The sequence below is a fragment of the Nodosilinea sp. LEGE 06152 genome, from assembly GCF_015207525.1.
GTDB lineage: Bacteria > Cyanobacteriota > Cyanobacteriia > Phormidesmidales > Phormidesmidaceae > Nodosilinea.
On record NZ_JADEWR010000006.1, the window covers coordinates 1 to 113,143 of the forward strand.

The window sequence follows — 113,143 nt, forward strand, 5'->3', positions numbered from 1 at the left end:
CATCCTCAATGCCATGGTGAGCCATGACACCCTCTGGCAGGCTCCAGCTTGCTCATTGCCGCCAGCTGCCACCCTCATGGCAGCTACTACATAGCAGGGTGAGCTTGACAATCAAGATAATCGCTACGACTGCCCTTTCTTAAGGGGTGGGGGATCCTCTCCCATGCACGCTTCACGCACCGCAACCCACTCACGGAGAACACCACCATGCCGACTGCTGAGTTCCCCATTGCCAACCAAATTTGGCTATGGCGTGGCCAGGCGATCAATTATCAGCAAATGGGCGAAACAGGTCCGGCCCTGGTGCTGATTCACGGGTTTGGGGCCAGCGTGGGTCACTGGCGCAAAAACATTCCCGCTCTGGCTGAAAACCACCGCGTGTTCGCCGTCGATCTGCTGGGCTTTGGCAAGTCGGCCAAGCCCGCCCCTGGGGAACCACTGCCCTACGACTTTGATACCTGGGGCGCTCAAGTTGCCGAATTTCTTCAACAGGTGGTGGAAGAACCTGCCTTTTTAGTTGGCAACTCCATTGGTGGCGTGGTGGCGCTACAGGCAGCGGTGCTGGCCCCAGAGCAGAGTCGCGGAGTAGTGCTGGTGGACTGTGCCTTGAGGCAGATCAGCGATCGCAAACTACACACCCAACCCCCCATGCGCCGCCTGGGTCGCCCAGCGCTCAAAAAAGTTCTTCAGAACCGTGCCCTGGTGCACTGGCTATTTCACCAAATCGCCCGACCGGAGAGAATTCGCGCCGTGCTCCGCACCGCCTATGGTAACGCCGAAGCGGTCACGGACGAGCTAATTGAGCTACTGCTAGAACCCGCCCGTGAGCCCGGTGCAGCGGATGTGTTCTGGGCCTTCATCAACAACTTTGATGGTCCATTGCCCGAGGACTTACTGCCGCAGCTCACCTGCCCAGCGCTAATTCTCTGGGGCACCGCCGATCCTTGGGAACCCATTGCCCTAGGCCGCGAGCTGGCTAACTTCCCCGCCGTAGAAGGTTTTATCCCCCTCGAAGGTGTAGGCCACTGCCCCCAGGACGAAATTCCCGACGTAGTGAATGGCCACCTGCAAACCTGGGTGGCTCGCCATTCGGTAGCGGCGCTTGTTGGTCCATCGGCTAGCGGTTAAGAATCGTGGGTCTGGGGATCAGTGGGTGACCAAATCTTGAGGCTAGGGCACTAACCCACCCTACACGACTTGCGCATCCCTTACCCGTCCACTCGCCCACCCATCTACCCGCCTACTCACCCACTCGCCCACCCACCTACTCACCCCACTCCCACCCATGGCCGTAACGCCCGTCAACGCCAAGACCCTATCCGCACCCCGGCTGGTGTTTATTTTCATCACCATTCTGTTCGACAAGCTGGGAGAAAGCCTGATTTTCCCAATTTTGCCGTTTTTGGTGGAGCGGTTTCGGTCTGACGCCTTCACTCTGGGGATGCTGGTGTCGAGCTATGCGATCGCGCAGTTCATCGCCATCCCAGTTATTGGTGCTCTGTCTGACCGCTACGGTCGTCGCCCAGTAATGCTGGTGTGCGTGCTGGGCACGGCCATCTCCTACTTCATTTTTGGCTTCGCCACCACCCTGTGGGTGCTGTTTTTCTCCCGCATTCTCGATGGTGCCACGGGTGGAGTAGCGGCTACCGCCCAAGCCTACATCGCCGATATCTCTGCTCCTGAAGACCGGGCCAAAAACTTTGGCATTACCGGAGCCGCCTTTGGTTTGGGCTTTACCTTAGGGCCAGCGGTCGGCGGTGCGTTGGCCAGTATAAGCCTCAATTTGCCTGTCTTTGTAGCGGGCAGTATTGCCCTGCTGAACTTCGGGCTGGGCTATTTTGTGCTAGCTGAATCGCTGGATAAGGAGCATCGTCGCCCCCTAGCCCTGCGCGACCTCAACCCCATTGGTCAGCTCAGCGACATTCTGCGCGACGGCCGTATTCAGGGGCTGCTGATTTCTTTCTTTATTTTCAACTTCGCCTTTGCTGGCTTTAGCAGCATTTTTGTGCTGTTCTTGAATACTCGCTACGGTTGGGGGCCTAGTCAGGCGGCGATGGTGTTCTTTTTTATCGGCATTGTCTCCACCGTTGTGCAGGGTGGGCTAATTCGCCAGCTGCTGCCCCGCTTTGGGGAATCCAAGCTGGCTGTGGCTGGTTTGGTCTTAGTTGCTCTGGCCTTTGGCGGTGTGGTGCTGATTCCGGCGGGCAGCCCCGTGCTGATTCCGGCTCTCTATACAACCCAGGCCATGCTAGCCCTGGGGGTAGGGTTGATCATTCCGTCGCTGCGGGGGCTGATTTCGATTCGCGTGTCGGCGCAGGAGCAGGGCAAAACCCTGGGCGGTAACCAGGCGCTGCAAAGCGTGGCCTCCATTGTGGGACCACTCTGGGCAGGCTGGATTTTCGATCGCTCGGGCATGCTCTCCCCATTCTGGATGGGTGCTCTGTTCATGGTCATGGCGGTCGGTTTTGCCCTGACTAACCTGCCCCGTCGTCAGCTGTCTGTATAGATTTTGATAGCTTCCGTTCGCCTGGGTGCCGCCACTGCAACGCAAGATCCCCTCAGGAGCCATTATGTCTGTGCGATCGCGTCAGATTCCACAAGTCGCTGTCCCCGGCATTCTGGGTGGCCTTGGTCCAATGGCCCATGTGCAGTTTGAGCAGTGCCTTATTCAGGGCAGTGCCAAACGCGGGGCACAGAGCGACCAGGATCATCCTGTATGGCTATTGGTCAACGGCACCAGTATTCCCAATCGCACTGAGAGCTTGCAGGGCACTGGGCCAGACTGCGTGCCCGGGCTGGTGCGCTACGCTCAACTGTTGGAGCGGGCCGGGGCCAGCTTTTTAGTTGTCACCTGTAACACCGCCCACGGCGTTTACGACCAGGTTCAGGCCCAGCTCGGCATTCCCTGGATTCATCTAATGGCCTGTACCAGTGACTACATTCGCCAGGCTTACCCGGCGGTGCAGCGGGTTGGAGTACTCGCTACCGACGGCACAGTGCAGTGTGGGCTTTACAGCCGCAGCCTGGGCCAGGTGGGGATAACACCCGTTGGCTTTGAGCTGAATTCTCCCTGGCAAGATTTGGTCATGCAGTCGATCTACCACCCCGATTGGGGAATAAAAACCACAGGGACTCAGGTATCTACCAAAGCGTTGACGGTATTGGAGCAGGCGACGAGCTGGCTCAAAACCCAGGGGGCCGAAGTGGTGATTGCAGGCTGCACAGAGCTGTCTGTGGCTTTTGCCCAAATGCCAGCGCTGCCGCTGCCCTGGGTGGATCCATTAAAAGTTGCGGCGGACATCACCCTGGATCTGGCCTGGGGCCACCGCTCTCTGCCGCTCTGGCAAGCTGCCTAGGAGAAGGAATGTGCCAAAAAACGACAATTCACAATGTTTCTGCTGCTGAAAAAAAGGTAGAGACAAAACGGGCGAGGGCAGACCAGTGGATTGGGGTGCAACTGCTTGGGCTGGCCCTGACGCTCTTTTTAGTCATAACCCTGGGCTGTAGCGACGGGGCGCAGGCTGCTGCTAAGGGAGCTGCGGTGGGGGCTGCAACGGCTACTGCTTCAACTGCCTCCGCCGGATCCACACTTTCGCGATCGCCGTCTTCATCGTCAGGCTCGGCCGTACCAGCCATGCCGCCAGATGTGCAGCGCGTTCTGGACAAAGGCAAGCTGACGGTGGCTGTGCTGGGGCAAGACAATGCTCCCTTTTTTATGGATGAAGCGGGTCAAATGAGTGGGCTAGACATTCAATTAGCCCGCACCCTGGCCGATCAGCTAGGGGTAAGCCTAGAGATCACGCGAACGGCTCAGACGTTTGATCAGGTGGTTGATATGGTCTACGGGCAAAAGGCGGACCTGGCGATCTCAAAGATTAGCCGCACCCTCAAGCGGGCGCAGCGAGTGCGGTTTTCGCGGCCCTACCTGCGCATGCGCCAGGGGCTATTGGTAAACCGTTTGCAGATGGCTGAGCAAACTCAGGGGCGATCGATGGTCGCAACCATTCGCGATCTGCAGGGCCAGGTCGGCGTCATTAAGGGGTCATCTTACGTCGGCTTCTTGAAACAAAAGTTTCCCCAGGCCAGCATTGTGGAATACCCCACCTGGGAAGACATTGTAGAAGCCGTGGTGCAGGGCGATATTTTGGCCGCTTACCGCGATGAGCTGGAAATCAAGAAGGTGGTGCGCACCCGGCCTGATGTGGCCCTGCAACTGCAAACCATTGCCCTTACCGATACTCAGGATTCGCTGGCAGTGGTGCTGCCCTGGAGCAGCAGCCACCTGCTGGCTTTTGTCGATCAGTACCTGGATACCCTGACGGCTCAGTACACCGTAGATGCGGTGCTCGATGAGTATGCCGATTACTGGGTTACCCAGCGTTTGCAGCAACCTTAACTCTCTGGAACTACCTGTTTTGACACCCCCCATGGTCACTTCTCCCAAAGCCTACCTCCCCCGCCAGCCATCGATTGAGTGGTTGCGCAGCCCCTGGGCTGTTTTGATCAGCGGTGGCTTGGGGGTGTACATTGGCACGACCCAGCCCCAGGTAGCCGCCTGGATTGCTCCTTTTGGCACCGTTTATTTGGGGTTGCTGAAGATGTGTGTGCTGCCCATTTTGCTGTCGGCCATTACGAACAGTCTGGGGCGGTTAATGCAGAGCCACGATGCACGGCAGTATGTGCAGCGGATTGCCGTGGTGTTTCCGGTGAGTTTGCTGACGGTAAGCGCGATCGCCGTTGCCGTTGCTGCCCTCGCTGGCCCCGGACGCGACCTGACCACCGAAACCCTACAAACCCTCGGGGTGCTGGTCAACCAGTCTGGCGTGGATTTAGAAATGGCCCTGAGCGGCCCTATTCCCGAAGCGGCGACTGGCGGTGTTGGCACTCTGGTGGGCAGCATGGTGCCCGACAACATTTTTGCGGCCCTCAGCGAAGGGCAAACCCTGAAGGTGCTGCTGTTTGCAATTATTTTTGGCGTATCGCTGGGGCTGGTCAAAGCACCGTCTACGGCAGCTTTGTTTGACACCCTCGATAGCCTGTATCAGGCGTTTAATAAGGTGATTCACGGGCTGACGTACCTGCTGCCCCTGGGGCTGTGCAGCCTGCTGGCCCACCAGCTTTCCCAGGTAGGGGTGGAGGTGCTGCTGTCGATGGTGGATTTTGTGGTGGTGGCGATCGCCACATTTGCCCTTATTTATCTACTTAGCACCATAATTATCTGGCGGCGATCGGGCCTGGGTCTGTGGCCCACCCTGCTAGCGCTCAAAGACCCCACCATTCTGTCGCTTGCTACCTCCAGCAGTCTGGCCTGTCTGCCCGCCGCCATTACCAGTCTCAGCGAACACCTCCGGTTCAATGCCCAAACCACGAATTTGGTTACTCCGTTAGCTATTACCCTCTGCCGCTTTGGCTCAGTCATTTACTTTGCGTTGGCCACTTTATTTGTGGTGCAGCTCTACCAGCGCGACTTAGGCATGGTCGGCCTGGGCATAGTAATCCTAGGCTCCATTTTGGCTGGTATGGCGACCTCTGGAGTGACCGGCATTCTTACCCTAACTATGCTGGGCCTGGTGCTTGACCCGCTCAAGCTGCCCTTGGAAGCGGTGTTGGTGCTCTTCATCGCTATCGATCCCTTGATGGATCCTCTCCGTACCTTGGGCATTGTGCACACAGGGATGGCGGCAACAGCGCTCGTAGCAGAACGGGAATGATGAGGTGATGTAGACGCGAAGCGGCTTCCCGCAGGGTGGAGGTGGATGAATTCAAAATTCAAAGTGCAAAATTCAAAGTGGAAATTTTTGAATTCTCAATTTTGAATTTTGCACTTCGCACTCCCCCTTCCCCCTTCCCTTCCTCACCCGCCCCTCCTTCCTCACCCGCCCCCCTTCCTCACCCACCTCACCTCCTCTTTCACCATGCCCCTCCCCTTTCGCCTCCCCAAACCACCTGGACTCAAGGCCACCCTGGTGGGAGCCATGCTGTTAACGGTGGGGACGACGGCAGCGATCGTCTACGTTCCCTGGTCACTGGTGTCTAAGCGCAACATTGACACCATCGTCGACCAGGTGAACCAGGAGATTACCCTCGGCACATCCCAGGAGGTAGAAAAACTGTTCAACAACGCTGAGTCGGCGCAGTCGCTCTTAAACAGCAGCCTGGGCCAAAATTTGATCGACTTGACCAGCGCTCAAGATCGAGAGCTATTTTTGCTCAGCGTGCTGCGGGCCAATCCCAACTTTACCTGGGTGCAGTATGGGGATGCTACAGGCGATTTTTTTGGTGCCCAGCGCACGGCCGATGGGCGGCTTCACTTTCACCTGCGCGATTGGGATGGGAAGAGCCGCAGTACAACGGCTACGGTTAACACCTATGCGATCGAGGCGGGCAGTCTGGCGCTTCTAAATACCGAAACTTACAAAATGGATCCGCCTTTTTTTGCGCCGGATCGACCCTGGTATAGGAACGCCCTAGAATCGTCCCAGAGGCGAGCCTGGACGGTGTACGTCTACCGCTCGACCCAAACTCCGGGGCTAGACGCCACTACAGCGCTAGTCAACCCGAAGGGAGAAATTTGGGGCGTCATTGGGGTCGGTATAGAGCTGACTCAGCTGTCGGAGTATTTGCAGCAGCTGCAGACCAACCACAGTGGCGAGGCGTTTATTATCAATGCCCGGCAAGAGCTGATTGCCTCTACAGATGTCGCTGAGGTAATGCCAACCCAGGGCCAAGACTCGGCAGACCCTCACCTACAGCAGCTTGAAACCGTGGAAAACCCTCTGTTGCGTATTGCCAGCCAGACCCTGCAAGAGCAGGGGGTAGACCTGGAGAATTTGACGGAACTACGGCGATTTGCCTTTAAGGATTCGGTGACTGGCGATCGCTACTTGATCTCGTTTACTCCCCTGGAGCAGCTCGACTGGGTAGTGGGCACGGTGATTCCTGAGGCCAGCTACCTGGTGGAAGTGAACCGCAACAAGCGAATGCTGCTGGGTGTGATCGCTATTTTTACAGGGTTGACGGCTGGGGCGGCTGTGCTGATGGCGGATCGCCTGATTGCTCGCCCCGTACTCGGTATTGCTCGCACGGCGGCCGCGATCGAGGCCGAAAAGTTTGAGCTGGGGCAGCTGGGGGCGATCGCCCGCCGCACCGACGAAATTGGTCAGCTGGCCCGCGTGTTTGACCGCATGGCTCAGCAGGTCTACAGCCGCGAGCAACGGCTAAAGCAGCAGGTGCGCGACCTGCGAATTGAAATTGATGAGGCTAAGCGCCAGAAGCAGGTCAAAGAAATTGTCGAAACTGATTTCTTTCAGGACTTGACCCTTAAGGCTCAAAAGCTACGCAATCGCAGCAGCAGCAAAGCGGCGATCGCTGAGCCAAAAGAGACTGAGCAGGCTTTACCAAACTAATTTAGAGGACAGAAGGCTGCCCTCTGAGTGGGAACGCCATTGTTGCCGGAAACAACTGACTCATAGCGCTTCTAGACTAGCCAACGCCGCTCCAGCAGGTACTTCTCCTGGGTTCTTTGGTGCAGGGTTTTCACCGTTGCCTGGTGATGCCGAATGCGCTGATTTTGCGCTAGGACGCTAGGTGATTGGGGGGGCGGTTGATTGGTGCCTTGCTGGCGGGGATGTTTGGGAATACGAATATAAAACAGCATGGTTCCTCCTGTTTACGTTTTGAATGTCAACAGGCTGCCGAGCTTCTGCTGAGTAGCTGTGAGCCCTAAACGAGTACCACTTGGACAACGTCTACAGGGCACTGTGGAATAGCCTTCCTTGACATACTACAACGTACTACAAAAAAGATGGAACGGCAAGTCGGCGATCGCTTTTGTCCAGGTGCGAGGTTACAAACCCCAGATCAAAACAGGCTTCCCGCAGGTACAAACGGCCGTTTGCCCTTAACTGCTTGGGGTTAGACAACCAGGGTTTAGTACTGGGCGTTGGCAAGGCTTCTCGGGCGCTGCCAATTTTTGAATTTTTGCGTAATACAACAGAGGTGCGTTTCCTAAGTGAGAACGCACCTCTAAGCGATGGAGACTTTTGAATTGTTGTCTAGGCGCAGTTGATCATCCAGGGGATACTAAATTTATCGATGGCCATGCCAAAGCGCTTGGCCCAAAAGGTTTCTGACAGCGGCATTTGGATTTTGCCGCCCTCGGCCAGGGCATTAAAAATGCGCTCGGCCTCGGCCGGATCACTCACCTGTAGCGATACCGAAAACCCTGCAGGAGTCTCGTACTGCCCGGGCATGCAGTCAGAGCCCATGATGCCCCAGTCGCCCCAGGTCAGCTGGGTATGCATAATTTTGCTGCCCAGTTCGGGGGGAACCTCCCACTCGGCGGGAGAGCCCTCAAACCTCAGCATGTCGCCTAGCTCGCCGCCCAAAATTTGGTGGTAGAAGGTAAACGCTTCCTCGCATTGACCGTTGAAAACAAGATACGGGTTCACTTGCATGACAGTTTCCTTAGATGGTTGGACTTGAGTTGAGAATTTAAGAATTTAATGGGCTACTCCAGGGGTCGTAGGTGCCAAAATTCCACAGGTAGCCCTCTGGGTCACGACACGAATAGTCGCGCCCGCCGTAGTCTTGGTCTTGAATGTCAATGACGATTTCGGCTCCGGCGGCGATCGCCCTTGCATAGTGTTGGTCAACCTCATCCACAATCAGGTACGGGCTTTGGGTGACCACATGGCCCACCTGCTGAGGCGGCTGCTGGAGTTGACCAAAGCTGTCGTCGCGGGCAGAACCCAGCATGACCATGCCGTTGCCAAAGGACAGTTCGGCGTGGGCGATCGCGCCATCGTCGCCTGGAACAACCAAATGCTTTTCGAATCCAAACGCCTGGCAAAGCCACTCCACCGCCGCCGCTGCATCCCGATACCGCAGGGTCGGAATGATAGTGGCTACGGTTTGCTTAGCAGTACTGGCCATTGTCTTGATCTCCCTTGGACATAGAACATCAGAGCCGTTGGTCTACTGGTCGAAGCTGTAGGGGTGAGGCCGCTAGCGGGCGGGCTCCATGAAGCGCAGCTGGTTACCGTCAGGATCGGTAACGGTCATTTGGCAAAACCCCAAATTGTGGTTGGGTGGCTCTGTCACCAAGACGCCACGCCGGAGAAAGTCCTGGTACCAATCGTCTACGTTCTCCACCACAAAGTGAACGAGGCCGCCGACCTGGCAATCGCCCGTGTGCTCGGATAGGTAAATTCGCATGCGATCGCGCATCACAGACATAAACACCGGCAGGTGCGGCTCAAAGCGGTGCTCCCACTCCATCGCAAAGCCAAGCTGGTCGAGATAAAACGCCTTGCTGCGCGCGTACTGCGTAATGCGCAGCGCCGGAATGACGCGTTGTTCAGGAAGCTGCATGGGGGACAGTCTCCACAGGGTTAAGACTGGCCCAATTAGCGCGATCGAGACGATACACAGCGCAATCGTCTTCGCCAAAGCGGCGGTGCTCCACAAACGTAAACCCGATCCGCTCGTAGAAGCGGCGGGCGCGGGTGTTGCTAGCTAGCGGGTCAATTAGCACCGCCGTAACCGAGGGGTCGGCAAAGCATCGCGCCAGCGCCAGCTGCATCATGGTAGTGCCATAGCCCTGGCCCAAATCGGCAGCTTCGCCAATCCAGATGTCGATCGCCCGCAGATGGGCCGGTACATCACCCCAGTAGTGGCTGTCTTCTCGGGCCGGGTCGATAATTTGAATAAAGCCGATGGGGCGACCTGTCAGCTCGGCTATTAGCTGCTCCCGCCAGTTGGGGTTGTAGCCTAGCTCGGTTTCCCAAGCCCAGTCATCGTTGGGGTCGGCGGCAATCACGTGGGGCTGCTCATCCCAATGGCGCAGCAGAGGCGCATCGGCGGGAGTAGCCGCTCGTAGGTTAATTGAACCGGGGCTAGTTGAACTGGGGGCAGTCATGGCTGTTACCGGGGCCTAAACGCTGGTGAACCGCTCGACAGTATTTTAGTTCAATTGTACTACTTTGTCGGTAAATGAAATGAATCTTTAAACGTCATTTGCCGATCGCGGCGGCAAAACGCCATAGCGCAACTCAGCGAAGTTTTGGCCATAGGTTCGAGCCGAGAGCAGCTTGAGGGGCGGGTCAACCCGACGCGGAAAGAGCGGTGCACCACCACCCAACGTGACTGAGGCAATCTGCACCACTATTTCGTTCAGCAGCCCGGCGTCGTAAAACTGACCCGCCAAGTCGCCACCGCCGACAATCCACAGCTTTTTCTTCCCAGCGGCGATCGCCATATCTTGGTGGATGGGCCGCACATCGCCGCTGACAAAGCGCACGTCGGCACCGGCAATAACAGGTAACTGGCGCGAGGTAAATACCCAGGCGGGCACTTGGTAGGGCCAGGGCTGGGTATTGTCTGCATCGGCGCTAAAGTCGTGGTCGTAGATCCACTGGTAGGTGGTAGAGCCCATGGCGATCGCCCCCACTTCCGCCAGAAAATCGTCAAACGTATTCGGCTCTAGCTCGCCGAACTGAAACAGCCAGTCGAGGGAGTTGTCTGGGGCGGCAATAAAGCCGTCTAGGCTGGTAGCTGTATAAAACACAGTGGACATAGGCTGCTTTCTGGTGCGTTTGGGGCTGAGGCTACAACAGATTTAAATCGCTGAGGCAGCGGCGGGTGAGTTCTAGGCGAGCGGGGCCATCGCTGTCCTGGCGCATGTCGATATTGGTGGCAAACAGGTAGACGTTGTCGCCCTGCTCCAGGTAACCGACGTACCAGCCAACTTGGGTTTGATCGGCCTCCCCAAAGCCAGCCCAGCCGGTCTTGGCGCGCAGGGTATAGTCGGGGGTGCGCTCGACAATCATAATGTCTTTTACCGTAGCGATCGCTGCCTCAGAAAAAGGCAGTTCGTTGCGGTACAGGCGCTGCAAGAACTCAATCTGCTGCTGGGGCGTAATGCGTAGGTCGCCTTCCAGCCAAAAGCTATCGATCGCGCTGGGGCTGCCGATGGTCTGGTTACCGTAGCCCGCCGCGCTGACCCACTGCTGCATGCGATCGTGGCCAATGCGCCGCGCCAGCACTTGGTAGAACCAGACGGCGGATAGGTTAAAGGCCCTGCGCAGGTTCAAATCCTGGTTCCAGGCGGGAACCAGCCGCTCAATGCCGTCCCAGGTGAGCACCGCGACGTCATTGGTGATAACTCCGGTTTCAAGCGCAATCAGCGAGTTGAGAATTTTGAAGGTGGAGGCGGGGAGAAAGGGCTGGCGATTGCGATCGCCGTTGTGCTGGTAGGTTACATTTTGGTTCAAGTCGTGGATGATGATCGCCCCTTCCAGCCCAAGCTCTTGAAAGTGCTGGGCAAAACGAGCGTCTATGCGTTCTCTCTGCTCGGCAACTTGAGGCGCGATCGGGGTTGGGCTGGCCCCAGCTATAGCTGGCTGCATAGGAAGCACCAGCAAACCACCCGCCGCTAAGCCACACAACCACTGAAGGGCAGCGTCCATCGTTATCCATCTCTTATTGCGCCAGCGGGGTTAATTCTACAGGGTTATCAGACACTCAGGCAGACTGTAAATAAAGACTGACAGAGGTTGCAATGCTCTCGGGCGTAGGTATTAGGTCTAGTTTTTGGTCTCGGTAAACACCTGTAGCCAACCTAAAGCTACACGCACATAATGGAGCCCCATCGTCAACCCTATTGCTGTTATGGTGAAAATAGAAAACGCTAAAAGCTTGGCCAGCCTAGATTAATTTCTCTTGACATTGCGAATGGGATTTAAGCATTCTTTCTTGGTGCCAATAGTTGTTCTTCTCAACATGGCTCATCCCTAGGAGAAATACATGTCTAACGTCCAAAGTTTTGATCCCCCGGTAAATCGTTTGCTTGCGGTTTTGCCCACGGAAGTCTATCAACGGCTCACTCCCCATTTAGAGCTGGTTTCACTGACAACCCAACAATCCATCTACGATGTTGATGAACCTATTTCTCACGTTTACTTTCCGCACCACTCATTAATTTCCTTAGTTACCTCAATGGAAGATGGCTCTACCATTGAAATCAGCCTGGTAGGGCGGGAAGGAATGGCGGGTATTGTGACCATTTTGGGCGGTAAAACCAAGGCTCACCGAGCCTACGTGCAGGTTGCAGGCCAGGCTATGCGCATGAAGGCCGCAACGTTAAAAGCTGAGTTCGATCGCGGCGGACCGCTACAAACCATGTTGCTTCGCTACTGCCAGGCTCTTTTAACCCAAGCGGCTCAGTACGTCGCCTGTAATCGATTTCACTCAACCGAGAAGCGGCTGGCTCGCTGGCTCTTGCTGGTGCGAGACTGTTTACAAAGCGATACATTTCTGTTGACCCAGGAGTTTATGGGGGAAATGTTAGGTGTCCCCCGTTCTAGCGTCACGGTAGCCGCTGGCAACCTGAGTCAGGCTGGTCTAATTCGATACACCCGCGGTCAGATCGTGATTTTGGATGATGAAGCTCTAGAAAACTATTCCTGTGAATGCTATAGCGCCATTAAAAACGAGTTTGCTCATTTGCTGGGTTCCATATAAGCAGAAACACTGCGCCTTATGTTGAAAATCCGACTGACATGACCGTTTAGATCGGTCTAGGATGGCTTTATTGTAGATACGTTAGCTAACGTATCTACAATAAAGTCTCGGTTTGAATGGTTGTGCAGTCAGAAAGCCGTCAATGCAGAGAAGGTGACGAAACGACTTGTGCCCTTGGCTAATTCTAGGCTGTCCGCTGCACTTAGTCAGCCCTAAAGCACTGAAAATGGACTTAGGACATGCCGGTTTGCTAGTAGAAGAACGTCAAGATAACTGCGGTAATTCTGATGATAATCTATCCTCGCTGCGGGGCCTACGGATTCTGATAGTTGATGGAGATGTCGATACCTTAGACATCTTTGGTTTTGTGCTGCAAGAAAAAGAAGCAGAGGTCTTTGGCACTACTTCGGCCGCCGAAGCAACTGCTAAAGCCAGTACCTGGTACCCAGATATTTTGATCTGTAATATCAGTCTTCCGGGTCAAGATGGCTATGCCCTACTCCACGAGTTGAGGGGTCTGCAGACCAATTCATCCAGAAACCTGACTGCCATTGCAGTGACAACGCTGCTTAGACATCAGGACTGTCTAAAGCTCTTGTCACACAGTTTTCAGTCGAAAGGTTTTCAGAAATATCTTCCCAAGCCAACAGATGTTTACGAACTTGTTACTGTTGTTGCGGAGTTGGCAAAACCGCAAACCTAGGGGCTGTCATCAATTAGCCGCTAATGCTCCAAGCATCAGGGGGTATAGCTCCTAGCCTATTTTTGGGGTCGGGCGTGGCAGGAAAGTGGCGTTGGTCTTAGCGGGTGATGCTTAGCAGTACTGCTGCTCCCAGCGCGGCTACCGTGCGCACGTGGTTCCAGAATGTCCATATGGTGAGGTAGTTGGCCCAAAGGGTTGCGCCCTCGGTGCTGTCTGGTTTTACCACGGCCAGGGCATCGTTTAGCGGCACGTTAACGGCGATCGTTACCAAAATAGTGCCAACCAGGTAGAGCAGGCTGCCAGTGAGCAAGTAACCCGCACCGGGCTGATTACGGTTGGCCAAGACGGCGATGATCAGCCCCAAACAGGCCAGGCCCGTGCCAAACAGCGCTCCCATGAACCAGGGGTTGATGGCGGTGATGTTGATCGCCTGCATGGTGGCGATGCCCTGGGCGGGCGGCTGCTGTCCCAGGGCTCTCATCACAAACGTGGAGAAGGCGAAGAAGACTCCGGCAACCAGCCCACAACCGAGGGCGGTGCAGAGTTTGAGGGTGAACAATCCAGCATCCATAGGGGGCATAGTGTCTCCTGCTCCTGGTTGGGCAGGGTGTGATGGTGATGAAGGCTAGGCCTTTGACCATCGCACCCGCTATTGGTAGTCAACGTTCACATCAAGCGGCAGCCAGTTGTGCTACCTGGGCTTGGGCCGCTGCAATGGAGGCGGCCAAGCTCTCGCTGCTGTGTTCGTCGTTTTCGACATGCACAAAGGTGATATCGGTAATGCCAATGAATCCGAAGGCTACCCTCAGGTACGGGTCTTGGTGGTTCATGTGGCCGTAGCGATCGCCGGGGCCAAAGCCTGAACTACCGCGCGCTGTAATCACAAACATTTTTTTGCCCCGGAGCAGCGGTTTGTAGGGATCTTCTGCATCCTCGGGGTCGATCGCGAAGGTGCGGTCAACGCGAACGATTTGGTCAATGTAGGCTTTGAAGGTGCTGGGCACGCTGAAGTTGTACATCGGTACACCCACGACTAGGATATCGGCGGCGATCAGTTCGTCGATGAGTTGGTCACTCACCCGGATTGCCTCCCATAGCTCCGGGGTGCGCTGGTTGTCGGGGGTATAGGCAGCGGCAATCCAGGGTTCATCAACGTGGGGCACGGGCTGACGACCCACGTCGCGATAGGTGACGGTGTCATGGGGATGATTCTGTTGCCAGGCTTCGACAAATTCGCGGGTCATGCGGCGGGAGTGGGAGCGATCGCCTCGTGGGCTTGAGTCAATGTGCAGCAGGTGCGCCATGGGGCCTCCAGGTCACTACTCGCTTAGCCTAGAAAACCTCGCTGACCGGGCGCTACTTAATTCTTGGGCGGCTGTCAAAATCTTGCGGCGAACTGCCGATCAATCCAGCAAGCGCCGCACGGATATGGGCACATCAGGAAATGCGATCGGCGTAATGGTGCCTTCCGTTAGTGTGGTCTGGGATTGATACACCCCATTTACTGGGTTGCGCATAACTACAAGTTCCATGCGCTGGAGGTTAATCACCCAGTACTCGGGAATGCCTGCCGCAGCGTAGGCGTTTGCTTTTGGTTCCAAATCTTTCTTCAGGCTGGTGTCCGAAAACTCCATCAGCCAAAAGACGTTCTCTGGATAGGGGTGATGCTGCAAATACTCTCTACCCAAGGGCTGCACTACCGCAAGATCGGGTTCTGGCTCAGACTGGGTAGCGGGAATGGTGATAGGGTGGCTTTCGCGAATTTGCGCCTGCTCAACCAGTAAGGCTCTGAGGTAGTCCCCAACGGTGCTGGCGTAGTAGGCGTGAGGTTCTCCTTCGGGGGGCATTTCAATGATTTCTCCGTTCAAAAGCTCCACCCGACGATCGCTAAGAATGCCCGCCGCAATCATTTGGTGGTAATCCTCAAGGGTCCATTTTGCGATCGCAACGTGGGGGGTCATCGCTTTTCTCTGTCGCTGTGAGAGTGAGAACTCGCCTATTGTTCCATTCTGCCAGATAGACTTGAGGTGGCTGGGCAGAGGGGCCTGGCGTCACCTGTCTCCAACAGAGAATTTAGCTATGAACGCAGCTAAAACCAGGCGTGCTAAGGGTTCACAAAACCGCCCAGGGATCGGTAACGCTGAGTTTACCTGCCTTCCCACATTGTCGAGCCGAGACCTGGGCTGGGAGCACGTTCAGGTAGAGCAGTTTCAGCATCCGCCGGGGGAATGTCGGATCGCCTCAGAAGCGGAGCACACGATTTGCCTGTCGTTGGCGACTCGTCCGGTGCGATTTTTGCAGATTAAAGACGGTAAAACCCACAGCAGCCTCTACGGCAAAGGTGATATCTCTATTACTCCGGCCCAGACGTCGTTTTTTGCCCGCTGGCAGGATGACGACCACTATCTTGAGCTGCGGCTTAACTCGGGTTTTATGGCCACCGTCGCGCAAGAATCTCTGGGGCTAAACCCCGATCGCATCGAGCTGATTCCCGAATTTCGCTTGCGGGATGGGCGGCTGGAGGCGATCGCCCTGATGCTGCTGGGTGAACTCAACCAGGCCAACCCCGGCGGCCAGCTCTATGTCGAGTCGCTGACCAATCTGCTGGCGGTGCACTTGCTGCGGCAGTATGCGGTGGCCAGACCGCCAGTGCCCATTCACCCCGGTGGATTACCCCAGCGTCGGCTCTTGCCGGTATTAGATCACATCCACGAGGCGCTGGATGCCGATTTGAAGCTGGCGGATTTGGCGGCGATCGCAGGTCTCAGCCCCTTCCATTTCAGCCATCAGTTTAAGCAGGCGCTGGGGGTAACTCCCTACCAATACGTGCTGCAACAGCGCGTTGAGCGGGCCAAGCAGTTGTTGAAACAAACCAACCACTCTATTGTGGAAATCGCCCTGCTCTGTGGGTTCAACAGCCACAGCCACCTGAGCAAACAGTTTCGCCAGGCCACCGGCACCACCCCCAGCGCCTATCGAGCCGCCGCGCAGTAACTGCCCTTCCTGTGACCGACTCCATGCCAAACTAACCCTATGACCAAATTTGTGCTCTACAGCAAGCCCGGCTGCCACCTGTGCGAAGGACTCGAAGAAAAACTCGTGGCCGCCGCCCACCTGCCCTTTGAGTTAGAGGTGCGCGACATCACCACCCGCGACGACTGGTTTCAGCGCTACCAGTACGAGATTCCAGTGCTGTGCTGTGTGCAATCCACCGACGCTGGAACCCAGGAAATTCCGTTGCCGCGTCTGTCGCCCCGGGCACCCCAGGCCAAGGTGGAGCAATTGATACAGACTTATGTGGGCCAGAGTAAGGCAGAATAGGGCAACTTCAATGATGTGAGGAGTTGCTGACATGAAGCTGCGCCAACTGCTTGAGGACCTGCCCGCCGGATTGATCGACGCCGGATTTACGCTAGCCGAGGGAAACGATCCTGACGTCAAGGGGCTGTGCACCAATTCCCACGCCTGCCAGCCGGGGGATGTGTTTATTGGCATGCCGGGCACTCGGGTCGATGGCGGTGAATTTTGGCCCAGCGCTGTGGAATCGGGGGCAGCGGCGGCCTTGGTCTCCACCCAGGCGCTGGCAAACCGCCCTGCTGACGGCGACGCCTGCGTGGTGCCCATGACCGACATGTCGGTAGCCTGTGCCGAAGTAGCCGCCCGATTCTACAACTACCCTGCCCGACAGATGGGGCTGGTGGGGGTAACGGGCACCAACGGCAAAACCACCACGACTCACCTGGTTGAGCATCTGCTGAATGCTGCCGAGCAGCCTACGGCGCTGCTGGGAACGCTTTACACCCGTTGGCCAGGGCACCAGCAGACTGCCCTCTACACCACCCCCTTCGCGGTCGACCTCCAGGCGGAGTTGGCCAAGGCGCGGGATGCGGGCTGTCGCTACGCGGTGCTAGAGGTCAGCTCCCACGCGCTGGCTCAAAAGCGGGTGTGGGGCTGCCCCTTTGAGGTAGCGGTGTTCACCAACCTGACCCAAGACCACCTCGACTACCACCGCGATATGGAAGACTACTTCCAGGCTAAGGCGCTGCTGTTTGGCGAGGGCTATCTAGCGGGGCGCGCGGTGGTGAATATCGATACGCCCTACGGCGATCGCCTGGTTGCCCAGCTACCCCCAGAGCGAGTGTGGACCTACAGCACCCAGAATTCCAACGCTGACCTCTACACAGGCGATCTCACCTACCAGGCCAACGGCGTCACCGGCACGCTCAAGACCCCCGCTGGCACTGTGCCCTTTAGCTCGCCGCTGGTGGGGCAGTTTAACCTGGAGAATTTGCTGGCGGCGGTGGGGGCAGCCCTGCACCTGGGCGTTTCTCTAGACACGATCGCAGCCGCCCTGCCGAGCTTTGGCGGTGTACCGGGGCGCATGGAGCAGGTGAAGGTGTCTGAGACCCAAGACATCAGCGTAATTGTGGACTACGCCCACACACCGGACAGCCTGAAGAACTCTCTACAGGCGGCGCGCCCCTTTGTGCCGGGGCGGCTGATCTGCGTGTTTGGCTGCGGCGGCGATCGCGATCGCACTAAGCGCCCTCAGATGGGCCGCATCGCCTACGAGTTGGCCGATGCGTTGGTCGTCACCTCCGACAACCCCCGCACCGAAGACCCCGAGCAGATTTTGCGGGATGTGGTGGCGGGCATTCCCGCAGAACTGGAGGCCGATCAGGTGGTGGGCGATCGCGCTACCGCTATTCAGGCCGCGATCGCTATGGCTCAACCCGGCGACGGCATTCTAATTGCGGGCAAGGGGCACGAAGACTACCAGATTCTCGGCACCGAAAAAATACACTTTGACGACCGCGAACAGGCCCGCCATTTTCTCGAAAAACGGTATATGGGCTAACTCTTTTGCCCTAAAATGACGGCGTTATGTGAATACACGCAACATTCTCGCCGTTATTTTAGGTGGTTAAAGATACCCTAATAAATGCCAGTGCTGATTCATATATGGCTCAGTTCTGGCCCGGCCCCGGCCCGTTGGAGCACCATGCAGTCTTACCAAGAGCAAGAGGTGTCGCTACACCGGCTGCTTCAGTTGAGTGCAGCAACCCCAGACTACGTACAGGTTAAACCAAGAGGGTTTAGGGCAATTCTGCAATCGACCGTAGAATTTCTCGAAGCTCACGATATTCAGGCGAATCTGCTGGTAAAGCTACCTGTGGGAGACGCCTGGAACGAAGATGTGTCGCGCTATAGCCAGGGCCTAGCGTCGCCTCACCAGGTATTTCGGTTTGTGCGGCTCGACTCGGCCCCGTCGCCCTCTGGTTCTGAAGACGTGGTTTTGCCCCTCAGTGCAGACCACACCTGGCGAGGCGACTATTTTGTGGTGGTGCAGTCTGAGACTTTTGCGGCGATGGTCGTGGCCCATCGCTTACAGCCGCTGTCGGCTACGGCCCTGGGCGATGGTAAACGACCATCGCCAGAGGCTCAACCCCCCCCGGAGGCCGACGATGACGAGGATGGCTCTCCTCAGCTAGAAGAGGCCAGTGCGGTGCGGTCATCGTACCTGTCGGTGTGCTGTTCGGTGAACCCCGATTTGGTCGCCATAGTAGTCAGCGCCATTTGCCATCAGGTTAACCAAAGCGTTGCTGCCGATGCCGATACCGACCTGGCTGCACTAACGCAGCAGTGGGCTCAGATCAGGGCAACTCAAACCCTCACCCCCGCCTACCTGACGCTGGTCGATCGCTGGCTAAACTGGCAGCTAGCGCGCCAGGAGCATCTGCGCCAGTCGGCCTCGACTTACCGCCGTCAGGCCCTGGGCATGTCGAACCTGTCGACCCAAAATGAGGTGCTGCTCACCACCCTGCGCCTCAAGGATGACTTTCTCAATACTGTGGGTCAAGAGCTGCGCACTCCCCTGACCACCATTAAAACGGCGCTCACCCTGCTCGATTCGCCCCACCTCAAGCCGCCCCAGCGGCAGCGCTATATGGGCATGATCAGTCACGAGTGCGATCGCCAGAGTGCGCTGATCAGCGGTGTGCTCAACCTGTTGCAAATGGAAACCAGCGTGGGTCAAACCCAGCTCGACTCGCTGAACCTATCAGAGGCCGTGCCCCCGGTGGTGAGTACCTACCAACCTCTGGCCGCCGAAAAAGGCATTATGCTGGCCTACACCATTCCCCGCCATGTACCAGCGGTAAGCTGCCCCGGTAGCTGGCTGCGGCAGATTATGATTCATCTGCTTAACAACAGCCTTAAATACACGCTCAGCGGCGGTCGGGTGTGGGTGACGGCCCGCAGCACCTCAAACTATGCCGAAATTGAAGTGCGCGACACCGGCATCGGCATTTCGGCCAGCGATTTGCCCCGCATTTTTGATCACTTTTACCGGGGCCGCAACCTGCCGCCTGACGAAACCGAAGGGGCTGGGCTGGGGCTGACCATTGTGCAGCAGCTGCTGCTCTACTGCGGGGGTACGGTGGTGGCTCGCAGCCAACCCGAAGAAGGCACAACGATCGCGGTGCGGCTGCCGCTTCACCGGGGTAGCTCTAGCCATTAAAATGGTTGGTTTAAACGGCGAACTTTGCCTTGGCGTTACCTAAACCTGCCGCCCCAGACCGCCAATCTGACGACAAGCTTGGCCCCATCTATGCCCTGCTTGCCTATAGCACCTGGGGGCTATTGCCTATCTACTGGAAGCTTTTTGACGCGACCCCTGCCGTGGAAGTGCTCAGCCACCGCATGATTTGGTCGGCGGTGTTTCTCTGCGGCATTCTGGTAGTGCAGCGGCGGCTAAGCGATCTGCTGGCGCTGCTGCGATCGCCCCGTCGGGTGCTGGTGCTGCTGCTTACGGCCAGCCTGCTGACCTTTAACTGGGGGCTGTACATCTACGGAGTAAACAGCGATCGCGTCGTTGAGGCCAGCCTGGGCTACTACATCAACCCTCTGGTGACCGTGCTGCTGGGCTTTGTGTTTCTCAAAGAACGCCTGTACCGAGGGCAGCAGGTGGCCGTAGCCCTGGCGGTGGTGGGGGTAGGTTACTTTGTCTGGCAGCTGGGCACTGTACCGTGGATTGCTCTGGCTCTGGCGATCTCCTTTGCGTTCTACGGGCTGCTGCGCAAGGTGGTGGCGGTGGCTCCCCTGGTGGGTTTGGCGGTCGAAACGCTGCTCATCACACCGATTACGCTGCTGTTTGTGAGCTGGTTGGGCGCTACGGGGCAGGGCCATTTTGGCCAGGGCTGGCCGCTGACGCTGCTGTTCGTTGGAGCCGGGGTGACCACATCTATGCCCCTGCTGTGGTTTAACAATGCGGCTAAGCGGCTGAAGCTCGCTACCCTGGGCTTTTTTCAGTACCTAGCTCCGTCGCTGTCGTTGCTGCTGGGGGTGTTTGTGTACGGCGAGCCGTTTACCCCCGTGCATGTTGTTACCTTTAGCTGCATTTGGGCGGCGCTGCTGCTGTATTCGGTCACGGCCCTGCGGGCCAGGCCAGGGCAGGTTTAGCTAGCGCCAGTTTTCGCGGCGCTGAAGGGGGTTCATGAGTTCGTTCAGCCCTTCGCCTACCAGCGACAGCCCCGTCACCATTAGCGTCAGGGCCAGGCCGGGAAACAGCGCCGTCCACCAGATGCCCGTGGGCAGCGCATCGAGAGCCTGACGGATGTCGGCCCCCCACTCAGGCACCTGCTCGGGCAGACCCAGGCCCAAAAAACCTAGCCCCCCCAACACCAGAATGGCGTCGGCGGCGTTGAGGGTAAACAGCACCGGCACGCTTTGAATCACGTTGAGAAAGAGGTAACGGGTCAGCACCGTCCAGGGGTCGGCCCCCATGGCCTGGGCTGCTTCGACAAACAGCTCGGTCTTAACGCTGACGGTGTGGTTGCGTACCACCCGGTAGTACTGGGGAATGTAGGCAATGCTGAGGGCGATCGCCGCATTCACTACCCCTCGGCCTACTACAAACGCCAGCGTGACCGAGAGCAGTAGCCCCGGCAGGGTGTAGATCGTGTCCATAAAAAACAGCAGGGCGCGATCGAGCCAGCCGCCCAGGTAGCCGCTGACCATGCCCAGGGGCACCCCGATCGCCACGCTCAGCAGCGTCGCCAGCAGCACCACCTGCCAGGCCGCGCGGGTACCGAACAAAGTGCGCGCAAATACGTCGTAACCCTGGCGCGTGGTGCCAAACCAGTGGTCGCCGCTGGGGGGCTGGTGAATAGGGTTTTGCAGCGCCGTGGTGGGGTCGAGCAGCCAGCCCCAGCTCTGCATCAGGGGTGTCAGCAGGGCAATTAGAATAAACGCCAGGGTAATGGCTAGACCCACCCACATCAGCACCACCGACACGCTGGCGGCAGACTTAGACCCAGGCTTCCTGGCAAATCTGCGCAGCAGGGGCGATCGCGGAGTGGTAGCCATAGCAGCGCAGTGAGTGAACAGGCTCTATTATGCCAGAGCCAGGCGCAAAGGCCGGTCTTTAGGGGCGATCGCTCTCCTCCAGCCGCTGACTAGCCCAGGCATAATGAAGGCAGTCAGACCGCCGCCTGCTGTTCTACCGAACCAAGACCGTGGGTTCAAAAGACGTTGCGGCGATCGCGCTCTAAAGCTCATTTACTGGCCCCACGACTGGAGACCCCATGACTGCCATCGATAGCGCTACCCTACCCACCCCCGACCTGCTAGAGGTTGTTGCCTCAGGGGCGCGACTTGAGGGCAAACAGGTCACCGCTGCGCTGCTGAAGGTCGAGCGGCAGACTAAGCAGCAGCGACAGCAGCTTTCTAGCGAGGCGCTGCTCGGCACCTGGCGGCTGCGGTTTACAGCCCCCAAAAAGCCCGCCTACAGAGCGGGCCAGCCGACTGGCAGCGGCTTCTACGTGCCTGGGCTGGCGATCGCAACCATTGGCTTTAGCCGCGGCGATGGCGACGGGTTAGCCATTCAAAACCAGCTTCAGGTTGGCCCCATTCGGCTGCGGTTCACGGGGCCAGCCAAGTTTCTGCCTAAGAAAAACTTGCTGGCCTTCGACTTTGTGCGCCTGCAGGTCCTGGTGGGTGGTCTCAGCCTGATCGACCTGCCCCTGCGCAGCAAAGCCGCCAAAACAGGCGATTTTGCCGATACCTCGGTGGCCAAGCTGCCCTTTTTTGCCTTTTTTGCGGCCCAGAAGGGCTACGTTGCCGCCCGTGGGCGCAGCGGCGGGCTGGCCCTGTGGGTAAAGCAACCCTAGCTTTGGGTTAGCAGCTGGCCTACCATCAGGGCCAGGGCAAAGGCCAAAAACCCCATCAGCAGGTTGTCAAACCGGCCCCAGTGAGGCTCCGACAAATCGCGGCGAAAGTCGCAGTTAAGGCAAACGTATTCGCTTTCGCCGTGCCTAACAATGCTGTGCCGTCGACACTGGGGGCACTCGATGTGGGGATCGTGCTGCTGGTGATAGGGAACGAGCATGGGGAGACCTCAGGAAAGATGTAATTTGTATATTAAACGTACTTCATAAGTGCATGCCGACGCTCAGCTCGTGGAGTTGATAAACGTGGGCTTCTAGTTCTTTGTGCTCTGGATACAGTCTGTGTGACATGCTGGGCCTGAGCAAGCCTGTTCTGGTTCATCCAGAAATGATGCTGTCTTCGCTGTATCTTTGTATTTCACTCGGGTATCTTATGTATATTGTTCTTGGGTAAGTGCTGTATCCCAAGCGGTTGTAAGGAGAACCTATGTCTAGGAAGCTGGTTAGCTATCGGTTGGCAGACGATTTACAACAGGCCCTCAAGGAGCGGGCGGGTAGCGAAGGTATCTCTGCCACCGAGTTGGTTAATCGCCTTCTCCGCCAGGGGTTAGCCGACGACGCAGGCGACACTATCCAGCAGCGGATGTCACAGTTGGAGCAGGTATTGCACCAGTTAGAGAAGCGCGTTGCAGATCAGTCTGTAGGCGATCGCGCTGAGGGTAGGTTGGCTGCCCCAGTATCTGACGCCCTAGGCGTGCGCTTACTGGCTCTAGAGCAAAGGCTTGATGCGCTGACTACAGGTGTAGAGGAGGGCTGCCGCAGTCTTAAACAACTCTCTTTAATGGTCCACGATATGGCCGCTAGCGGGCCGTCTCATGCCCTGGGCCAGCCCAGTCCTTACGTATCTACCCCAGAGCCAAATGCCTATTCTCCAGAGCTATCGCAAGACGTGGTGCAAATGCCGCTGGCTGCCCTACGCAAATTGCTTGGCTCTGACCCAAGCGACTAGGTGCATTGGCGACCCTGGGAGTTTTCTCACAGGAGTTACCCATGGCAATACGGCGCATTTTGGTGGATGAGGGGCTGCTGCTAGAGCTGTTATTTGGCCGCCCGCTGCCGCTGTGCCAGGGCGATCGTCTGTGGGAGTTGTTTTTACAGGGCCAGCTGCAGGGGTACGTGACCGACTTAGCTCTGGGTTTGGTGGGGCGCTACGCGATGCGATCTCGCAAACCGGCCACGATCGCCATAACCCTAACTCAGCTGGGCCGCCTGTTGCGCTGTTGCCCCATAGACCAGACCATGATGCACACGGCCCAGCGATCGCAGCTAGGTCTGCCCTTTGCCCTGCAGGCGGCGGTAGTTGCCCAGCTAGGCCTAGACGGCATTGTTACCCACCGCCCGCTCGACTACGTCACCGATACCGGCGAGGGGGAGGTGCCCATCTACACCCCTGGCCATCTGCTGGGGGAGTACGCTGCCGGTTACATAGAAGCGCGTCGAAGTCAGCTCGAAACCCTCTACCAGGATGATGCTGTAGTAGATCAGCGCTCCTGGTTGGGTCGTCTGGAATATGTAGAGGTTTGCTGCGGCCAAGATCGCCCCACCGCTACCGTGCGGCTACAGTCGCCACTGGGTTACACCCACCAGGAGACAGCTTTTGGAGTAGGGCCGGTAGATGCTGCTCTGAGAGCCCTGAACCTAGCGGTAAGTCACTACATTCCGGTAGCCGACGTGCAGATGGTGTCCTATCGCTGCCTGGCCACCACGGCAGATTCTCCAGTGTCGGCTATGGTTTTGCTAGAGCGACAGATGGCTCTATTTCCGGGGCGCGGCTTTCATCTTGACGTGGTAATGGCGTCTATTGAAGCCTACCTGAATGCCCTGGGCTATTTGATTTTCTGCGATCGCCTTTAAGCGGTTGCAAAAAATTCGCAAAAAAATAGGGTAGGTTCCCCTACCCCCAACCAAGATACGTCTTTAGAGCACGCTGCCGCTGCCCTAGGCCAGCGTTTCGGGGCAGTAGCCCAGACCCATCACAAACTGACGGCGAAAGGCTTCGATCTCTTCGCGATCGGGCTTGCCGTGGGAGACAATAGCGACCTGGTAGCGGCGCATCACGTCGATGGGCGACTGCCCGGTCTCTAGCCCCCAGAGGGCCATGCGCACCCGAATGCCGGGGTCGTAGGCAATACCCAGTTCGTTCATGTAGGCGCGAAAATCTTCGGCATCGGGAACGCCGATGTTGTCATCCATCTTGACGCGAACGACCCATCCATCAATCTGATGAATCACCGTCATAAACTCTAGGGGCAATCTCGGGGTGCCCAGTAGGTGTTCAACCACGCGGACGGTCAAACTGGCATTGGCGAGATAGTAGGTGTATTCCATCGTTGACCTTTAGACAGGTGCTACAGTTCTTATTGTCTTAGACCGGTCCTCAAGCCGTTAGGGTTAAGTCCCCCTAACTCACCTGGGTGTATTCACCCAACCTGGGAGGCCGTACATAATTTTCAAACACTGGCCTCAGAGATGTCACCAGAGACCCCTCGCCCCTCTTTTGAATATTCCCTGGCGGCTTATCAATATTCCCTGCCGTCAGAAAAGATCGCCCAAACCCCCGTCACCCCTCGGGATTCGTCTCGTTTACTGGTGGTCGATGACCCCACTACCCACCGCCACCGCCACTTCCGTGACCTACCTACTCTGCTGCAGCCGGGCGATCTGCTCGTTCTCAACGACACGCGCGTCATTCCTGCCCGCCTGGTGGGGTACAAGCCCAGCGGTGCCCAGGTCGAAGTATTTTTACTCGAAGACCAGGGCGACAATCATTGGCTGGCCCTGGTGCGCCCCGGTCGCCGCCTTAAACCAGGGGCCACCGTACACTTTGGCCCCAACCCCGATCGGCCCGACCTGGTGGCCCAGGTGCTATCCACCGATCTCGACACCAACGGTCGCCTGCTGAAATTTGAGCACTCTGGTAAAGAGTCCCTCTTCGCCCTATTTGAGCGCTTGGGGGAAGTTCCCCTACCGCCCTATATCACCGATACAGCAGCGTCGCCTGACCAGTACCAGACCGTCTATGCCGAAGCCCCTGGGGCGGTGGCGGCCCCCACGGCGGGGCTGCACTTTACTCCCGAGCTTTTCGAGCGGCTGGAGGAGATGGGGGTGGGGCGATCGCGCATTACCCTCCACGTCGGTGTCGGTACCTTTCGCCCGGTGGAGACCGAGAACATTCTCGACCACAAAATGCACGGCGAATGGATTGATGTCTCGGCGGAAACCGTAGCGCAGATCAACGCCACCAAAGCCCAAGGCGGGCGCGTAATTGCTGTGGGAACGACGGTGGTGCGTGCTCTGGAGGGCGCGGCCCAGGGCGGCGAACTGCAACCCTACCAGGGCAAGGTAAACCTGTTTATCTATCCTGGTTACCAGTACCAGGTAATCGATGGGTTAATTACCAACTTTCATCTGCCGGGGTCTAGCCTGCTGATGCTGGTCAGCGCCCTGATCGGGCGAGAGCGGCTGCTGGCGCTCTACGAAACCGCCATTGAGCAGGACTATCGCTTTTATTCCTTCGGCGATGCCATGCTAATTTTGCCCGCAGCGACCGTCAACAGCGAGATTACTAGCTCAAAGCAGTAGGGGCTTTCCCGCGCTATTGCAGCAGGTGATTTAGTTAAGACACTTTAACAGGCGGAATCCTCTGCTAGGGGCATTGCATGCAATGCCCCTCCGTTGAACTTGTCCTAAGTCAATGGACGTTTGCAGTAGAGCCCGCATTAAAGACTGAATGCCTTCTGTGGAGCGCCAAAATATCTTGTGGTGCAGATACCCGGTCCCTTGATCGAGCTTAGTCGTGGATCGAGCCATCGGGCATGATTGCCCCGGTGAGAATGGTGCCCGTGAGCTTGACCATGGTGCGGCCCCCCACGGCTACCTTCGCGCCGCTGAGGTCGGCCCCGCTGAGGTCGGCCCCGCTAAAGTCTGCGCCGATTAGGTCAGCTTCGCGCAGGTTGGCATGGCTAAGGTCGGCCTGCAGCAGGTTGGCGCGAAACAGCTTGGCCTTGCTGAGGTTGGCCCGGTTGAGGTTGACCTTGTGCAAAAAAGCATCGCTGAGGTCGGCCCCGCTCAGGTTGGCTTCGCTGAGGTTGCGGCCCCCAAAGTCTTTTTCGCGCAGGTTGGCCCCGCTCATGTCAGTGCCGCTGAGGTCAGGGCTCTGGCGCGATCGGTGGGTGCTAGCCGCCCCGTTGCGGGTGTGGGCGTTATAGCTGTTGTAGGCGTCGTTGGGCTTGGGGCTGGGTGAACCGTTGGCTGCTGCGCTGCTGCTACCCGCTGTGCTGCCGGTGGAACTGGTCTGGCTTTGGCCGCTGGAACTGCTGCTGGCGCTGGTGGCTTTGTTGCCTCCTACCCCCGCTGCTGCATCGCGCCGCTGACGGTAGGTCTGCGACTGGTCAGTGCCGGAGGCTGTGGAACCACTGGTGTTGGTGCTGTGGTTGCTTTGATCGGTGCCACCGTTACTCTGGCCAGTCCCTTGGCCAGTGCCGTAGTAGCTGCCGCCGTAGGTGCTGCGCTGGTAGCGGTAGTAGCGATTGTGAGAGGTCGATCGCTGCTCATCGTCAGGATCGTCGCTGGCGTTTTGGGATCGGGTGCTGCCGTAGCCTTTGTTGGTGTAGCCACTGCCGTAGGCCGAGCGATAGTCGCTGGTGCCGTAGCCTGCCGTGGAGGCCTTATAGCTACTGCTGGCGGTGCCGTAGCGGCTAGCCGAGCTGGTGCTGCGACCATTGCGGCTGTGCGATCGCAGCAAATCGCGTGCGTGGTTCAGCGCCTTGATCTTGTCCTGGGCCTTTTGGTACAGCCGCTCGTTATCTTGGGGAATGCGATCGGGGTGCCAGACAAACACCAGATCTTTATAAGCCTGGTTGATTTCCTCCAGGGAGGCACCAGGCTCTAGCTCCAGAATTCGATAGGCGTTGTCCAGCTCACGCATGTAGAGACCATCTCGCATAGGGTGCTGAGGCCGGTGCTCAACTCATAACATTTTAGGCGGCTTCCCCCCAGAGCGTAAGACCTGGGCTGTTATCTACCGTTTTGCTTAACGCCTTAGAGCGCAAATCCAGCTCAAATCGCCTGGTTCTTCAAAGGAAATTGGGGGATCGGCGCAGCTTAATATACATACATTAAGTTCAGCGGGTCTCTCAGCCAGTCTTGAGAGACCCCTGGTTAACAGGAGGAAGAGGCAATGCGCGTATTGGTCATGGGTGGCACCCGGTTTATCGGGGTGTATTTAACCAAGCTGTTGATCGAGCAGGGCCACGAGGTGGTGCTGTTTAACCGGGGCAACCACCCTGCCCCTGTAGAGGGGGTGCCAACGATTGTGGGCGATCGCACCGATGCCGACAGCCTCAAAACCCAGCTGGCGGGCGAAACTTTCGACGCCATCTTCGATAATAACGGGCGCGAGCTGAGCGACACCCAGCCCCTGGTAGAACTATTTGGGGATAAGCTCCAGCACTTCGTCTACGTCAGCTCTGCCGGGGTCTACCTCAAGTCTGACCAGATGCCCCACATTGAAGGCGATGCGGTGGATCCTAAAAGCCGCCACAAGGGCAAGTTTGAAACTGAAGCGTATCTGCAAGAGCAAGGGGTGCCCTTCACTTCGGTGCGCCCGGTCTACATCTACGGCCCGCAGAACTATAACCCCCTCGAAGCCTGGTTCTTTGACCGGGTGGTGCGCGATCGCCCCATTCCTATCCCTGGTAACGGCATGCACCTTACCCAGCTGGGCCATGTGCAAGACCTGGCGGCAGCGATGGCGGCGGTATTGGGCAACGAAACCGCGATCGGCCAAATTTACAATATCTCTGGTGAGAAGGCCGTCACCTTTGATGGGCTGGCCCGCGCCTGTGCCATAGCGGCAGGTAAGGATCCCGATAGCCTCAAAATCGTCCACTACGACCCCAAAGCCTTTGACTTTGGCAAAGCCAAGGCGTTCCCGATGCGAGTGCAGCATTTCTTTACCGCGATCGACAAGGCGCAGGCCGAGCTGGGCTGGGCACCCACCTACGACCTGGTCACCGGGCTAAAGGATTCGTTCCAAAACGACTACCTGGCTACTGATAAGGACAAAGCCGCGATCGATTTTGCCCTGGACGATCAAATTCTGGCCGGATAAACCTCACACCATCCCCTGGTAGGGTGGGCACTGCCCACCTTCTACCTTGCGATTAGCAGGTAAAGCCTATGGTTATGGCGAGATCATGGCTATGAACAGCCGACTATAGGCCTAAGGCTATAGCCAGGGTTAAAAGGTGGGCAGTGCCCACCCCACGCGTGACTGGGTGATAATGGGGTAGTAGCTATTCTTGAGGCTATGACTACCAGCAATGATCGCCTAGACCGCATTGAGGCCTTAGTCGAAAAGAATGCCGCCGCAATTGATAAGAATGCCGTAGCGATCGACAAGCTGACAGATGATATCGGTCGCTTTAACGATCGCCTAGATACCTATGAAAAGGGCATGCGCTGGGTTGTGCAGCTGGCCTTCGCTCTTCTGATCTCGGCAACGGTGGCACTGATTATTAATGCTGCGGCCTTTTTGGTGAAGCTGGTGTTGCCTAGCTAAGCACAGCTATCGTAGCTACCGTCCTCTAGGCCATTACCCAGTTTTGATGGTGACGAGTCTATCTATCGGTAGAATCTCTAACCCCTGTTCAGACAAGGGTGCTCGGTTCTGTTTACGATGAAACTTGGCCCTTGTTGACTCGTTGGCTAACCCCCATGGCTGCACGCCCCGATATTCTCTTTCTTGTGCTCGATACCCAGCGGGCCGACCGCCTCTCCTGCTACGGCTACGACAAGCCAACCTCGCCGAATTTGGATGCGATCGCAGCCAACTCCACCCGCTTTACCCAAGCCGTCGCCGCCGCCCAGTGGACTGTGCCCTCCCACGCCTCAATGTTCACGGGCCTGTACCCCTCCGAGCACACTATGGTGCAGTCGTACTCGGTCCTGCCCCAGGATTTGCCGACTCTGGCCGAACGGCTAGAGGCCAGCGGCTACTACACCGCCGGATTCTGCAACAATCCTCTAGTAGGTGTCATCAACAACGGGCTGCGGCGGGGGTTCACCAGCTTCCTCAACTACAGCGGCTTGCTCACCTCCAAGCCCAACCAGGCAGGCAGCCGTCCCGATTTAGTCAGCCGCTACCGTCAGTGGTTTAAGGGCAAGGTCGCCACATTCCTCAATCGCATTCAGGACGCTTTTGCCCGATCCGATGCGCTTTTAGCCCTTAGCTTTACACCGCTGATGGTGCCCCTGTGGCAAACGGCTCTAAGCTTTAAGGGCAACACCCAGAAGTCTTTGGAAGACACCGCCAATCTACTGATCAACCGGACTGGAGTAAAGGCCGACCAGCCCATCTTCACCTTTGTGAACCTGATGGGCACCCACATGCCCTACCACCCGCCCCGCCGCTACATCGAGCAGTTTGCCCCCCACGTTCTGGCCGATCGCCAGGCCCAAACTTTTTTGCAGCGCTTCAACGGCGATGTCTACGGCTGGCTGGCTCCCCTGACGGGCGCACTGGACGAGCAGCAAAAGCAAACCCTCGACGGCATGTACGACGCCGAGGTCGCCTACCAGGATGCGCTGCTGGGGCAGTTCTTCGATCGCCTCCAAACATCTGGCCAGCTCGACAACACCCTGGTGATTATCTGCGCCGACCACGGCGAGCACCTGGGTGAAAAGCAGTACATGGGCCACAGCCTCTCGATCTACAACGAGCTGGTGCGCGTACCGCTGATCATCCGCGATCCCCAAAATCGACTGGAGCAGGGTTCGGTTGTAGAGGCTGTCGTTTCGACCCGCCGCCTATTCCACACGGTGCTGGCCGCCGCAGGCATCGCCAACGAGAAGGAGCTAGCGCTAGATCTGACTCACAGTCAGGGCACGCCCAACGAGCGGGACTACGTGTTTGCCGAGGCGATTCCGCCGCAGAATGTGGTCAACCTGATGCAGAAACGCCAGCCGGAGTTGGTCAAGACGATGGGGTGCGATCGCGTCCGTCGCGCCGTCTGGATGGGGCAGCACAAGCTGATCGAAACCGAAGGCTCCGAGGCTGAACTCTACGACGTGCTCGAAGACCCCACCGAAGCCCTCGACCTCAGCGCCATCCTGCCTGAAAATGTGGAGGTGCTGCAAGACTGCCTGCAAGCCTTTGCCGATCGCTCTGACCAACACCTTGCCCAGGCCGCTATCACCCGCGCCACCGACTACGATGACCCCGAAGTTCGCCGCCGCCTCGAAGAACTAGGCTACCTGGAGGATTAAATGACCGAAACCGCCGAAAAACTGAAGTTGGAACTGGCCCAACTGTCGGTACAGGATCGGGCAGAGTTAGCCTATTTTCTGATTCACTCTCTCGATGACGAAAGCGACGGTGATGTGGAAAGCGCCTGGGAAAGTGAGTTAGACCAGAGAATGAACTCGATTGAGAATGGCACTGCCGTGGGCGAATCAGCTAGCCAGGTAATTGCCAACCTGCGAGCAAAATACTCGTGAAACCGCTTGTGCTTCACAGCGAGGCAATTGCAGAACTAGACGGAGCCGTTGCCTATTATCAAGATCAGCGATCGGGACTGGGACTTGATTTTTTGTTCACCGTTGAACGGGCCTTTAGCAAAATTCAGCAGCATCCAGAGTTGGGCACTCCCTACAAAATTCGAGGGCTGCGTCGCTTTGTACTCCAACAGTTTCCATTTCTCATTTTCTATGCAGAGCTGGAAGCCTGCACTTGGATTGTCGCGATCGCTCACAGCAAGCGCAAACCCGACTACTGGCGCAAGCGACAGATAGAATAATGCTGCCTACCCATCCACCCGCCTACCCATTCACTCCATGTACCCCCCCGTTTCCCCGATCATCTTTGAGCTTGGCCCCTTTGCCCTGCGGTGGTACGGGCTGCTGATGTTAGCGGCGATTCTCACGGCGGCGACGGTGGCCGGACGCTACGTGGCCCGCCAGGGCGAAGACCCCGACAACCTCTGGGATATGCTGTTCTGGATTTTGATTCCGGGGTTTCTGGGGGCGCGGCTCTACTATGTGTTCATTCAATCGCCCCGAGGGCCCGAGGGGCTGGGCTACTATCTGCAAAACCCTGGGCAGATTTTGCAGATCTGGGGCGGCGGCATTCACATTTTTGGCGGGTTTATCTTCGGGGCGATTGCCCTCTTTCTCTTCGCCCGCATTCGCAGGCTCAACCCCCTGCCCTACCTCGACGGCATTGCCCTAGGGCTGCCGCTGGCTCAAGCCATTGGCCGCTGGGGTAACTTCATCAACCAAGAACTCTACGGACCGCCCACGACCATGCCTTGGGGGCTGCGAATTGATGCTCAACACCGAATTGCTCCCTACAATAACCTGGCTCAATATCCCGATTCCACTCGGTTTCATCCGCTGTTTCTCTACGAGTCGCTGTGGAATTTTCTTGGATTTGCAGTGTTGTTTTGGCTGTCGCGCCGGTTTGAGAAGCAGCTCAAGCCGGGGGATCTGGCCCTCGGCTACTTAATTTGGTATCCGCTGGGGCGATTTTTCATTGAGTTTCTGCGCACGGATTCGTGGTTTTTCCCCGGTACGCCGTTTAATGTGGTGCATGTGCTGTCGGCAGGGGCGATCGCCATCTCAGCCTTTGTCCTCTACCGCCGCCACCGCCGAATCGCCACCTAAATCTGCGCCTCTAACTTCTCCAGCGCCTGGGAAGTCCCCACCTGCCACGATCGCTTCACCGTCGTCGCAATCCGTTCTGCCAAAGGCAGCCCAGGAAATGTGGGGCTTTCTTCGGCGGCGATATAGCGGTCTTGTCCTCACCCCAATTTCCCAGACTGTTCTCCGATCGCTACAATGGGAGAGTTGAGTATTTGTCGAGTTCAAAGGGTTTAAGTTCCTAGGGTCGCCAGTACTTTGAACCCTGACCTTTACCCTTTCGCCAAAGAATTAGCCATGCCACTGCCTGTTGTTGCGGTTATCGGTCGCCCCAATGTGGGCAAATCTACTCTAGTAAACCGTCTGGCCGGGGCGCAGGATGCCATTGTTTACGACCAGCCGGGGGTGACGCGCGATCGCACCTATCAGCCCGCCTTTTGGCGCGATCGCGACTACCTGGTCGTCGATACAGGCGGTCTGGTCTTCGACGACGACACCGAGTTTTTGCCCTATATCCGTGAGCAGGCCCAGCTTGCCCTTACCGAAGCCAGTGCTGCGGTATTTGTGGTAGATGGCCAGGTTGGCCCTACCGAGTCAGATCGAGAGATCGCCTCGTGGCTCAGGCAGCAATCCGTCCCGGTGCTGCTAGCGGTTAATAAGTGCGAATCGCTCGATCACGGCCTGGTGCAGGCGGCCCAGTTTTGGGAGCTGGGGCTGGGCGAACCCTACGCTGTCTCCGGCATACACGGCACGGGCACGGGCGATCTGCTCGATGCCCTGGTGGAGTTTCTGCCCGAAACGGTTGAAGAAGCCGCCGAAGAAGAAATCAAGGTCGCCATTGTGGGGCGGCCCAACGTCGGCAAGTCGAGCCTGCTGAACGCCTTTGTGGGCGAAACCCGCGCCATTGTCAGTCCAATTTCAGGCACGACTCGCGATGCGATCGACATGCAGGTGCAGCACGGCGACAAAATCTATCGCCTGATCGACACCGCTGGCATTCGCAAGAAAAAGAGTGTGGAATACGGGCCAGAATTTTTCGGCATCAACCGCGCCTTTAAGGCCATCCGCCGCGCCGATGTGGTGCTGCTGGTGATCGACGCCCTCGACGGCGTTACCGAGCAAGACCAGAAGCTGGCGGGCCGCATCGAAGAAGACGGTCGCGCCTGCATTATTGTCATCAATAAGTGGGATGCGGTGGAAAAAGACAGCCACACCATCTACGACTTCGACCACCAAATTTCTGCCCGACTCAACTTTCTCGACTGGGCCAAGCGCATCTTCGTCAGTGCCAAAACCGGCCAGCGGGTGCCGAAGATTTTAGAACTAGTTGATCACGCGGTGGAGCAGCACCGTCGCCGGGTCAGTACCTCAGTCGTCAACGAAGTACTCGAAGACGCGGTGAAGTGGCACACGCCGCCTACCACTCGCCAGGGTCGCCAGGGCCGCATCTACTACGGCACCCAGGTCACCGTGCGCCCGCCCTCCTTCACCCTGTTCGTGAATGATCCCCACCTGCTGAAAGACAACTACCGTCGCTATGTAGAGCGGCAGTTCCGCGAAAACCTGGGCTTTGAGGGCACACCGATTCGCATTTTCTGGCGGGGTAAGGCCATGCGCGACCTGGAGCGCAACAACCCCAACCGAGCGACGAAGGTGTAGGCTTTTGTCTCCGGTGGTTTCAACTCCGCTCATGGTTTCGACTCCGCTCATGGTTTCGACTCCGCTCATGGTTTCGACTTCGCTCAACCACCGGGGGCTGAGCGAAGTCGTTCGTGAAACGTCTCCCGAAGGGAGAAAGCCCGGTTTAGACGGTAAGTAGTTCACAACTCCATGGATCTTCTTCGCTCTCTTCCCATTGGCCTTTACCTGGAGCAGCCGGTCACCTGGCTACACCGGCTCGACCCCAGGGTCAAGATGGCCTGGCTGATGAGCATTTTGGTAACACCCATTTTGGCGAATGCCTACTGGCGGTTTGGGCTGGTGGCGCTGCTGGTGCTGCTGACCCTGGCGGCGCGGATTCCCTTTCGGGTGTGGCGGCAGCAGATGGGCTGGCTGGTGGTGCTAAGCGGCATTGTCATGCTGCTCACCTTTGTCATGCCTGATGGGCTGCAGGTGTCGCAGACGCCGCGATTGCCTACCCCAGCCGATATGGAGACGTTGGACGAACCGCCGGAGGTGCTGCCGGAGTTACCGCAGCCGACATCCTACCGCTACGTGGTGATTGACTGGGGGCCGATTACCGTCACGCGGCGATCGCTCGATCTGGGCATTCGCATTGGCACGCTGTTGTTCACCCTGATCTACGGCACTAACCTCTACCTGCTCACCACCGCTCCCGAAGAAATAACCGTGGCCTTAGAGGCGCTGATGGCTCCGCTGCGGTGGTTTCGCCTGCCCGTGACCGAGATTGCGCTGACGGTGACGCTCTCGTTGCGGTTTATTCCTCTCGTGCTGGAGGAGGTGCAGAATTTGGTGCGATCGGTGCAGACCCGCGCCATCAATTGGAAGAAGCTAGGCTTTCGCGGCTCGGCTCAGGTGTGGCTCTCGGTAATGGAGCGGCTGCTCGAAAACCTGCTGCTGCGGGCCGAACAAATTGCAGCCGCGATGGAGGTGCGCGGCTTTACCAGCCCCAACGAGCACCAGGTGCGCTGGTACCAGCTGGTGCTGCGTACCTGGGACTGGTTTGCCCTGGGGCTGTTGGTAGTGTTCTGGTGGGCCAGGTGGGTGTGGGGAGGCGAGTTTTGAGCTGGTGGGTGCGATCGCAGCCCCTCGGCCACCGCACCGGCAGCGACATCTTCTACGCCCTCTACGGCGACCTATTGCAGCGGCCTCCCAGTCTCGCCAACCTGGTGGCTTTGCTAGAAAGCCCCTATCCCCTGCCCACCGCCGCCCAGCCCCACGCTATTCACAGCCGCTACTCTATCTGTGCTGGGCCACCTTGCCGTGCTGAAGCGCTTCCACGGGTGTGGACTCCAGCGGTAGGCGGCATTTTGCCCATGCTGAGCGAGCGGTTAATTGAGGGAGATCAGCTCCAGCTTTTGGGTGACGAAGCCGAAACCGCCGAGCAAACGCTGCCGTTTACAGGAGGCTGGTTGGGCTGGTTGGGCTACGATCTGGCTTGGGAAATCGAGCGGCTGCCCACATTAAATGACGATCCCTTACCCTTCCCGATCGCACTTTGGTACAAGCCAGCCACCTTCGCCGTTCTCGACCACCAGGCCCAGCGGCTGTGGCTGTTTGCGCCTTCCTCAGAGGTGCTAGATGCTATGGAGAAGCAGCTCAGTCTGCCAGCGGCGGAAGTGGCTCCAATCGCCTCGGTGGCGGGCGATCCCCGTTCTGTAACCCTGGGCATGGCCGCAGCAGAATACCAGCAGGCCGTCCTGCGGGCCAAGCAGCACATTCAGGCGGGGGATGTGTTCCAAGTCAATCTCTCCCTGCGGTTCTCGACCGAGACCACCACCCATAGCTGGGCGCTGTACCACAAACTGCAGTGCATTAACCCCTCCCCCTTTGCCTGCTACTGGCGCACTCCCTGGGGCGATGTGATCAGCTGTTCGCCCGAACGGCTAGTGAAATTGCAGGATGGCACCGCCCAAACTCGCCCCATCGCCGGTACTCGCCCCCGGGGATCAACGCCCGCCGAGGATGCAGAGCTGGCTCAAACCCTGCTAAATAACCCCAAAGAGCGGGCTGAACACATCATGCTGGTAGACCTGGAGCGCAACGACCTGGGGCGAGTCTGCCAGTGGGGTACGGTACAGGTCAATGAACTGCTGACGGTCGAATACTACAGCCACGTGATGCACCTGGTAAGCAACGTGGTGGGGAAACTACAGGGCGATCGCCGTTCCAGAAGTCTATGCCGACACACCGCCCCCAATGCCACCGCTATTGATCTAATCCGCGCCGTCTTCCCCGGCGGCACCATTACCGGCTGCCCCAAGGTGCGCTGTATGGAAATTATCGAAGACCTGGAGCCGGTGCGCCGCAGCTTGTTCTACGGCTCCTGTGGCTATCTAGACCGACGTGGGAATTTAGATCTCAACATTTTGATTCGCACCCTGCTGTTTGGGCATACTGATAGCTTATCGACAGCATCTACCGTATGGGGGCAAGTAGGAGCCGGTATTGTCGCCGACAGCGATCCGTCAAGGGAGTGGCAAGAATCCTTACAAAAAGCGAGGGCGCAACTGCTAGCCTTGGGCTTAGGGTAGCTCCGCAACTACCTGTAACTGACCGCCGATCTGCTTGAGAATGCTTGCATACTGCACACCAAGTTCTAGAATGCATGTGGCGTGAACAGACATGACCCCCATCCTGTCTTCTGACAGAACCTTTTCCATACTTGAATGAGCACAGAAACCTATCTCAATCACCCCAATTTTGGCCTGCTCTTCAGAGTGTGCATGGTAGACGACGGTCAAGAACTGTATGCAACCCTGTACGCCCAGCGGCTGTTTTTTGTGGTGACTCACTCCCCTACCGAAGGGTTGGTGTTTCAACCCCTAGGCCGCAGCAGCGCTCGCCTCATGCTGGAAAGTCGCCTGCGCACTTTGCGGCGGGCGGGCCAGCAGGCCGACTACGATCGCCTACAGCACACCTATAAGCAGACCTTTCAATGACCGCTGCTTCCAGCGCCCTGCCCCAGCACTTTGATGACATTTACCAGAGCATTCCTGCCACCGTTACGCTGATTGCGGTAACTAAGTTTTTGCCGGTAGAAACCATCCGCGCCGCCTACGAGCGAGGGGTGCGGCATTTTGGCGAAAGCCGGGTGCAGGAGGCGATCGCCAAGCAAGCCCAGCTCACCGACCTGCCCGACATTACCTGGCACCTAATCGGCCACCTGCAAACCAATAAGGCTCGCAAAGCCGTCGAACACTTCGACTGGATACACTCGGTTGATAGCCTAAAGCTGGCCCAGCGGCTCGACCAGGCGGCCCAAGAGCTGGAGAAAGCTCCCCACAGCTGTCTGCAAGTCAAGCTGGTGCCCGACCCGCCCAAGTACGGCATAGATGCCGCTGAGCTACTATCCCTGCTGCCCCAATTTGATCAGCTAGAGCATCTCAAAATTCGCGGCCTCATGACGATTCCACCCCAGGGGGCCAGCCCCGATACGGTGCAGGAGGTGTTTGCCGGAGCAAAGGAGCTGGCAGGCACCATCAACCAGGGGCGCTTTAACCGCCTGCACATTGACCAGCTCTCCATGGGTATGTCGGGGGATTACCCGGCAGCGATCGCCTGTGGGGCCACCATGGTGCGTTTGGGTACGGTTCTGTTTGGTGCTCGACCTCCATCTCTCACGTCGGGGTGAGGCGCATCGGCTATTTTCTGCCCCAGTTACTAACTCAAACCAAAGCCGCAGCGACAGGTAGCGCAAGGGCTTGGCCCAATTGCTAAAGTCCTTGCGCTATCTCATTTCAGTAAAGAGAATGTCTATCCCAGGGCTCAATTTAGAGAGTAGTCCGAAGTAATCTAAAAAAACTTTTAACTAATTGTGAATTGACTGTTCCTCCTGGGAATTTCGTGTATACTGTGGACTCAATATTCTGTGTGCAGGGTATTAACGCAGAAACCTAAGCCTGCCTTAGCTCAGCGAGAAGCGATTCATTTCGATGACGTTTGACCACTGGGTTTTTAAAATTCAGGTTTAGGCGGTCAAAAAGCCCTTTTCGAGGGCCTGGCCACCTCCTAACCCCAGGTTAGCTCCATTAATTTTCACAACAGCCGTTGCAAATGGAAATTTGGCGCTATCATGGCCCTCGGATAACCGAAGCATAACGCCTCCCCACCGGTCAATGGCCACGGGGTTGCCTACCTAAGTGATAGTCATCGTGGAGTGTAAGTTGTGAGCAACATGTTTTCTAAACTGCGGGACTTCGTTGGCCTAAACGACCCGGCAGACTACGACTACGAGTACGAAGAAATGGATGGTGAGGAGTACCAAAACCTCTACCAGGAAGAGAATACCCAGCCCATTGTGCAGCCCCAGCCCGAAGAGGTGCGGCGCGCACGCCCCCGTCGCGAACGTATGATGCCCACTGATGCAGGAATGACCCCGATGGCCAGTAACGTAATTGGTATGCCCGGTGCCATGAACGGCACCTCCGAAGTGGTGGTAATGGAGCCTCGCTCCTTTGAGGAGATGCCCCAGGCCATTCAGGCCCTGCGCGAGCGCAAGTCGGTCGTTCTCAACCTCACCATTATGGATCCTGACCAGGCTCAACGCGCTGTCGACTTCGTGGCGGGCGGCACCTACGCCATCGACGGGCACCAAGAGCGCATTGGCGAGAGCATTTTCCTGTTTACCCCCAACTGCGTGCAGGTCAGCACCCCCACCGAGTACGAAGAAGAAATCTTCATGGGTCAGCCTCAGGGTATGCCCATGCCTGGCCAAATGCCCCCCGCCCCCACCTGGGGTGCCGAGCCTATGGCTCGTATGGCCTAGGCGCTGTTTACGCTTACCAACACACGACTATCATCGCCCCCGGTCTAGTACCGGGGGCTACCTTGGGTTATTGTCTTCACTAGCGATCGTTCACGATCGAGTCGTTGGTGAGGTTGGTTATGCCTGAGGCAACATTTGGGGTTATCGGCGGCGGGATGATGGGAGAAGCTCTCATCGCCCGCCTTCTTAATCAGAAAATTTTTGTGCCTGAGGCGGTGATTGTCAGCGACCCCCAGACCGCCCGGCGCGAAGTCTTGCACCACACCTACGGCGTGCAGACCACCGACAGCAACCAGGCGGTGATGGATGGGGCCAAAACCGTTCTGCTAGCGATTAAGCCGCAAGTGCTGACAGAGGTAGCTAAAAACCTTAAAACTCCTGCTCGTGAAACGCCGCCGCTGCTGCTGTCGATTTTGGCGGGCACAACTTTGACCCGACTCCAGGAAGCTTTTCCCGGTTGGGCGGTGGTGCGGGCAATGCCAAATACACCTGCCACCGTGGGGGTTGGGGTGACGGCCCTGGCGGTAGGAGAATCGGTTAGCGAGGGGCAGCGATCGCAGGCCCGCCAGATTTTTACCAGCGTGGGCACCGTAGTTGAGGTGCCCGAGTCGCAGATGGATGCGGTGACGGCGCTGTCGGGCTCTGGGCCGGGGTACCTGGCTTTAGTCGTTGAGGCGCTAGCGGATGGCGGTGTGGCGGTGGGGCTGCCCAGGGCAGTGGCCCTGGAACTGGCGATCGCCACCGTGCGCGGTACCGGCGAACTGCTGCACCAGGGCGACCTGCACCCCGCTGTGCTCAAAGACCGCGTCACCAGCCCCGGCGGCACGACTATTGCGGGCATTGCGGCCCTAGAGGCAGGCGGACTGCGATCGGCCTTGATGGCAGCGGTGCGGGCGGCCTATTCAAGATCGAAAGAACTCGGACAGTCTTGATCAAGCTTCAGGTGATGCAAGCCTACAATTGAAGTGTTTGGGAGCGGAGATAGCCGCAATGCCCACGTTACTTCGCGTTGGCCCCTATCGCTTCTTTTGTTACGTGGGCGATCGCGATGAGCCAGCCCATGTTCATATTGAGCGTGACAGCAGTGAAGCTAACTTTGGCTAATTCCAGTAAGGCTCCAGTTCAATAAAGGATTTTCCTCCAGTGAGATTAACCGCATTCAGAAATTGACCGAGGACAATCAACAACAGTTATTGGAGGCTTGGCATGACTTCTTCAATGGTTGAAATCCTCAACATCCCTGAAATTCAGTAGATTTCTATTTCTGCCGACCTGCTTACGGTTGATCTATCCGATGGGCGCGTTATCGCTGTACCGCTGGCTTGGCATCCTCGACTACTCCATGGCACCTCAGCCGAACGAGACAACTGGCGATTAACCGGCAGTCAAGCAGGCATTCACTGGCCAGATCTGGATGAGGACATTAGCCTGAAGAATATTTTGCTGGGGCAACCTTCGGGAGAAAGTCAGACCTCGTTGAAACAGTGGCTCGACAACCGATACCCTCAAGGGCAAAGCTTGTAGAGGGCACAGCGCTAAAGTGCAGCAATGTATGATTCCAGAATCTTCTACGACCCCATTGCCACTTCATTGACGGCTTGCAGGGCACGGAGATGCCTGCTTCCAGCTCGGGTTGCAACCTGCTCGGCCAGGTACTCGGCGTCGCGGGCGATGCCGGAGAAACGGGCAGACCCCCAGGTGTAGAGCCAGGGCAAGCCGAGAAAATACAGCCCTGGCACTGTAGTGACGCCCCGGCGGTGGCCAGGATAGCCCTGGCCATCGAATACGGGTAGATGGATCCAGCTGAAGTCGAGGCCATAGCCGATGCACCAGATCACTGAGGTGATGTTGGCCTCGCGGTAGTCAATGCCGGTATCGACAGACTTCGGTTCCCATACGGGCCTATAGGGTGGGTCGATGGGCGCATCGATGCCGTTCTTCTCGATGTAGGTGTCGATGGTGCGCTTGATGCTTTCGGCCACGGCGTCGGCCTTATCCAGGTTGTCTTTCAGGTCGTCGCTAAAGGTGAGCTGGGTGCCTTGAATATCGGTCAGCCGCCCGTGCAACCCCATGCCCTGGAGGGCAAAGTGGCGCAGGTCAATTTCGCGCCCCCCGCCGCGTCCGGTGACGTAGTGGTTGGTTTTGTGGCGCACGGTCTCTTTTTGGGGGTGGTCGTCGATCGCCAGGTCGTAGTAGCCCATTTGGTCGAGCCATTCGACTACATCTTTGCCTCGGTAGCGGCGGGGCGATCGCGGCGCACCCCCCACGCACAGATGCACCTGCCGCCCGGCCAGGTGCAGGTCCTCGGCAATCTGGCAGCCCGACTGGCCAGTGCCCACCACCAGCACAGCCCCCTCCGGCAGCGACTCAGGGTTGCGATATTCTGCCGAGTGCAGCTGCAAAATACCTGGTGCCAGCCGCTCTGCCAAACGAGGAATTTTTGGGGTGTGGTAGCCGCCTGTGGCCACCACCACCTGGTCAGCGGTGAAGACGCCTTGGTTGGTCACCACCTCAAAGCTGCCGCCCTCGGGCTGGCGCACCCGTTCTACCTTGAGTCCCGTTTTGAGCGGTAGATCAAAGTGGTTGGCGTAGCGCTCGATGTACTCCACAATGGCGTCGCGACCCATGAAGCCCTCGGGGTCATCGCCGGGGTAGGGGAAGCCGGGCAGCTGGCACTGCCAGTTGGGGGTGACCAAGCAGAACGAATCCCACCGCTTGGTGCGCCAGGAGTGGGCGACCTGGTGCTGTTCAAAAATGATGTGGTTCAGGCCCAGGCGACTGAGGCAGTAGCTAATCGACAACCCCGCCTGGCCGCCGCCGATCACAATTACGCCATAGTGCATAGCCATTATCTGTTACCAATTTTAGGTTTTAGATTCTAGATTTTGGATGGGCAAGTCTGGGGAAGAAACGCTCTCCCGTTGCCTTGTTTTTGTACCCTAGGCCCTTGGTCAGGCGATGCTTGTAACCTTGGCTACCAAAAGGTTTGAACTAACGTTAGTGGTAGGGAGGGGGCTGCGATTTTCCTTCGCAGAGGCTGCGCCAACGCACTTCTACGGTCTTCTTATGGCCCCGATTTGCCCAAATCGGGGCAGTACCCCTATCACTTTCGACAGGGGTAGCCTCTATCAAAAGTGGTAGATCGCCACCGTTCTTCCCCCACCCCTGTTGATTAGGGCAGAACTCCAGGGTTTGTAGTTGCTGATACGGGAACCCACTGGGATCGCCCGTAAGGTGCTGACACGTGCAGCCAGACATCCGCGCTGCCAGCAACTTTGCAAGGAACTAAAACCTATGCCCGAAGTAACTTTGCCAGCCCACCAGGCTGGGGATTTTCTGGTTGATTACGAAGAGAAGGTATTTCCCGATGTGCAGGCCGAGCCTGGCGAAAAAGCCCTGATTACCTTCCATACTGTGGCCTTTGAAGGATCTATCGGTTTAGTAAACCTGCTCCAGGCCACGCGCCTAATTCGTAAGGGCTTTGAGACTTCAGTACTGCTCTATGGCCCTGGGGTCACCCTGGGGGTGCAGCGGGGCTTTCCCAAGCTCAACGACGAAGCTTTCCCCGGTCACCTAGCCATGAACAACCAAATCGTCAAGGTGATGGAACTGGGCGGCAAGGTCTACGCCTGTCGCTTTGCCCTCCAGGCCCTCTACGGCCACGGCGAGCCTTCCCTCATTCCCGGCATTCGCCCCATCAACCCCCTCGACGTGCTCGATCTGGTGCTCATGCACCGCAAAGAAGGGGCCTTTATCCTCGACACCTGGACGATGTAGAACCCTCAACCCCTCTCTTCTGAGAGGGGGGAGCCCCGCAGGGTGGGCACCGCCCACCGCACCCGGCCTTCCATCACCAAATCCTATGGACTACACCAAAACCATTCGCGCCGCCGCCGCCCAGATCAGCCCCGTGCTGTTTAGCTGCGACGGCACCACCGAGAAGGTGCTGGAATCCATTGCCCAGGCTGCCCAGGCTGGGGTGAAGCTGATTGTCTTTCCAGAAACCTTTATTCCCTACTACCCCTACTTCTCGTTTGTGCAGCCACCTGTTCTCATGGGCAAAGAGCACATGCGGCTGTATGAGGAGGCGGTGGCGGTGCCAGGGCCGGTGACCGATGCGGTGGGCCGGGCGGCGCGTTCCTACGGCATGGTGGTGGTGCTGGGGGYGAAYGMNCGGGARKSAGGSWMGSYCTACAACACCCAGCTAATCTTTGACGCCGACGGCACCCTGGTGCTAAAGCGGCGTAAAATCACTCCCACCTACCACGAGCGCATGGTTTGGGGGCAGGGGGATGGGGCCGGGCTAAGGGTGGTCGAAACGGCAGCGGGGCGTGTGGGTGCCCTAGCCTGCTGGGAGCACTACAACCCCCTGGCCCGCTATGCGCTGATGACCCAGCACGAGCAGATTCACTGCGGGCAGTTTCCGGGGTCGATGGTGGGGCAGATTTTTGGCGACCAGATGGAGGTCACTATGCGCCACCACGCTCTAGAGTCGGGCTGCTTTGTGGTCAACGCCACCGGCTGGCTGACGCCTGAGCAAAAGCAGCAGATTACCGCCGACGAGGGGCTGCACCGAGTGCTGTCTGGGGGGTGCTATACCGCCATCATCAGCCCGGAGGGGGTGCCGCTGACGGAGCCCATTACCGAAGGGGAGGGGCTGGCGATCGCAGACCTAGACTTCTCCCTTATCACCAAGCGCAAGCGCATGATGGACTCGGTGGGCCACTACGCCCGCCCCGACCTGCTGCGCCTGCGGTTGAATGCCGAGCCCTGGTCAGTGGTAGAAACGCCCGCCGCCAAAGCGGTTTCTCCTATGGCGAGTGGGGCAAATCAGGCTGCTTTTGCCGATGCAGAGTCCGTTAACCCATCCCCCAAGGAACTAGAGCTGCCCACAGGGTAGGCAGCGGCGGGCCAGACCTTGGGGCTCTTGGGGCTAACAGCAGGTTTAACGTTTGGGCAGCGCATCCGAATCTGGAAGTCTCTTCACACAAAGGCCACTTACACGGAGACAGAATCCCGAGTTCTTGGGACTCACAACCGATCTGGCCTCTGGGCGGCCCATAAGAATTCGGGGTTCTTTGCTCACACAGGTCACTCGTCAGGGGTGGCGCAGATTGACGCAGGTGTTTATCGGGTATTGAACGGCAGGCCATGAACAAGCAACGGCTAATTACTGAGCTACAAACCCACGGGCTGCAAGTGGTGAACTCGCCCCCAGGGGCAGCGGGCAGGCGGGGCGGGGCAGGTCCCTCTGACCACCGCGCCATCACCATCGACGGCACGACTGTTATGGTGCCGGTCTACACCGACAGCGCCGCCCGCTCTCCCTACACCATCAGGGCTACGGCAGCTAGCCCGCTGCATCTAGAAGCCTCGGGGGAAGCGATTGCCCCCGTTGACCTGCCTAACACGCCCAAGTTTTACGGCCTCACCACCGCCGACGGCATCCCCTACTCAAAAATTGCCCTGCTCCACGGGCGTGACGTGCTGGCGACCACGGTGCAGCAGACCTGCATGCGCTACCGCGACCCGGCTACGGCCTGCCAGTTCTGCGCTATCGAAAAATCCCTTGATGCGGGGCGCACGATCGCCCGCAAGACACCGCAACAGCTCGCTGAGGTAGCCGAAGCTGCCGTGCGGCTCGATGGGGTAACCAACATGATCATGACCACGGGCACGCCGAATACGAGCGATCGCGGTGCCGCTTACCTAACTGAATGCGCCGCCGCCATTCGCCAGCGGGTACCAGACCTGCCCATTCAGGCCCAGTGCGAACCGCCGGACGATTTCGCCTGGTTTGAGCGTATGAAGGCAGCGGGTGTCGATAGCCTGGGCATGCACCTGGAGGCGGTGGATCCTGAAGTGCGAGCCAGAATTATGCCCGGTAAGGCGGAAGTTCCTCTCACTGTCTACTTCGAAGCCTTTGAGGCCGCGGTGAAAGTATTTGGCTGGGGCCAGGTGAGCACCTACCTGCTGGCAGGCCTAGGCGACAGCTTAGAAACCCTGGTGGAGGCCAGCGATCGCCTGATCAACCTGGGCGTCTACCCCTTCGTGGTGCCCTTTGTACCCATCGGCGAAACGCCCCTGGCGCATCATCCTGCCCCCAGCAGCGAGTTTATGTTTGCCCTCTACCAGCGAGTAGGGGCAATGCTCAAGCAGTCGGGTATGGCCTCGACAAATATGAAAGCTGGCTGCGCTAAGTGCGGCGCGTGCTCAGCCCTATCTACGTTTGAGGGTTAACGCTTATGGCGCTCCATCGCTACAGTTTTGAACTGGCTAAAACTCCCAATGACCTGGAGGGCTATTTCGCTCTGCGTCAGGCCATCTTTTGCGAAGAACAGGGGCTGTTCGACCACGACGATGCCGATAACCTCGACGGCGTTGCCTATCCTATCGTTGCCATTGACCAAGATGCATCTCCAGAAAATCGTGTGGTTGGCGTTGTTCGCATTTACGAAAAGTCGCCCCGCCTCTGGTACGGTGGTCGCTTGGGAGTACACCCCGACTACCGCCGGGTAGGCCGCATCGGCAAGGGACTGATCCACAAAGCCGTGACCACGGCCAATACCTGGGGCTGCGATCGCTTCCTCGCCACTGTGCAGGAGCAAAACGTCCGCTTCTTCCAGCGCCTCCACTGGGACTCCCTAGAGGAAATGGTGCTCTGCGATCGCAACCACCACCTGATGCAAGCCGACCTGGCCCACTATCCCCCCGGTGATGAGATGCGGCCCGTTTTGCCCTGGTCGGTGCAGCAGGTGTCGTGAAGTGTGGATGGGTGGMNGAGYRMSKGGGYRNAYGGSTGSMWGSRNNAGSGRRTGGATGGGTGGATGAGTGAGTGCGCGGGTAAAAGTGGTTGACGACCCCAGGTTTAAAAGCCCCCCATCGACCAATTTGCAGAACATAGGTTTAAACCGATGACCAGCCAATCCTTTCCGTCGGGTCCAGGGCGGCGGAACGTCCCTGGTCGACGGGGGTCTGGGGCCAGCGACATGGCCCCAGCAGCAAATTTGGCTGCTCACCGCCCACCTCCGCCAGCAACACAATCTATGCCTTACCAGGTAACCTCTCCAAGCATCCCTCAAGCAGTCATGTCAGACGAGCTAAAGCTACGGAAACTAGCCGCCGAACTGCGGCGATCGCTCGGCATTCTCCACAAGCAAGACATCCAAACAGCCGCAGATCGCTTAGGTACCCACGTCTGCTCAACCCACCAAAAGCCGATTCTCCTGGGCGACGACTGCGCCGCCATCCCCGACGGCGACGGCTACCTGCTGCTAGCCGCCGAGGGCATGTGGCCCACCCTAGTCGAAACCGACCCCTGGTTTGCCGGGTGGTGCGCCGTAATGGTTAACGTCAGCGACATCTACGCCATGGGAGGCCGCCCGATCGCCGTAGTTGACACCATCTGGAGCCAGTCGCCAAAATCGGTCGATCCCCTCTGGCAGGGCATGGTTGCCGCTTCTCAAGCCTTCAATGTGCCCATTGTAGGAGGCCACACCAGCTGCCACAGCCCCTACGCAGCTCTCTCTGTAGCCATCCTCGGCCGGGCCAACCGACTGATCACCAGCTTCAGCGCCCAGCCGGGAGATGTGCTGCTGCACGTCACCGACATGCAGGGCAAAATGCACCCCCAGTACCCGTTTTGGAATGCGGCAACAGAGGCCAACCGCGATCGCCTCCGCACTAACCTCGAACTCCTGCCCCAGTTGGCAGAAGCGGGCCTCTGTGACACCGGCAAAGACATCAGCATGGGCGGCATTGTCGGTACAGCGTTGATGCTGTTAGAAACCTCTGGCTGTGGGGCCGTGCTCGATTTGGGGGCGATCGCGCCCCCGCCCGGCGTGGAACTCCTGCCCTGGCTGCTCAGTTTCCCCAGCTATGGCTACCTGCTCAGCGTGCGGCCCGGTACCGTGAGCCACATTCAGGCCCAGTTCCACAGCCGAGGGTTGGTGTGCAACCCCATAGGCACCATCACTGAAGGCCAAACCCTTACTCTCCAACTAGGCGATGTCGCCTTCTGCTTTTGGGATTTTGCCACCGAATCCCTTACCGGATTCGGTAACCGGGTCCCCGAGATTTAATATGGCTCAACCCCTCACGATTGCGCTGCTGACCTACTCTACCAAGCTGAGGGGTAGCGTTGTGCATACCCTAGAGCTGGCGACAGCTCTCACCGATTTAGGGCATCAAGTCTGTGTATATGCCCTCGATAAAGATGGCCGAGGCTTTGATCGAGCGGTTTCAGCCAGGGTTCAGTTAGTACCTGCCGAACCGCCCCCGGTGGGCCTATCCCCCGACCAGGCTACCGACGCGCTAATTCGCCAGCGCATTCAAGAATTTGTCGATTACTTCTTGGCCCGCCCCGCAGAAACTTACGACATCTACCACGCGCAGGACTGCATTGGGGCCAACGCCCTAGGGCAGCTGCGGCAGCGGGGACGGGTGGCCAGCGTGGTGCGTACTGTCCACCATATTGAGGACTACGCCAGTATCTACCTGCGGCAGTGTCAGGATAAGTCGATTCGTGATCCGGATTTGTGCTTATGTGTGAGCGATCGCTGGCAGACGGCCCTCCGCGACGAGTACGGCATCGTCGCCCCGCGAGTACTCAACGGCGTCGATCTCAGGCGGTTTTCTCCAACTCCCTCTGGCCAGGAAGCTGCTCTCAAGGCCCGCTACGGCCTCACGGGTGCACCCATCTTTCTCACCGTGGGCGGCATCGAGCCCCGTAAAAATTCTATTCGCTTGCTGGCAGCCTTTGCCCAGGTGCTCGCCACCCATCCCCAGGCGCAGCTGGTGATTGCAGGCGGGGCCACCCTGTTTGACTACGAACCCTACCGCCGGTCGTTCCTAGCGCTGGCAAACGAGCTAGAGCAACAGCACGGGCCAATGATTGGCAAGTCTATTCTGCTGCCAGGGGTAATTCCTGACGGCGATTTGCCCGCGCTGTACCGCACCGCCGACGTGTTTTGCTTTCCATCGACAAAAGAGGGGTGGGGGCTGGTGGTGCTGGAGGCGATCGCGTCGGGTCTGCCCGTCATTACGGCCAATCAGCCGCCCTTCACCGAGTTTCTCAGCGCTGACCAGGCGCTGCTGGTGGACCCTGATTCGACCAGTGCGATCGCCCAGGCCATGGTGGAGAGCTACAGTCCAGTGATCGCCCAAACGCTAGTCAACCAAAGCCGCCCCATCTTGTCTCAGTACGCCTGGCCTCAGTCGGCGGCTCTCCACGTGCAGCACTACCGGCAGTTGCTCAGCGCTTCGGCCCGGCCGTGACGGCATTTGCGCGAGCGATAGAAAGCGCTTAAAACAACGCCAGTACCGTTGGGGCCAGGGTGTGGGCTTGTGCGGGGTGGCCCGACCGCTACCAGCGGCACGACCTGCGACATTTCTGTCCGTGCTGCTGGTCCCATCCGCTGAAATCCTTACTAGTATTGAGACAGGGGTTATCTCAATGCCATCAGCACTATGGTCAATGCCGTTTCTGTCTCTGCTCCAGTCGATCAGCCGTCCCCGGTGGTAGATGAGGTTATATCCACTGAGGATGTACAGCTCAGCCTGCCCGTAGAAGAGCCTGCCCCCGCGCCGCCGCCGATTCCTCCGGCGACCCTGGCCCTGGCGGCCCAGGACGTACGCATGGTGCTGCGCGAGCAAAACGAGCAGAGCCAGATTTTGACCACCAAGCTCAACATTCTGTTTGTTGCCAATGGAGCGCTGCTGACCAGCCTCAGCATTTCGCGGCTGCTGGTCAGCGGTAGCGTGTTTAGCCTGGCCGAAATCATTGGGTTCTTGGTCAGCTTTTCGCTGCTAATGGGCGCTTTTTTGCCCCGCCAGGTAGCCGTTACGCCCAACTTAGAAGACCGTAAATTTTTAGAAACCTATTTGGCTCTGCCCGAGCAGGACTACCAGCTGCAAATGCTGGTCAACCTGTCAGAAACCTACAATGCCAATAAGCAGCGCCTCGAAGACACTTCACAAAGCCTTAAATACGCGGCTTACACCATCTGGGGCACAACTGCTATCATGCTCGTACATATCCTGGTAATCTACGTGGCTACCGGGTCATCTTCTGGGTTAATCTAGCACCAGTCTAGATCTGGCTAGAAGCTCTGACTCTAACGTTTTTGACCGCTTTCAGCGGGGACCAGTATGAGTGATGGACAACACGAAACGGCCCTAGAACGGCGCGTAGCGCTGCCTGAGCCCGATGTCAGCAACATTACCGTGCTCACCGAAAGCTTGCCCAACGAGCCTGTGCTGCCCTGGCATCACTTTGACTCTCCCTGGCTCGATCGCGATGCTGAAATAGCCTCCGAGGAAAGCGAGGCTGAAGTCACCCTAGAAGCCAGCGATGAGTCTGAACCCACCGAGCAGCTTACCCTGGAGCTAGAGGTGCTGGTGGCTCCCTTAAACGACAGTGCATCTGAAGAATCTGTCGCCTAGACGAACTCTGTCTGTGCAGCTTCTGAGCCGCGTTGCAGCTTGAATGGCGCTAGATGATGCGATCGCTCAGTAGCGCTGTCGAACGATCGACATAAAGCCTTACACAAAGCCTTAGCTGATGAGATTTGACAGAGGCCGGCTTGATAGCTGGCCGAGGCTACTTTGCCAAGACTGCTCGCACTGTGGCCGTGGCAGTTTTCATAAAATATTGATGACTGTTATGCGTGAAAACGGGGATAGCTGGAACTTGAGCTGAGCGATCGCGCTCCCCTCACCTATGGGTTACCAATGCATTTGAAGCGGTTTAACCTGAGGTTATGCCAGCGGGTAGATAAACACGTCTGCCCGCTAACAGATAATCAAACAGGGAAATTTTGCGTTCCTAGATTTATATAATCTTACTTGCATTACTCATGTTTGTTCAAGCGCTGAAAGACCCCATCGTATTCAAACGAAGTCTGGTTGGCGGCCTCAGCTATTCTTCTTTCGCTGTATGAGTCATGGTTAGAAACAATCAGTGATAGGGCTAAAACTCATCTGTTACATGGGCAATCGTAACGGCAGTGCTAACAAACTTCAGCAATGGGGCTCAACTCAATTACCTCTACTCAGTAGTCTAAATTCCTCTGTCGTTATCTTGCAGGAGTGGAGTCGAAAGCGTTGCACCAGTATTTCGCAGAAATGGAGTTAGGGCCACAATGACCCAGAACCGTCCAGGTTTGTTTGGAGGTGGTCAAACGCGATCGACAACGTTGTCGCTCCAGCTGCTGCAGTACGGTGTAGCCGTGCTATCGGTGGCCCTAGCGCTGGGCATCAACCTGCTTTTTCGTACTTACCTCGAGCCGACTCCAACTCCCTTATTTTTTGCTGCGGTTATGGTCAGCGCGTGGTACGGCGGTTTAGGGCCTGGGCTCTTGGCTACGGTGCTATCGACAATTGTGGTTAATTACTTTTATATCTCGCCGCTCTACTCGTTGAATATCAACAACGTAGGCTATCTGATGCGGCTGAGCGTCTTTGTGATGGCGGCGCTTTTAATCAATTCGCTGAATCAAGCCCAGCGGTCGGCACAGCGGAGAGCTGAAGCCAATTTACAGGCCTGGCGCGACAGCGAAGCTCGATTTAGTCGGTTGGCCGAGTCTGGCATTATTGGCACAATTTTGGCCGACCTAAATGGCTCTGTCATTGAGGCTAACGATGCTTTTCTAAATATGGTTGGCTATACCCGAGAAGATTTGTGCTCTGGTCAAGTTCGGTGGCAGGAGATGACGCCAGCCGAATACTTAGACGTGAGCCAGCGATCGCAGGCAGAACTGCGAACGAGCGGAGTCTGTACCCCCTTTGAGAAGGAATACATTCGTAAAGATGGGTCCCGCGCTCCAATTTTGCTGGGCTCTGCCATGCTGACCGAGAACACTGTGATTGGCTTTGTGCTCGATATCACCGATCGCAAACAAACAGAGCTAGCCCTACGCCAGAGTGAAACCACCCTCAATGCCCTGATTGCCAGTTCCCCCGTTGGAATTGCGCTCTTTGATCGCGAGCTGCGCTACGTTCACGCCAACGAGGCCTTGGCAGAAATCAATGGTATTCCCCTCAGCGAGCACCTGGGGCAACGGCTGGAGGAGGTGTTGCCCGCCTGGGCACCGACGGTTGCGCCCATTCTGCAGCGGGTAATGGACACCAATGAACCCCTGCTGAACCAGGAGATATCTGGCGTTACGTCGCCATCAAACTTGATGCGCCATGCCCTGGTCAATTACTTTCCGGTGTGCCTCAGCGATGGACAAGTCTTGGGCGTAGGCGTGACCTCTATGGATGTCACCGGTCGCAAACAGGCCGAAGCCGTTCGCCTGCGCCTGGCAGAGGAACGCGAACAACTGCTGGCGCGGGAAAAAACAGCCCGAGCAGAAGCAGAAACCGCTAACCGCATTAAAGATGAGTTTCTCGCTGTGCTTTCCCATGAGCTCAGGTCGCCGCTGAACCCAATCTTGGGTTGGTCAAAACTGCTGCAAACTCGAAAATTGAGCGAACAAAAAACCCAGCAGGCCCTAGCCACAATTGAGCGCAACGCTAAGCTGCAAACCCAGCTAATTGAAGATTTGCTGGATGTCTCTCGCATTTTGCGCGGCAAGCTGGTGCTAAACATTGCACCCGTTAGCTTAAGTAGCACCATTGAAGCCGCCTTAGAAACGGTAAAACTGGCGATCGAAACCAAAGGAATTCGCATTCAAAAAAGCTTTGGCCACGAGACTGATTTGATCATGGGAGACACGGCCCGACTGCAGCAGGTGATTTGGAACTTGCTGACCAACGCCGTGAAGTTTACGCCCCCCGGAGGAACCGTAGCGATTCGACTGGAGCAAAACCATAACTGTGTTCAAATTCAGGTTAGAGACACGGGTATAGGGATTACTCCAGACTTTCTGCCCTACGTATTTGACTATTTTCGACAGGAAGATGGCACAACAACCCGCAAGTTTGGGGGCCTGGGTCTGGGGCTTGCGATCGTACGACACATTACCGAGCTACATGGCGGCACGGTTTGGGCCGAAAGTTTGGGCGAAGGTATGGGCTCGACCTTCACGGTGCAGCTACCGCTGCTGAAGGGCCAGGACGATGAGGGGCCGGGGCGTGAGGGAGAACCCCCTGCCACCCCCGCGCCCCCGTACCCCCTTGTGGGTATTCACGTTTTAACCATCGACGACGACGGCGATGTTCGCGAATTGGTTGAGTTTGTGCTGCAGCAGGCTGGGGCAAAGGTGCGCGTGGCGGCTTCTGCAACCGAGGCCCTGCAGCAGCTAGAAACATTCTCGCCGGATGTACTAATTTCAGACGTGGGTATGCCCGATATGGATGGTTACATGCTGATGCGGCAAATCAAAGCCTTGGCCCCAGAACGGCAAACCATTCCTGCGATCGCCCTGACGGCCTATGCCGGCGAAATTGACCGCCAGGAGGCGATCGCCGCAGGTTTTCAGCTGCACTTAGCCAAGCCAGTCGAGCCAGAGACATTGATCAATGCGATCGTCACTCTTCTAAACAAAAATTCAGCTAGCGACCCGAATCGGCCGATGCCCTAGCAGCCAACGGCGTGACGTTGATTCACGTTATGTCAATCTGGGGCTTTTCGTTGTAAGTAATCCAGTGCAGATTCAGCGTTGTGAGAATGTTCACCAGCTGGTCAAGATCCGCCGGTTTGACGATGTAGGCATTGGCACCCAAATCGTAGATGCGGTTGATATCTGCGTACTCCCTCGACGAGGTCAGCACAACTACAGGCAAGCGTCGGAGATAGGGCTGTTGGCGAATCCACGACAGCACTTCGGCCCCTGAGCGGCGCGGCAGTTTGAGATCGAGCAGGACGAAAACAGGGATTGGGTAAGCCGCGCGATCGCTGTAGGGGGCGACTCCAGAGAGGTACTCAAGGGCGGCATCGCCGTCGTTTACCACCTGTAGCGGCGTGGCAATGCCAGCTTTTCGAGCGGCCCGCTGCACCAAAAAAACATCCTTTGGGTTGTCTTCGACTAGGAGTATGGTGTGTTCTGTGTTCATCTCACGGCTCTCTTACCCCCGGTAACTCCACCCAAAACCGGCTGCCTTGACCCGGTTCAGACTCAACGCCCACCTGCCCACCCATGCGCTCTACCCCCTTGCGGACAATTGCCAGCCCAATACCAGTCCCCGGATAGTCTGCCTCACCGTGCAGGCGGGTAAAGGGGCTAAAAATTTGCTCATGCCTATCTAGCGCAATGCCAATCCCATTGTCCTCTATATAGAGGCGCACGGTGGAAGGTTCCCCTGCTTCGACCCGCTCTTCGGCCCATATTCGCACCTGGGGCTGCACGCCTTCTGCGACAAACTTGACCGCGTTAAAGAGTAAGTTGCTCAGCACCTGCGTGAGAATGAGGCGATTTGCCTGAACGATGGGTAGCGGTTCGTCAATGTGAACCTGAGCCTGCTGTTGCTGAATGTCTGAGTTGAGCTGAGCCATGACGTTGTCTAACACCGACGAGAGGCTAACCGGCTCCGAATGAATTTCGGCCCGCCTCAGGCGGCTGTAGGTTAAGAGGTCGGTAATTAACGTATTCAGGTGTTGGGCATTGGCCACGATGCGCTGCAGGGTTGCTGAAGAACTGGCGTCTAACGTTTCGCTCAGGTCCTCTAGCAAAATTTGAGCAAACCCCTGAATGGCTCGTAGGGGAGCCTGCAAATCGTGGGAGACGGAATAGGCAAATTCTTCGAGGTCTTGATTCGCCGCTTGCAGTTCGATTGTGCGCTCCTGCACGCGGATTTCTAAGGTGGTATTGAGCTGCTGCAGGTCTACTTCGGCCTGTTTGCGATCGCTAATGTCTTCGAGCAGCCCATCGACAACGGTGACCTCTTCAACGGTGTTTAGGGTGGTGGTCAACAGCGCCCAAAACTCAGTGCCATCGCTTCTCTGTAGGTTCACCTCTTGCTCCTGCTGCTGGGGTGGCGGCAGGTGCATGAGCTGCCTGTAGCAGTCGCGCATATCGAACCAGTTCATGGTGCTAGCTTGAGCCAGCGACTGCGCGCCCAACAACTCCAAAAAAGCACGGTTTGCTTCAATGAGTGCGCCTTCTGCATCAAACCTAAAAATGCCGATCTTGACCCGATTTAGCAATCCCCGGAGGCGAATTTCGAGCAGAGCGGCCCGCTGCTGCATTTCCCGGCGCTCTATTGCCATTCGAAGGGCAATGGGCACTCGAATATAGCGATTTGGCCCTTTAACAATGTAGTCATCAAGCCCTAGCTTCATCGCTTCGACGGCGACTTCTTCGGTGCCGGTGTTGGTAAACATTACCACCGGGCAGTTGGGATGTCGTTGTTTCACCATTTCTAGAACGTCTAGCCCGGTCGACCAGCGCAGCTGGAAGTCAGTGACCACAGCATCGAAATTACCGGCTGCGATCGCCTGATTCAACTCACCAGAACTGGTGATTTCTTGAACGTCTAATGGGTCAAATTCACGCTCCAATTCCCGTAGAACCAGAGTGCGATCGCTGCGGTTATCATCAATCAAAAGAATTCGGAGGGGTGAGGTCATGGGTTCTTTCACTCAGAGCGAGAACAGCACTTGGCAGTGCAATCCAAAAACGGCTCCCCTGACCCAATTGAGACTCTACTCCGGCTTGCCCACCCATCCGCTCTAGCCCTTTACGCACAATGGCTAACCCAATGCCCGTACCGGGGTAGCTTTCGGCACCATGCAGGCGTTCAAAGACGCGGAATACTCGCTCCTGATGTTCGGGGGCAATGCCAATACCGTTGTCTACAATCCACAATCGTATCCAGCGGCCATCATCTTGATACGTTTCTTCTGCAAAAATATCTATCTGTGGTTGAGTCGTAGGTTCGACAAATTTGATTGCGTTGCCAACCAAGTTGGTCACGACTTGAACTAGGGTAGAACGGTGGGCCATAACGGTGGGTAAAGCGGTCGCGACATTAATCTGAGCCTGCTTTTCCTCAATTTGAGCGGCTAACTGCTTTAGAGCATCTGCTACGACTTCATTTAATCCTATGGACTGTAAATTGATTTGGGTGCGCGTTAGACGACTGTAGTCAAGCAGATCGCTGATCAGTCCATTCATCTGCACTGCATCATCAATAATGGAGTCAATGTAGCTTTGGCAAACGTCTTCTAGCTGGTCACCACAGTCTTCTAATAAGGCTTGGGCAAAACCCTGCATAGTGCGCAACGGTGCCCGCAAATCATGGGAAACCGAATAGGTAAATGCTTCTAGCTCCTGGTTGGTTTCGGCGAGTTGGGCGGTGCGTTCTCTAACGCGCTGCTCTAGTGTGTCATTCAATTGCTGCAAGGCGTCTTCAGCCTGCTTGCGATCGCTGATATCCTCTACAACAGAAATGAAGTAGCTAGGCTCTCCGGTGGCTTTTCGCACTAGAGATACCGTTAGGTTAATCCAAATTAGAGAATGGTCTTTGCGGACATAGCGCTTTTCCATTGAGTAGGTTTGAATTTCATCGGCCAATATTTGATGAAAATAAGTGAGGTCAATATCTAAGTCCTCTGGATAGGTAATGTCTTGAAACGTTCGCTGCAGCAGCTCGTCACGGGTGTAGCCAACGATCTGAGATAGTTTTTGATTGACCCGCAGCCAGCGACCGTCTGAGCTGACGTGGGCAATGCCAACGGCCGCTTGGTTAAACGTAGAGCGAAACAACTGCTCCTGCTCACGTAGCTCCATCTCGGCCTGTAGCCGCTCCTGAAGTTCGTGCTGGAGCTGCTGATTCGTGGCCTGAAGCTGCCCGCGCAGGCGAGACTGTTGCAGGGCGATCGCCAGCTGATTGGCGACCTCAACGGCAATTTCCTGGGCTTCTGTGTTAAAGGCAGCGGGTTCTACCGATGCCAGGTTGAGTTCTCCGACCAGCGTATTTTCTACCAGTAAGGGCACACACAGACAGCTCAAAAAGCCGTGCGATCGCAAGTGCACCAGTACAGGTGGACAAGAATCTGCGGTGGGCAGGTTTTGAACGTAGCGAATTCCGTGCAGCAGGCCCTGTTCTGGGGCAAAGTCAGCCATGGCCAGACGAGTGCCCACAGGCATCGTCAATTTCCCAGTCTGCCTAATTCCGGCTAATACTTGAGCGGTTTCAGCCTCTAAATCGAATACGGCTACCAGTGCCTCCTGGTATGGCACAACTTGACCCATTTGGGTGAGGGCATTGTCAATCAAAGATTTGTCCATCTCGGTGGCCAAAATCGCCCGGTCAATGTCGTGCAGGGCCGCCAGTCGCTGGGCGCTGCGTCGGAGTGAAACAGCTGCTTGTTCAGCTTCTCGGGTGCGGGCTTGGGCAGTTTGCAAGGCCCCTTCATAAGTTCGCGAGACCTGTAAAATTTGGCGGTAGATAAAATAGGCTAGAGCGCCCCCAATGCCGACCGCTAAAAGCACGCTAGTTACAATTACCGTCTGAGTCGCGGCTTGGGCCCTCTGGCTGCGCTGGTTTCGCAGTTCCTCCTCCGTGGCAACAAACGCAGTAATCTGCTGTCGCATTTGATCGACCAGCTGTTTTCGGCGTCTAAGATTGCTCAGGGGTTCTAGCTCGCCCCGCTGCCTTCGGGCAATGGCCGGTGAAGCCTGTCGTTCCCACCGCTGCAATTCGGTCATCAGCTCAACAATGCGTTGAACCTGACTTGGATTGTCTGCAACCAGAGTTTTTAACTCCTCTAAACTGGGCTCAATCAGCGTGCTGGCCTGCTCGTAGGGCTCCAAAAACTCTGGCTCTCCGGTCAGCAAATACCCTCGAAAGCCAGTCTCCATATCCAGCAACAGTTTTTGGGCCGAGTTGGCCTGCGAAATCACCCGTCCTGTGTGGTCTACCCACTCCAGGGCAGATAACAATCGAGTAATTTGCCAAATAGAGATTCCCGACAGCAGCAGCAGCAGTACAACGGGGAGGGCGATCGCACGCGTCAGCCGCCGCCGAAATCGAGTGTGGTGAATGGCAAGTATCATGCATTTACGCTACTCCTGCTTGTTATACCTGATGGGCCAGCCAAAACGGCTCCCGCTGAGGAGTGTTTTTGAGGCGGCACGGGCGGTAAATATTTAGAACTGAATATCGGGGCCAATCAGGTCAGAGAGCTTTTCGACGTCGTAAAGCAGCATGGCAATGCGCTCCAGACCCAACCCCCAGGCAACGGTAGACTTGTCGCCGCAGCCCAGAGGCTCCAGCATTTCCTGGCGAAACAGGCCGGAGTTGCCGACTTCAAGATAGCGATCGCTGGGTGGATGGTAGGCAAACACCTCCAGCGACGGCTCGGTGTAGGGGTTGTAGGTGGGCTTAAACTTGAGATTTCTAAAGCCCAGGCGCTCATAAAAGTAGGTGAGGTAGCCCATCAGGGTACGCACGCTGAGCAGTTCGCCGACGACCACCCCTTCAATTTGGTGAAATTCGGCCAGGTGGGTGCGATCGACCGTTTCGTTGCGAAACACGCGGTCAATGGAGAAGTATTTGCCGTCCTGGCCGTGGAGCTGGTGCAGGCGGCGGGCCGTAGAGGTGGTGGTGTGGGCGCGCAGAATGGCGCGACTGGCTTCGGCCGTCGTCCACTGGCCGCCGTAGTTGGCCTCGTGCACCTGCTTGACTCGCTCAACCAGGGTTTGATCCTCCGGCAGGGACAGGGTTTGGGGATGGGCTAGGTAAAACGTGTCCTGCACCTCGCGGGCCGGGTGGTCCTGAGGGGTAAACAGTGCGTCAAAGTTCCAAAAGGCCGTTTCCACTAGGTAGCCCGACATTTCGTCAAAGCCCATATTCAAAAAAATATCGCGAATGCGCTGAATGCACTGGGTCAAAATGGTCGATCGCCCGTAGGCTACATCGGGCACCTCGGCGTGGATATCGTAGGGCTTGAGGTCAACCTGTCGCCACTGACCCGAGAGAATCAGCTCGCTGCTCAACGCCGTGACGCGATCGCTCAGCTCCAGGGTTTGCAGGGCGGGCAGCACCGTCAGGCTGTAGTCTGACTCGACTCGGCTGGCGATATAGCCCTGCTGCTGCAGCCACTCTAAGGATGCCGCCGCGCTGTCGTCGAGCGGCTTACTAGCCCCACCGCCAGAAGCGGCGGCGGCGTGAATGGTCGCAAACACCGCCTGCCGCTGCTGGTAGGCCCCTAACACCGCTGCCTTGAGCACCGTTACCACGCCTTCCCCATCGCCATCGGCCAGGTCGACCGCCTGCTCGCGCCGCAGCGCCCCGTAGTTGAGGCTAAAGGCATGGCCCAGTTCGGCTTGCAGGGTGGCGCGATCGCGGGTGCCCGCCAACAGCCGCTTGGCCAAGGCAAACCCCGGCAGCACCCCGCCCAACTCGTCGCCCTTAGCCGTCAAAACCCAGGTCTGCTGGGTGTGCTCTTGCCACTGCACGTAACCATCGAGCGCCCCGCTCAGCAAAAAACCATTGATAAAGTTGATATCAAAACCGGCCTGGGCACAGAGCGATCGCAGACTAGCCACCGTTTGCTGCTGCTGCAGGAGTTCCACAAACTGCCGCTGTTTGCCGCTGAGCTGACGCAGATCGAGCATACCCAAGCCCCAAAAAGCCCCAAAAGACCATTAGAAAATCTCTAACAGCCTACCAATCTTCAACCGTTCCCAACGGTCAGGATTGATGAAAAGATAGACACCAGTGTCCAGATTCGAGAGCCCTGCTATGTCCGACGAACCTACGCTGCCCTCTGGCCCTGGTTTTGGCCTCACGTTTTTATATTACTTTTCTGGCACGGCCCTAGTCACCGCCCTGCTGGCCACCAAAACCCTCGGCATTGGCCTCGATACCGGCCTGCCCAACCTCTACGGCACGGCGTTTGGGGCCGTAGGCGGCTTGCTGGGGGCACTGGTCAACCGCAGCACCACGCTGGCACTACCCATTAGCAGCCGCAAAACCTTCAAACGTGAACTCGATGCTGCCCTCGCCGAAATGGGCTATACCGAGGATAGCGACGCCAATTTAGACAGCATTTTGGTCTACCGCCGCCCCCTCGTACGTCAGCTGCTCTCAGGTCGCGTCTACGTGCTCATTGGCGAAAAACAGGCCCAAATCAGCAGCCGCGCCATCCATATGGGCGGTATTAGGAAGCGGCTTGAGGCTAGTGGTATTCGTTAAGGGTAGGTAGGTAGGCAGGTAGGTGGGTAGGCGGGTAGGCGGGTGGATGGGTAGATGGGTGGATGGGTGGATGGGTGGATGGGTAGATTAACCAATTGCCCACCTAGCAAGATTTTGAACTTCATCCAAGTTCCCCACGTACCCCCATCCTCACCCTCAACGCACCCACCCATCCACTCGCCCACGCACCCACTCGCCCACCCATCCACTCGCCCACCCATCCACTCGCCCACCCATCCACGCACCCACTCGCCGACCCATCCACCCATCCACTCGCCCACGCACCCACATCCCCCCATGCCTCGCAAGCAAAAATACCCTCACCTACTCGGCTCCAAATGGACGGCCCGCCAAAAGACTGAAGGCTGGCGGCATTTTCAGGTGGCTAATCGCAAGCAGGAGGGCCAGTGGGTGTTTGCCGAATTGGTGGCATCCTGTGACCCGACGGTGCGGCTTTGGGTGAATGCCAAGCAACTGAAGAATCAATCGCTCTGGCAGCCCGGTTGGCAACCGCTGAACAGCCCTGCGGTTGAGGCTGAAGCAGAGGAATTTTGGTTACACTAGATACAAATTAAGCGAGTTGAAACTCAGGTTTTAAGGCCGACACAGCACGCGAACCTGAAACGCGCTAAAGTCAATACAGGCAAAGGTTAGCCAGAGGACAGCAGCTATGTGGCACGTCGTTTATATCATTGCATTTGCGGTTCTGGCTATCATGGCGATCGCAAACCTGGTAAGAAACCTAATTTTGCTTGGCGGCAATGCCCGCAATCCCCAATCGCCTCGCACCTATGGCGGTAACCCGTCGTATCAGGGCGGCACCTCATCACGCGACGGTTCTGTCCCCCACCCCGAACTGCTTGACCAAGATGGTCAGGTCATTCGTGAGCCTCTCCTGGTAATGAAGTCGATTTCGGTCAAAGACGCCCGCGAACAGCTCGATGCCCTCTACAACGGCAACGGCAGCGGTTTCGACGAATCAGAAGATACCGGTTCTGAGTCGGCGGAGCGGTAGAAAAACTTCTTTAAAGCCCATGTAAAAAGGCTGAGTCTCTGGAGGCTCAGCCTTTTTACATAGATATAGCGCTGGCCAGTTCGCTCAAGACATCGGCAACTACCAATAGCAAAAACTGGGGCGGCGCACTGGTTATAGCCATCGCTTTAGAGATACTGCAGCGCCCTAATTATCCTGGCGATGGCCATAACCGCAAGGGGTCAAAGCGCTAGACCAAACCCGAGTCGCATGGTCCGGCTTTGGAGAACAACTGTAGGGGCCAACGGCGTTTGCTCTACCGAGTCGGGGGACAGGTATAAGCCGCGTAGGCTAGCTCTACCAGGCTGTGGGCGAGGTTTATGCCTTAAACCTGGCAGCGATCGCTGCACCCTGCCCCTAAGCGGGCCTCGCGCTCCGCCAAAATAGTCTTCAGGCTAGGGCGACCCGTAACCGCCAGCCGCCAGTTGGCCCAAATGCCGTAAACCCAATCGACCAAGGGGCCAACGATCGGCCAGCCCGTAGGGGCGTAAATCCAGCCGATGCCCAGGGCCGAATAAACCTGGCGAAAGACCTCCACATTCTTGATTACCGTACCGTCGGGCCGAACGGCGTGAATGCGGCCCATGGCTGTGGCAAAGTCAACGCCGCCGTTGTCGTCAGAGCTGTAGTCGTCGGCCGCAATGTCAGTAAAAGCGACTAGGCCACGGCCGCCGTCTTTTTTGCGCAAAAAGTTCACTTCTCGCAGGCAGAGGGGGCAGTCGCCGTCGTAGAGCAGCTTAATTTTCCAGCTGGTAGCGTTTGGTGCCTCAGCAGCAGCGGCGGGGGTCGTCATGGCAGGCAGCGCAAGGTAAAGACATAAACCCAGCGGGTTATACACATATCTTAATAAATCTCGCGGTCTCTTGCCCTGTTAGGTCGATCAATATTGCGGCCTAGAGCACTCGCGCCTTGAGCAGCGTGCCCGGCAGGGTTAACAGCTTGCGCAACGAGGGCACAAAGGCCCGTTGGCTAAACACGTCGTAGCCGTTTTCTTCAATCACATCCAAAATTTGGCGGTAGAGAGCCAGCGCCGACCACACCGGCCAGCGGGCGTCTTCACTCAGCAGCCCAATGCCGCTCTCTGCTTCGGCATAAAACCGACGGGCGCGATCGATCTGAAAGGCCATCAGGGCTCGCCAGCGATCGTCGACCACCCCAGCCATCAGGTCGGCCTCGGTGTAGTCGAAGGCGGCCAGGTCGGCTAGGGGCAGGTAAATACGGCCCCGGCGAGCGTCTTCGCCCACGTCGCGCAGAATGTTGGTGAGCTGGTTGGCAATGCCCAGGGCGATCGCCTGGGGAGTCGGGTCAAGCTGCTGCTGCTGGCTCCAGGGGGCGGTTTGCAGCTGGGTGTCAATGCCCATGACCGTGGTTGACATCAGCCCTACGGTGCCCGCCACCCGGTAGCAGTAGAGTTCCAAATCCTCAAAGGTGTCATAGCGATTGCGGTGCAAATCCATTCGCTGGCCCGCAATCATGTCGCGAAAGGGCTGAATGTCGAGGGGAAACTGCTCCAGGGTGTCGACTAGGGCCACGTCCTCGTCATCCACTGGGCAGCCCGCAAAGATGGACTCCAGTTGGGCCTCCCAGCGATCGAGAGTTTTTTCGCTAGTAAACTGTGCCTGCGGCCCATCCACCAGCTCGTCAGTACGGCGACACCAGACATATATGGCCCAGATAGCGCGCCGCTTGGCGGGGGCCATCAGCATGGTGCCGGTGTAGAACGTCTTAGAATACTTCGCCGTGACGCGTCGGCACACCTCGTAGGCGTCCTCAACAGAGGATAGAGATTGGATGGGGGGGGAATCCGTCAGTTGCAGCATTAATGACCCAAACCTGGAGAATATAAATCTCAAACCGACTACAGGCAATTCTGCTTAACCTAGCCTCTCACAACTGCACCCAACTTTGGCAAAACAGTTGAAATTGGCCCATTCTCAGAAGCAACCCTGCCCCCGCCGTTCCTAAAGATTATATGTTGCAATCCGTAACATTTGCCCGTAAATTCTGAACTTGTGCAGTCTACCCCCGACTGGTCGAGGATTGAGCTACCAAATTCAAAGCCATCCAGATAAGATAATAGACTGCGTGCAAATTGCTCAATGGCCACAGTTTCTACCGCCCGCCCTAGCGTGACACCGTGGTGCAATATTGGCAGGCAGGCGGCCTGGCTTTAAGCCGCCGCAAATGTTTCGGGGGAAGGCAGCTCTGCTATCGGCTACCCGTTAACCGGCCCCCTTTTTTTGTCCGTATCACTCTGTCGATTGTTGGGAGCCTTGCCCGTGCCTCAAACTAACTTTGATTTTCTGCAAGAGTCCGATCCGCTGCTGGCGAGCATTGTGCAGCGCGAGCTACAGCGCCAGCGCGACCACCTGGAGCTGATTGCCAGCGAAAACTTTACCTCGGCGGCGGTGCTGGCGGCCCAGGGGTCGGTGCTGACCAACAAATACGCCGAGGGGTTGCCCGGCAAGCGCTACTACGGCGGCTGCGCCTTTGTAGATGAGGCCGAGCAGCTGGCGATCGATCGCGCTAAAGAACTTTTCGGCGCGGCCCACGCCAACGTGCAGCCTCACTCCGGTGCCCAGGCCAACTTCGCCGTCTTCCTGGCCCTGCTAGAGCCCGGCGACACCATTTTGGGCATGGATCTCTCCCACGGTGGCCACCTCACCCACGGATCGCCCGTCAACGTATCGGGCAAGTGGTTTAAGGTTGTGCAGTACGGCGTCAGCCGCGACACCGAGCAGCTCGACTTCGACCAAATTCGCGAGCTGGCTCTGGAGCACCGCCCTAAGCTGATTATCTGTGGCTATTCGGCCTACCCCCGCACCATTGATTTTGAGAAGTTTCGGGCGATCGCCGACGAAGTCGGTGCCTACCTGATGGCCGATATTGCCCACATCGCCGGTTTAGTCGCCGCTGGCCAGCACCCCAACCCCTTGCCCCACTGTGATGTGGTGACTACCACCACCCACAAAACTCTGCGTGGTCCTCGCGGCGGCCTGATCCTTACCCGCGACGCCGAGCTGGGCAAAAAGTTTGACAAGGCCGTGTTCCCCGGCAGCCAGGGCGGCCCCCTAGAGCACGTCATTGCCGCTAAGGCCGTCGCCTTTGGCGAAGCCCTCAGACCCGAGTTTCGTGCCTACGCCGTTCAGGTGATTGCCAACGCCAAGCAGCTGGCGGCACAGCTGCAGCAGCGGGGCATCAAGGTCGTCTCCGACGGCACCGACAACCACCTGGTGCTGTGCGATCTGCGCTCCATCGGTATGACGGGCAAGCGGGCTGACCAGCTGGTCAGCGGCGTCAACATTACCGCCAACAAAAACACCGTGCCCTACGACCCCGAGTCGCCTTTTGTCACCAGCGGGCTGCGTCTGGGCTCTCCAGCCATGACTACCCGAGGCATGGGCGAAGCCGAATTTACCGAAATTGCCGACATCATTGCCGATCGCCTGCTTAACCCAGACGATACCACCATGGCTGAGCACTGCCAGCGGCGAGTGGCGGTCCTGTGCGATCGCTTCCCCCTCTATGCTCACCTGGGCGGGCTGGTTCCAGCCCTGGTCTAGGTCACTAGGCCCAGGCCTGCCGCTCTAGGCCTAATTTACGTTTCATATAGCTCCATGTAATGTCGCAGAAAGTTAGGGTGACACCTTAATGATCTGTCATAATTGCATGGAGTTTTTGCTTATTTAGCAGACTCGACCTATCCTATGGACTGTTTCGGGCCAGAATACTCTCTGGTTCAGTTTTAGTACTCGGCGCTCGATGCTGAGACAGGCCTGGGTTTATTAAGGGTGCCGTCAAGGCATAGTAGGCTGGCTGAGATAGAACCCGACCAACTGCGTACAGGGTTCTCAATATAGGAGGGGTGAGGATGCCGTTTGTTTTGTATCATGTGCTGGCCTTTGGTATCTCCGCCGCGGTGGTGCTTGGCACAACGCCTATTGTGCGCCGCATAGGCCTCAAAAGCGGTCGTGTCGACCAGCCCGGTGGCCGCAAGGTACACGACAAGCCCATGGTGCGCCTGGGCGGGGTCTCGATATTTCTCGGTACCCTGCTGGCGCTGCTGGCGGTGTGGTCTCTAGGCGGGTTTATTGATGCCACTGGCGCGCACCTCGCCCCCCCGCAAGAGTTTCAAATCTGGGGCGTCACCCTGGGTGGGCTGGCGTTCTTTCTAATCGGACTGACCGACGACCTGTTTGGGCTTTCTCCCATCAGTCGTTTGTTTATGCAGGCCATCGTGGCCACAATGGCCTGGCATGTGGGTGTCAGCATCGACTTCCTAACCATTCCCTTCTACGGTCTCACCCAGCTGCCCGACTTCATCAGCCTGCCGGTGACAATTTTATGGCTGGTGGGCATGGCCAACGCCATCAACTGGATCGACGGCCTCGACGGTTTGGCGGCTGGGGTTTCAGGCATTGCGGCTGTGGTTATGCTGGTGGTGAGTCTGTTTATGAACCAGCCCGCCGCCGCCCTGATTGCCGCTGCCCTAGCCGGTGGTGCCCTGGGCTTCTTGCGCTACAACTTCAACCCAGCCAAGATCTTCATGGGCGATGGTGGCGCTTATTTTATGGGCTTTACCCTAGCTGGGGTAGGGGTTATTGGCCTGGTTAAAACGGTGACCACGGCGGCGGTGCTGCTGCCCTACCTAATTTTGGCGGTGCCTATTCTCGACATGTCGGCGGTGATTGTAGATCGGTTGCGCGCGGGCAAATCGCCCTTTGTGGCCGATAAGCGTCACCTGCACCACCGTCTGCTTCAGGCGGGGCTCTCTCATCGGGTGACGGTGCTGTTTATCTATGTGCTCACCCTGTGGGCTGGCACACTGGCTCTGGCCTTTGCCGGGGTTCCTAGCGGCTTGGTCTACGCCCTGGGTGCTACGGCGTTACTCAGCTACACCGGCTGGCGGCTGCGGCAGCGCACGCGCTGAGGGGCCGTAGGGGTACTCGTAGGCCTGACGCAAATTGTTCGCGCGGTAGACGTGAATGGTTTCTGTGATCGCCCCACCCCGGCGAAGGGGTACGGTGGCTAAGGGCTCAATGCTGTCAAAGAGCGGGCGGTAGCGATCGACAATTTCGTCGCTTTCGGTGAAGCGATCGATTGTCACGTAGAGCGCGTCTTGACCCACCCAATCTTGAGGGTTATGCCAAAAGGCAAACCCGCGCGGGTCTGGGCTAAAAGCTGTCACGGGCAGGTCCACCAGGGGGTGAATGGCCATGGCAAAGTAGCCCCCCAGGTAATATTCGTTGGTGAAGACAAAGCCGACCTCATCCAAAGCCGTTCTCACCTCAGGCGTGCTAGCAAATAGGCGCTGCATTTGTGAGGTGTCAAGCAGTTCAGTGGAGCCATCTTGCTCAACGGGTACTAGCCCACCCAGAATTGCGTAGGTGCTGGGCTGCTGCAAAATGCCAAGCCGCAGGTGCAGCAGCGCCACCATCGAGAGCGAGGCTAAAAATAACCCTGAGCCCCACAGCCAGCGACGAATCAGCCGAGGTCGCCGGCGCTGCCAGACCAGTACCTGGGCCGCCAGCAAAATGGCGATGCCCCAGTAGCCCGGCGCGGGCCAGGCGGGCAAAATCTGCTGCTTGCCACCCAGTAGGGTAAACAGCAGCATGATGGGCAGCGATAGCCAGAGAATTAGGGCTTGCTTGTAGTGTTCCTGAGCTTCGCCGCCGCTCAGGCTAGGAGACACCCAAAACAACGCCTGTTTGCCGCTCTGTTTGGCGGCTACCCACCACAGCGGAAACCCAAGCAGGGGAAACAGATAGACGATCGATAGCAGCCAGTAGCCCACCATTTGGCCCAGGCTAAAGCCGCTGCTGCCGGTGTTGCCATCAAACCGCATACCCAGCTGAAAGCGAAAGGAAATCCAGTCGTGCTGACTGTTCCAGTACCAGAGGGGAAAGAGGGTGAGGCCAAAGACGACGATCGTGAGCAGGAGCCAGGGCGATCGCAGGGCTGCGCGGTAGGGTCGGTAGGCCACACAAAACCCCACCAGGCTGAGGCCCAGCACAAAGCCGTGGTATTTGCTCAGGCAGGCTAACGCTACGGTGCAACCCAATAGCGCGATGCGCCAGGTGGGCACGTAGGTGGCTTTGATCAGGCCGTGGTGGCCGAGGCGGCTATTGCCAGGGAAAAACTCCCAGCTAGCTACCAGCAGCGTGGCGCTCCAAAACAAAATCAGCCCATTGTCGGGCGATGTCAAAATACCAAAGCCAATCGAAAACAGCGGAATCAGGGTGACAATCGCCACCGTCATGCGTCCGATCGCCGCTGAAAACAGACGTGCCGCCGACAGGTATAGAAGGACTAGACTGACGCAGTACAGCCCCAGTGCCCCCAGCCGCAGAGTAAATGGCGAAATGGTTCCGGTTAGCCACCAGCCCACTCCGGTAGTCAAGGCAACGATGGGCGGGTGGTCAAAATAGCTCCAGTTCAAATAGCGACTGTAGAGGTAGTAGTAGGCTTCGTCGAAACCGGGCAGCATCCAAAAAGCGACGATCGCGCGGTAGAGTAATCCTCCCAGCACCAGGGCCAGGAGCCCGGAAGCCCAGCCGACTTTGCGATCGCCTGGGGCGGATCTTTGATCATTGCTCCAACCTGCCATCGGGCGTTCTCTCCCATCCCAACCAACGCAAGACCAACCACACTTGGGATCCATAACTGGAACCCACACTGGGGCGTGCCTTCAAAAGACCTGGTAGTCTTTTCCTGGCTCCCCTGCAATGGTCATAATGACACTATTGCGCCCCTAGCTAGCTCTCTTTCCTTCGCCCTCATTTCGCCCCATGACCTCCAGCCCTGCCCCTCAGCCTGAAAATCTCGGTGACCCCAGCTCGACCGCCAACGGTTCAGTCACCAGAAGTGCAGAGATCATCTGCGTTGGCACCGAGCTACTGCTGGGGGATATTCTCAACAGCAACGCTCGGTTTTTGGCCCAGGAGCTGGCCGCTTTGGGGATTGCCCACTATTACCAAACCGTAGTAGGCGACAATCCGGCCCGGATTCAGCAGGCGGTGAGGCTGGCCGCAGAGCGCTCCGGCTCAGACTCAAAGCTGCTGCTATTTACCGGCGGTCTGGGCCCTACCCCCGACGACCTGACCATCGAGACGCTAGCCGACCTGTTCGATACTCCCCTGGTAGAGCATCCCGACCTGGTGGCCGATATCGCAGCCAAGTTTACGGCTCGGGGTCGCACGATGCCCCCCAGCAACCGCAAGCAGGCGCTGCTGCCGGAGGGAGCGCTGGTGCTGCCCAACCCCCAGGGCACTGCCCCTGGCATTATCTGGTCGCCGCGCCCTAACCTAACGCTCATGACCTTTCCCGGTGTGCCGCGCGAGATGCAGGCCATGTGGCGCGAAACCGCTGTGCCCTACCTGCGCGACCAGGGCTGGGTGACAACCACAATCGTCAGCCGCATGCTGAGGTTCTGGGGCATTAGCGAATCGGCCCTGGCAGAGCAGGTGGCCCCTTACCTCAGCCAGGGCAACCCCACGGTAGCTCCCTACGCCAGCAAGGGCGAAGCGAAACTGCGAATCACCGTTAGGGCCAACTCCAAAGCCGCCGCTCTGGCTCAGATTGAACCGGTGGAAGCAGGCATTCGCGCCCTCATGAAAGACAACTGCTATGGGGCCGATGACGATACGCTGGCATCGGTGGTCGGTCAACTGCTGCTGGAGCGGCAGCAGACCGTAGCGGTGGCAGAGTCGTGCACCGGGGGCGGCTTAGGGCAGCTGCTGACCGATATCTCCGGCAGCTCAGCCTATTTTCACGGCGGCGTCATTGCCTACGACAACCGCGTTAAGGTCAACCTGCTCAAGGTCGATGCGGCTGTTTTAGACGCGGAAGGGGCCGTCAGTGCGAGCGTCGCTGAGCAGATGGCCTTAGGGGTCAAGGCGCTGCTGCACACCGACTGGGCTTTGAGCATCACTGGCATTGCGGGGCCGGGGGGAGGTAGCGCTGACAAACCCGTGGGGCTAGTCTATATCGGTCTGGCTACTCCCGGCAGCGAGGTGGTGAGCTACAGACACGAATTTTCTGGCTATCGGGGGCGCGACTGGGTGCGCCAGCTCAGCGCTCTTTCTGCCCTCGATGCCCTGCGCCGCAACCTGCTGTAATGCTTAGGTTGATCATTTGCTCCAAATGGCTATTATGTAATTATGGAAAAGTGCAGCCCCTATTAGCTTCACTGACCTGGGCTTTAGTGATCTGGGTCATTGTTGAGGCAAAAATAAACGGGGTGGCGTGTGCCAGTAAGGAGTTTTATCCTAATGGATTACATCGAAGAGGCTCTCGAAAAACTGCGCGAGTGGGTCGATAGGGTCATTGAGGCTCTATTTGGTCCTGAATCCCAGGTCGAGCCTGAGCTGATCCCTATTCCTGTGGATGAGCCCCGCCGCTAGGTCACTCTCTAAAGCTTAATATTTGGTAGGCGGTTACTCCGCTGAGATTCAGATCGGTTGCAAGAAATGTCGCTGGTTTGAGCAATGCTTTAAGACGTCGGCAAGACTGGCGTTATAGGGAATTAGGCCATTGTTTAGGGTTCAAGTTATCCACGGCCCCAATTTGAACATGCTGGGCTTGCGAGAGCCTGGTATCTACGGTAGCCAAACGCTAGCCACAATTGAGGCGATGCTGGTTCAGCAATCGGGGCAAATTGGGGCAGCCTTACGGTTTTTTCAATCCAACAGCGAAGGTGCCTTGGTGGATTGCGTTCAGGCCTGCTACGGCCAGCAGGATGGAATTTTAATCAACCCTGGTGCCTATACCCATACCAGCGTCGCTATTCGAGATGCGATCGCCGCTGTTGGTCTACCCACCGTCGAGGTACACCTCAGCAACATTCACAAGCGCGAATCCTTTCGCCACCACTCCTATATTGCTGCTGTGGCCGTGGGCCAGATTTGCGGTTTCGGTCCCGACAGCTATCGCCTCGGCTTGCACGGGCTGGTGCAGTACCTCAAGAGCCTGCAGCAGGGGTTGGGGGATACTTAGGGGTGTYWWRASTGSSKGGGTAGATGGGTGGATGATGAGTGGGTTTTGGGTGGGCAAGCGGCTGGTAGTTTAGACTTGAACCTGCGCAAACTTTTTCCAGACTTTCCAAAATTTGTATGGCCACCGCCACAATCAAATTCCTTCAGGTGCCCACGTCTCAGGACTGGGTTGAGCAGGCGCTAGCTAATCTTGACGTCATTTTGCTGGATCACGCCCAGTGCGAGCGCAAGGCGGCGGGGGTGGCGATGAGCTTGATCAATCGATACCCGTCGGATGCTGAGCTGGTTAAGGCCCTAACCGCGATCGCTCAAGAAGAACTGGCCCACTTCGCCCAGGTCAATCAGTGGCTTGAACGCCGTAGCGTTGCCTTTGGGCCGCTGCCGCCGCCACCCTACGGGGCTGCTCTGCATCAGCAGGTGCGCCCGGTCGAACCCCGCCGCCAGCTCGATGTGCTGCTGGTCTCGGCCCTGATCGAGGCCCGCAGCCATGAGCGGCTAGGGCTATTGGGCCAGCACTGCCCCGATCCAGAGCTAGCTCATTTTTACCGCAGCCTGATGGCCTCGGAAGCCCGTCACTATGGCGTTTACTGGGTGCTGGCCACGGGTCGGTTTCCGCCCGCTGAGGTTGAAGCCCGGCTACAAACCCTGGCCGTCGCAGAGAGCAAAATTTTATCGACTCTACACTCCCAGCCCCGCATTCACAGCTAGCGCCCTTACCGCTCACGCCTTCTGATGCCCATCGAACACCGCAGCACCTTTGGTCCCTACTTAATTCGCAGCTGGCAGCCCGGCGATCGCGCGGCTGCCCTGGACTTGATTGCTCAAGTGCTGACCGAATATAGCCTCACCTGCGAGCCAGCCGACAGCGATCGCGATGCCCGAGATGTCGAAGCCTGCTATTGGGAAACCGGCGGCGAGTTTTGGGTTGTAGAAGTTGATGGGGTGCTCGTTGGGACAGCGGGCTATCGACCCACCAGCCGAGGCCAAAGCGCTGTAGAGCTGCGCAAAATGTATCTGCTGCCCCAGGCGCGGGGGCAGGGGCTGGGGCGCTACCTGCTGAGCACAATGGAATTGGTCATTCAGCAGCGCGGCTTTGAGGAGATTTGGCTCGAAACCGCCTCGGTGCTGAAAGAAGCCGTGGGGCTATACGAAGCGAACGGCTACCAGGCAGCCAGCGGCGTGGAGACCGCTAGGTGCGATCGCGTCTACCGCAAAAGCCTGGCCCAACCTAAGCCTAATCACAGTTGAAGCCAGCGAGGCTCCAAAGCCATAGCCGTTTAGACCAGTCAGCCCACGTCTAAGCCCGACAGCGTTATGCCCTTAGTCTGACGTTCCTGGCCCTGAGCCCTAACCCGGCAGAATTTAGCTATAATCGCCACATTCCTACTGGGCAAGGCCGTTTTGATTGCCATCTACCCCGGCAGTTTTGACCCCATCACTTTGGGCCATGTCGACATCATCACCCGTGGCAGTCGATTGTTTGAACGGGTAATTGTGCTGGTGTCTAGCAATCCTAACAAAGTACCTATGTTTTCTACCGCTGAGCGCATCGATCAAATTGAGCGTTCGGTAGGTCACCTCAGCAACGTCGATATCGATCACTACGACGGCCTCACCATTACCTACGCCCGCCAGCGCCAGGCCCAGGTACTACTGCGGGGGTTGCGGGTGCTCTCCGATTTCGAAAAAGAGCTGCAAATGGCGCATACTAATAAAACCCTGGCTGACGACATCGAAACCCTTTTTCTCTCAACCTCCACGGAGTATGGCTTTCTCAGCAGCAGCCTGGTCAAAGAAATTGCTCGCTTTGGCGGCCCCATCGACCACCTTGTTCCCCACCATGTAGCGCGAGACATTTACCAATGCTACGCCCAGACCSMSCCCGCCTCAATGCCCAGCCCCGCAATGGTCAACCCCGCAGTACCCAGTCCATCGGTGCCCAAACCAATGGATTGTCTGTAGAGGCGGCAGAGGCGGGGTCGGCCTTGCCTAGCCCTGGCGATATTGACATTCAGCAAGACCTCAACAAGCTAGAAGAAATTATTCTAGCCAGCCCCCGAGTGCCCTTCAGCGGTCGAACCCTGGTCGATGAAGACCAGCTGCTAGACCAACTCGATGCTATTCGCCTTAATCTGCCCCCAGCCTTTCGCCAGGCGGTTCAGGTTTTGCAGCAGCGCAACGCTCTACTAGCCGAAGCTGAAAGCTATGCTCAAGAGCTGATTGCCGCAGCAGAGCAGCAGGCGGCTCAAATGCTAGATGAACTGGGCATTGTGCGTCAGGCCGAGCAGATGGCTCAGCAAATCAAAACCCAGGCTCAGCAAGACTGCGACGGCCTGCGCACCCAGGTGATGGGCGACATTGAGCAAATGCAGATTCAGGCCCAGCGAGAATGGGAGTCCTTGCGGCAGAAGGCCCTGGCTGAGCAAGACATGATTCAGCAGGAGGCCGATGTCTATGCCGATCAAGTGCTCTCTAACGTAGAACAACAGCTTTCCCAGATGCTGCGCATCATCCAAAACGGTCGCAGCCACCTTCAACCCGCTCCAGAAACGACGGTCTCTCCCTCGACCCAACGACCCAAAGGTAGTAAGGGAGGGCCGCCCAGTACAGCCGCCCCAGAGGTACGCTCCGAGGCCGGAGGCGATCGCATGACCAATCGCCCCCGCCCCACCAAAAGGCCTGCTGCCGACCCATGATCAGCTACCTCAAAGGGGTGCTGGCCGATGTTCAAAAACCTGGCAACCACAAAATCATTGTCACCCTCGACGTCAACCAGGTCGGCTACGATCTGCAGGTGCCGGCTCGACAGCTAGCTTTTCTGCCTTCCTTGGGCGAGGTGGTGCAACTCTTTAGCCACCTCTACTTTCGCGAAGATCAGGCCGTTCTGTTTGGCTTTGGCCAGCGCCAGGAACGCGACCTGTTTAGGCTGCTGATCAGCGTCAGCGGCATTGGCCCGCAGATGGCCCTAGCCCTGCTCGATACCCTGGGCGAAGCCGAACTGACCCAGGCGGTCGTCAGTGGCAACACGCGGCTGCTGTCGCGAACTCCGGGGGTGGGTACCAAAACCGCAGAGCGCCTGGTGCTGGAGTTGAAAACCAAGCTGCAAGACTGGCAAACCCAGTCGGGGGTGGGGCTGGTGCCCGGTGCTGGGCCAGTTCCAACCCTCTACGAAGAGGTAGAAATCACCCTCACGGCGCTGGGCTACAGCCAGAGCGAAATTCTCAAGGCGCTCCAGGCGGTGGGTCAGAACTCAACCCTGCAAAAGTCAGCGGATCCGGAAAGTTGGGTGCGCGAGGCGATCGCGTGGTTGAGCCAGTGATGGCCAGGGGCGCGGTGCTACGCCCTGGTTGCTGACAACTGGCCGGGCTTACTCTGCCAGCCGTTTCTGGCTTGCACCTTTCTTCAGGGCAGACCGGATAGGTGCGGCAACCCCTGTGCTATAGTGAAAAATCCTGGTCAAAATAATCCTTCTAGAGAAGCTGTCTGTCCCATGACTCTGTTGCAAGCGCGCAAGCAGGAACTTATCTCCGACTATCAGGTGCACGACACCGATACTGGCTCTGCCGACGTGCAGATTGCCATGCTCACCGATCGCATCAATCAGCTCAGTGCTCACCTGCAAAAGAACAAAAAAGACTATTCATCGCGCCGTGGCCTGCTCAAAATGATTGGCCACCGCAAGCGCCTCATGGCCTACCTGCAAAAGCAAGACTCTGAGCGCTACCGGGCGCTAATTCAAAAGCTGGGCATTCGCGGCTAAGCCAGCGAGTTTAGCTAGGTTACGGTGTTGCTTGTTGTGATGGTGTAGCCCTATGGCCCCGGAGTCTTCCCGCAAGCGGCTGCCGTTTGAGCCCGCTGGCAAGGGTGCTGATAAGACTGCTAAAGAGTCTAAGAAAGCAGCTAAATCAGCTCCTGCCCCTGGCAAAAAAGCGGTTCAGCAGCCCGCCTCTGGCAAAAAAACAGCCTCTGCTCAAAAGGCCGCTGGCGCGTCAGCGGCTATTCCAGCAGAGGTCAGCGATCGCATGCTGCGCCGTATGCTGGTTTTCTCTGGCGTTCCTACGGCATCGGGTGTGCTGACGTTTGTGGTCAGCTATTACCTGGTCGTCAATCAGGTTGTAGTGTTGCCGTCTTATTTTGTGCTGTTGGTTACCCTGGGCTGCTTTGGCTTAGGGGTGATTGGCCTTACCTACGGTGTGCTTTCGGCCTCGTGGGATGAAGGTCGCCCTGGCAGCCGCCTAGGGCTAGACGAGTTTAGGGTCAATTTTGGCCGCGTGACCAGCGCCTGGGGCGCTAAGTCAGAACGCTAGCTCTAGTAGCGCCTGGCTGCGGCAGAGCTTGGCAGGCAAGATCTGGAACGCTAGCAAGCAGTTTTTGGCAAGCTTTTGGTCGCCGCACTGTCTTGTTTGCAGTGTTGGAGCACTCTACTTATAGCCAATCGCCCATGCCGCTGGCGCGGCACCCCTAACGATAACAGCAGCCATGTCGTTCCCTGAGCGAAGTCGGTGGAAACGGACATTCTCAGAGCAACGCCGAGTCCAAAAACCCTTGGTTAAAACAGGCACTCCGTAGGGGCAAACGACCGTTTGCCCTGAACTGCCGAGGCAGGCAGCTAGGGTTTAGTGTCAGGTCAGTTTTTGGTGTCTGAGGGGTGAGACGATTCAATAATCTGCTCAATCTGCGCTTCCATAGTTTTGAGCATTTGCATTAGGTCATCGAGGGTGCGAGCTGAAGGCGCTTCGATGCTAAGGGTTTGCTGAGCCCGATGGCGAATGGCGCTAATCCGCTTCTGTAGGGTGTGGGCGACATCTAGGGCCTCTTCCCCCAGCTGGCGAATCTGCTGTTGCTCGTAGAACTTCAGGGCTGCACCCCGCAGCACCTGGAGAGTGGCCTCTTCACCGTGGGTACCCGCCATGAGCCGCAGGCGTAGCAGCACGCGATCGCCCTTGTAGAGGCGTTCAATGTCGGCCTGTTTGGGCTGACTGGTCGGCAGCAGGGGCAGATGGGTAAGCCGCTTGAGTTCGTTGATAACGCTTTGAATTTGCTCGGCACTCAGATCGCTAAGGGCCGCCTGCACCACGCCGTCTTTGCTCCAGAGTACGCGACCCTGGGTAGGGCGGCGCTCTAGATAAAGTCGGCCAATGCCTTCGGTAAGCACCTGGTTGAGCAGCGCCTGGGTGAGCTGGGGCGGCGAGAGACGATGGAGCTGATGGGGGGGAATCTGGCCAAGAGCAGAGTCGAGGGTGAGACTCAGGGGTTGAGCCTCTGGGGKGGTGGAGGCTGTAGCGCTAGGGGGGACTGGCTCAGCGGGGCGATCGCTTTGAAGGTCGTCAGGGCTATCGACGATAAAGGTTAGTAGCTCATCGCTAGACGGGGAGCTTTGGGGGGATGGCTGACTGGCCGCAGCCTGGGGGCGAGGTTTGGTACGGGCTGCATAGCTCAAATACTTAGAGAGCATTTTGCGCTGCCAGTCAGAGGAAACGGGCCACGACACCACCGAGCAGTGAATAAATGAAACCTGCTTGCGAGCGTATTCAATGGCGGTATTGTCAGCGGGGTCCACCATGCCGAGGTGCAGGCAGCTCGACTCTACAGAGAGAGGAATAATTTCGTGGTACAAACAGGCTTCAAAGGGCAAAATACTGTCGATAAGAGACAGCATTTGAGCCGCGTTAAGACGGCTATCAACAGCCTCACTACCGCTGGTTAGATCCAGGGCGGAGAGGTCGTTGGGCAGCGCAGTGGTGTCGGGCTTCGGCATGGGCCTAGCAATTAACGATCAGGATTCTTTTATGCTAGGCGTCGTTGAAGGCATAGCAGCACATTCTTAAGAACAACCCCCTAATCTTTATACGGCCTGGGGCTCAATTAAAAAGGGTACAAATAGGAAGGGTACAAGATTCGTAAAACGAGCCATTGGAACTACAGCTTTAGCTGTTAATCCTGCAATCCTAAGGGCTGTTTAGCAATCACCACAAGGATAGCCGAAAGTTGAAAAGCCGAATTATGGCAAATCTGGGCTTGAGCGCACCCGAAGTTACTGGCCATCGTAACAGAGCGACGGTACAGGATTAGCCCGTCACCGTCGCTCTGTTACGATGGCCGGCGCAGTTTACGGCGCTTGACCCGGTACCGGCGTCTCTGGCTCAGCCACCAGGGCTTGGTCTACGGCTGAAGTTGCGCCAGTCTCAGAGACAGTTTCGCCTGGAGTGGTTGGGCTGATGCCGGATGGTGATGCCTCAGCAGAGAGATCTTCGGCGACGTCAGGTTTGTCTACGTCAACTTTGGCAAATTCCAGCACATCTTCACCATCAGCGGCCGGGGCTTGCTCAGCCAATTCAGCCGTTTCTGGGGTTGGCAATTCTGCCAGGGGGGTATGAGCGCTACCTCCCTCAGGGGCCAGAGGTTCGGCAGTGGCAGCAGGAATGGCTTCGGGTTCGGGCTCCGCTGTTGAAGGAAGGGGCATAGCTTCGGGTGCTGCGCTGAAAGATTCAGCCTGAGCTATGTCTGCTGGGACCGATTCGGCGGCTAGCGGTTCAGCAGAGGGTGCCAGGGGAGCGTAGACGGTGCTGTGCGGGAAAGCTCCAGTCGTGGCGGCAGCCTCAGCTTCGGCGGCTGGGCTGCTCTGGCTGCCCTCCCTCGCTTGGCTCCAGGTAGGAGACGCGATTGCAGGGGCGTCACCCTGAGCTGTACCTTCAGCGACCGCTGGTGGAGCAGGTTCGGCAGGTGTTTCAGCAGCAGGCGTTTCTGGTGCTGGTGCTGAAGCCCCCGCTGCTTCAGCGGCCTCGACAGCTATTGCCTCGGCCTCCGGAGCAGTCACTTGAGTCTCAGCCTCGCTGCTGTTGCGATCGAGCAACACCTCAGCCAGAGGTGCGGCCTGGGGTTCAGCCTCGCTCTTGGCGTCGTTGCCTAGGCTAGATACCTTGTCTACCGTGAACTGCCACAGGGTGGCCAAAACGCGATCGCCTGTGGCAACACCGGATGTGACCAAGCCCGGCTCATCCTCGCCCTGAGAATCTACCTGAGGCGCTTGGCTCAGCAGGGCTGAATCGACCGCTGGCTCTGCCTGGGCTACTGGGTCGCTAGGTGAAGTCCACATCTGGAGAAAATCATCGACGGGTTCTGCCTGGGTATCGCCCAGGGCGACTAGGGCCTCAGGGGCAGGCTCGGGGCTGGGGGCCAGCGTCCAGGTTTTGGCCTGAAGCTGTGGATTTTGGCCCTCGTAGGCCGCGATCGCCTGTGCCACGGCATTGGCCCGGCGCTGCTGATCTCGGCGAATGCTGGCCTCGGTATTGCCTAAACCCGGTGCATTCCACCATCCGGTGTTGGGGTTGATGTAGGAGCGGGTGCGGGCGACCAAAATAGCCTCAGAACCCTCAAGGCCGTTAGCTTTTGCCTCGGCCAGGCGCTCGATGTAGCCAACTCGGCCAATCGCGGCCAGCGGCGACTGGTTGGCCAGATCGAGGCCATTCAGCGTTTCTTCTAGAGTCAGGTTAAGGCCGTGCTGAAGCGCCCGCTGACGCAGCAGATCGCCCTGATTCTGGAGGCGAGCCAGCTGTTTTTGGTCGGCTTCTTCAGGGGTTTTCGCACCGTGCTGGTACGAAAATGTGCCCATGTTCCACACCCGGTTGCCGGGGTCAGTATGGCCAAAATAGGCGGGGTTGATGGCTCCGTTGGGGGTGCGAGTGCCCTCTGCGCTGCCCACAGCCCGCGCAACTAATGAGTCGGAGTTGCCCTCAAACAGGCTCAGCAGCGGATTGGCTGGCGGTTGAGAGGCTGCTAGTTGCGCTGCAGCCTTAGCTTCAGCCATCGCCACGACCGCTGCTGAGGGGGCCATCTCAAAATCTAGCGCCACTTGTTCAGGCGCGGCTTTTGCCTCTGCTGCGGGGGCGGGTTTGGGCTCGACCGGGACAGCGGCAACCATGACTGCACCCGCTGGCAGGGGTGGCGCAGGGGGCAGCAGGGCTGTGGCAGAGCTTTCATTGAGGGCAGCCGCTACCCCACGCCGATAAACCCCAGCCGGCAGCTGCTGAGGTGAGTGGTAGCGCATGGGCGGATTAGCCGCGCGAGCGGGTATGGGCAAAGGCTGGTCGACCGAGTCGGGGGCAGGGGCAATGGCTACGGCCTCGGTAGCGGGAGCCGCTTCAGTCCACTGGGGCGGCGAGAGCTCAAAGCTGAGAATGCCGTCGCTGGCACGCACCGCCGAGGGGCTTAAGATTGCCAGCAGAGAGCTGGCCGCTAGCAGGTTAGGGTGGAGCTTCATGGGGCAAAGACGGAGTGCAGTAGGGGATTTAAGAAGGAAGGCTAAATCGTGCGATCGCCTGTTGCAGGTCACAAAACAAAGCTTTTGGGCCGCTAAAAACGGAGGGCAGGCGGCGGCTGGTTGAGGGATTGTTCTAGAACGCGATCGGAGGGTTCGACAATCGCCCAGGCCCCATCGGGCTGGCGACGCAGGGTAGCAAAGTGAATCTGCTGCCCCCGCCCCATCACCTCCCCGGCCTGAACCAATCCGAGTCTGGGTTGTCTGACCCCGCAGTAGCGAAACAGGTAGGCGGGCACCTCGGGCGTTGAGAAATAGATGCAGTGAAACCCTTTGGCAGCTAGCTCAACCTGCCCGGCAAAGGGAGCCCGCAGCCGAGTGCCCCGCAGCCGCACCGATATGTCGCCCAGGCTGCCCGTCACCAGCTGCCCGGCCACGCGATCGCCCGACTCAATTTCCCACGATTGCTTCAGCACAATCTGTCGGGGTACCACCGGGGCCAGGCTGCCGCAGCTGGTCAAACCGGCCATTAGCAGACCCAGACCCAGGCTAAATACCAGTCGCCCCAGCGCCCCGGGCAAGCCCCAGGGAAACTGCAAAACGAGAGGGTGCCGAAACCATCGCTCCAGACCAAAGCTGCTCACTACCGCCAACCCACTATTGAAACCGAAAGCGATAGCCAGCGTATTCGTCATTTTCATACAGAATAACGAGCTGAACGGACGGGTCCCAGGCCATTGGATAGGCCTCTCGCTCCGAAACCACCCCTGAGCGCACCTGCAGCTGAGGCAGGCTGCAGTAAGGCTCAGCCACAATCTTGCGCACGTTTTCTTTGGGGTCGCGCTCGGGCACCACCAAAAGCTGGGCTAGCTGCTCACGACTGAGCTGAGAATTGCTTTGCACAATTTTTTCGCACCCCGGAGCGGTTTGGGGACGGGCTGCTGTTAACCAGCGCCCCAATCCCTGACCATCAATCGCCAGTAGGCCAATGGCCAGCATAAGCCCACCAGCAATAAACGGCTTAGCGGTAGCCAGGGTCACGCCGCCCCCAGACTGATGCATCGAAACCATAACCTGCCTCCTTAAAACCTCAAAAAAGAAAGGTATTGCCCTGGGTGAATCGCCCTAGAGTTGGCCACCTACGATTAGCCCCACCACCAGCAAAGCCACCCGTAGCGCTGGCCCAAAGGCCAGTTTGGGAGCTAGGGTCGCGCGGTACAGTGCGTAGGCGGTCATGGCGGTGATGGCGGCTACGGCCAGCGACCACAGGGCTGGAAAAGCCCCAATCAGCAAATTTAGAGCCAGCCGTCCGATCACTCCACCGCCAAACCACAGCATGCTGTCTACCAGCGACAGCGATGCGCCTCGACCCTGATCAAAGACCCCTAGCGGCTGGCCAGAGGTGCGTTGGGTGGTCCGATGTCGCGTCGGTCTGGGCTTCACTCGCTGAGCCACATCGAGCGCCACACCCCACACCGTACGACCTAGCCGAGCTAGGAGCTGAGCAGGCTCGTGGCCCAAAGCCTCTACATCGCTCACCAAAGAATTCCAGACTCCTCGCAGCGGCGGAGAAGAAGGACCATAGCTACTGCGCAGCTGGTGCGCGAGCTGATGGGCTTGATGGCCCGCCACGGAGCGCGCTGGCGCTGGCGCGGCTAAATTGGGGGTAACGGTGCGGTACGCCAGCACAACGTTGCCCCAGCTATCGACCTCCGCTGCCGCAATCACAGCCCGTTGCGCATCGAGGTAAGGGGGCTCGATCGGCTGGCCCTGGGGGTTAACGGCAGGGTATACCTGGGCCAGATTGGTCTGAATGAGCTGCATCTCTGCGATCGCCCGCTCCTGCTCCGTTGAAATTTGATTGATTTTGGCGGCAATGCTGTTGAGCTGCTGAATGTAACTGCTGACCAGCACGGCGGATTCAGGCAGAGAGACATTCCCGTCGCCTCCCCCCGGCGCGGCCCGCCGCTGCAGCGTGTTGATGGCCGTCGCAACGTCTGCTTTGGGCCTCGTTCCCCCTAGCGGGCCAGAGTGAGGCTCGACCGGGGACGGCCCCCCGGCCCAATCAACCTGTACACTGGCCTCGTCTTGACCCAGGGCATTGACCCTGTGAATAAGTTTGGTTTGAATGCTCTGTAAATCCACCGTGCCGTACCCCTATAGAAGAGCAAACATGACTGTAAAGCGTTGCTAAAAGCTCTAAAACCCTAGGCCTAGAGCCCGACCCCAGGCGTTGATAGAGGAATTGCCTGAGTAAGTGGTACAAGTGTATCACGACTACGCCCAGTATGTACTAAAAATGTACCAATTTAGCAGGATGCCACTTCTGTGGTGTTTTCCCAAGCTTTGGTCTAAGTGCTGAAAATTGATCCTGGCAGGTGTGGTCGCTAACCTGCTGAACTTGCTTGTCACGTGGTAGCAGAGCTTTGATGCTACTGACCAGGGAAAGACTAGCCAAAGCCACAATGTGAAAACTATCCGCAGAAAAACGAGAACCCTTAAAAGACTCTGTAAGTTGGTGTCAGCCCTGTAGCGATAGTTCCAGAAGCACTTGTGAGCACCTTTAACCAGCAGTGATTCGTGATGCACTCTGGTGGCGGCACGATGTAAGTTCTCTGGCCCGGCCTAGTTGAGTGGTGCCTCTGTAGAAAAACAATTTCACCCGCGTGGCTTCGTGTAGATTCTCTGCCCTGCGCTCAGCTGAAGTAGGAGCAGGGCACACTACGCTTGCTGACCGCATCTGCCTGACTTCCTTCATGAGTAATTGCCATGGTTAAGGCCTACCACAAAGCCATGCGGCTTTCCCTTCCGCTTCCGGTGCCCGTTCGCCCCAGCTATGGCCCTCAGCTTGTTCCCAAAGCTCCCCAGGCAGTGGGGCAAAAATCTTGCCCTTACCACATCGTGATGGCCTGCTTTTTGGGCGGGCAGGTGCTAATGCGTGTGCTGCGGTATGGCGTAAATCGCCAGCGCACCCTTGAGCAAATGGTCGCCGCCGGGCCGCTAACCTTAACCCCGGTGCTGCTAACCAACGTCTTTGCCGGCATGATTTTTACCATTCAAACCGCTCGCGAACTGGAACGGTTTGGCGCTATTCATGCCCTAGGCGGAGCCTTTGCAATGGCCTTTTGCCGTGAGCTAGCGCCCATTCTTACCGCCGCTATCATGGCTGGACAGGTGGGTACGGCCTACGCTGCCGAAATTGGCTGCATGAAAGTGACCGACCAAATCGATGCCCTCAAGGTGTTGCGCACTGACCCCGTAGACTACCTGGTAGTGCCGCGAGTTGTTGCCTGCTGCATTATGCTGCCGGTGCTCACAGTGCTGGGGCTGGTGTTGGGTATTGTCGGTGGGGCCGGGGTAGCGTTCTTCTTTTATGAGATGCCTATGCACCAGTTTCTCGACTCGGTGCGATCGCTGATGGTGCTCAACGACCTGATTGCCGTTTTGATCAAGTCGGTGCTGTTTGGGGCAATTGTGGCGCTCGCGGGCTGCACCTGGGGGTTGACCACAACCTGCAGCCGTTCGGTAGGGCGAGCCGCTACCTCGGCTGTGGTCAATACCTGGGTGGGGCTATTCATTGTCGATTTCTTTCTGTCGCTGGTGCTGTTTGGTGGCGCGGGGGTAGCGCTGCACTGAGTTGCCTTTTAGGCAACGCCTGAATTGCAGAACGCTAAATGATTTGCACTCCTCCTGGGCTACTTTAAAGCTACTCTGACCCGGCTGGCAGCAGCTCAGTGCCGTAGTCAATATAGGTGGCATCGGGCATGAGGGTGCCCACCAGCAATGCTTCGCCGAGGTCGGCCCCGGCCAGGTCTGCCCCGCGCAGGTCGGCTCCCTGGAGGTTGGCATTACTGAGATTTGCCCCGCGCAGGTTGGCCCCTTTTAAGTTGGCTCCACGCAGGTCGCTGCCGGTTAGCACTGCTTCTTTGAGGCTAGCGCCCTGCAGATTGACGCCTACCAGCTTGGCACCGGCAAGCATAGCGCGATTGAGCTGAGCCCCAGATAAGTCGGCCAGAAAAAAGTCGGTGCCGATTAGGTTGGCCCAGTTAAGCTTGCTTTTACGTAGACAGCTGCGGGAAAACACCCCACCGGGCATGAACGCCCCCGCTAGGTTTTGGCCCTGAAGATTACAGTCGATAAACTCCACGAAGGGCATCTTGATACCCTCTAGGGAAAGGTTGCGCAGGTCAAGATGCTGAAACTGGATCTGGCCGCGGCTATAGCTTTGATGCAGTAGGTCGAGGGAATAACGGCTGGGGGTGGGCATGGACTGTTTGGATGGAGAGGGGTAGAAGCAGCGATCGCTGCTCTGCGATCGCTCTGGCACAGTAGTTCACAAATGCGCTCACCCCCGAGCTTTCAAACCCTTTGCCAACAGAGGGATTGGCGCACATTCCTTACTTTTGATCGTAGGGGTTTTAGGGGCCATTGCTATGGGCAAACGTTCAACATTTGTGTCTTTTGCAACAAATGGCTTAGTACATTTTGAGTGCTTCAGCCGCCGGTAATGCCGCTTTAGCGCTATCCAAGGGCTGTGCCTATCACTTCGACCAGGACGGCGCAATCAAATTTGACATTTTGTTACAATTGGTTTACATTGGTTTACATGAAGAAGGCTAGTTGCATCGCCCCGAGCATGTAGGTAAGGCTTTCGTTGGCAGCACGTTCTGCGGCCGATACCACCTTAAATTGGAGGTTTACTCATGACCACTCTATTGATCTCTCTCTTCGTTATCGGCTGGGTTGCCGCCGCTCTGATTGGTACTCAGGCCTATTTTCGTGGCGAGCAGACCAAACCCATCCACGAGCGCAACTGGCGCTCCGAGTCCTTTGACCAACTGGCTCAGTCGATCACCGGGCAGTCTGCTGATTTTGTCGATCGCGTCCCCGCTTACAGTGGCGATGCTTTTACCAGCAACTCTCTGTAGGCTGCTTGCTCGCAACGTCAGCACAGTTGCTAGAAGCAATTTTTAGGTTTCCCCTGTAGGCTCCTTCTCTCAACCGCTCCCCATACGGGAGCGGTTTCTTGTTCTAGGGGCTGTCATCCACAGCTGCCGATGGTCTCAGAATCAGCGGGTGCAGTTCCTAGCCTGTTGTTTGAATGAGGCGTGGCAACGCTGTTGAGGTAAAGATTGTCCTGAGAATTGATGGACGCGCCCTGGAGGCTGTCATCAATTAGCTGCTAAACGCCCAAAATCCAAGGTTTACAGCCCCTAGCCTGTTTTTGGGGTCGGACGTGGCAAGGCTTGATATATTCGGCTTTTGGCCATATATCCGGCTTTTGGCCACAATTGATGACACGCCCTAGGCTTCGCGCTCTACTACAATTACGTTCTCGGTCACCTGCTCAAAGGTGTCGTCATGACTAATGACAAACAGCTGCTGAAAGGTTTTGATGCGACCAATCGCCTCTGCCAGCCCCTGCCGACGGGGGCGATCCATATTGGTTGTAGGCTCGTCAAAAAAGGCAATATCGACGTCGGCTAGCACCTTGAGCAGCGCCAACCGCACCGCCAGGGCTGCGCACATCTGTTCTCCCCCCGACAGGTTGACAAAGCGCCGCTGGTTGGGGCCATCTTGCACCAAAATTTCGTAGTCGCGGCTCCACTCTAGCGCTACGTTGGGGCGGTTGAGCAAGTCGCGAAACAACCTGTCGGCCTGCTGAGAAACGCTGCGCACGTACTGCTCGGTGATGCGGGGGCCTGCTTCGTTGTAGGCCTTGCGGGCAAAAGTAATAAATCGTTTGGCCTTTTCTCGGCTCTGCAGCTGCCGCTTGGCCGTGTCGCGTCGCTGGGCCAGGGCTTGCAGGGCGGCAATCTGTTGGTTGAGGTCGGCTAAACGCTGCTGCTGCTGGGGCAGGCTGCCCGCGAGCTGATCGGCTTCCGATTTTACGGTGCTGTAGGTGGTTTCGAGGGTGGCTGCTGCTTCAGGATTGAAGCTGGCCAGGGCGGTTTGGTAAGTGTTCTCTAGCTCGGCCTGCTGCTGCTGTACCTGAGATAAGTCGGCCTCGGCGGCGGCTAGCTCGGCTTTGAGCTCGGGATGCTGATTAGCCAGCTGCTGGTTTTGTAGGTAGATGCTGTAGCCGGTCTGGTATTGGGCGCGATCGCTCTGCGCCTGACTTAAGCGCTGGTCGAGGTCCGCAAAGCCCTCCAGCTGGGCGCTCAGCGTTTGCATGCGCTGGTTGAGGTCTTCTAGGGCCAGGGATTGAGCGGCATGAGCCTGTTCTACTCGGGCTTTGTCTTGCAGCGTACGCTCTAAAATTTGGCTTTTTTCACGGGGGCGACCCAGGGCACTGAGGTCACTGTCTATGGCAGCCAGGTCAGCGTCTACGGTAGCCTGGTCGGCTAACTGCTGAGTGAGGGCATCTTGCTGGTGCAACAGGTCTGCCTGCGATCGCTGAATGTGCTCAATCTGACTTTGAATGCTGCCCAGCTGAGCTAATTCGGCCTGCCAACCGTAGCGCTGCTTGAGATCGGTTTCTACCGTTTTAAGCGATGTTTTGAGGGCGGTTTCGTCGGTTTGGTCGGCCAGGTCGCGCAGAATGACCTCCAGCGCTGTTACCAGAGAGTCGTGCAGGGCTGCAGTACCCTGCAACGCCTGCTCTAATCGCTCTAGGGTTTCGCCTGAGAGCAACGGCAGGCTGTGGGCCAGAATCGCTAAATCGTTAAGCACAGCCTTGATCTCGGCCTGCTGGGTTTGGCCCTGGCGCTGGCTGGCGGCAACCAGGGCGCTAATTTCGGCCTCAAACTGGCGAGCTGCGGCCATTCGGCTTAGCTGCTGCTGCAGGCGATCGCGCTGATCTTCAAGCGGGGCGATCGCCTCTACTTCGGGCTGCAGTGTGGTCAGGCGATCGCGAGTTTGCCCGGCTTGCGTGAGCTGCTGGCTGAGTTGGTCATACTGGGTCTGTAGCTGCTGGCGCTGCAACTGCCACCGCTGCTGCTGCTCTAGCTGCTGCTGAAGCCCCTGGCGACGGGCTTCTAGCTCGGCCTGCACCGCAATTTGGGGCTGTAGCAGGGCCAACTCTCGCTCGGTAGCCGCAAACGACTCAAGCTGAGCTTGCCAACGGGCCAGCTCCACCTGTTTTTGGGCCTGGGTCTTTTGCAGCGTTTGGCACTCGGTCTGCAGACTCTGCCGCTGCCGCTGCTCCTGAGCCAGCGCCTGTAGGGTCTGCTCGACAGTTTGGTAACCCTCGTAGGCGGCTCGATGGGCCTGACATAGGGCGATCGCTTGCTCAGCCTGCTGCATCGACTGCTGCAACCGAACCAGGCTGGCCTGCTTGGCCTCTTGCTGGTGCAATAGCCCCTGGCGCTGGTTGACCAGGGTTTGAACCTGCTGGGCCTGGGCCTTGAGGCTATCCCGCTGCGTTTGCAGTGTTTTTAAAGTGGCGCTCAGCGTTTCTAGCCGCTGTTTGTTGGTGGTCATGTCCTGCTGGAGGGTCTGCTGCCGCTGGTGCAAGTCATCCCAGGCGGCTAGAGCGTCCTCGTACTGAGCAATTTCGGCCTTAGTCGCCTCGACCTGGTCTTCGGCATAGCGGCGCAGGGCGTTCATTTGCTTGAAGGCCAGCTTGTAGTCTTCGACCTTGAGAATGGCATCGAATACGGCTTTGCGGTGCTCGGCGGGCTGCAAAAAATCGGCGGTAAAAGTACCCTGAGGCACTCCCAGAGTGCGGGCAAAGAGCTGGGGCAAGTTAGCAGTAGGCCCTACCCCAAGGTGCTGGCGCAGCCAGGGCAACACCTCGTCTTTGATGCGGGTGTAGGGCAGGCGCTCGTTCAGCTGAGGGTCAAACAGGGCGTAGCCCCGCTGGGTGCAGCGCTGCACCTGGTAGGTACGGCTGTCGTAGTTAGAGGTAAAGGCAACCGTTACCTGCGCGCTGCCGCTGCCGTTGCGAATCAGGTCTTCTTTTGCGTAGTCGCCCTGGTAGTTGAAGAGCACCCAGGCGATCGCCTCTAAAATGCTGGTTTTGCCAGCCCCATTTTCGCCGCAGATGGCGTTGGTACCGGGCTGAAACTCGAAGTAGCGATCGCGGTGGGTCTTAAAGTTTTGCAGCGCCACCGACAAAATTTGCATACCCCGTTCCATCGCTTGCTTGAGCCACGAAGACTAGGATAGCTTTCTTTCTCAGGGCTGGGGCCAGAGCAACGGTTCAGGGCTACGGTTCGCTTTGGTGCAAAGAGATTGGCATGCTATTGGTGATGGGCGGCGGTGGAGGTAAAGCATACCGGCTCGGTCGCACCACTGGTACACCAAATTTGAATTACCACCGATGGGTCGTGGGGAGAAACCCACCACGCCTCCAGTTGAACCACCTGATTAGCCGAGGGCAGGTTAGCGGCTTGAGCCGGAGCGGCGTTTGAGGTGGGGCTGCTGTTTACCAACCCGTTAGCAGATCGTTTTAGGGTGGCCTGAAGCTGGGGAGCAGCCTGAAGCTGCGCCTGGGGCGGCGGGCTCGATAGCGTTGAGGCAAGAGCCAGCACGTCGGTGCGCACTATGCCTGCCTGGGGCGACCCGAGGGCGGGGGTGTCTTCTTTTTCTGGAGACGGCGCGGCCAGGGTAAACGACGGCCTGACGTCGCTGATAGCAGAGGGAGGCGCTTTAGCCAGGACTAGCTCGGCCCCCGGCTGGGTCATGTAGCTGTGGGCGTAGGCTGTCAGCATGCCTGTGGCCATACTGAGGGGAATGAGCAGACGCACCAGATGGCGCTGACGGCAGCAGCGCTTAGCGTAGCGATCGCAGGCCTCTAGGTAGCCGTGGGCCAGCACCGAGAGCTGCTCACCGTGCGCCTGCCTAAAGCCCTTGGCCTCGCCAAGACGAGTTTCAGGCAAAAAATAGTCGGGATGGTTGGGCTGCCGCTGGTGGTGCCACTCCTGAGCCGCCGCTTCAATCGCCCGCTGCTGGCGCACTATCGGCCCAAGGCTCTGCAACCACTGCTGCAGCAGTGGCCAATTGCGGATCAGCGCCTCGTGGGCAATGTCAAAGCAGGCATCGTTAGGGGCAGCTAAGCCATTTGGCCCATTATCGCTGGCTGCTGGTGCCAGCGATGACGGGGAATTCACGGGCCATGAAAGCGAGGATGGTTCGGCGGGCAGCGAGCTAGACGGCGACCAGCCCGGTACGGCGATCGCCGCCTGTTCAGCGCCCAGCCCCTCTACCTTGTGGTCTTGGGCCACCACGAGGCGAGCCGCCAGCAGCTTTTCTAGGGTGGCCACCACGGCGGCTTCGGGCATAGCGGCGGTAACAAGCTCGCTTAGCGATACCGAACGGCGGGTGGCGGCAGCGCCATCGCCCGGGTCACAGAGGCTCAAAAAAACGCGCTGGGCGATCGCTTGCTCAGCGGCCGACAGACTTTGGTAGAGGCTATCGGCCCGCTGGTTGAGCAGTTGGCGAACGCCGCCCATTTCCACGTAGGCGGCGAGGGTTAGGCGGGGCGGCTCTGAGTCGTTGGGGGTATGCTCGCGCCGCAGCCACAGTTCCTTCAAAATTATTTGCAGCAGCGCCAGGTCGGCGGGGGCGCTGACCATGTCGAGCAGTAGGGTGTACACAAGGTTGGCGTCGTAGCGCAGCCCGGTTTTCTCTAGAGGGCCAACAATGGTTGCCTTGAGCTGGTTGTAGGTCATTGTCGGCACCGTCAGGCGGTGGGCCGCAACGAGGGCTTGAAACGTCGGCACATCGGCCAGGTCTGCCAAACGGTGGGACTGCAGCCCCAGCACCAGGTGCAGAGGCAGGTGCTCCTGCTCGATGGCGGCAGTCAAGCCGTCGATGATCAGGCGGCGATCGCGATCTGAGCAGGCACCAGGGGTAAGCAGAACCTCAAACTGGTCGAGCACCAGCACCAGCTGGTGACCAGGGCCACGCTCGCTCACCACGGCCTGCACTAGCTGGCCAAACCCGGCTGCCCCCTGCTGCAAAAACGACTCGGCTCGGCGCAACTGCTCGGCCCGCCGCAGACCCGTCACCTCAGGATCTACAAACAGTTCTGCCAGACTGGCCAGGGGTGAAGCCTTGAGGGCCGTGTAGCGCACGTCCCAAGCTGTTTCGTCGGCACAGCGGGACAGCTGGGGCATGAGCCCGGCCTGCAGCAGCGAGGTTTTGCCTACCCCCGAAGCCCCCATCAACACGCACAGCCGTGACGACCGCACCCGGTTGAGCAGGGTTTGCCCAATGTCGTCGCGGCCAAAAAAGAGATCGCTGTGGGCCGACTCAAAGGGAGCCGCCCCCGGGAACGGGCAAAACCCATAGCGCAGCTTTTGCAGGCGCTCTAGCAGCGGCGGCTGAGTCTCTCGAGCGGGGGCGCTGAGACCCGCCAGGCGAGTTAGCACAATTTCGCTGCCAGAGCTTTCAAACAAGGGCTGCTGCAGCTCACCCTTAAGCTCGCGATTGACCACATCGGTGAGGGAGTGGCCATTGACAATGCCGCCCTTGACTTTGTACGGGTTGAGCCCAGACAGCAGCGCCTGAGTGAAGACGCTGTGGTTGCTGCCCAGCGCTTCGTAGGCGGCCTCATACTCTCGGGCGGCTGCCATAAACAGGCGATCGGTGCCTGCCCTGGCACCAGGGTCGGCCTCTAGCATGTTAAAAAACTCGCCGCTGTTGCAGCAGTCGAGCAAAATAACCCGCTGACGCACGGGGCTCTCTTGCAGCAGCCGTCGCAGCCAGTGCAGCGACAGCCCGTAGTGCCCAGCTTCTGGGTTGGCGTCGCTGGTAGCCAAATAGCCTTCCTGAATGCCCGCCTGACGCTGAAGACCGTGGCCAGAATAGTAGAATATAGCGGTTTGGGGAATGGTTTTGCCGGCGGGTTTAAACAGTTTAATTAGGGCTTCTTCCAGTACAGAAGTAGTCACCATACTGCGCTGACTCACCGCGGGCTTTTGGTGAATAATGGCCTCTGGAAGCCGCGTTACGCGGCATTCTCCAAAGCTTTCTAAACATCGCGCTACCGACTCGGCATCCTGGGCCGGAGCCTGAAGTTCAGGCAGGTGGTGATAAGTATTAATTCCGACAACAAGCGCATCCCGTGACATTTTTCCTCACACCCTGAGTTGGCGTTTTGTAAAACCTAGCTGGTGGACTAATTGCAGTGAAGACATCGCAAAAATAGTCGTTATTTAAGCAGGGTTTTTGGTGGCTAGGTAGCGAGAAATTGCGATAGACAACCCCTCGAACCGAGCGCTTACACCTTAGTGAGTTAAGTTTAGCGAAGTGCCAAAAATCTTTTAAGAGGGGTTTGACCCCTAAGTAAAAGAGACTCTAAAAAACCATTTATTTAAATTGAAATATATCCGTATAATCACGCGCTCATTCGAAGCTGAGGTCGGTGAACCTGCGATCGCAACCGAGAAAGCCGCAGAAATACAGCTTTGTTTTAGAGAAGAACGGCTAAATAAGGGCAGAAAACAGTGGTATTACGGAAGTAATTCTGTACCTCCGCAATCTGGCCCAAGCCAGCAAATTGTCCTTAATGTTTGTCTGACTATCCAGTGGTTACCCGCGTATTGGTCAGGATAAAGGCTAACCAACTGTTCTAAAAAGAGCTGGTTTTGCGGTGGAGCGATCGCCCTTTCCGGTGGCAGTAAGCCGCGATTTTTGACATAACTGCGCTACAGATAGTTTGATATAGGTGAACCTGGCTCCACATTTAGCTCCGGGTTGGGGAGGTAGCCTGTGGTTTCGAGCGCAAAGCGACGCCCAGTTAGCGGCAGCATTGCTCAGCGTTGCCGTTTTGGCTTGAGAATAGGAGCACTGGTAGGCTCTGTGCTGGTGGGGAACCTGGCTTTAGCCGCTGTGCCGCTATCCGTGCCCCTGGGGTGGTCGAGGGCAGGCGATCGCTTGGTAACGGTGTGTCAGTTCGCCGACTTTGCCGCTGCGGTTGCCTTTGTGGAGCGCCTGGTCGAACCGGCTGACCGGCTGGGGCATCATCCTGAGGTGGCGATCGCCTACAATCGCCTAACCCTGAGCCTGACTACCCACGATGCTGGTGGCATAACCGACCTAGATTTTGCCCTGGCCCGCGAAATCACTGCTCTGCAGGATGGGCAATGTCAACCTCCTTCCCCACCGTCAGCCCTATGACTTAGCCACCTCCTAATCAGGGGATGTAGATTGCCGCTGGCACTATTGGAAATGGCGCTGCTGGCGGGCCTCAGGCCGCTGAGGAGCTAATGGCTCAGGCCCAGTTGCCGGGCCAGGTGGTGACCAAAAAGACGATCAGGCTAATTAGGGCGAGTACCCCCTGCAAAATGTTGCCCACCAGCGTGCCCACCACAATCGCCAGGCCTACTTTGGCCGACTGCTTAACGCGCTGAAGCAGCTTAAGCTCGCGGCGGTGCAAAAATTCGCCAACAAACGCTCCCAATACGGTACCGACCAGCAGTCCAAGTAGTGGAATGCCTGTCGGCAAGAGGGGAAGCAGACCAAACAGACCCAAAAACATGCCGATAAAAGCGCCGATTTGGCCCCAGTTGCTGGCCCCAACTCGCTGCGCCCCCAGCACCCCGGCCAGGTAGTCGATGGCAATGCTAAGGACGAGGGCTGCGATCGCCACCCCCAAAGCCCACTTGAGCCCGACAAACCCTGCCACCAGCCCCCACACCACAATGGCCCCCACAATTAGCGTAATGCCGGGCAGGGCGGGTACAACGGCCCCAACCACGCCCACCGCCATGACCAGCACCAGCAGCCAGTAGACGGCCAGATGCCAGACCGCTGGAGCATCAATGGCCGTGGGCACCTGGGCGGGCAGGCTGGCCAAACTGTGGGCGATCGTCACCAGGGAGCTGCTCACGGCGGCAGTGAGACTAGCTACCCACTGACTTACCTGCTGGTAACTTTGGGCAAGGCCGTGGGGTAGGGCGGGGGCAAACGCCGAGAAGGCAGTCATGCGAAAAAATCCTGGGAAGTACATGCTGTTACCCTGGGCCAAGGCCTTGGGCAAGATGGCAGGGAGTGATATTAGTCTAAAGCGGATCATAGCCAATCTATGGCCAAACCCAGGGCGGCGGCAGGTACGGCCATCCGGCTGCTTTGGGCTCGTTACGCTATATAGCCATTACCAGAACGGTTAGGGCATGACTTGTATCTCCCCAAGCGATGGCTGTATGCCATGGCACTGTCCCAGTTTTTGCCACTGGAAGAGGCCGATATCCTTAGTACGCTGGCCATCGCGCTATACATTCACGCTACTTGTAATAGCTATCAACGCTATGGGTGGGCGCGGTGGGGCAGAGGCGCTAAAGTTGGTAGGCTCTACCTGACCCGATGGCCCTTCAGGGCCGGTTTTGAACCATCGCTCCAGGAGCCTGACCTTTGTTACCCAAGTCTTTACTGCCCAGGCTGTCTGGGTTTAACCCCCCTGCCCCGCTTCTGGTGATTGCTGCGATCGCCTCGACTCAGCTCGGCTCAACCCTGGCCAAAAGTTTGTTTGGTCAGGTGGGGCCGTTGGGAATGGTGCTGCTGCGGGTGGGGCTGTCGGCCCTGGTGCTGGTCGCCTGGTGCCGCCCGCGCTGGCGGGGGCATTCCCTTCGCGACTACCGCTTGCTAGTTAGCTTTGGACTATCGCTGGCGGTAATGAATGCGCTGTTCTACTGCGCGATCGCCCGCATTCCCATCGGTGTTGCCGTAGCGCTGGAGTTTTCGGGGCCGCTGACCGTGGCGCTGCTGCACTCGCGGCGCTGGCTCGATGGGCTTTGGGTTGCCCTGGCGGCGGTGGGCATTGTGCTGCTGTCGCCCCTCAATACCCCTGCCCTGGATGGAGCGGGAGTTGTGATGGCGCTGCTGGCCGGGGTGGCGTGGGGGGCCTACATTATGCTGTCGGCCCGCATGGGGCAGGCCTTTCGCGGCGGCGAGGGATTGGCCCTGTCGATGGTTGTCGGGGCACTGCTGCTGCTGCCCGTGGGGGTGCTGGCAGACGGCAGGACGCTGCTGTCGCCGCAGATCCTGCTGCTGGGCCTGGGCGTGGCGCTGCTGGCTTCGACCCTGCCCTACTCCTTAGAAATGATCGCTCTGCGGCGTATGCCGGTGAACGTGTTTGGGGTGTTAATGAGTTTAGAACCTGCGATCGCCGCCCTGCTCAGCTTTTTGTGGCTGGGCGAAACCCTTACTCTGTCCATGGTTGGCGCGATCGGCCTGGTGATGATCGCCGCCGCCGGAATATCGCTATGCCAACCCGCCGTCAAGGCCGTCTGAGACTGGTACCCTCAACCCATTGCACCCCCCATCAATTGCAAAGAAAGCCCGTAGTGGAGAGAAACCACCTGCATTCCGTGGAACACTATTGCTACACAGGGAATGCATTCTAACGTCGGCCATGAGTCTTTGTATTAACCCAGGTTGCCGTCAGCCCAACCATCCCGATAACGGAGGCAGCCCTACCTGCATCGTCTGTGGGTCAGACCTGGTACTTCAGGGCCGCTACCGGGTCATGCGCTTAATCAGCAGCGACAGTGGCTTTGGCCGCGTGTACGAAGCCTACGAGCGCAACGTGCCTAAAATTCTCAAGGTGCTCAAGGAAAGCTACAACACCAATGACAAGGTGGTTGAGCTGTTTCGCCGCGAAGCCCAGGTGCTTAGCCAGCTCAACCATCCTGGGGTACCTCGCATAGAGCCTGAGGGCTACTTTCTCTACTGTCCAGCGGGCAGCTCAGCAGATAGCCCAGTAAAGCTCACTGAGCCCTTGCACTGCCTCATTATGGAGAAAATCGAAGGCCCGAATCTCAAGCAGTGGATGGTGCAGCAGGGCAACCACCCCATCAGTGAAAAGCAGGCCATGCTGTGGCTCACCCAGCTTACCGATGTGCTGGATCTGGTGCATCAGCACAACTATTTTCACCGCGACATTAAGCCCGAAAACATTATGCTGCGCCCCTCTGGGCAGCTGGTGCTGGTCGACTTTGGGGCCGCCCGCGAGATGACCCAGACCTATATGGCCAACCTGGGCGACAGCGGCATTACGACCGTGAGTTCGGCGGGCTATACGCCACCGGAGCAGGAGCAGGGCCAGGCGGTGCCCCAGTCTGACTTCTATGCCCTGGGGCGCACGCTCATCTATTTGATGACCGCCAAGCTGCCCAACGATACGACTATCTACAACTCGCGCACCAATGCTTTTGTGTGGCGACCCCTGGCTCCCCAAATCTCGGCTCCCCTAGCCGATTTGATCGACGAGCTGATTGCCCCAGCGGCGGCTCAGCGCCCTCAAAGCACGGCGCAGATCTTGGAGCGGTTGGCCCAGGTGCGATGGTCAAAGACCGGCTCCTTGGGGCCATTGCGCCAGGTTTCTGGTCTACCCCAATCGGTTGGGGCTCGCTCAATTGGGGACGTGGCCCCCGCCACCTGGCCCATGACCACCCTCAATCCCCACGAGGCCAAGACCCTATCTGAGCCCTCGCACAGCTTTTTGCCCCCCTGGCTCGACCAGCGTCCCTGGCTGTTGGCGGGGTTGACTGGGCTGGCCCTAGCGGTGCCCCTGGGCTGGTATGCACTGACGCGAAACACCAGCAATCCAATTTCGCAGGTTGAGGCCGTCGAAAATTTGCCCCAGAGGTTGGTGCGGTCTTTGGGTACGCTGTCGGGGCACGAAGCCGATGTGCTAGATATGCTGCTGCTCAAGGACGGCCAAACCCTGGTCACGGCCAGCGCCGATCAAACCGTGCGCTTCTGGAATTTGGCCGAAAAACAGGCGTTGCGAACCCTCAGCGAACATACCAACACGGTCAAAGCCCTGGCGATGACCACCGATCAGGAAATTTTGATCACCGCTGGGGACGATCGCACCATTCGATTCTGGAACATGGCCGATGGCGAACTCCTCGTTACCCTGTCAAACGCTCATACGGTACCGATCAACGCCCTAGAGGTCAGCAACAACGGCAAAACGTTGGCCAGTGCCGATAGCGACGGCACGATTTTTATGTGGAATTTAGTCGCTCCCGATGGTCGCATTGACCCTCAGCACCTGGTGACTGCAGGGTCTAGCCACACCCTACAAGCCGATGGCACTGTAAATGACTTACGCTTTACCCGCGACGACAGCTACTTAGTCAGCGGCGGCAAAAGCCTGCACGTATGGACCATGGATGACCTAGATCAGCCTATTACCTTAACTGGTCACGAACCGCTGACGTTTATTAACCGGCTGGCAATCAGCGACGATGGCCGTACTCTAGTTACCGCCTCGAGCGACAAAACCGTGCGCCTCTGGAATCTGGCTGACAAGACCCACCACGCTACGCTCACCGGCCACCAGAGCTACGTTAACGATCTCAGAGTAGAAGGCCCGCTGCTGTGGAGCGCCGACGCCGACCAGCGCATTTTGGTGTGGAATATGGATCAAGCGGCCTATGTCGAAACCATCACCGGGTTTAACACCGACATTTGGCGCTTTGCGGTGCAGCCAAATGGGTATATCGTCACCATTGGTGGTACTGAGCACACGCTGGGGCTGTGGGCGCTAGAGGAACAGGCCGAACCGTAAAGTGAGGTAGGCCACGAGAGCGCGGTGCTCAGGCGGCGGCCAGTACCTTGCGGTGGTGAATATCGAAGCGATCGCCGTGGGCCAGCAGGTGCAGCTGTAGCCCGTGAATGCTGAGCGGATCGGCGGCAGAAATATCGGGCTCGTTGGTGTGGGTCATATCGCCGGGGTCGACCACGGCAATCACCCCTTTGCCAATGACTCTAAAGCTGCCGTCGCCCTCAAACAGAGCGCAGGTGTCTTCGTCAATGCCCAGGCCCAGGCGGTTGGGCTGCATGGCCATCGCGCTCATCAGCCGGGCCATGCGGTTGCGGTTGTGGAAGTGCTGATCGACGATCACCTCGGGCACAAACCCCAGGCCGATGGCCATATCCACCAGCGATCGGTTGGGCGACTCGCCGCTGCCGCCGCCAGCGATCATGTGGTGGCCCATAACGGCAGCCCCGGCGCTGGTGCCAGCCAGGGTAATTTCGCCCAGCTGGGCTCGCTGGCGCACCAGATCAATTAACGGGGTGTCGGCCAGCAGCCCGCACAGCCGCACCTGGTCGCCGCCGGTAATAAACACTCCGGTACAGGGTTCGACCACGGTTTTCCAGCTGGGGTCTTCGCCCTGGGCGCGATCGCGGATGTCCATCACCACCGTCTCTGGGGCACCCATATCGGCAAAAATTTGCTGATACCGGGCTGATATCGCCACCGGGTCCCGCGAAGCGCAGGGGATGATCCCGATGGTCGCCGCTGTCCCCCCAGACCGCTCGAAAAAGGTGTGCAGAATTTCTTTACCGTGAACTTTATCTTCTGCGCCGCCAATGGCCAGAATAGCGTGGTGCTTAACGGGAGACATGGGCCGCTCAACAAAGGGACGAGAATTGCTACCTAGACTCGATTACTGCATGATAGAGAGCGTTATATACCAAGTCCAGCTTGAGATCTGTAGTTTGTCTACAAATTAGGACTCCACTTCTGGATTTGGATGACGTTGATCCAACCCATCAGGTCGTAAGGCCGCAGCAGTCTAGGCTATGACAACTGGCATCCCCGGGGCTTCCCAGCTGAGAATAGACGTTGTCAGCCTGTTTCCAGACTTTTTTACATCTCCCCTGGAGTCAGGGCTGATTGGTAAAGCCCTGGCGCGCCAAATTGCAGAAATTCATCTTACCAACCCAAGGGACTTTACAACGGACAAGCACCACCGGGTAGACGATGAACCCTACGGCGGCGGCGTGGGCATGTTGATGAAGCCCGACCCCATTTTTGCGGCGGTCGAGTCGCTGCCGGTGCTTCCCCAGCGCGAGGTAATTTTGCTCACCCCCCAGGGTGAAGCCATGACCCAAGATCTGTTTCGTCACCTGGTCACCCGCGATCAGCTGGTGCTGATCTGCGGCCACTACGAAGGGGTCGACGAGCGCGTCAGCCACCTGCTGACGCAGGAGGTTTCGCTGGGCGACTTTGTGCTGACCTGCGGCGAAATTCCGGCCCTGGCGCTGATCAACGGCGTGGTGCGACTGCTGCCCGGTACCGTGGGCAAAACCGACTCGCTGCGCTACGAAAGCTTTGAGACGCCGCTGCTCGATTACCCACAGTACACGCGCCCCGCAACCTTTCGCGGTTGGGAGGTGCCGGAGGTGCTGCGATCGGGCAACCACGAGGCGATCGCCCAGTGGCGCAAGCAGCAGCAGATCGAGCGCACGCGGCAGCGGCGGCCCGATCTGTATGAGCGATGGTTGGAGGAGGAGCGTGAGGAGTAGATGGGTGGATGGGTAGGCGGGTGGATGGGACAAGGCGTAGGGTGCATAACGCTGGGGTGAGGCTCCGCCAATGCGAAGCAATGCACCGTTGAGGAAAACTTATCTATTCAAATAATTTAGGAAATAGGGACGAGAAACTATGGGGATCAGAATTGGTAATGGCTATGACATTCATCGGCTGGTGGAGGGGCGATCGCTGATTTTGGGCGGCGTCACCATTCCGCACCACCTGGGGCTCGATGGCCACAGCGATGCCGATGTGCTGACCCACGCGATTATGGATGCGCTGCTGGGGGCGCTGAGCTTGGGGGATATTGGCCTGTACTTTCCGCCGGGGGATCCAGAGTGGGCGGGGGCCGACAGCCTGAAGCTGCTGGCCCAGGTCAACGCCATGGTGCAGGAGCGGGGCTGGCAGGTGAGCAACATTGACTCGGTGGTAGTGGCCGAGCAGCCCAAGCTCAAGCCCCACATCGAAGCGATGCGATCGCGCCTGGCCGAAAAACTGGGCCTCGCCCCCGACCAGGTGGGGGTCAAAGCAACGACCAACGAAAAACTGGGGCCGGTGGGTCGTCAGGAGGGCATTGCGGCCTACGCAGTAGCCCTGCTAACAACCGGAGCGTAGGGATACTTTGGGCGGGCGTCTGGCCGAGCAGCGGCCAAGGCAAGTTTGCTCGGCCAGGAACTTTTCCGGATTCCAGGGGTCAAATCACTTTGTAAAATCTTTACGTGCTAGTACTGAGGCAGTGTGAACTTGATCTGAATAAGCTCTGCAACGGTTGTAAAAGATACTTAATCTTACTGAGAAACCCGTAAAGTACTTTATAATATCTTCAAGTTTGCCGAGGGCACAGAGCAAACTTAATGGTATTACCTTTGCATCTACTGCTGAGCGTTGATTCAGATCTTGCCTTAAGGCGAATCCATAGCGGGTTCATCGCTGTAGGTGCTGGTTTTTGTCCCAGAGGCAGAGGGGTAAGGCTCAGATGGCTAACATCGCACAATCACTCGTAGCAACGGGCCACACTATTCGTGGGGTTTGCTACGCCAGACCCGACTACATTAGTCAGGCGATCGCTGGGCTGTCGGCTATTCCCCCAGAGCGGGTGGGGCCTAGTGGCGAGTACGACTACTACGGGCTGGTCAAGCGCATTCAGATCAAGTTTTGCGATCGCGTGGGCCGGTCTGCCGTCAGGCAGCTGACGGTCAAGCAGCGTGGGTCGGCGGTTATTCTCAGCGGTCAGGTAGATACGCTCGATCTGCTCGACCAGCTGGTTGAACTCGCCCTGCACACCGAAGGGGCCACCCACGTGGAAGTGCACGATGTGCAGGTCAGCAGTTTAGAGCTATCCCAGCCAATCAAGGTGGCTTAGACCACGGGCTTTGTGCTGTCGTTGGTTGCCAGGCGCAGGGCAGACAGGGCCAAAATGACTAAAAACAGCGCCAACCCCAGGGTACAGGCGTAGCTAATTTCGAGCTTTTGAAAGGCCTGCTCGTAGATGTAGTAGACCACAGTTTTTGAGCTGCTGCGCGGTCCCCCCTGAGTCATGATGTAGACTTCCTCAAAAACTTTGGTGGCGGCGATCGCAGAAATCACCCCCACCAGCACCAGGTAGGGGCGCATCAGCGGCAGCGTAATATCCCAGTGGCGTCGCCACCCGTCGGAGCCATCCAGCGCCGCCGCCTCGTAGAGGTCCTGGGGAATGCCCTGGAGCCCCGCCAAATAGATCACCATGTAGTAGCCCAGCCCCTTCCACACCGTCACGGCCATCACGCTAAACAGCGCCAGGGCCGGGCTAGTCAGCCAGGGAATACCGTTTTCGGTCAGCCCAGCCGATTTGAGCACCTGGTTAAATAGGCCCGTCTCAGCGTAGAGCCAGCGCCAGGCAATGCCCGCCACCACCATCGACACCACTACAGGCGAGTAGTACGCTACCCGCAGCCAGTGAATACCCCTGAGCTGCCGATTGACCAAAATCGCCAGCCCCAGCGGCGCAAAGGTCAAAATCGGCACCACCCCAGCTAAGTACACCAGCGTATTGCGCACCGTTTGCCAAAAAATGGGATCGCCTGCCAGTCGGCGCAGATTGGCGGTGCCCACCCAGGTCGGGGCCGCCGTCAGATCGACCCCAAAGGTAGTGAAGCTGAGGTAAAAGGCCCGCAGCGCCGGCCAAAATACCGAGATCCCCAGGGCCACCAGGGCGGGCAGCAAAAACAGGTACGGAATCACCCGTTGGGGAACTGTGGTACCCAGGGGCCAAATTTTGCTGAGAACCGGAGGCGGGGATGCGGTCATAGATTGCCGACAAAATGGAGGACGTGAGCTACTTACAGAATCCTACAACTGCAGCGGCTCGATTCCTCTAGCGGCGAACCTACTTGAAAAGTGTGTGAGGAAGCAGTGTTTTTACGGATTTAGATGGCTCTGGGGATCTGGGTTAATGGTTGTGAGAGCGTTTTATAGAGCAACTACTTTGTCATGCCGAACGGCATCTAGGGCGAAACGATACGTCAAGGCTCCCTCTACAACCCTCCTTAGCGACTTCCACTGAGCCACCTACCCTGTTTGTGGGAGGACACCAATGGCTAACGATTTGCAAGCCACAAAACGTCTAGTTGAGATTATTCGCGATCTATGCTTCGCCCCTAGCCTCGATATTCTGATGACCCTGGTGGGGGTAGCCGCCCGCGAACTTACCCATGCCGATGGGGCTACCTTTGTGCTGAAGGAAGGGGATCAATGCTTCTATGCCCACGAAAACGCGGTTGCCCCCCTGTGGAAAGGGCAGCGTTTTCCGCTTTGCAGCTGTATCTGTGGCTGGGCTATCAACCATAAACAGGCCGCCATCATTGAGGATGTGTATAGCGATGCGCGAATTCCGGTAGAGGCCTACGCCCCAACCTTTGTCAAAAGTCTGACCGTGGTGCCCATGCGTCAGGACAACCCGGTGGGCGTGATCGGCGTGTACTGGGCCGAACGCCATCAACCCCTGACCCAGGAGGTTGAACTGCTGCAAGTCTTAGCCGACACTACCGCCACTGTGCTCGATCGCATCCTCGGTCAGGAGATATCAGTGGTGGAGCGATCGCAGCTTGAAGCGCTTGAGCAGACCAATGCCAAACTGCGGGCCGAGGTCTTGCAGCGCCACACCACCGAAGCCGAACTAACGCGGCTTTCGCTCACCGATGGCTTAACCGGGTTGTACAACCGTCGCGGCTTTTTTCTGCTAGCCAATCCAAAGCTGCGGCAGGTCTGTCGTCAGCAGCAGTCGGCGACGGTCTTCTTTATTGACATTGACTATCTCAAATCGGTCAACGACCACTACGGCCACGAAGCAGGCGACTGGCTAATTTTGGGCACCGCCGCCAGCATGCACAAGACCTTTCGCGAGGGCGACGTTTTGGCGCGGCTAGGAGGGGATGAGTTTGTTGTACTAGCGCCTGACTGCGCCAATGGCCCAGAAGTAGCCAACCGGCTCAAAACAAATGCCGAGATCTTCGCCCAAGAGAACGCTCTCCCCTATCCTCTATCAATTAGTGTGGGCCTCGCGAGCAGCCAGGGGAATGATGCCAACCTAACGCTGAATCAGCTAGTCTCCCAGGCCGATTCTGCCATGTATGCCCAGAAGCAACGCAGACGACCGCTCAACATTGCCGAAACTAAGGCCTGCCAGCGGTGGGGCGTTTGAGCATAGAGCGCTGGTTTGAATCAGCTTGACCTGGTTCGGTGATTACCCCAGCAGCGGCGTCAGATCTAGGTGCTCGCTCACCGCTTCGGTGAGTTCATTCAGCACCGCCTCGCGCTGTTCGCGGTAGTTGGGAATGCCCGTGGGCAACGACCCCAGACCGCGCTGCTGGCGCAGGCGATTGAGCCAGGCCCGCCGCCAGGGGCCGTTGTCAAAAATGCCGTGCAGGTAGGTGCCCCACAGCGACTGGCTGGCATCGACCACGCCCAGGCTACGGTCTTCAAACAAAAACTCAAACTTGGTGCCCTTCTCGTCTTGTCCCTCAGAGAGCAGCAGCTGGGTGCGGCCCTGGTGCAGCTCGTAGCCCGACACCGGCAGCCCCTCCTGGGGAAAGCGCGAACTGACGGTGCGCTGGCGAGCGATCTTTTGCTGAGTAATGACCGTGCGCAGCGGGAATAGGTCGAGGCCGGGGAAGCGGCCCTCGTGGCCCTCAATGCCCTCGGGGTCGGCTAAGAACTGCCCCATCATCTGAAAGCCGCCACAGACACCCATAACCGTGCCCCCTGCGGCGACATAGTTCTGAATTTCTTCGGCCATACCGGTGCGCTGCAAGATCAGCAGGTCAGCGATGGTGGTCTTGGTGCCGGGAATGATCACCGCATCGGGGTAGCTGAGTTTTTCTTTGGGGCTGAGGTAGACCACCCGCACGTTGGGTTCGGCCTCCAGCGGGTCGAAGTCGGTGAAGTTAGAAATGCGGGGCAGCCGAATGACGGCGACGGTGATATCGGCCTGCTTTTTGCTGCCGGGGGTGCGATCGAGCAGGCTGAGCGAGTCTTCGGCGGGCAGGGCGTTTTCAATCCAGGGCACCACGCCGAGCACCGGAATGCCGGTGCGCTCTTCAATCCATTGCAGACCTGGCTCTAGCACCTCGCGCTGGCCGCGAAACTTGTTGATGATAATGCCTTTGACCAGAGCACGCTCTTCGGGCTCCATTAGCTCTAGGGTGCCGATGATGTGGGCAAAGACGCCGCCGCGATCGATGTCGGCCACCAGCACCGTAGGCGCATTGAGATGCCTAGCGATGCGCATATTGGTCAAGTCGCGGTGTTTGAGGTTGACCTCGACTGGGCTGCCGGCCCCCTCGCACACCAAAAAGTCGTAGTCTTGACCGAGGCGGGTGAGGCTTTCTTGAATGGCCTGCCAGCCCTGGTCAAAGAAATTTTCGTAGTACTGGGTGGCGGTGGTGCGGCCCACGGCCCGACCTTTGAGAATGACTTGGGAGGTCATGTCGCCCTGGGGTTTGAGCAGGATGGGGTTCATCTCAACCTGAGGGGAGACGCCTGCGGCCCAGGCTTGAACCGCCTGGGCATAGCCCATTTCGCCGCCGTTGGCGGTGACGTAGGAGTTGAGGGCCATGTTCTGCCCTTTGAAAGGGGCGACTCGCCAACCCCGGCGGCTGAGAATGCGGCAAAGGGCCGTGGTAATCAACGATTTACCCACGTGGGAAGCTGTTCCCACTACCATGATTGCTCTCATGGAGCGTCTCCAAAGTTGAATGAGTTCGGCGGCAGGGCCAAAGCCTGAGCGGAGATCAAAAATCCGTTCTTGTGGGCTGATGCCCAAGGCTTAACCACTCCCTAAAGTATTTCATCTAAATAAACGTCTCTTCTGAGGTCGTCAACTCGGTCCATTGGGCCTGTTGCCATAAAACTCTGGATCAGTATTTAGCTGGAACACTCTTATGCAGATTCTTCAGGAACAACACAACTTATCAGGACATATTAGCCCTGCCACCGGTCGGGCGCTGGCTAGAAACCGGCCCAGGAGGGCAAACGCACCCAGCGGCACCATGCATTATAGAGATGATCGACCAGGGTAGGGCGATACTGAGCCGGGCTGAGCGCCGATAGCTGCTCGAACACCTGGCGACCCAGGGGGGTGAGGCGAAAGCTATCGGTCAGCCCCTGGCCGTCGACCTCGCGGCGCAGTAGGCCGACGGCGATTAGCCACATCATTGCGTTTTCGGCCTGTAGCTCGGCCATAGCCCGACGGCTGTAGTGGCTCTTGAGCCCCGCCTGGCCGCACACCTGGCGAATGGAAATGCTCTGCGATCGCATATCTCCCAGCAGCTCTAGCCGGAAGGGGGAGCACCGAAAGGCGCGCTCGGCTCGCTTGAGCGATCGCCGGGGATAGCGAAGGGCAATGGCGTGATCAAACTCAGCTGGGGCCATGGGGATAGACGGTATGACTGCCTTAAATTGTAGGTTTAATCCAGCGATCAGCGGGAAATAATTTGAATAGAGGGCGATTTAGTAGCAGCGGTTACTTTCTACTTCTTAAGCAATTGCTAAGCCTATTAGGGCATCAATCTTGATCTAAAGGTAGTTCAAAGTTCATCACCTTCTAATTACTCTCGATTACCAAAAATAAACACCCAAGGTTTCTAGGGTTCCGGCTAGCTGCAGCAGTGGTCAAGCGCCTGGTCCGAGAGAAACCGCCAGATCGTCCTCGGCTTTGCACTCTGCAGCATTGGCCCCAGGTATCTGGTACACGGCGGGATAAAAGCCCGGGAGGATAGCGAATCGTCGTTTCGCCGTTCTCCTGGGCTGCTGTTTTTTGTGCCGGTTTTCCTTCCACAGCACCCATTCACTCCTTACTTCCCACCCACCTATGGCCCATTCCCTAACGCCTGAAACTGAAGCCCTTAAAGCATCTTTAGAAGCCAAAGGCGTCAAATACGCTCTGGCCAGCTATGTGGATATCCACGGCATGGGCAAGGCAAAAATGGTGCCGCTCGCCCACCTGGGCCAGATGATGGCAGGTTCTGAGCTGTTTACGGGCGCGGCCCTCGACGGGGTGCCCCAGGACATCAGCGACGAAGAGGTGGCCGCAATGCCCGACCCGGCTTCGGCCACGGTGCTGCCCTGGAAGCCCGACGTGGCCTGGTTTGCCAGCGACCTCTACCTCAAGGGCCAACCTTTTGAGGCCTGCTGCCGCACCATTCTCAAGCAAATGTTGGCCAAGGCGGCGGCGATGGGGTTTACCTTCAACCTGGGCATTGAGACCGAGTTTTTTATGCTCAAGGAAAACGTGGACGGCAGCTTTGGGCCGGTGAGCGATCGCGACACCCTCGCCAAGCCCTGCTACGACCTGCCCAGCCTGCTCGACAACGCCCCCTGGCTAAGCGAACTGGTCGAGTATATGAATCAGCTCGGCTGGGACGTGTACTCCTTTGACCACGAAGACGCCAACGGCCAGTTTGAGACCGACTTTGCCTACAGCGACGCCCTCACTATGGCCGATCGCCTTACCTTCTTTCGGCTGATGGTTAAAGAGGTGGCCCGCAAACACGGCTACTTCGCCAGCTTTATGCCCAAGCCCTTTGGCGATCGCACCGGCAGCGGTGCCCACTACAACATGTCGCTGGCCGACATCGAAACTGGGCAAAATCTGTTCGAAAACGTTGACGATCCGCGTGGTTGCAAGCTCTCTAAGCTGGGTTACCAATTTATTGCCGGGGTGCTGCGCCACGCCAAGGCCATCTGCGCTGTCACCTGCCCCACGGTCAACAGCTACAAGCGGCTGCTGCGCCAGGGCAGCATGTCGGGCTTTACCTGGGCTCCGGTCTACATCTGCTACGGCAACAACAACCGCACTAACATGCTGCGCATTCCTTTGGCCGGGGGGCGGGTGGAGTGCCGCGCCGCCGACATTGCCACTAACCCCTACCTGGGGGCGGCGATGATTTTGGCCGCTGGGCTGGAGGGCATTGCTGAGGGGCTTGACCCCGGCGACCCCCACACCGAGAACATGTACAACTATTCTCTGAGCGACCTCAAAGCAATGGGCATTGACATGCTGCCCCGCACGCTGCAAGAGGCGATCGATGCCTTTGAGGCCGACCCCCTCAGCCAGGCGGTAATGGGGCCACTGATGCACCAGACCTACATCAACTTTCGCCGCCAAGAATGGAACGAGTACCACACCCACATTTCCGACTGGGAAATTAAGCGGTACCTGAAATTCTTTTAGACCTCTATGGGGTAACCCGTTCCCTCCCGCCGCATCTCAGCTTTCCCTGTAATTCTTGAGCTAAGTATCCACCGCTATGAAACGACGCACCTTTTTGCCCACGCTGGTTGCCTTTGTTTGCAGCCTGTTGGTTACCGTTAGCTGTGCCCAGAGCACGCCCCAAGCCGATGGCACCGCCTCCACCGCCCCCGCCATGACCGGGGAGCCCGTGAAGCTGGGCTATAGCAGCTGGGCGGGCTGGTGGCCCTGGGCGATCGCCGCTGAAGAAGGTTTATTCGAAAAGAATGGGGCCAACGTCGAGCTGATCTGGTTTGACGGCTACCTGGAGTCGATGCAAGCCCTGGCTGCTGGGCAGCTCGATGCCAACAGCCAAACCCTCAACGACACCATCTCTTTTGCGGGGGATGCGGTCAACGGCATGGTCGCGGTGCTGGTCAACGACAACTCCGCCGGTAACGACAAGGTGATTGGGGCCGAGGGCATCAACACCGTTGCCGACCTGGCGGGCAAAAGCGTTGCCTTAGAAGAGGGCGTGGTGGGCGACTTTTTGCTCAGTCTGGCCCTCGAAGACGCGGGCTTGAGCCGGGACGATGTGGAGATTAGGAACCTGGAAACCGGGGCAGCGGCCACAGCCTTTGCCGCCGGGCAGGTAGACGGCTTTGCAGGCTGGGTACCCTTCTGGGAAACGGCGCTCTCGCGAGAGGGCAGCCAAGAGCTGGTGTCATCGGAGGAATATCCGGGCGCGATTCCTGACCTGCTGGTGGTGACCCAAAAGCTGATCGACAGCCGCCCCGACCAGGTGCAGGCCCTGGTAAATACCTGGTTCGACATTCTGGCCTTTATCGACGAAAACCCAGATCGGGCCAACGAAATTATGGCGAAGCGAGCCAGCGTCAGCGACACCGAGTTTGAAAAGTACACCCAGGGCACCAAAATCTTCACCCTGGAGGAAAACCTGGAGGCCTTTAGCGCGGGTGGCGACGACATGAAGTACATGCCCCACGCCTCTCAAGTCATGGCTGACTTCATGGTGGAGGTTGGGTTTATTCCCGAGGCCCCAGATCTGGAGGCCATTCTCAATGACCAGTTTGTTAAGGCCTACGCTGCTGCAAAGTAGCCGTTGACGCCAGCCCCCAGCGCCAAAGTCTGGCCAATGGGGGCCTCTGTGCCGGTTTGTTCTACGTTTGGGCTAACCCCTGTGACTCCTGCTTCCCCTTCTTTTTCCACCGCGCCCCGGTCTACCCAGGGCATGAAGCCCAGTGTCTTTTGGCGACTGGCCGACGATATTCCCAAGCCAATGAGCACGGCACTGATGGTGCTCTCGATTGCGGTGCCCTTTGGCCTCTGGTGGCTGGTGGCCAGCCTCGACCTGGTGAATGACAAGTTTTTGCCGTCGCCAATTCAGGTGGCCCAGGCCCTAGGGCGGCTGTGGACCGATGGTTTTCTGCTGGGCGATACCGCCGCCAGCATTATGCGGGTGACGGTGGGCTTTGGGCTGGCGGCCCTGGTGTCGGTGCCCATCGGCATTGCGATGGGAGCGTTTGCTAGCGTGCGATCGCTGCTCGAACCCATCAGCGGCGTAGTGCGCTATATGCCCGCCCCCGCTTTCATTCCCCTGCTGGTGATCTACCTGGGCCTAGGCGAAGCGCCCAAAATCGCTCTAATCTTCATTGGCACCGTGTTCTTCAACATTTTGATGGTGATGGATGCGGTGAAGTTTGTGCCCAAGGCGCTGCTCGAAACCACCTACACCCTGGGCGGGCAGCGGCGGCAGGCGCTGTTTCAGGTGATTGCGCCCTACGTGGTGCCCAACATTATCGACACGTTCCGCATCAACATTGCCACCTCTTGGAACCTGGTGGTGGTGGCGGAGCTGGTGGCGGCAGAAAACGGCCTGGGCAAACGGATTGTGCTGGCCCAAAAGTTTTTCAACACCGACGAAATCTTTGCCTGTCTGCTAATTCTCGGCGTGATTGGCTTTGCCCTGGATTTGTCGCTGCGGGGATTGATGAAAGCCACCTGTAAATGGGCGGTGGATTAGGCAGTCCATCGGTCTGTCGCGCTGATCTGGGCTTGGTGGGCAGTGCCCACTACTGCGTACCCGCCTACCCATCCACTCTCCTACCCATCCACCCGCCTACCCATCCACCCACCTACCCATCCACCCCCTTACCCTGGACTAACACCATGCACTTAGAAATCAACCGCCTCAGCAAACAGTTCGACACCCGCCAGGGGCCGGTGCTGGCGCTCGACGACATCAACATGCACGTAGAAACGGGCGAGTTTGTCTGTGCGGTAGGGGCCTCAGGCTCGGGTAAGTCGACGCTGCTGCGGCTGGTGGCGGGGCTGGATATGCCCACGGCGGGCGAAATCACGGTGGATGGTCAGGTAGTAATGGGTCCAGGATCCGATCGCGGCATGATCTTCCAGAGCTACACGCTGTACCCCTGGATGACGGTGCAGAAAAATGTGGAATTTGGCCTCAAGCTCCAGGGCGTGGGGTCAAAGGAGCGGCGAGAAATGGCCTCCTACTATTTAGAGGTGGTGGGGCTGACCAAGTTTTCGCGATCGCTGCCCAAGCAGCTCTCGGGCGGCATGAAGCAGCGGGTGGCGATCGCCCGCACCCTGGCCTCGCGGCCCAAAATTATGCTGATGGATGAGCCCTTTGGAGCGCTGGATGTGCAAACCAAGGAAACCATGCAGCAGTTTATGCTCGACCTGTGGAACCGCACCGGGGTGAGCATTTTGATGATCACCCACGATGTTGATGAGGCGGTGTTTCTATCCCAGCGGATCTACGTGCTGACGGCCCACCCCGGCACCATTCAGCAAGAAGTGTTTGTGGATTTGCCGCGCGATCGCACCTACACCATTCGCCGCGATCGCGCCTTTCAAGACACCCGCGAAGGCATCATGGATCTGCTGCGGGGCAAGACAGCTCCGGCGTTAGTGGGCTGATGGGAAGTATCTAACTATGGTTTTTAGCCTCCCGCTGCTGCGATCGCCCGCCGCTCCCGATGCCCAAGGGCTGCCGGAACGATTTTTGCTCGCCGCCGACCATTACACCAATCCCCGCTGGATCCCTATTGAGCAGCAGGCGATTTTTCGACGCACCTGGCTGTACGTGGGTGACAGCGATCGCCTGCTGCCAGGGATGGTATGGGCTAAGTCGGTGGCGGGCGCGCCCCTGCTGATCGTTCGCGACAAGGATGGCGAGCTGCGAGCCTTTTACAACCTCTGCCCCCATCGGGCGGCAATTTTGTCGCCCCAAGCGGGCCTTCATTCCTGCCAAAAGCTGGTCTGCCCCTACCACGCCTGGGTGTACGACCTGGCTGGGGATTTGGTGGGGGTGCCTTCCCAGGATCAGTTTCCAGAGTCATTTCAAAAAGAGGAGTTTGCGCTGCGATCGCTGCGGCTAGAAATCTGGTCGGGCTTTATGTTTGTCTGTTTTGACGACAGTGCGCCGCCGCTAGTCGAGTTTCTCGGCAGCATCCCCGACTACCTGGGGCAGCACCGCACCCCAGCGACCCAGCCGCTGGCAACCAAGCAGTACACCGTCGCCTGCAACTGGAAGAACTACCACGACAACACCCTCTGCGACTACCATGTGGCGATCGCCCACCGCACCACCCTCAACCAGGTGCAAGGCCCCATTCGCCACTACCAGCACCAGCTCGAAGCCTTCGTCAACCTGCTCTACACCCCCACCACCGCCGACTGGCAGGCCGAGAACCGCATTTTGCCAACCCTTGAAGGCCGCAGCCGCGAGGGATTTTTTACCTACGGAATTTACCCCAACCTGCACCTGCTGGGGCTGCCCAACGGTCTGCTGGCCTGGCTGCACATCGAGCCGCTCACCGTCGAGTCTTGCCAGGTTTTCCTCGACCTCTACGGCGACCCCGACTTTTGCCCGCCCACGGAAACCCTGCTGGCCGAGTTTGAAGCTTTTATGCAGGAAGACATGGTGCTCACCGAGAGCGTGCAGCAGGGCTATGCCAGCGGTGCCTACACCCCTGGTCCGGTGAATGGTTTGGAATCGCGGATCATTCACCAGCAAAAACTGATCTGGGACGCGCTTGCCGCCGATGGTGGGGCTGAGTAGCCGCATGAATAGGTTGGGCAAACCACCGTTTGCCCCTATATGGAAGCCTGGTTGTACAGCGCTAGGGTAACTGGTGGGCAGTGCCCACCCTTGTATCTTAAAAAGTGTGGCAGACCGTCCCACCCTAGGTTAAGCAAACCGCGTGTAGCTTGGGTCGCCGCACCTTTAAGGATAAAACTCGAAAAATCGCCAGGAGCCTGTGACTCCGTATCGAGCAAGGACGAGTTTAGCTYAGAAGGTTACTCATTGAAGGTGGAGATGACCATGAACGACACATCTGAGAATCGGCAATGGATTGGTATTGACGTCTCAAAGCGATGCCTGGATGTTTACATTCGTCCGTTAGGCCGTGCTCTTCAGGTGGCCAACAGTGAGTTGGGCCTCGTCGAGTTGCGCCAACATCTCGATGGCTTAGTCATTGGGTTAATCGTGCTGGAAGCGACTGGAGGCTATCAGACCCTAGCGGCACGCACGTTGATGGAGCAAGGGTATCCGACGGTGGTGGTGAATCCGCGTCAAGTGCGCGACTTTGCCAAAGCGACGGGACGTTTAGCCAAAACGGACAAAATTGATGCTGAGGTACTGGCGCATTTTGCCGATGCCATTCGCCCGGCAGTGCGGGCCATGGCGAGTGAGGACAGCCAGGTGCTCCAGGCCTTGGTCACCCGACGTCAGCAACTCATTGAGATACGCAGTGCCGAAAAGACCCGTCAGCGCACCGCACGCCCTACCATACAAGCCAACATTGACACCCACATCGAGTGGTTGGACGAGCAGATCAAAGCCCTTGATGCCGACATTGAGGCGTTGATTCAACAGAGCCAGCAGTGGCAGCGCACCCGTGACCTGCTCACCAGCGTCCCCGGCCTGGGGCCTGCCACCATTGGGGTACTAGTATCGCAGTTACCCGAACTGGGACGACTGCCCGCTAAACCGTTAGCCAGCCTCTGCGGCCTCGCGCCGATGAATCGCGATAGTGGCCAGATGCGCGGTAAACGCCAAATTGTTGGGGGTCGCGCGGCGGTGCGCACCGCACTGTATATGGCAACCCTGGTCGCCACCCGGCACAATCCGGTGATTCGGGCGTTCTATCAGCACTTGCTCCAACGCGGTAAGCCCAAGAAGGTCGCTTTGATTGCCTCGATGCGCAAGCTCCTCACCATCCTCAATGCCATGGTGAGCCATGACACCCTCTGGCAGGCTCCAGCTTGCTCATTGCCGCCAGCTGCCACCCTCATGGCAGCTACTACATAGCAGGGTGAGCTTGACAATCAAGATAATCGCTACTATCTCACTTGATCCCTAGGCGATCGCTCTAACCACCAGCCGCGTTCACCAGCAGCACGCCCTGGCTGTCGCACAGCTCAAAGGCGCGCAGCTCCTCGGGCTGCGACCCCAGCTCTAGCCCTGGCGTGGTCAGGGCCACCCGCCAGGCCGCCATGTCGAGCTGGAGCCAGTCGCCCAGGTTTACCGTCATGGGTGCGCCCCCCATGTGAGCCACCATCACCACCTCCTGGGGCGGGCGGTGGTCGGCGGCGTGGGGCTCAGTGCGGTAGCCGTAAAAGATGGTGCGCTCGTCGTCGCTGATGCGGTTGAAGCGATCGCGGCCAATCAGGTTCTCCCGCAGCCAGGGGCGCTGCCGCCGAAACTCCCGCAGGGCGACACCAAAATAGCCGCGATCGGGGTTGGCCTGGTCAAAATAGTGGGCCACGTTGCAAATGTCGTGGCCGTCTTCCATAAAAGCCATGGCAAACTGCTTGAGCTTGGGCACATCGAGGGTGGCCAAAAACCGGGGCAGGCTAGGTTGGTTCAGCTCTTCGAGGGCGGGCACCTCACAGACTGTGCCCTCAGCTCCTTCGCCCAGGCAGTGCTGGCAGATCTGGGCCACCTGCTCCAGGTTGTAGTCGGTTTCGACCATAGCCTCCCGCAAGGCTTTGGCAAAATTTTGCAGCTGGCCTAGGGCCTTAAAACCCAGGGATTTGAGCTGGGGAAAGGCGTGGGGCTGAAGGTACAACTCGGGCTCGATCTCCCAATCGAGAAAGCCCACCTCCTCAGAAACCACCTTGACCCCGTAGCGATCGTCGGTGTTGCGAAAGAATCCCCAGGGTGTTTCCAGGCTGGCGTTGAGAAAGTCCATCGGCAGCCCAGGGCTAAAGCCGTGCACCCACAGCAGCGTGGCCGAGTTGTTGTAGGCCCGGTTGAGGGCCTCGGGCAGGGTTTTGCCCAGGTTCCAGTTGATGTCGGCGTCGAGATCGATCTGGTTGCCCCGGCGCACGGTGTCGTGGTTGCCGCAGCCGGTAATCCAGTGGTCGCCCTGGAAGATTACCTCGCACACCCGCCGCCACTTGCGGTCCCAAAAGCCCTTTAGAGTGGGGGTGTTGTGGGCAAAAATAAGTGGCCCCCACTGAAACGAGCCGGGCTTGGCCTCAATTAGCTCGCGGTAGGTCGATTTTTCTTCCCAACCTGTTTCGGGCCAGGGACGGCCATCCTCAAAAATGGTGAACATGCGCCGTCGGTAGCCCTGGATATCTTGCACCACGTCGCTCATGGCCAGCAGGTACACATCGTCTTGCTCGACCCGCCCGCTGAGGGGGTTGAAAAAGCGAAAGTCTTGCCCGCCATCGACGCGAATGCCGTCGGCCCCGGTGTTAATTTTGCGCCGCTGCATCTCCAGCAAAATGGCTCGCACCTGGGGCAGCTGGTGGTTGAGGTCTTGGCCATACATGTTGGGGCCTTTGAAGAACTGCTGGGTCAGCAGCTCAATGCCCTGGTTGTCGGCGTGGCCGTAGACCAGGTCGTAGATCAGCTGAATGGGTCCGGCAGAAAAGGTGTGCAGCGTGGCGATAAACTCCACCGTTTCATCGGGGCGCAGGGTGCTCAGTACCGACGGGTTGGTGGCGGCAGAGCCCAAAATGGGCACGTCGTAGCCCCAGTTTTGGGTGTTGGGCTGGCGCAGGGTGACGGTAAGGCCGCTGCTAGAAGCTTTATCTCCACCGTTTAGGTTGTCGGTTTCGGCAATGGCAAAAAACTCGTGCTCGCTGTTGGTGTCTTCGCGGCGATACTCAATGGTGGGTTCGACCGGCAGCAGCTGTACCGCGTCGTAGCCGGTATAGGCGGCCTCGGCGGGGGTGAGGGCTTCCCCGGCGGCCAGCTTGTCAGAAATGTGCTGATAGATGCGGGTCAGCCCCTCCAGACTGCCCTCGGCGGAGGCGGTTTTGACGTGGATTTGCAGAATGTTGGTGGGGGCGGGCACGCGGGGAATTTCGGGGTCGAGACCACCCTTGGGCGCGGCGCTGCGAGCCAGGTAGCCCAGGTCGGCCCGCCGCTGCTGCAGCCGCCGCAGGTCGTACACCTCGGCGGGGGCAAATACACCGTAGGGCAGCGAGTAGGCCAGGGGGTCGCGAATGTAGTTGAGTCGGCCCTCGGCGTCGATATACCGCAGCCAGTAGAAGCTGCCGGCGCGATCGCGGCCCCCCGGCTTGACCCCTGCGACCACCGCCCAGACAAACTCGCCCTGCTGCATGACCGGCAGGCGATCGCGCTGAAACCTGAGCGTTTGCTGGGGAGCGCGAAAATCGATCGGCTGCAGCGGCGTGAGAATCTCTAGCTCCAGGGTGCGCTCCGACTGAATAATGTCGGCCACCAGCTCCGGAGTCCAAAAGCCGAACTCGGTCAGCCCGTCGCGGCGGTAGTGGGCACCCAGTCGCCGCGCCAGCCGCTGACCCCGCTGAAAGTAGGTATCTTCTGAATGGCCCACGGACGAGGCCCAGTCGAGCACCGTTTGGGTTTCGTCTTCAACCAGGTAAACCAGGGGCTGGAGGGCAGGTTGGGCCAGGTTGGGCAGAGTGGGGGCTGAGTCTTTAACGGTCACGGTAGATCTACACGCTGTGGACGACGCTTTGGCTGCCGTTAGTCTAACAAGCGCCCTTCTTGGCCCGATCGCCTTCTACCTGAGGTTCATCTAATTTATATCTGACGGTAGAGCCTAATAGCGGCCCAGGTGGGTCGCTATTAGCAGCTGCACCTGCTCGGATGGTTTTTGTCTCCCAACTCACCGCGAAACCGGGTCAACTCTGACCTCTACTGAGGTGGGGTTGCCCTGGGTAATCACCGCAAATCGGCTGGTGTTGATGAAGCGCAGCTCTCCATCGACTAGAATGCGGGCCTGTACCGCATAGCTCAGGCGAGGGTCGATCTGGTCGGGGTTGTACACCAGCTCAAAGGGAAGCGGCACCTGGCGATCGCCAAACACCATGCTTTGAGACGCCAGGGTAACGGCCGGGGCATCGGCCCGGCTGACGTCGATCAGGCTGACCTCCAGCACGGCGTTGGGCGGCATAGCAATGCGTGGCAGGTAGGTGACGGTGCCAGTCACACTAGCAGAGTTGGTTTGCACGGCGTCATTCACCTCAATCGTTTGGGCACCATTGGCCGCAACATTCACTTGAACCGAGGGCCGCCCCTCGCTGGTCGAACCGGCATAGCTAAACGCGATGCCCTCTACAGAAGATGCTGCGATCGCCCGAACGCCATTTAGCTCCTGCCGTCCGCTAGCTCTGTTGAACAGGTTGATGTAGGGCTGTCCGTCGCGGGTAAACACTCGCACCGCATAGGTCGGCGTTTGGGAAAACACGACGGTGCCGTCGGGTAGCTCCGCCCGCTCGGGGCTAGGCAGCTGGGCCAGCTCGCTGAGGCTGCCGCCATCGGTCACAAAGCTGCGGTTGATCACCTCGGTCTGGGTTAGCTGGGCTACGTTGATGCGCTGATTTTCAATCGCAGTGGGGCCGTTGAGCATAATCCGCTCGCCCAGGGCTACGGGCCGCAGCGCCTCGGCCTCGCCGTCAATATCCATCACCGCCGCCAGGTAGGTAACCAGGTTGCTGCCGCCCCCCTGGTTGACGCCAAAGATCACGGCGGCATCGTCGTTGCCGTCGCCGTCGATATCGCCAAAGGCCAGCCAGTCGGGCTCGTTGGCCAGGCTCACCACCAGCTCGCCGGGGCGGTTGTATTGGCCATTTTCGAGGGTGACGGTTTCAAAGGTGGGCTCGGGGCCAAAGCCCAAGGGCACGATGTAGGTGCCATTTTGCAGCGTGCTCCAGCGATCGCACCAGGCCTGTTTCTCAGGGGTAAACACTTCACGGGTCAGGCAGTTGTACCACTCGGGCTGGGTCTGCGCGATCGCCTGCTCCGTTGTCAACATGCCACTCCCCAGGGAGGCGGTCACCAGAGCCGTCCCTGCCAGGGCCAAAAATACTCGCTTGTTCATGGTCAATCTCACACCTAAAAATCAGCCGGGGAATCGCGGTCATTGCAGAGGCGTAGCTTAAAAATGCTGCATGGCTCTCCCCTGAGTCCTTTAGCAATTTATCAACGAACTATAAAGAAGCTGTACGGGGTTACGGTTTTGGCAACGGGTAGCGATCGCGCGGCCAGGCGACGAGTTTAGGATTGTTAACCCACGGGCTTTGAGGTTTGTTAGATACTCAAAGAACCGTGCCAAGCCAGTCCCTTTCAACTCTGGAGAACCCGTGATGCAGGTAACCCCTAGCGTTAAGCGGCTGTGGTTAATGATTTCTGCGGCCACTGTGCTGATTGCCCTGGTGGTTTATCTGGGTGTGGTGCCCGTGGTGAAGGGCCAGCCGGTGTTCTTGAAAACAGTGGAGTCGCAGTGGCTGAGGGATGGGCTGCTGCCCCAAGGTGCGATCGCAGAACAAGCGGTCAGCGGCGGCATGAGCCGAGGCGGTTCGTTTGGTCGGTCAGCGCCAGCGCCTTCGGCCCCGCGCAGCCTGCCTCCCAGCAGCGGTTATGGGGGCGGTTATGGGGGCGGTTATGGGGGCGGTTATGGGGGCGGCTACGGCTACCGCTCGGCCCCTGGCCCGGTGATTGTGCCCTATCCCACCTACACTCCGGCTCCGGTCTATGTCGATACAGGCGACGATGGCGGTGGGGGCGAGCTGTTCTTCATCATTGTGGTGCTGGGTTTCATTCTACTGCCCATTGTCTTCAGCTCGATGCAGAGCAGTCGCAGGAGTAGCGGCCCGGCGGCGACGGGTAGCCAGAGCGAATTGCTCAACGACATTGTCACTGTGACCCGTCTTCAGGTGGCGCTGCTGGCCGGAGCGCGTGAACTACAGCGCGAGCTGGATCGAATCGCGGTCAATGCCGACCTCACCACTTCGGCAGGGCTAGCCGCCCAGCTGCGCGCC

Annotated in this window: 110 protein-coding genes and 1 riboswitch (1 of these 111 cut by a window edge); of the genes, 73 read left to right on the forward strand and 37 right to left on the reverse strand. The window is 58.0% G+C overall.

Annotation, left to right across the window (positions count from 1 at the left end; translation table 11 throughout):
• The first annotated feature begins 207 nt into the window (after window positions 1-207).
• The 6 genes from IQ265_RS10380 to IQ265_RS10405 all read left to right on the forward strand — a co-directional run bounded on the left by IQ265_RS10380 (window position 208) and on the right by IQ265_RS10405 (window position 7,406).
• The gene (locus tag IQ265_RS10380; protein ID WP_194053128.1) at window positions 208-1,128 is read left to right on the forward strand and encodes an alpha/beta fold hydrolase; all 921 of its coding nucleotides are present in this window, start codon (window positions 208-210) and stop codon (window positions 1,126-1,128) included.
• A gap of 157 nt (window positions 1,129-1,285) precedes the next feature.
• Window positions 1,286-2,506 (forward strand): MFS transporter, encoded by a 1,221-nt coding sequence (locus IQ265_RS10385; protein WP_194053130.1) that lies wholly within the window; start codon window positions 1,286-1,288, stop codon window positions 2,504-2,506.
• A 64-nt stretch (window positions 2,507-2,570) separates the two neighbouring features.
• Window positions 2,571-3,356, forward strand: a complete 786-nt coding sequence (locus tag IQ265_RS10390) for an amino acid racemase (protein ID WP_194053132.1) — start codon at window positions 2,571-2,573, stop codon at window positions 3,354-3,356.
• A gap of 8 nt (window positions 3,357-3,364) precedes the next feature.
• Complete coding sequence (locus IQ265_RS10395; protein ID WP_194053134.1) at window positions 3,365-4,396, forward strand: ABC transporter substrate-binding protein; 1,032 nt, start codon at window positions 3,365-3,367, stop codon at window positions 4,394-4,396.
• A gap of 31 nt (window positions 4,397-4,427) precedes the next feature.
• On the forward strand, window positions 4,428-5,711 hold the full coding sequence (locus tag IQ265_RS10400; protein ID WP_194053136.1) for a cation:dicarboxylase symporter family transporter: 1,284 nt from the start codon (window positions 4,428-4,430) through the stop codon (window positions 5,709-5,711).
• Window positions 5,712-5,915: 204 nt separating this feature from the next.
• Entirely contained in the window at window positions 5,916-7,406 is a 1,491-nt protein-coding gene (locus IQ265_RS10405; protein ID WP_194053138.1) for a cache domain-containing protein, read from the forward strand.
• A 71-nt stretch (window positions 7,407-7,477) separates the two neighbouring features.
• On the opposite strand, the gene IQ265_RS10410 is transcribed toward IQ265_RS10405, so the two are convergent.
• From IQ265_RS10410 to blaOXA, 7 genes are all read right to left on the reverse strand, one after another.
• A complete protein-coding gene (locus IQ265_RS10410) occupies window positions 7,478-7,657 on the reverse strand; it encodes a hypothetical protein (protein ID WP_194053140.1) in 180 nt (59 codons plus the stop codon).
• 397 nt (window positions 7,658-8,054) lie between these two features.
• Window positions 8,055-8,456, reverse strand: a complete 402-nt coding sequence (locus tag IQ265_RS10415; protein WP_194053142.1) for a VOC family protein — start codon at window positions 8,454-8,456, stop codon at window positions 8,055-8,057.
• Between the two features lie 37 nt (window positions 8,457-8,493).
• Window positions 8,494-8,934 (reverse strand): VOC family protein, encoded by a 441-nt coding sequence (locus IQ265_RS10420; protein WP_194053143.1) that lies wholly within the window; start codon window positions 8,932-8,934, stop codon window positions 8,494-8,496.
• A gap of 72 nt (window positions 8,935-9,006) precedes the next feature.
• Window positions 9,007-9,372, reverse strand: a complete 366-nt coding sequence (locus IQ265_RS10425; protein ID WP_194053144.1) for a glyoxalase superfamily protein — start codon at window positions 9,370-9,372, stop codon at window positions 9,007-9,009.
• A complete protein-coding gene (locus IQ265_RS10430) occupies window positions 9,359-9,919 on the reverse strand; it encodes a GNAT family N-acetyltransferase (RefSeq protein ID WP_194053145.1) in 561 nt (186 codons plus the stop codon). Before IQ265_RS10430 ends, IQ265_RS10425 begins: the two co-directional genes overlap by 14 nt.
• A gap of 87 nt (window positions 9,920-10,006) precedes the next feature.
• Window positions 10,007-10,576 carry a dihydrofolate reductase family protein gene (locus IQ265_RS10435; protein ID WP_194053146.1) on the reverse strand — a complete coding sequence of 190 codons (570 nt, stop codon included), beginning with the start codon at window positions 10,574-10,576 and terminating at the stop codon, window positions 10,007-10,009.
• A gap of 31 nt (window positions 10,577-10,607) precedes the next feature.
• Window positions 10,608-11,468 (reverse strand): class D beta-lactamase, encoded by an 861-nt coding sequence (gene blaOXA, locus IQ265_RS10440; protein WP_194053152.1) that lies wholly within the window; start codon window positions 11,466-11,468, stop codon window positions 10,608-10,610.
• 337 nt (window positions 11,469-11,805) lie between these two features.
• Here blaOXA and IQ265_RS10445 point away from each other — a divergent pair, with 337 nt between their 5' ends.
• Both IQ265_RS10445 and IQ265_RS10450 read left to right on the forward strand, forming a co-directional pair.
• Window positions 11,806-12,522 (forward strand): Crp/Fnr family transcriptional regulator, encoded by a 717-nt coding sequence (locus tag IQ265_RS10445; protein ID WP_194053153.1) that lies wholly within the window; start codon window positions 11,806-11,808, stop codon window positions 12,520-12,522.
• Between the two features lie 226 nt (window positions 12,523-12,748).
• Window positions 12,749-13,225, forward strand: coding sequence for a response regulator (locus tag IQ265_RS10450; RefSeq protein ID WP_194053154.1), 477 nt, complete (start codon window positions 12,749-12,751; stop codon window positions 13,223-13,225).
• Window positions 13,226-13,322: 97 nt separating this feature from the next.
• Here IQ265_RS10450 and IQ265_RS10455 read toward each other — a convergent pair whose 3' ends face one another.
• From IQ265_RS10455 to IQ265_RS10465, 3 genes are all read right to left on the reverse strand, one after another.
• On the reverse strand, window positions 13,323-13,805 hold the full coding sequence (locus IQ265_RS10455; protein ID WP_194053155.1) for an anthrone oxygenase family protein: 483 nt from the start codon (window positions 13,803-13,805) through the stop codon (window positions 13,323-13,325).
• Window positions 13,806-13,896: 91 nt separating this feature from the next.
• A complete protein-coding gene (locus IQ265_RS10460; protein WP_194053156.1) occupies window positions 13,897-14,529 on the reverse strand; it encodes an FMN-dependent NADH-azoreductase in 633 nt (210 codons plus the stop codon).
• A 99-nt stretch (window positions 14,530-14,628) separates the two neighbouring features.
• Window positions 14,629-15,186, reverse strand: a complete 558-nt coding sequence (locus tag IQ265_RS10465; protein ID WP_194053157.1) for a Uma2 family endonuclease — start codon at window positions 15,184-15,186, stop codon at window positions 14,629-14,631.
• A gap of 202 nt (window positions 15,187-15,388) precedes the next feature.
• On the opposite strand from IQ265_RS10465, the gene IQ265_RS10470 reads away from it, so the two are divergent.
• The 5 genes from IQ265_RS10470 to rarD all read left to right on the forward strand — a co-directional run bounded on the left by IQ265_RS10470 (window position 15,389) and on the right by rarD (window position 20,686).
• Window positions 15,389-16,219 (forward strand): helix-turn-helix domain-containing protein, encoded by an 831-nt coding sequence (locus IQ265_RS10470; protein ID WP_228037780.1) that lies wholly within the window; start codon window positions 15,389-15,391, stop codon window positions 16,217-16,219.
• A 39-nt stretch (window positions 16,220-16,258) separates the two neighbouring features.
• Entirely contained in the window at window positions 16,259-16,546 is a 288-nt protein-coding gene (locus IQ265_RS10475) for a glutaredoxin family protein (protein WP_194053161.1), read from the forward strand.
• Between the two features lie 31 nt (window positions 16,547-16,577).
• Window positions 16,578-18,083 (forward strand): UDP-N-acetylmuramoyl-L-alanyl-D-glutamate--2,6-diaminopimelate ligase, encoded by a 1,506-nt coding sequence (locus IQ265_RS10480; protein ID WP_194053163.1) that lies wholly within the window; start codon window positions 16,578-16,580, stop codon window positions 18,081-18,083.
• 144 nt (window positions 18,084-18,227) lie between these two features.
• Window positions 18,228-19,745, forward strand: coding sequence for an ATP-binding protein (locus tag IQ265_RS10485; RefSeq protein WP_194053165.1), 1,518 nt, complete (start codon window positions 18,228-18,230; stop codon window positions 19,743-19,745).
• A gap of 29 nt (window positions 19,746-19,774) precedes the next feature.
• Window positions 19,775-20,686 (forward strand): EamA family transporter RarD, encoded by a 912-nt coding sequence (gene rarD / locus IQ265_RS10490; protein WP_194053167.1) that lies wholly within the window; start codon window positions 19,775-19,777, stop codon window positions 20,684-20,686.
• Here rarD and IQ265_RS10495 read toward each other — a convergent pair whose 3' ends face one another.
• Complete coding sequence (locus IQ265_RS10495) at window positions 20,687-21,592, reverse strand: ABC transporter permease (protein WP_194053169.1); 906 nt, start codon at window positions 21,590-21,592, stop codon at window positions 20,687-20,689. It abuts the gene before it with no gap.
• Window positions 21,593-21,810: 218 nt separating this feature from the next.
• Between IQ265_RS10495 and IQ265_RS10500 the strand changes: the two genes are divergently transcribed.
• Complete coding sequence (locus tag IQ265_RS10500; protein ID WP_194053171.1) at window positions 21,811-22,395, forward strand: hypothetical protein; 585 nt, start codon at window positions 21,811-21,813, stop codon at window positions 22,393-22,395.
• Here the strand turns inward: IQ265_RS10500 and IQ265_RS10505 are convergent.
• Complete coding sequence (locus tag IQ265_RS10505; RefSeq protein ID WP_194053173.1) at window positions 22,392-22,613, reverse strand: hypothetical protein; 222 nt, start codon at window positions 22,611-22,613, stop codon at window positions 22,392-22,394. The genes IQ265_RS10500 and IQ265_RS10505 overlap by 4 nt on opposite strands.
• 266 nt (window positions 22,614-22,879) lie before the next feature.
• Between IQ265_RS10505 and IQ265_RS10510 the strand changes: the two genes are divergently transcribed.
• Together IQ265_RS10510 and IQ265_RS10515 are read left to right on the forward strand one after the other, a co-directional pair.
• Complete coding sequence (locus tag IQ265_RS10510) at window positions 22,880-23,401, forward strand: hypothetical protein (protein ID WP_194053175.1); 522 nt, start codon at window positions 22,880-22,882, stop codon at window positions 23,399-23,401.
• A gap of 41 nt (window positions 23,402-23,442) precedes the next feature.
• Window positions 23,443-24,306 carry an alpha-isopropylmalate synthase regulatory domain-containing protein gene (locus tag IQ265_RS10515; protein WP_194053177.1) on the forward strand — a complete coding sequence of 288 codons (864 nt, stop codon included), beginning with the start codon at window positions 23,443-23,445 and terminating at the stop codon, window positions 24,304-24,306.
• 84 nt (window positions 24,307-24,390) lie between these two features.
• Here the strand turns inward: IQ265_RS10515 and IQ265_RS10520 are convergent, their stop codons facing one another.
• A complete protein-coding gene (locus tag IQ265_RS10520) occupies window positions 24,391-24,780 on the reverse strand; it encodes a hypothetical protein (RefSeq protein ID WP_194053179.1) in 390 nt (129 codons plus the stop codon).
• A 141-nt stretch (window positions 24,781-24,921) separates the two neighbouring features.
• Here IQ265_RS10520 and queA point away from each other — a divergent pair, with 141 nt between their 5' ends.
• Window positions 24,922-26,034, forward strand: coding sequence for a tRNA preQ1(34) S-adenosylmethionine ribosyltransferase-isomerase QueA (queA, locus tag IQ265_RS10525; RefSeq protein ID WP_194053188.1), 1,113 nt, complete (start codon window positions 24,922-24,924; stop codon window positions 26,032-26,034).
• 208 nt (window positions 26,035-26,242) lie between these two features.
• Here queA and IQ265_RS10530 read toward each other — a convergent pair whose 3' ends face one another.
• Window positions 26,243-27,397 carry a pentapeptide repeat-containing protein gene (locus tag IQ265_RS10530; protein WP_228037781.1) on the reverse strand — a complete coding sequence of 385 codons (1,155 nt, stop codon included), beginning with the start codon at window positions 27,395-27,397 and terminating at the stop codon, window positions 26,243-26,245.
• A gap of 234 nt (window positions 27,398-27,631) precedes the next feature.
• Between IQ265_RS10530 and IQ265_RS10535 the strand changes: the two genes are divergently transcribed.
• The 16 genes from IQ265_RS10535 to IQ265_RS30085 all read left to right on the forward strand — a co-directional run bounded on the left by IQ265_RS10535 (window position 27,632) and on the right by IQ265_RS30085 (window position 40,063).
• Window positions 27,632-28,564, forward strand: a complete 933-nt coding sequence (locus IQ265_RS10535) for an NAD-dependent epimerase/dehydratase family protein (RefSeq protein WP_194053190.1) — start codon at window positions 27,632-27,634, stop codon at window positions 28,562-28,564.
• Between the two features lie 198 nt (window positions 28,565-28,762).
• Window positions 28,763-29,014 (forward strand): hypothetical protein, encoded by a 252-nt coding sequence (locus IQ265_RS10540; protein ID WP_194053192.1) that lies wholly within the window; start codon window positions 28,763-28,765, stop codon window positions 29,012-29,014.
• 155 nt (window positions 29,015-29,169) lie between these two features.
• On the forward strand, window positions 29,170-30,720 hold the full coding sequence (locus IQ265_RS10545; protein WP_194053194.1) for a sulfatase: 1,551 nt from the start codon (window positions 29,170-29,172) through the stop codon (window positions 30,718-30,720).
• Entirely contained in the window at window positions 30,721-30,951 is a 231-nt protein-coding gene (locus IQ265_RS10550; RefSeq protein ID WP_194053196.1) for an addiction module protein, read from the forward strand. It abuts the gene before it with no gap.
• Window positions 30,948-31,250, forward strand: coding sequence for a type II toxin-antitoxin system RelE/ParE family toxin (locus tag IQ265_RS10555; protein WP_194053198.1), 303 nt, complete (start codon window positions 30,948-30,950; stop codon window positions 31,248-31,250). The genes IQ265_RS10550 and IQ265_RS10555 overlap by 4 nt, the downstream gene beginning before the upstream one ends.
• A gap of 37 nt (window positions 31,251-31,287) precedes the next feature.
• Window positions 31,288-32,115, forward strand: a complete 828-nt coding sequence (gene lgt / locus IQ265_RS10560) for a prolipoprotein diacylglyceryl transferase (RefSeq protein WP_194053200.1) — start codon at window positions 31,288-31,290, stop codon at window positions 32,113-32,115.
• A 273-nt stretch (window positions 32,116-32,388) separates the two neighbouring features.
• Window positions 32,389-33,750, forward strand: coding sequence for a ribosome biogenesis GTPase Der (der, locus tag IQ265_RS10565; protein WP_194053202.1), 1,362 nt, complete (start codon window positions 32,389-32,391; stop codon window positions 33,748-33,750).
• A gap of 171 nt (window positions 33,751-33,921) precedes the next feature.
• Entirely contained in the window at window positions 33,922-34,836 is a 915-nt protein-coding gene (locus tag IQ265_RS10570) for an energy-coupling factor transporter transmembrane protein EcfT (protein WP_194053205.1), read from the forward strand.
• Window positions 34,803-36,305 carry an anthranilate synthase component I gene (locus tag IQ265_RS10575; protein WP_347404943.1) on the forward strand — a complete coding sequence of 501 codons (1,503 nt, stop codon included), beginning with the start codon at window positions 34,803-34,805 and terminating at the stop codon, window positions 36,303-36,305. Before IQ265_RS10570 ends, IQ265_RS10575 begins: the two co-directional genes overlap by 34 nt.
• Window positions 36,306-36,440: 135 nt before the next feature.
• Window positions 36,441-36,713: a transcriptional coactivator PipX gene (pipX, locus tag IQ265_RS10580; protein WP_194053207.1), complete on the forward strand. Its 273-nt coding sequence runs from the start codon at window positions 36,441-36,443 to the stop codon at window positions 36,711-36,713.
• Window positions 36,710-37,405, forward strand: coding sequence for a YggS family pyridoxal phosphate-dependent enzyme (locus IQ265_RS10585; protein WP_194053209.1), 696 nt, complete (start codon window positions 36,710-36,712; stop codon window positions 37,403-37,405). Before pipX ends, IQ265_RS10585 begins: the two co-directional genes overlap by 4 nt.
• Before the next feature lie 534 nt (window positions 37,406-37,939).
• Window positions 37,940-38,539 carry a cell division protein SepF gene (locus IQ265_RS10590; protein WP_194053211.1) on the forward strand — a complete coding sequence of 200 codons (600 nt, stop codon included), beginning with the start codon at window positions 37,940-37,942 and terminating at the stop codon, window positions 38,537-38,539.
• Window positions 38,540-38,658: 119 nt separating this feature from the next.
• Window positions 38,659-39,471, forward strand: a complete 813-nt coding sequence (gene proC, locus IQ265_RS10595; protein WP_194053213.1) for a pyrroline-5-carboxylate reductase — start codon at window positions 38,659-38,661, stop codon at window positions 39,469-39,471.
• A gap of 58 nt (window positions 39,472-39,529) precedes the next feature.
• The gene (locus IQ265_RS30655) at window positions 39,530-39,643 is read left to right on the forward strand and encodes a DUF4160 domain-containing protein (protein ID WP_228037783.1); all 114 of its coding nucleotides are present in this window, start codon (window positions 39,530-39,532) and stop codon (window positions 39,641-39,643) included.
• A gap of 44 nt (window positions 39,644-39,687) precedes the next feature.
• Window positions 39,688-39,765, forward strand: coding sequence for a hypothetical protein (locus IQ265_RS30660; protein WP_347404946.1), 78 nt, complete (start codon window positions 39,688-39,690; stop codon window positions 39,763-39,765).
• Window positions 39,766-39,793: 28 nt separating this feature from the next.
• The gene (locus IQ265_RS30085; protein ID WP_347404947.1) at window positions 39,794-40,063 is read left to right on the forward strand and encodes a DUF2442 domain-containing protein; all 270 of its coding nucleotides are present in this window, start codon (window positions 39,794-39,796) and stop codon (window positions 40,061-40,063) included.
• A 44-nt stretch (window positions 40,064-40,107) separates the two neighbouring features.
• On the opposite strand, the gene IQ265_RS10610 is transcribed toward IQ265_RS30085, so the two are convergent.
• Window positions 40,108-41,388 carry an MSMEG_0569 family flavin-dependent oxidoreductase gene (locus IQ265_RS10610; protein ID WP_194053215.1) on the reverse strand — a complete coding sequence of 427 codons (1,281 nt, stop codon included), beginning with the start codon at window positions 41,386-41,388 and terminating at the stop codon, window positions 40,108-40,110.
• A gap of 445 nt (window positions 41,389-41,833) precedes the next feature.
• Between IQ265_RS10610 and IQ265_RS10615 the strand changes: the two genes are divergently transcribed.
• The 9 genes from IQ265_RS10615 (at window position 41,834) to IQ265_RS10655 (ending at window position 52,065) form a co-directional block, all read left to right on the forward strand.
• Complete coding sequence (locus IQ265_RS10615; protein WP_106922087.1) at window positions 41,834-42,316, forward strand: MSMEG_0572/Sll0783 family nitrogen starvation response protein; 483 nt, start codon at window positions 41,834-41,836, stop codon at window positions 42,314-42,316.
• Between the two features lie 85 nt (window positions 42,317-42,401).
• Entirely contained in the window at window positions 42,402-43,439 is a 1,038-nt protein-coding gene (locus IQ265_RS10620; protein ID WP_194053217.1) for a Nit6803 family nitrilase, read from the forward strand.
• Between the two features lie 251 nt (window positions 43,440-43,690).
• Window positions 43,691-44,779: an MSMEG_0568 family radical SAM protein gene (locus IQ265_RS10625; RefSeq protein WP_194053219.1), complete on the forward strand. Its 1,089-nt coding sequence runs from the start codon at window positions 43,691-43,693 to the stop codon at window positions 44,777-44,779.
• Window positions 44,780-44,784: 5 nt separating this feature from the next.
• The gene (locus IQ265_RS10630; protein WP_194053221.1) at window positions 44,785-45,303 is read left to right on the forward strand and encodes an MSMEG_0567/Sll0786 family nitrogen starvation N-acetyltransferase; all 519 of its coding nucleotides are present in this window, start codon (window positions 44,785-44,787) and stop codon (window positions 45,301-45,303) included.
• 324 nt (window positions 45,304-45,627) lie between these two features.
• Complete coding sequence (locus tag IQ265_RS10635; RefSeq protein WP_194053222.1) at window positions 45,628-46,620, forward strand: sll0787 family AIR synthase-like protein; 993 nt, start codon at window positions 45,628-45,630, stop codon at window positions 46,618-46,620.
• A 1-nt stretch (window position 46,621) separates the two neighbouring features.
• On the forward strand, window positions 46,622-47,815 hold the full coding sequence (locus IQ265_RS10640; RefSeq protein WP_194053223.1) for an MSMEG_0565 family glycosyltransferase: 1,194 nt from the start codon (window positions 46,622-46,624) through the stop codon (window positions 47,813-47,815).
• Between the two features lie 192 nt (window positions 47,816-48,007).
• Window positions 48,008-48,622, forward strand: coding sequence for a hypothetical protein (locus IQ265_RS10645; protein WP_194053224.1), 615 nt, complete (start codon window positions 48,008-48,010; stop codon window positions 48,620-48,622).
• Between the two features lie 66 nt (window positions 48,623-48,688).
• Entirely contained in the window at window positions 48,689-48,982 is a 294-nt protein-coding gene (locus IQ265_RS10650) for a hypothetical protein (protein WP_194053225.1), read from the forward strand.
• 698 nt (window positions 48,983-49,680) lie between these two features.
• Window positions 49,681-52,065: an ATP-binding protein gene (locus IQ265_RS10655; RefSeq protein WP_194053226.1), complete on the forward strand. Its 2,385-nt coding sequence runs from the start codon at window positions 49,681-49,683 to the stop codon at window positions 52,063-52,065.
• Between the two features lie 22 nt (window positions 52,066-52,087).
• Here IQ265_RS10655 and IQ265_RS10660 read toward each other — a convergent pair whose 3' ends face one another.
• The 4 genes from IQ265_RS10660 to IQ265_RS10675 all read right to left on the reverse strand — a co-directional run bounded on the left by IQ265_RS10660 (window position 52,088) and on the right by IQ265_RS10675 (window position 58,044).
• Window positions 52,088-52,537, reverse strand: coding sequence for a response regulator (locus IQ265_RS10660; protein ID WP_194053227.1), 450 nt, complete (start codon window positions 52,535-52,537; stop codon window positions 52,088-52,090).
• 1 nt (window position 52,538) lies between these two features.
• Window positions 52,539-54,050 carry an ATP-binding protein gene (locus tag IQ265_RS10665; protein WP_194053228.1) on the reverse strand — a complete coding sequence of 504 codons (1,512 nt, stop codon included), beginning with the start codon at window positions 54,048-54,050 and terminating at the stop codon, window positions 52,539-52,541.
• Window positions 54,019-56,481 carry a CHASE3 domain-containing protein gene (locus IQ265_RS10670; RefSeq protein ID WP_194053230.1) on the reverse strand — a complete coding sequence of 821 codons (2,463 nt, stop codon included), beginning with the start codon at window positions 56,479-56,481 and terminating at the stop codon, window positions 54,019-54,021. The genes IQ265_RS10665 and IQ265_RS10670 overlap by 32 nt, the downstream gene beginning before the upstream one ends.
• A gap of 93 nt (window positions 56,482-56,574) precedes the next feature.
• Complete coding sequence (locus IQ265_RS10675; RefSeq protein WP_194053232.1) at window positions 56,575-58,044, reverse strand: phenylalanine--tRNA ligase subunit alpha; 1,470 nt, start codon at window positions 58,042-58,044, stop codon at window positions 56,575-56,577.
• Window positions 58,045-58,171: 127 nt separating this feature from the next.
• Between IQ265_RS10675 and IQ265_RS10680 the strand changes: the two genes are divergently transcribed.
• The 3 genes from IQ265_RS10680 to IQ265_RS10690 all read left to right on the forward strand — a co-directional run bounded on the left by IQ265_RS10680 (window position 58,172) and on the right by IQ265_RS10690 (window position 59,639).
• A complete protein-coding gene (locus IQ265_RS10680) occupies window positions 58,172-58,624 on the forward strand; it encodes a hypothetical protein (RefSeq protein WP_194053234.1) in 453 nt (150 codons plus the stop codon).
• 297 nt (window positions 58,625-58,921) lie between these two features.
• Window positions 58,922-59,188, forward strand: coding sequence for a TIGR02450 family Trp-rich protein (locus IQ265_RS10685; RefSeq protein WP_194053236.1), 267 nt, complete (start codon window positions 58,922-58,924; stop codon window positions 59,186-59,188).
• Window positions 59,189-59,294: 106 nt separating this feature from the next.
• Window positions 59,295-59,639, forward strand: coding sequence for a DUF2973 domain-containing protein (locus tag IQ265_RS10690; RefSeq protein WP_194053238.1), 345 nt, complete (start codon window positions 59,295-59,297; stop codon window positions 59,637-59,639).
• 343 nt (window positions 59,640-59,982) lie between these two features.
• Here IQ265_RS10690 and IQ265_RS10695 read toward each other — a convergent pair whose 3' ends face one another.
• Window positions 59,983-60,450 carry a DUF393 domain-containing protein gene (locus IQ265_RS10695; protein ID WP_194053240.1) on the reverse strand — a complete coding sequence of 156 codons (468 nt, stop codon included), beginning with the start codon at window positions 60,448-60,450 and terminating at the stop codon, window positions 59,983-59,985.
• A 100-nt stretch (window positions 60,451-60,550) separates the two neighbouring features.
• Window positions 60,551-61,477, reverse strand: a complete 927-nt coding sequence (gene crtB, locus IQ265_RS10700) for a 15-cis-phytoene synthase CrtB (RefSeq protein ID WP_194053242.1) — start codon at window positions 61,475-61,477, stop codon at window positions 60,551-60,553.
• Between the two features lie 459 nt (window positions 61,478-61,936).
• Here crtB and glyA point away from each other — a divergent pair, with 459 nt between their 5' ends.
• Both glyA and IQ265_RS10710 read left to right on the forward strand, forming a co-directional pair.
• Window positions 61,937-63,220, forward strand: a complete 1,284-nt coding sequence (glyA, locus tag IQ265_RS10705) for a serine hydroxymethyltransferase (protein WP_194053244.1) — start codon at window positions 61,937-61,939, stop codon at window positions 63,218-63,220.
• Window positions 63,221-63,528: 308 nt separating this feature from the next.
• Entirely contained in the window at window positions 63,529-64,587 is a 1,059-nt protein-coding gene (locus tag IQ265_RS10710; RefSeq protein WP_194053246.1) for an MraY family glycosyltransferase, read from the forward strand.
• Here the strand turns inward: IQ265_RS10710 and IQ265_RS10715 are convergent.
• Complete coding sequence (locus tag IQ265_RS10715) at window positions 64,543-66,264, reverse strand: glycosyltransferase family 39 protein (protein ID WP_228037784.1); 1,722 nt, start codon at window positions 66,262-66,264, stop codon at window positions 64,543-64,545. The genes IQ265_RS10710 and IQ265_RS10715 overlap by 45 nt on opposite strands.
• Before the next feature lie 181 nt (window positions 66,265-66,445).
• Here IQ265_RS10715 and IQ265_RS10720 point away from each other — a divergent pair, with 181 nt between their 5' ends.
• From IQ265_RS10720 to IQ265_RS10760, 10 genes are all read left to right on the forward strand, one after another.
• Window positions 66,446-67,774 carry a competence/damage-inducible protein A gene (locus IQ265_RS10720; RefSeq protein WP_194053248.1) on the forward strand — a complete coding sequence of 443 codons (1,329 nt, stop codon included), beginning with the start codon at window positions 66,446-66,448 and terminating at the stop codon, window positions 67,772-67,774.
• 153 nt (window positions 67,775-67,927) lie between these two features.
• On the forward strand, window positions 67,928-68,059 hold the full coding sequence (locus IQ265_RS29475; protein ID WP_017298990.1) for a hypothetical protein: 132 nt from the start codon (window positions 67,928-67,930) through the stop codon (window positions 68,057-68,059).
• Between the two features lie 130 nt (window positions 68,060-68,189).
• Window positions 68,190-68,651: a type II 3-dehydroquinate dehydratase gene (aroQ, locus tag IQ265_RS10725; protein ID WP_194053250.1), complete on the forward strand. Its 462-nt coding sequence runs from the start codon at window positions 68,190-68,192 to the stop codon at window positions 68,649-68,651.
• Window positions 68,652-68,767: 116 nt separating this feature from the next.
• Complete coding sequence (locus IQ265_RS10730) at window positions 68,768-69,358, forward strand: tRNA-(ms[2]io[6]A)-hydroxylase (protein ID WP_194053252.1); 591 nt, start codon at window positions 68,768-68,770, stop codon at window positions 69,356-69,358.
• A gap of 24 nt (window positions 69,359-69,382) precedes the next feature.
• Window positions 69,383-69,898 (forward strand): GNAT family N-acetyltransferase, encoded by a 516-nt coding sequence (locus IQ265_RS10735; RefSeq protein WP_194053254.1) that lies wholly within the window; start codon window positions 69,383-69,385, stop codon window positions 69,896-69,898.
• A gap of 153 nt (window positions 69,899-70,051) precedes the next feature.
• Window positions 70,052-70,612, forward strand: a complete 561-nt coding sequence (gene coaD / locus IQ265_RS10740; RefSeq protein ID WP_194053256.1) for a pantetheine-phosphate adenylyltransferase — start codon at window positions 70,052-70,054, stop codon at window positions 70,610-70,612.
• Window positions 70,513-71,346 (forward strand): hypothetical protein, encoded by an 834-nt coding sequence (locus tag IQ265_RS10745; RefSeq protein WP_228037785.1) that lies wholly within the window; start codon window positions 70,513-70,515, stop codon window positions 71,344-71,346. Before coaD ends, IQ265_RS10745 begins: the two co-directional genes overlap by 100 nt.
• Entirely contained in the window at window positions 71,343-71,969 is a 627-nt protein-coding gene (gene ruvA / locus IQ265_RS10750; RefSeq protein ID WP_194053258.1) for a Holliday junction branch migration protein RuvA, read from the forward strand. Before IQ265_RS10745 ends, ruvA begins: the two co-directional genes overlap by 4 nt.
• Before the next feature lie 171 nt (window positions 71,970-72,140).
• On the forward strand, window positions 72,141-72,410 hold the full coding sequence (gene rpsO, locus IQ265_RS10755; protein ID WP_035987838.1) for a 30S ribosomal protein S15: 270 nt from the start codon (window positions 72,141-72,143) through the stop codon (window positions 72,408-72,410).
• A gap of 52 nt (window positions 72,411-72,462) precedes the next feature.
• The gene (locus IQ265_RS10760; RefSeq protein WP_194053260.1) at window positions 72,463-72,957 is read left to right on the forward strand and encodes a PAM68 family protein; all 495 of its coding nucleotides are present in this window, start codon (window positions 72,463-72,465) and stop codon (window positions 72,955-72,957) included.
• A 320-nt stretch (window positions 72,958-73,277) separates the two neighbouring features.
• Here IQ265_RS10760 and IQ265_RS10765 read toward each other — a convergent pair whose 3' ends face one another.
• The 5 genes from IQ265_RS10765 to IQ265_RS10785 all read right to left on the reverse strand — a co-directional run bounded on the left by IQ265_RS10765 (window position 73,278) and on the right by IQ265_RS10785 (window position 79,052).
• A complete protein-coding gene (locus IQ265_RS10765; RefSeq protein ID WP_194053262.1) occupies window positions 73,278-74,408 on the reverse strand; it encodes a hypothetical protein in 1,131 nt (376 codons plus the stop codon).
• 351 nt (window positions 74,409-74,759) lie between these two features.
• Window positions 74,760-76,910, reverse strand: a complete 2,151-nt coding sequence (locus tag IQ265_RS10770) for a hypothetical protein (protein ID WP_194053264.1) — start codon at window positions 76,908-76,910, stop codon at window positions 74,760-74,762.
• 92 nt (window positions 76,911-77,002) lie between these two features.
• Window positions 77,003-77,506, reverse strand: coding sequence for a hypothetical protein (locus tag IQ265_RS10775; protein WP_228037786.1), 504 nt, complete (start codon window positions 77,504-77,506; stop codon window positions 77,003-77,005).
• A 58-nt stretch (window positions 77,507-77,564) separates the two neighbouring features.
• Complete coding sequence (locus IQ265_RS10780) at window positions 77,565-77,978, reverse strand: hypothetical protein (protein ID WP_228037787.1); 414 nt, start codon at window positions 77,976-77,978, stop codon at window positions 77,565-77,567.
• Between the two features lie 54 nt (window positions 77,979-78,032).
• Window positions 78,033-79,052, reverse strand: a complete 1,020-nt coding sequence (locus IQ265_RS10785) for a hypothetical protein (RefSeq protein ID WP_194053266.1) — start codon at window positions 79,050-79,052, stop codon at window positions 78,033-78,035.
• A 624-nt stretch (window positions 79,053-79,676) separates the two neighbouring features.
• Between IQ265_RS10785 and IQ265_RS10790 the strand changes: the two genes are divergently transcribed.
• Window positions 79,677-80,543 (forward strand): MlaE family lipid ABC transporter permease subunit, encoded by an 867-nt coding sequence (locus IQ265_RS10790; RefSeq protein ID WP_228037788.1) that lies wholly within the window; start codon window positions 79,677-79,679, stop codon window positions 80,541-80,543.
• Window positions 80,544-80,613: 70 nt separating this feature from the next.
• Here the strand turns inward: IQ265_RS10790 and IQ265_RS10795 are convergent, their stop codons facing one another.
• On the reverse strand, window positions 80,614-81,234 hold the full coding sequence (locus IQ265_RS10795; protein ID WP_347404944.1) for a pentapeptide repeat-containing protein: 621 nt from the start codon (window positions 81,232-81,234) through the stop codon (window positions 80,614-80,616).
• Between the two features lie 376 nt (window positions 81,235-81,610).
• Between IQ265_RS10795 and IQ265_RS10800 the strand changes: the two genes are divergently transcribed.
• Complete coding sequence (locus IQ265_RS10800) at window positions 81,611-81,835, forward strand: hypothetical protein (RefSeq protein ID WP_194053268.1); 225 nt, start codon at window positions 81,611-81,613, stop codon at window positions 81,833-81,835.
• Between the two features lie 376 nt (window positions 81,836-82,211).
• Here IQ265_RS10800 and IQ265_RS10805 read toward each other — a convergent pair whose 3' ends face one another.
• Both IQ265_RS10805 and IQ265_RS10810 read right to left on the reverse strand, forming a co-directional pair.
• The gene (locus tag IQ265_RS10805; RefSeq protein WP_194053270.1) at window positions 82,212-84,974 is read right to left on the reverse strand and encodes an SMC family ATPase; all 2,763 of its coding nucleotides are present in this window, start codon (window positions 84,972-84,974) and stop codon (window positions 82,212-82,214) included.
• Window positions 84,975-85,090: 116 nt separating this feature from the next.
• Window positions 85,091-87,925, reverse strand: coding sequence for a caspase family protein (locus tag IQ265_RS10810; protein WP_194053279.1), 2,835 nt, complete (start codon window positions 87,923-87,925; stop codon window positions 85,091-85,093).
• 640 nt (window positions 87,926-88,565) lie between these two features.
• On the opposite strand from IQ265_RS10810, the gene IQ265_RS10815 reads away from it, so the two are divergent.
• Window positions 88,566-88,973 carry a 4a-hydroxytetrahydrobiopterin dehydratase gene (locus IQ265_RS10815; protein ID WP_347404945.1) on the forward strand — a complete coding sequence of 136 codons (408 nt, stop codon included), beginning with the start codon at window positions 88,566-88,568 and terminating at the stop codon, window positions 88,971-88,973.
• A 94-nt stretch (window positions 88,974-89,067) separates the two neighbouring features.
• Here IQ265_RS10815 and IQ265_RS10820 read toward each other — a convergent pair whose 3' ends face one another.
• Window positions 89,068-89,781 (reverse strand): DUF456 family protein, encoded by a 714-nt coding sequence (locus IQ265_RS10820; protein WP_228037789.1) that lies wholly within the window; start codon window positions 89,779-89,781, stop codon window positions 89,068-89,070.
• A 425-nt stretch (window positions 89,782-90,206) separates the two neighbouring features.
• On the opposite strand from IQ265_RS10820, the gene IQ265_RS10825 reads away from it, so the two are divergent.
• A complete protein-coding gene (locus tag IQ265_RS10825; protein WP_194053281.1) occupies window positions 90,207-91,085 on the forward strand; it encodes an EamA family transporter in 879 nt (292 codons plus the stop codon).
• A gap of 121 nt (window positions 91,086-91,206) precedes the next feature.
• Window positions 91,207-93,372 (forward strand): serine/threonine-protein kinase, encoded by a 2,166-nt coding sequence (locus IQ265_RS10830; protein ID WP_194053283.1) that lies wholly within the window; start codon window positions 91,207-91,209, stop codon window positions 93,370-93,372.
• Window positions 93,373-93,400: 28 nt separating this feature from the next.
• On the opposite strand, the gene IQ265_RS10835 is transcribed toward IQ265_RS10830, so the two are convergent.
• Window positions 93,401-94,213 (reverse strand): cyanophycinase, encoded by an 813-nt coding sequence (locus IQ265_RS10835; RefSeq protein WP_194053285.1) that lies wholly within the window; start codon window positions 94,211-94,213, stop codon window positions 93,401-93,403.
• Window positions 94,214-94,391: 178 nt separating this feature from the next.
• Between IQ265_RS10835 and trmD the strand changes: the two genes are divergently transcribed.
• The 3 genes from trmD to IQ265_RS10850 all read left to right on the forward strand — a co-directional run bounded on the left by trmD (window position 94,392) and on the right by IQ265_RS10850 (window position 96,487).
• Window positions 94,392-95,117 (forward strand): tRNA (guanosine(37)-N1)-methyltransferase TrmD, encoded by a 726-nt coding sequence (trmD, locus tag IQ265_RS10840; RefSeq protein ID WP_228037790.1) that lies wholly within the window; start codon window positions 94,392-94,394, stop codon window positions 95,115-95,117.
• Between the two features lie 139 nt (window positions 95,118-95,256).
• Window positions 95,257-95,739: a 2-C-methyl-D-erythritol 2,4-cyclodiphosphate synthase gene (gene ispF, locus IQ265_RS10845; protein WP_194053287.1), complete on the forward strand. Its 483-nt coding sequence runs from the start codon at window positions 95,257-95,259 to the stop codon at window positions 95,737-95,739.
• A gap of 361 nt (window positions 95,740-96,100) precedes the next feature.
• Window positions 96,101-96,487, forward strand: a complete 387-nt coding sequence (locus IQ265_RS10850) for a hypothetical protein (RefSeq protein ID WP_194053289.1) — start codon at window positions 96,101-96,103, stop codon at window positions 96,485-96,487.
• Here IQ265_RS10850 and IQ265_RS10855 read toward each other — a convergent pair.
• A complete protein-coding gene (locus IQ265_RS10855; RefSeq protein WP_194053291.1) occupies window positions 96,484-97,410 on the reverse strand; it encodes a sugar ABC transporter permease in 927 nt (308 codons plus the stop codon). The genes IQ265_RS10850 and IQ265_RS10855 overlap by 4 nt on opposite strands.
• 286 nt (window positions 97,411-97,696) lie before the next feature.
• Here IQ265_RS10855 and IQ265_RS10860 point away from each other — a divergent pair, with 286 nt between their 5' ends.
• The gene (locus IQ265_RS10860) at window positions 97,697-98,803 is read left to right on the forward strand and encodes a sensor domain-containing diguanylate cyclase (RefSeq protein ID WP_194053293.1); all 1,107 of its coding nucleotides are present in this window, start codon (window positions 97,697-97,699) and stop codon (window positions 98,801-98,803) included.
• Window positions 98,804-98,845: 42 nt separating this feature from the next.
• Here the strand turns inward: IQ265_RS10860 and cobQ are convergent, their stop codons facing one another.
• Both cobQ and IQ265_RS10870 read right to left on the reverse strand, forming a co-directional pair.
• Complete coding sequence (gene cobQ / locus IQ265_RS10865) at window positions 98,846-100,336, reverse strand: cobyric acid synthase CobQ (RefSeq protein ID WP_194053295.1); 1,491 nt, start codon at window positions 100,334-100,336, stop codon at window positions 98,846-98,848.
• Window positions 100,337-100,608: 272 nt separating this feature from the next.
• Entirely contained in the window at window positions 100,609-101,031 is a 423-nt protein-coding gene (locus IQ265_RS10870; RefSeq protein WP_194053297.1) for an Npun_F0494 family protein, read from the reverse strand.
• 201 nt (window positions 101,032-101,232) lie between these two features.
• Window positions 101,233-101,375: riboswitch (guanidine-I (ykkC/yxkD leader) on the forward strand.
• Window positions 101,376-101,470: 95 nt separating this feature from the next.
• On the opposite strand from IQ265_RS10870, the gene glnT reads away from it, so the two are divergent.
• From glnT to IQ265_RS10900, 6 genes are all read left to right on the forward strand, one after another.
• Window positions 101,471-102,832 carry a type III glutamate--ammonia ligase gene (gene glnT / locus IQ265_RS10875; RefSeq protein WP_194053299.1) on the forward strand — a complete coding sequence of 454 codons (1,362 nt, stop codon included), beginning with the start codon at window positions 101,471-101,473 and terminating at the stop codon, window positions 102,830-102,832.
• A gap of 76 nt (window positions 102,833-102,908) precedes the next feature.
• Window positions 102,909-103,949 carry an ABC transporter substrate-binding protein gene (locus IQ265_RS10880; RefSeq protein ID WP_194053301.1) on the forward strand — a complete coding sequence of 347 codons (1,041 nt, stop codon included), beginning with the start codon at window positions 102,909-102,911 and terminating at the stop codon, window positions 103,947-103,949.
• A 132-nt stretch (window positions 103,950-104,081) separates the two neighbouring features.
• Entirely contained in the window at window positions 104,082-104,873 is a 792-nt protein-coding gene (locus IQ265_RS10885; RefSeq protein WP_194053409.1) for an ABC transporter permease, read from the forward strand.
• 146 nt (window positions 104,874-105,019) lie between these two features.
• The gene (locus tag IQ265_RS10890) at window positions 105,020-105,793 is read left to right on the forward strand and encodes an ABC transporter ATP-binding protein (protein WP_194053411.1); all 774 of its coding nucleotides are present in this window, start codon (window positions 105,020-105,022) and stop codon (window positions 105,791-105,793) included.
• 16 nt (window positions 105,794-105,809) lie between these two features.
• Window positions 105,810-106,937 carry an aromatic ring-hydroxylating dioxygenase subunit alpha gene (locus tag IQ265_RS10895; protein ID WP_228037791.1) on the forward strand — a complete coding sequence of 376 codons (1,128 nt, stop codon included), beginning with the start codon at window positions 105,810-105,812 and terminating at the stop codon, window positions 106,935-106,937.
• Between the two features lie 264 nt (window positions 106,938-107,201).
• Complete coding sequence (locus tag IQ265_RS10900) at window positions 107,202-108,191, forward strand: IS110 family transposase (protein WP_194053303.1); 990 nt, start codon at window positions 107,202-107,204, stop codon at window positions 108,189-108,191.
• 61 nt (window positions 108,192-108,252) lie between these two features.
• Here IQ265_RS10900 and gghA read toward each other — a convergent pair whose 3' ends face one another.
• Both gghA and IQ265_RS28765 read right to left on the reverse strand, forming a co-directional pair.
• Window positions 108,253-110,772 (reverse strand): glucosylglycerol hydrolase, encoded by a 2,520-nt coding sequence (gene gghA, locus IQ265_RS10905; protein ID WP_194053415.1) that lies wholly within the window; start codon window positions 110,770-110,772, stop codon window positions 108,253-108,255.
• A gap of 216 nt (window positions 110,773-110,988) precedes the next feature.
• Window positions 110,989-112,203 carry a YbaY family lipoprotein gene (locus IQ265_RS28765; RefSeq protein WP_228037792.1) on the reverse strand — a complete coding sequence of 405 codons (1,215 nt, stop codon included), beginning with the start codon at window positions 112,201-112,203 and terminating at the stop codon, window positions 110,989-110,991.
• A gap of 265 nt (window positions 112,204-112,468) precedes the next feature.
• Between IQ265_RS28765 and IQ265_RS10915 the strand changes: the two genes are divergently transcribed.
• Window positions 112,469-113,143 carry the 5' portion of a DUF1517 domain-containing protein gene (locus tag IQ265_RS10915; protein ID WP_194053304.1) on the forward strand. The gene runs 429 nt beyond the window's last position, so the window shows 675 of its 1,104 coding nt (coding positions 1-675); it begins with the start codon at window positions 112,469-112,471; its stop codon lies off the right edge, out of view.

Excerpts from the sequence above, each read along its gene's own strand:
- IQ265_RS10380 (WP_194053128.1), top strand. The coding sequence starts at position 208 with ATGCCGACTGCTGAGTTCCCCATTGCCAACCAAATTTGGCTATGGCGT.
- IQ265_RS10385 (WP_194053130.1), top strand. The coding sequence starts at position 1,286 with ATGGCCGTAACGCCCGTCAACGCCAAGACCCTATCCGCACCCCGGCTG.
- IQ265_RS10390 (WP_194053132.1), top strand. The coding sequence starts at position 2,571 with ATGTCTGTGCGATCGCGTCAGATTCCACAAGTCGCTGTCCCCGGCATT.
- IQ265_RS10395 (WP_194053134.1), top strand. The coding sequence starts at position 3,365 with ATGTGCCAAAAAACGACAATTCACAATGTTTCTGCTGCTGAAAAAAAG.
- IQ265_RS10400 (WP_194053136.1), top strand. The coding sequence starts at position 4,428 with ATGGTCACTTCTCCCAAAGCCTACCTCCCCCGCCAGCCATCGATTGAG.
- IQ265_RS10405 (WP_194053138.1), top strand. The coding sequence starts at position 5,916 with ATGCCCCTCCCCTTTCGCCTCCCCAAACCACCTGGACTCAAGGCCACC.
- IQ265_RS10410 (WP_194053140.1), bottom strand. The coding sequence starts at position 7,657 with ATGCTGTTTTATATTCGTATTCCCAAACATCCCCGCCAGCAAGGCACC.
- IQ265_RS10415 (WP_194053142.1), bottom strand. The coding sequence starts at position 8,456 with ATGCAAGTGAACCCGTATCTTGTTTTCAACGGTCAATGCGAGGAAGCG.
- IQ265_RS10420 (WP_194053143.1), bottom strand. The coding sequence starts at position 8,934 with ATGGCCAGTACTGCTAAGCAAACCGTAGCCACTATCATTCCGACCCTG.
- IQ265_RS10425 (WP_194053144.1), bottom strand. The coding sequence starts at position 9,372 with ATGCAGCTTCCTGAACAACGCGTCATTCCGGCGCTGCGCATTACGCAG.
- IQ265_RS10430 (WP_194053145.1), bottom strand. The coding sequence starts at position 9,919 with ATGACTGCCCCCAGTTCAACTAGCCCCGGTTCAATTAACCTACGAGCG.
- IQ265_RS10435 (WP_194053146.1), bottom strand. The coding sequence starts at position 10,576 with ATGTCCACTGTGTTTTATACAGCTACCAGCCTAGACGGCTTTATTGCC.
- blaOXA (WP_194053152.1), bottom strand. The coding sequence starts at position 11,468 with ATGGACGCTGCCCTTCAGTGGTTGTGTGGCTTAGCGGCGGGTGGTTTG.
- IQ265_RS10445 (WP_194053153.1), top strand. The coding sequence starts at position 11,806 with ATGTCTAACGTCCAAAGTTTTGATCCCCCGGTAAATCGTTTGCTTGCG.
- IQ265_RS10450 (WP_194053154.1), top strand. The coding sequence starts at position 12,749 with ATGGACTTAGGACATGCCGGTTTGCTAGTAGAAGAACGTCAAGATAAC.
- IQ265_RS10455 (WP_194053155.1), bottom strand. The coding sequence starts at position 13,805 with ATGCCCCCTATGGATGCTGGATTGTTCACCCTCAAACTCTGCACCGCC.
- IQ265_RS10460 (WP_194053156.1), bottom strand. The coding sequence starts at position 14,529 with ATGGCGCACCTGCTGCACATTGACTCAAGCCCACGAGGCGATCGCTCC.
- IQ265_RS10465 (WP_194053157.1), bottom strand. The coding sequence starts at position 15,186 with ATGACCCCCCACGTTGCGATCGCAAAATGGACCCTTGAGGATTACCAC.
- IQ265_RS10475 (WP_194053161.1), top strand. The coding sequence starts at position 16,259 with ATGACCAAATTTGTGCTCTACAGCAAGCCCGGCTGCCACCTGTGCGAA.
- IQ265_RS10480 (WP_194053163.1), top strand. The coding sequence starts at position 16,578 with ATGAAGCTGCGCCAACTGCTTGAGGACCTGCCCGCCGGATTGATCGAC.
- IQ265_RS10485 (WP_194053165.1), top strand. The coding sequence starts at position 18,228 with ATGCAGTCTTACCAAGAGCAAGAGGTGTCGCTACACCGGCTGCTTCAG.
- IQ265_RS10495 (WP_194053169.1), bottom strand. The coding sequence starts at position 21,592 with ATGGCTACCACTCCGCGATCGCCCCTGCTGCGCAGATTTGCCAGGAAG.
- IQ265_RS10500 (WP_194053171.1), top strand. The coding sequence starts at position 21,811 with ATGACTGCCATCGATAGCGCTACCCTACCCACCCCCGACCTGCTAGAG.
- IQ265_RS10505 (WP_194053173.1), bottom strand. The coding sequence starts at position 22,613 with ATGCTCGTTCCCTATCACCAGCAGCACGATCCCCACATCGAGTGCCCC.
- IQ265_RS10510 (WP_194053175.1), top strand. The coding sequence starts at position 22,880 with ATGTCTAGGAAGCTGGTTAGCTATCGGTTGGCAGACGATTTACAACAG.
- IQ265_RS10515 (WP_194053177.1), top strand. The coding sequence starts at position 23,443 with ATGGCAATACGGCGCATTTTGGTGGATGAGGGGCTGCTGCTAGAGCTG.
- IQ265_RS10520 (WP_194053179.1), bottom strand. The coding sequence starts at position 24,780 with ATGGAATACACCTACTATCTCGCCAATGCCAGTTTGACCGTCCGCGTG.
- queA (WP_194053188.1), top strand. The coding sequence starts at position 24,922 with ATGTCACCAGAGACCCCTCGCCCCTCTTTTGAATATTCCCTGGCGGCT.
- IQ265_RS10530 (WP_228037781.1), bottom strand. The coding sequence starts at position 27,397 with ATGCGAGATGGTCTCTACATGCGTGAGCTGGACAACGCCTATCGAATT.
- IQ265_RS10535 (WP_194053190.1), top strand. The coding sequence starts at position 27,632 with ATGCGCGTATTGGTCATGGGTGGCACCCGGTTTATCGGGGTGTATTTA.
- IQ265_RS10540 (WP_194053192.1), top strand. The coding sequence starts at position 28,763 with ATGACTACCAGCAATGATCGCCTAGACCGCATTGAGGCCTTAGTCGAA.
- IQ265_RS10545 (WP_194053194.1), top strand. The coding sequence starts at position 29,170 with ATGGCTGCACGCCCCGATATTCTCTTTCTTGTGCTCGATACCCAGCGG.
- IQ265_RS10550 (WP_194053196.1), top strand. The coding sequence starts at position 30,721 with ATGACCGAAACCGCCGAAAAACTGAAGTTGGAACTGGCCCAACTGTCG.
- lgt (WP_194053200.1), top strand. The coding sequence starts at position 31,288 with ATGTACCCCCCCGTTTCCCCGATCATCTTTGAGCTTGGCCCCTTTGCC.
- der (WP_194053202.1), top strand. The coding sequence starts at position 32,389 with ATGCCACTGCCTGTTGTTGCGGTTATCGGTCGCCCCAATGTGGGCAAA.
- IQ265_RS10570 (WP_194053205.1), top strand. The coding sequence starts at position 33,922 with ATGGATCTTCTTCGCTCTCTTCCCATTGGCCTTTACCTGGAGCAGCCG.
- pipX (WP_194053207.1), top strand. The coding sequence starts at position 36,441 with ATGAGCACAGAAACCTATCTCAATCACCCCAATTTTGGCCTGCTCTTC.
- IQ265_RS10585 (WP_194053209.1), top strand. The coding sequence starts at position 36,710 with ATGACCGCTGCTTCCAGCGCCCTGCCCCAGCACTTTGATGACATTTAC.
- proC (WP_194053213.1), top strand. The coding sequence starts at position 38,659 with ATGCCTGAGGCAACATTTGGGGTTATCGGCGGCGGGATGATGGGAGAA.
- IQ265_RS30655 (WP_228037783.1), top strand. The coding sequence starts at position 39,530 with ATGCCCACGTTACTTCGCGTTGGCCCCTATCGCTTCTTTTGTTACGTG.
- IQ265_RS10610 (WP_194053215.1), bottom strand. The coding sequence starts at position 41,388 with ATGGCTATGCACTATGGCGTAATTGTGATCGGCGGCGGCCAGGCGGGG.
- IQ265_RS10615 (WP_106922087.1), top strand. The coding sequence starts at position 41,834 with ATGCCCGAAGTAACTTTGCCAGCCCACCAGGCTGGGGATTTTCTGGTT.
- IQ265_RS10625 (WP_194053219.1), top strand. The coding sequence starts at position 43,691 with ATGAACAAGCAACGGCTAATTACTGAGCTACAAACCCACGGGCTGCAA.
- IQ265_RS10630 (WP_194053221.1), top strand. The coding sequence starts at position 44,785 with ATGGCGCTCCATCGCTACAGTTTTGAACTGGCTAAAACTCCCAATGAC.
- IQ265_RS10635 (WP_194053222.1), top strand. The coding sequence starts at position 45,628 with ATGTCAGACGAGCTAAAGCTACGGAAACTAGCCGCCGAACTGCGGCGA.
- IQ265_RS10640 (WP_194053223.1), top strand. The coding sequence starts at position 46,622 with ATGGCTCAACCCCTCACGATTGCGCTGCTGACCTACTCTACCAAGCTG.
- IQ265_RS10645 (WP_194053224.1), top strand. The coding sequence starts at position 48,008 with ATGGTCAATGCCGTTTCTGTCTCTGCTCCAGTCGATCAGCCGTCCCCG.
- IQ265_RS10650 (WP_194053225.1), top strand. The coding sequence starts at position 48,689 with ATGAGTGATGGACAACACGAAACGGCCCTAGAACGGCGCGTAGCGCTG.
- IQ265_RS10655 (WP_194053226.1), top strand. The coding sequence starts at position 49,681 with ATGACCCAGAACCGTCCAGGTTTGTTTGGAGGTGGTCAAACGCGATCG.
- IQ265_RS10660 (WP_194053227.1), bottom strand. The coding sequence starts at position 52,537 with ATGAACACAGAACACACCATACTCCTAGTCGAAGACAACCCAAAGGAT.
- IQ265_RS10665 (WP_194053228.1), bottom strand. The coding sequence starts at position 54,050 with ATGACCTCACCCCTCCGAATTCTTTTGATTGATGATAACCGCAGCGAT.
- IQ265_RS10670 (WP_194053230.1), bottom strand. The coding sequence starts at position 56,481 with ATGATACTTGCCATTCACCACACTCGATTTCGGCGGCGGCTGACGCGT.
- IQ265_RS10675 (WP_194053232.1), bottom strand. The coding sequence starts at position 58,044 with ATGCTCGATCTGCGTCAGCTCAGCGGCAAACAGCGGCAGTTTGTGGAA.
- IQ265_RS10680 (WP_194053234.1), top strand. The coding sequence starts at position 58,172 with ATGTCCGACGAACCTACGCTGCCCTCTGGCCCTGGTTTTGGCCTCACG.
- IQ265_RS10685 (WP_194053236.1), top strand. The coding sequence starts at position 58,922 with ATGCCTCGCAAGCAAAAATACCCTCACCTACTCGGCTCCAAATGGACG.
- IQ265_RS10690 (WP_194053238.1), top strand. The coding sequence starts at position 59,295 with ATGTGGCACGTCGTTTATATCATTGCATTTGCGGTTCTGGCTATCATG.
- IQ265_RS10695 (WP_194053240.1), bottom strand. The coding sequence starts at position 60,450 with ATGACGACCCCCGCCGCTGCTGCTGAGGCACCAAACGCTACCAGCTGG.
- crtB (WP_194053242.1), bottom strand. The coding sequence starts at position 61,477 with ATGCTGCAACTGACGGATTCCCCCCCCATCCAATCTCTATCCTCTGTT.
- IQ265_RS10710 (WP_194053246.1), top strand. The coding sequence starts at position 63,529 with ATGCCGTTTGTTTTGTATCATGTGCTGGCCTTTGGTATCTCCGCCGCG.
- IQ265_RS10715 (WP_228037784.1), bottom strand. The coding sequence starts at position 66,264 with ATGGCAGGTTGGAGCAATGATCAAAGATCCGCCCCAGGCGATCGCAAA.
- IQ265_RS10720 (WP_194053248.1), top strand. The coding sequence starts at position 66,446 with ATGACCTCCAGCCCTGCCCCTCAGCCTGAAAATCTCGGTGACCCCAGC.
- IQ265_RS29475 (WP_017298990.1), top strand. The coding sequence starts at position 67,928 with ATGGATTACATCGAAGAGGCTCTCGAAAAACTGCGCGAGTGGGTCGAT.
- IQ265_RS10730 (WP_194053252.1), top strand. The coding sequence starts at position 68,768 with ATGGCCACCGCCACAATCAAATTCCTTCAGGTGCCCACGTCTCAGGAC.
- IQ265_RS10735 (WP_194053254.1), top strand. The coding sequence starts at position 69,383 with ATGCCCATCGAACACCGCAGCACCTTTGGTCCCTACTTAATTCGCAGC.
- ruvA (WP_194053258.1), top strand. The coding sequence starts at position 71,343 with ATGATCAGCTACCTCAAAGGGGTGCTGGCCGATGTTCAAAAACCTGGC.
- rpsO (WP_035987838.1), top strand. The coding sequence starts at position 72,141 with ATGACTCTGTTGCAAGCGCGCAAGCAGGAACTTATCTCCGACTATCAG.
- IQ265_RS10760 (WP_194053260.1), top strand. The coding sequence starts at position 72,463 with ATGGCCCCGGAGTCTTCCCGCAAGCGGCTGCCGTTTGAGCCCGCTGGC.
- IQ265_RS10770 (WP_194053264.1), bottom strand. The coding sequence starts at position 76,910 with ATGAAGCTCCACCCTAACCTGCTAGCGGCCAGCTCTCTGCTGGCAATC.
- IQ265_RS10780 (WP_228037787.1), bottom strand. The coding sequence starts at position 77,978 with ATGGTTTCGATGCATCAGTCTGGGGGCGGCGTGACCCTGGCTACCGCT.
- IQ265_RS10790 (WP_228037788.1), top strand. The coding sequence starts at position 79,677 with ATGGTTAAGGCCTACCACAAAGCCATGCGGCTTTCCCTTCCGCTTCCG.
- IQ265_RS10800 (WP_194053268.1), top strand. The coding sequence starts at position 81,611 with ATGACCACTCTATTGATCTCTCTCTTCGTTATCGGCTGGGTTGCCGCC.
- IQ265_RS10805 (WP_194053270.1), bottom strand. The coding sequence starts at position 84,974 with ATGCAAATTTTGTCGGTGGCGCTGCAAAACTTTAAGACCCACCGCGAT.
- IQ265_RS10810 (WP_194053279.1), bottom strand. The coding sequence starts at position 87,925 with ATGTCACGGGATGCGCTTGTTGTCGGAATTAATACTTATCACCACCTG.
- IQ265_RS10820 (WP_228037789.1), bottom strand. The coding sequence starts at position 89,781 with ATGACTGCCTTCTCGGCGTTTGCCCCCGCCCTACCCCACGGCCTTGCC.
- IQ265_RS10830 (WP_194053283.1), top strand. The coding sequence starts at position 91,207 with ATGAGTCTTTGTATTAACCCAGGTTGCCGTCAGCCCAACCATCCCGAT.
- IQ265_RS10835 (WP_194053285.1), bottom strand. The coding sequence starts at position 94,213 with ATGTCTCCCGTTAAGCACCACGCTATTCTGGCCATTGGCGGCGCAGAA.
- trmD (WP_228037790.1), top strand. The coding sequence starts at position 94,392 with ATGACAACTGGCATCCCCGGGGCTTCCCAGCTGAGAATAGACGTTGTC.
- ispF (WP_194053287.1), top strand. The coding sequence starts at position 95,257 with ATGGGGATCAGAATTGGTAATGGCTATGACATTCATCGGCTGGTGGAG.
- IQ265_RS10850 (WP_194053289.1), top strand. The coding sequence starts at position 96,101 with ATGGCTAACATCGCACAATCACTCGTAGCAACGGGCCACACTATTCGT.
- IQ265_RS10855 (WP_194053291.1), bottom strand. The coding sequence starts at position 97,410 with ATGACCGCATCCCCGCCTCCGGTTCTCAGCAAAATTTGGCCCCTGGGT.
- IQ265_RS10860 (WP_194053293.1), top strand. The coding sequence starts at position 97,697 with ATGGCTAACGATTTGCAAGCCACAAAACGTCTAGTTGAGATTATTCGC.
- cobQ (WP_194053295.1), bottom strand. The coding sequence starts at position 100,336 with ATGAGAGCAATCATGGTAGTGGGAACAGCTTCCCACGTGGGTAAATCG.
- IQ265_RS10870 (WP_194053297.1), bottom strand. The coding sequence starts at position 101,031 with ATGGCCCCAGCTGAGTTTGATCACGCCATTGCCCTTCGCTATCCCCGG.
- glnT (WP_194053299.1), top strand. The coding sequence starts at position 101,471 with ATGGCCCATTCCCTAACGCCTGAAACTGAAGCCCTTAAAGCATCTTTA.
- IQ265_RS10880 (WP_194053301.1), top strand. The coding sequence starts at position 102,909 with ATGAAACGACGCACCTTTTTGCCCACGCTGGTTGCCTTTGTTTGCAGC.
- IQ265_RS10885 (WP_194053409.1), top strand. The coding sequence starts at position 104,082 with ATGAAGCCCAGTGTCTTTTGGCGACTGGCCGACGATATTCCCAAGCCA.
- IQ265_RS10890 (WP_194053411.1), top strand. The coding sequence starts at position 105,020 with ATGCACTTAGAAATCAACCGCCTCAGCAAACAGTTCGACACCCGCCAG.
- IQ265_RS10895 (WP_228037791.1), top strand. The coding sequence starts at position 105,810 with ATGGTTTTTAGCCTCCCGCTGCTGCGATCGCCCGCCGCTCCCGATGCC.
- IQ265_RS10900 (WP_194053303.1), top strand. The coding sequence starts at position 107,202 with ATGAACGACACATCTGAGAATCGGCAATGGATTGGTATTGACGTCTCA.
- IQ265_RS28765 (WP_228037792.1), bottom strand. The coding sequence starts at position 112,203 with ATGAACAAGCGAGTATTTTTGGCCCTGGCAGGGACGGCTCTGGTGACC.